This is a genomic window from Leptothoe sp. PORK10 BA2 (assembly GCF_034932105.1).
Lineage (GTDB): Bacteria > Cyanobacteriota > Cyanobacteriia > Phormidesmidales > Phormidesmidaceae > Leptothoe.
Map to the genome: position 1 here is coordinate 1 of NZ_JAYGIG010000010.1, position 84509 is coordinate 84509.

The window sequence follows — 84509 nt, forward strand, 5'->3', positions numbered from 1 at the left end:
GTGATCTCTGGATGAAAGTCCAGGGTTACGACAAGCAAGTCGTCAAATCGTCTAGCAGTTAGGTTGGGAACCGCCCATTGCGGAGCCGCACGATGGGTGGTGTGGGAGGGGGGATTCGTGAGGATTCTCCCTATCCCGATTATGCTGTATTTTTTACAAAAACCTTACAGAAAATAATCTTGTTATCTCCTGTTTTAATAGAATTCTCAAATCCGAGCTTTTTCATCGTAAATTCTCTTTCGGTAGAACGAATGAACATATTTAAATATAGCGATATAACAAGTTTAGAGGCAAATCATTAGATATTTTCTGGCTTGTCTGGATAAGAAGTTAATTCTGGGAACGTGCATTTACAGTTTAAGTAGTTTCTTAGTTTCTCGAAATCGATTTCATGTTTTCTGTAGTCTTGTGGTGAAATAACGATTATTAGTTTTTCGCATAATTTTTTGTCTAGACAAGCCACAGAATATGAATTAATGATTTCTTTCACAAAATCATTGCGTGATTGCTTTAGTCTACATCTTAGAGATCCTAGTAGAGGAATAACAAGAGGATCTATATTTCCAGTGGACTCCACCTTTTTCCAAAGCTCTGAAAGACTATGTTGGATGTTATCAAAACTAGAATTCTCTATTGAACCATGAGGATTCAGATTCGCGATCGCAACCATATAAAATATTTTGTTGGACTTTTTCAGTTGAGCCACCGCACCAAGCGGATACCTTTTCTTTTTTCCTGCTCGACCATCATCTAATTCATCAAATTCAAATCCATTAAGAGCGCGTTCTAAATCTGCATCTAACTCAAGAAATTTATTTTTGTAAAACCTTGAGGCGAATTGCCCTTGGAGACTTTCTGGTGAAATTACTCCCGTACTAGTGTCAACCTCGAATGTACTATTTGTTCCAATCACATAAGCCCCCCGAAAATCAAAAAGATTTCCAACTTTAATCTCAATTTGCATATCACAGTTCTTGACATTACTTAGAACTGACAAACGAGGACGGCTTACCCAAAAAGTCATTGCGACGATCCCCCCCATCAACAGATAAGAATTGTCGCTCAAATATGGCTTGGTCGCTGGCAAGAAGAACGAGGTCACATTAATCAGCAGCCAAATTTTACCAAAGGCGGAAAAAGTATCATCAAACGTCTTTCGCGTTAGGACAATATTTAACCAGTGGCTTCTTGTAAAAAAATCAGAAAAAAATAATGATAATCTGCTTATCATCCCGTTTACAGACCCAACTCCTTGTAAACACTTGTTTTGTAATGATAGGCTTGACTGTCATTCTCTCTCCGCTTCTTGTAATGAGAATCCTCCCAATCGTCTAGAGCATATTTTACAATGGCAGCATTAAAACTAACGTGCATTGCTAAACCATTTCTAATAATCGGTGGGCACAAGTTCTCATCAGGTTCTCTTTTCATGTTTAAGTTAACAACGATGATTGGAAGATCTCTTTCTATAGCTTGATCAATTTCCCAACGAACATATTTATAAAGATTTTTCGTCTTCTCTCCCACTAAGAGTACAAAGTTTTTTGTATTTTCAAACCGCTCTCTTAGTTGTCTTTTGATGGTGCTCTCAGAAGTTAAGTTAGGGTTGGAGTTAATGTCATGGACATTGTAAAAATTAAAATCAATATGCTTATTCGCCTTCCACGCTTGCATTAAGCGGTAGCAGCGCATATCAGTATCTGCATCGAAACCAACATATGTCTTATTGCGGTATCCCATGATAGAAGTCTCACTGAGAATTAGTATGTACTAAATCTTATAGTACCGCAAAAAAATGAGAGCATCCACTTTATGTGGATATTCTCCCCAAAAAACTACTGTATATAGTCTCTTTAGGGCAATTCAATATCCGAAGTGTCAGCATTGAGCATTATGCCGTCGCTAACTCTTTTCCAACTTATACAAAATCTTATCAGAAGCCACTGCTTCCACAGTACCTAATCCTTTGTCAAGAACACTAAGATTCACTTCAACCTGAAAAGGTATATTGTTCAAATCTGCTAGTTTTGGCGCTTGCAACTTGCCAGCCATTTGAATACGATGACTTCCTACTTCCGCTGGCAAACTCTGTATAACTTTCGAGTTAAGTAATGGATAATCATTAGGCCGTTGTTGTGTTGAGTTCAAATATTGGAAGCTAAGTTGTGGAGAAGTTGAATTCGCTGGCAAGTAATATTGAACTACTGCGACAGCCAATTGCTCTTCATTTTCTTTGAAAATCTTTTCATCTGGAGATGGATTTATCTCTAATATCCGAAGACTTACACCAGAAACCCTTAGCTCATCAGCAGACATTGTTTTTAAGCGTGATTCAGATTCTCCTTGAGTTGATGTTGTTTGTAAGAAAGCTATTAAGACGATTAATGGAAAAAAAGCAGCTACCGTGATTACGAGTTTTTTCGTATTTGGTTTGTCTGGAAAAATTCCCTTGTGTTTAAGCAAATCATAAAACCAATTTGAAAGGGTTCCAAGTAAAAGCCCTATCACTACACTAAGCAGAACTAATACAAACTGCCCCACTTAAAAACTCTCTTCCTAGAAGTATCTTGACTATTTTATACTCTACAGAGTAATAGATCGATCTTCAATTTCCATCAACACCAAAGCATCGTCCTACCAGTAACCTCACACCACCTTAATCCTGAGTAATGACAAGTAACCTTTTGGCTACGCCCCCACCGAAAACTTGAGGCATAACGACCCCGTTCACCCGCCGCTAGTAACTTTTCGGACTCCACAAAGAGAATCTGTACGGTCGGTGTGCAACGGGATTGTTAGCTGGCGGTTGTAGCAATGGCACGATTCTACTAACTTAGCTTAGATCTAAGCTGACAAATTACCCAATAAGAAAGATCATAGCAGGTGACAAATTTAGAAAACTCTTATCTACTAAATGCTATAACCCACAGATCTTAGCGCGCGAGAAGAGACACGAGATAGTAGCAGCACCGAATTTGAAGCTACCTCCGCGCATTAATCCATAAAACCCAAAATCATCTGACAAAATTTTTGCTGCACCAGTGCTGCACCATACGGCAGCCGGGAAATGACCGGGAAGTGCTGCATAAGGTTTCTCATCAAAGTTTAGATTATCGTATATATACCATGCATTTAAACCAACCAAACCTCTAGTATCTTTCCAACCTACAGCTTCTCCAAACTTTTCCCAATCTGTATTGTACTTAGTTGGACTACCGCACTTCTCCCAAATTTTTTGCTGAACGCTAAAGCCAAATCGACCTTCACTATACTTTAACCATAGGTTGTTAATATTACGAAGGTCTAAACAGGGAAATTCCTCGATTTTTTCACGTGTTGGAATTGCTCGTCCCATAAAACCTCCTTGACGCAGATCTATTAACTCATTCATCCGATTTGCTGTTTCCTGATCAGCAGCTTTCCAATCTTTAATGGCTAGAAGACCTCTTAGCTTAAAGTAGTAACCATCTCCAAAATTTTCAGATCTAAGATCATCATCGCCTAATTGTTTATTTATACTCTCTCTTCCTTGGTGTTGACGTTCTTCCTGCATTTTCTGTTGATTTTTTATTTCTCCTAGTTGCTGTTGCCGCTCAACTTCTATATACTCTGCTAAGCTATAACCATCTAGTGCTTTTCGTTCAACAGAAACTACATCCTCTGAGTTTAGGCTCAGATGTTTCCAAAAATCCATCAGATCTTGAACGTTTCTTGAATTCAGTTCCTCTGCCTCTAAACATTCACGAAGGACAGAATCATATTCTTGTAATTTCCTTTGATAGTTTTGATAAGGTTTTAGAACTTCCACCTCAATCACATCGGCATCGGCATCTGAAATTTCTAACTCTTGGCGTAAAGAATTCAGTAGCTTTCTAGCGGGAATAGAAAACCTTCCTTCTTTTGCTCTTTTTTCCGCCTCTTTACGATATTTTAGTTTCGGATCATGTTGCGGGGAACAAGCTAGTTGAATACGATAGCCTTCGTCCTTTAGAGTAATAATTTTGGGACTCATGGCAGGAGAGATTGCTTTCACCTTTCGCTCTGCGTAACGATGAAGTTCCTCAACAGTTATTACTCCATCACTATCTTCGTCAGCGATACCACTGGTAATACCTTCCACTAAATAGCGAGTATATATAGAAAGTTCAGCCCCCTTTTCCTCATAAGAGTAATCAACTTCACTAGTGGAGGTCAGTACAACTCTCCCTTCTGCCCCAAGTTGATCTTGCAGGTTAACCTCTCCATCATCTCTTGCCACTGCATTACCAAAAGCACCACTAAAACAGCAATCCAGAATAACAACTTGGTACTTTGCCTTACAACTACGGATGCAGTCATTAACGAAATGGGCAGATATTGCAGTGGAGCGTACTAATAAATCACGTTGTTTCTCCGTATTGTGTGTAGCGAAATACAATTCACGTCGCTCATCCTTAATACCATGCCCAGAAAAGAACAACAAAACTAAATCTTCTGGTCCACGACCTTGGAACCACAGTTCAATTTCCCTAGCCATTTCCGCTTGTCTTGGATTGACGATTGGCTTAACCTCATCAAACCCACCCATTTGAGGATCTCGCAACACTTCCGCAAAAGCAGCTACATCTCTAGGGGCAGCAGGCAATGTTGTTAATCCCTTACCATATTCTCCGACACCGATTAAGAGAGCATACTTTCCCATAAAGATCGCCAATGAATTAATTCTTTATTGTTCAGGCAATTATGTGTGTTTCGAGATTTTAATCCGCAAGTTTGCTAAACGTTCAATAGTGTCTGCTGCCTGATCCAGTTCCTGCTTGTTACGATACTCAATACTGTAGGTCATCCCATCGATTTCCCCAGAAAGGGTCAGAGTTTTGCCATAACGCAAATTCCCCAGGTAATCCATTACCTTACCCAGGTTTTGGCGGTTAATCTCGGCTGTAAGGATACCGACTAAAAAAGCTGTCAATCCAGGCTTGGCTGCCTCTGGGATATCCGTTTCTCTCGCCAACCGAGCCTCTTCCACCAATTCCCCTGACTGCATTTCATCGGCAATATTCAGTAAAAAGTCCTCTAAGTCGGCGCGATCAAGATCTAAACACGCCTCGCTAAAGTCAATGAGAACAGTGGATGATGTGGGCATAGTAGCTCGTTGCAAGAATAATGACTCTTAGTTAATCATATTATTTGAACACCAGGAAATATACGTTGGACACCAATGTCTCCACCAATTATCCCAGCCAGCTAACTTCTTTTTAGACGGATTTTTTCCGCATATCTACCTGTATCTGGATGGATATGCGGAAAGTTTCCTGAGATCTTCCCAAATCAGGTGGATCTGAGGAAACTTTCTGCATAGTAAGCTGCTCAAGGGGGATCTGAAGAAACTTTCCGCATATCTTCAGATATGTACGGATGTCGTTATGAGTATCATCAGGCACATGTCTTGTGCTTGGATGGTGATGGAACCACGCCCCAAAAAGCTTTTAGACCATCTGCGAGCGGTCATTCGGCTCAAGCATTATGCTTACCGAACGGAAGAAACCTACGTGCAGTGGGTGAGGCGCTACATCCTGTTTCATGAAAAGCGCCACCTGCATGAGATGGGGCGCTTAGAGGGGTAGTGCAAGCATAGCTGCTATCAAGTGCCATAAGCTCAAAAGCACTACTACATAACGGTTTTAGGTTAGTTATTTTGAACTACTTTTCTGAAAGGAATTCAGAATTTTCCTGTACGCTTAACGAGTTTACGTTGTTTCAGGCTTCGCCTTTACCCTTATGGCACTTTGTTGCAGCTACGCTCGTAGCACCCCTACACAGGGTTGCGATCGCAACCCAACTGTCACACCACAAACCACCCTCAAACACTCATTCCACGGTTCCAATCGCCGCCACCGGCCGCTGCGCACTGTCACACTCCCAACCACCCCTGTGACCCCCATCACTACCATTCCTCAGCCAAACTCAGAAACCCCTTAAGCAACCCTCAGGTATTCGTCAGATGACGTTCAGGTAGAGGCAGCATTCTAGTAATCAATGAAGCCAGTAAACACACTTCACCGATTCACCCAGGAGCTTTAACCATGAAACGCACTATCCTTTCCGCCTTAACCGTCCTCGTTGCCTCCGCCGCTCTGGCACCCATCGCCTCTGCCGTTGAGCCCGCTAGCTTCAATATTCAGTCCACTCGCCTAGAAGTCCTCGACGCCCGCACCAAGAACGACGTCCACAAACTACGCATCGAGCACCTAAACACCCAGACCAAAGCCATCGAAGATATCCAAGCTACTCGGCTAGAGGCTCTAGATGCTCGTACTAAGGCTGTCGAAAATATCCAAGCTGAGCGCCTAAACGCCCTGGATGCTCGCACCAAAGCCGTTGAGAACATCCAAGCTGAGCGTCTAAACGCCTTGGACGCTCGGACTAAGAACGACGTTCACAAGCTACGGATTGAGCACCTGAACAACCAGACCAAAGCCGTTGAGAATATTCAGGCTGAGCGGTTGAATGCGCTGGATGCTCGTACCAAGACTGTAGACAACATCCAGGAAGCCCGCCTTGATGCGCTGGATGCTCGTACTAAGTCCGTTGTTCGCTGATAAAGCGGAGCACCGCTTAGGCTAGCCAAGTTTGGGTGCCTAGCGCGTCTCCGTGCGTCAGTGAAGCTACATTCCTTTCATGGGGAAACCTTTCCTCTTCTAACTTTCCTACAACCTACATCCATAGCCTCTGCCCATAGGGTGGAGGTTTTTTTGTGGCGTTAGGAGAACGTACTGACAAGCACGGATGAATGACTGAAGCCTAAACCGATGCAGGTACAGCGCATTGCGTGGTCAATCACTACGTAGAATAAACCTACCGCGCTGACCTACGACAATAACCAACAACATTGCCATTGGTGCCATAGAAGAGACACTTATCTATTCTATGAGTCTGATCTGTACATGGGCTGAAAAGCTTATGGCCAGAATAAAAGAGGTGAACGATAGATATCTCCATTCCATCGTTTTCCAATTTAAATACGGCATCCAAACAGGGTACTGATACTTATTCTTGCTTGCCCTAGAGAGTTTTGTCTCTAGCGAACTATTGCTGCGTGAAAGGGTTTGTAAAGTAGTTTGTGTCAGGCGTGAAACAACTCTAGAGAGTCTTGTCTAATGTAGAGAAATTCCTCAGTTAAATCGTTCTGGGTGCTGTTGTGTTTGAAGTTTCCCTAACCTAGTCGCCTAACGCCACAATCCCTTGGGACACAGCACCCAGTATATCTAGAATCCTTCAGCTAATACCCAAGCAACTCATTACGCTGTGATCGAACACACAAACTAGGAAAACTTGATGGTTGTGTAAGTAGACCGTAGGCTTATCCCACAAAGGGGGAGACCTGCTCCATCTCGGCCTACAGTGGATTTACAGGCAAAGCACTGTATTGCATAACTTCCTTAGCTTGAACCCTATATCTAAGTAGACAGACTACTGTATTGCTTAACCCTTTATATCTAAACCGAAGCCCCCATGAACCTTAGCGTCCATGGGGGCTTCTTATGCTCCAGAGGGGCTGCTGTCAGAGGGACTGCTGCCAGGGCGAGGGGCTATGAACTATCGCTGACGACTTTCCTGGCAGGGTGTGTGCAGAAAGGGGTTTAGCTGTGGTGCTTGCTTAGAAATCGATCCAGCTGGTTGGCAAAGGCTTCGCGATCGCGACTACCGATCGCTGGTGGTCCACCCGTTTCAACGCCGCTGCTGCGCAGGGATTCCATAAAGTTACGCATCGACAGCCGCTCTCGAATATTCCGTGCATCGTAAAATTCTCCCCGAGGGTTGAGGGCATAGCCATCCTTTTCAATCACATTGGCTGCTAAGGGAATATCCGCCGTAATCACCAGGTCCCCCTGGGCCATGTGCTGCACGATGTAGTTATCTGCCACATCTAACCCCGAACGTACTTGCACCGAGTCAATATAGTCAGACGCAGGGATTTGGAGCGGAGCATTTGCCACCAACGTTAGGGGCATCTGTAACCGCCTAGCCGCTCGATACAAAATCTCTTTGATCACATTGGGGCAGGCGTCCCCATCAACCCAGATTTTCATAGAACGGTGTTTGATTACTCACGAAACAACAGGCTTAGAAATAATCCTGACATAATCCAGCGAATAAGGCGTTTTCTTGGACGTTAGTGCTTTTGTTCTCACTTAGCCAATTCTGTACTGCTGCTACCCGCACCGTCGCTTGCTGCCTACTCTACATTCTCATACAGTTCAGCTATATCAAAACTAAGACTCATGCTTTTGAGGCTGCCCCTATCGCCTGCTTTATAGGTTGCTTTATGGGTACTCAAAACCCACTGCCCAGATCATGGCGTCGAAAAACCTCGACAGAAACCTGTTTCTGACTTACCAATACCTATTTTTCTAAACTCTTGCATGCCCGATAGTCACTAAATTTGTCACCACGATCAAACGTTTCGGTTGTATCTGACAACACTTCCACCATCAAACATGGAGATGCCAGAGAATCTTGCAACCTACTTTCCTATTGATCACAGCTCACAACAACATCCGGATAATAGTCAGTATTCTTCGCCTCAAGATGAACCTTAGTATCGGCAATATAGGATTGCACCCTTCACCCGACCTGTCCCCAACCACTTAGCCAATGCTTGTCCAGCTGACTTCTGCCCAAGGTATCTGTATTTTAGGCGATTCTAATCCGGTGGCCGGAACCGGTTTAGCCTAAGACTTAATCTAATGGAGCCCTACCGTAACTAACTGATTTACCATCACTCGCTCCACCAGCTGTCGCAGCACCATCGCCGCCCAGTCCACATCAGCCTCAGTTGTCTGATGCCCCAGGGTCAGCCGAATGCCCGTTTTGGCTGCCGCGTCGCTAAACCCCATGGCTTTTAGAATCGGGCTAGGGGTCAGGGTGCCACTATGGCAAGCTGACCCCGCACTGATCCCGATCCCTGCCATATTCAGTTGACGGACTAGGGCTTTTCCCGTCACCCGCTCTCCATCCGCATTGGGTAGATAAAAACTCACATGGTGGGGCAATCGCTCCTGGGGATGCCCCGTTAGCACCAGTTCAGGATGGCTTTGCACTTGTTCAATTAAGCGATTCCGGAGCTTTAGTAAGCGCTGATTTTCTTGCAGGAGTTCTTGGCTAGCCAGCTGCGCTGCTAGGCCAAAGCCAGCAATTGTAGGTACCGCCTGGGTGCCTGAGCGTAAATTATTCTCCTGACCACCGCCGCGAATTAAGGGCACTAGGTCAGTGCCCGGTTTCACATACAGTGCTCCCGCTCCCTGTGGGCCATATAGCTTGTGGCTAGAGATGGAGAGTAAATCTACCCCCAATTGCTCCACATCTATGGGCAACCGCCCAGCGACCTGCACCGCATCAGAATGGAAGATGGGGACGGACAGGCCTTGGTGGCGTCTGGCTTGGATCACCGCTGCTAGTTCGGCAATGGGCTGCAACGTACCTACTTCACTTTGGCCATAAATCACCGATACCAGCACTGTGTCCTCGCATAGGGCTGCGGCTAAATCCGTTGGGTTGACCTGGCCATGGTGATCCACGGGTAACTGGGTAATGTGCCAGCCCTGTTGCTCTAGCCTCTTTGCTGGCTGAGTAATGGCGGAATGCTCCACCGCCGAAATAATGATGTGGCGAGGTTTACGGTACTGCTGTGCCACCCCCATGATGGCTAGGTTATTGGCTTCGGTACCGCTGGCGGTAAATGCGATCGCATCCCCCGGCGCGCCCACCAGCTCTGCCACCTGCATCCGTGCCGTTTCCATCACCGTAGCGGCCTGACTACCCCAGCTATGAAGACTAGAGGGATTCCCCCAGCCATGGGTCATGGCTGACCCCATCACCGCGATCACCTCGGGGCGGGGCGGTGTAGTCGCGCTGTAGTCTAAATAGATCTGCATAATATATGCCCTATGTCGTCCGCCTATGATGTTCCCTTAGATGTCCTCCGGTTCTTTCCCCGACACCACCGGTGCCGTCTTACTCAGCTTCAGCTTAGGATGCTCCCCTGCCACCTGCTGACAGTTCCACTCATTACGGAACAGCAACACCGGCCGACCATAGCTATCCTTGACCGTGACCGTATTAAATAACCGTCCCGCATCCTGCAATGCTTCCCAACCACCCGTCACCCAGCGGGCCACACTGTAGGGCAACATATCCAGGTTCGTATCGACGTTGTACTCATTTTTCAGCCGGAACTGGACCACCTCAAATTGCAGCTGGCCCACCGCCGCCAAAATGGGGTCCCGTCTCGAATCATCCGCCGAGTACATGATCTGCACAGCCCCTTCTTCCCTCAGCTCTGTGACCCCTTTGCGAAACTGCTTAAACTTAGACGGGTTCGGGTTCTTCAAATAGGCAAACAACTCAGGGGAGAAAAAAGGAATACCTTCGTACTCCAGCTTCTGGCCTTGGTAAATGGTGTCCCCAATGGCAAAGACCCCCGGATTATTCAGACCAATCACATCCCCAGGATAGGCGGCTTCCAGGGACTCTCTTCCCTGGCCAAACAACTTTTGTGGGTGGGATAGGCGCACGTTTTTACCAGACCGGGCATGGTTAACCACCATGTCTTTTTCAAACTTGCCCGAACACACCCGTACAAAGGCCACCCGATCCCGGTGTCGGGGATCCATATTGGCCTGCAGCTTAAACACAAATCCAGAAAACTCTTCCCGTGAGGGGAGCACCATCCCTGCGGTACTTTCCCGAGGCCCCGGTTGGAGGGCAAAGTCCAAGAATGACTCTAAGAACAACTCCACACCAAAGTTGGTCATGGCACTACCAAAGAAGACCGGGGTCATCTCACCGCTGTGTACCAGTTCCAAATCCAGCTCAGGCCCCAGCTCATCCAAGACTTCCAGTTCTTCTAAAAACCGATGGTATACGTCATCATCTCCAATCAGCTCCTCAATGCGGGGATCACCCCAATCGAGCACGGTGTCGAAGGCAGCCTTGGTGCCGTGGGCCTGACGCTCAAATAGATGAAACTGTCGTTTACGGCGGTCAAATACCCCTTTGAACCGATCCCCCATGCCCACGGGCCAGTTGACGGCATAGGTAAACAGCTCTAGCTCTTTTTCGATTTCATCCAACAGGGCCAGAGGTTCTTGGCCAGGGCGGTCTAACTTATTGAAGAAGGTGAAAATTGGCAGTCCCCGCATTTTGCACACTTCAAACAGTTTGCGCGTTTGGGGTTCCAGACCCTTCGCCGCATCTTCCAACATGACGGCGTTATCCGCCGCCGCCAGAGTGCGATAGGTGTCTTCACTAAAGTCTTGGTGACCCGGGGTATCGAGCAGATTGATCCGATAGCCGCTGTAGTTAAATTGCAGCACCGTCGAGGTAATTGAGATCCCCCGCTGTTGCTCTAGCTCCATCCAGTCAGAAACCGCATGTCGTTGCGATCTCCGGGCTTTGACTGATCCTGCCTCATGGATCGCTCCTCCATACAGTAAGAGTTTTTCCGTCAGGGTCGTTTTACCGGCGTCAGGGTGGGAAATGATCGCAAAATTACGACGCTGCTCAACGGCCTCATCGATGGTTTCTGTGGACGGTAGGGTGGTGGTCATGGAGGTGTTTCAGCTCATGGAGCATAGCCCGATCCCCAGCCTGATCACTGGATTGATCCCTGGGGTGAATCCCATTGTACTGTCCGGTGCCGATGCTCTGATGTCTTTAATTCGGTCTTTCTGCCCCGGCGGTGCCAATGCTCTGATGTCTTTAATTCGGTCTTTCTGCCCCGGCGGTGCCGATGCTCTGATGTCTTTAATCCGGTCTTTCTGCCCCGGCGGTGCCGATGGTCTGGTGTCTATGACCTGGGGCGGTCTGGGGAACTCCGATCCGAGGATCTACCAATCAGCATCGTAGTATTCCACGGCAGTTCCCTGGGATGTAACCACTGTTAGGGGTAACTCTGCCTCCGCTTCACGGCGGGTGAACTGCACCACCTGCATGCCTGAATTGTTAGGTTCCACCACCATCACATAGTGGTCGTCTTGCCACTGTACATCCACTACGCGATGGTGCATGAGCCATGCTTCCGCCAGATTTCCTTCATTGATCGCGCTGCCTTCATCATGGCTGTAACAGCTGGCCCATATATCATCGGCCACAGACCACAGGCCGGACAGATTGATCGGCTCCATGCGAGCGCTCAGGCCATAGGTGGTAAAGCTAAGAACATTGTGCTGCCAAAACTGGTTAGCCACTTGTTGAAAATCTTTATCCTGTAGCAGCGTGCTGTAGCGTTCATCTGCGGCTAACTGTTTTTGCTGCTGGTCTAGGTTGGGACGCTGCCAGTCTGTCGCTTCACTACAGACGGAAAACGCTGTAGTTTCTTCAGCCTCAGGGGTGGACGTTGTTTGAAGCTGCGGGGCGACGGCCTCAGCCGTGTTGACAAGATGACTGCTGGATTGAATTCCACCCACAGTTACCCCAATGGCCAGGGCCAATAATCCCTGCTGACCCAGTTGCTTTAGCTTAGATGCGACCATAGCTGCTTTCCGATGCGCCCTTTTCACAATATTTCTCTGAACTGTTCTAAAAACTAACTTTGATGATCCCAAGGAGGATCACTAGGCCATGATGATCCCAGGATCATCACCACCCCATAGGCTGACCTGAGTTGGCTCGATCGATTCAGGGGATCAACTACTGGGGAGACCCATTGATGCGATAACAGAGTTCTCAGCCTTGGCAACACCGAAAAAAAGGTTGCAACTGATGTGCTCCATATGTCTCGGCTCAGCCTCGGTGACGGATCAATCCTGAATGGGATCAGCTTCAGCGATGACTCTGTGGCTGGGTTGCTGTTGTAAGTACCTAAATTTAGGTACCTTGTGAATCCACTACAGCAGCATTTACAACTACAGGAACTCAGACGTAAACCAGGCAAAAACTTACTAACAGATACTTACGTTGACACGCACGATAATCAGGTTCTGAAGCTTTTGAGGTCGGCTCAACCTGATCAACATTTAATCAATGAAAAAACATTGTTACGTCAGCCCTGTATCTTTACGTATGTCTCTTCCAAACTTATGTTCCCATTATGGTCTAGGAATTCCTTTCCATGAAGTGCTTGGGGACAGTTTTTAGAAAATGTAATGACTGGCCTATAAGCAATCTACTCATGGCTGGTTTTTGGTTCAGATATCTAGTCTATTGGGATTTTTGTGATTGCCCTGAGGAAATACTGTCACCATTGCTCCTCCGTCAGGAACGTTTAAGGTTGATTCGATTGATCCTGTTCTCGTGTGGCTTGCTGTTGGGAGCTTAGACTATTTCTCTCCCAGAAATATCCGCCTGCATATCCCTGAATGGCAGGTTGCGTGGTAGCCAAGTCCAGACGCTTTTCGGCGATGCAGGCATACTCTTCATCCATTTCAATTCCGACATAGCGGCGGTTAAGTTTTTTGGCGACTACTGATGTGGTGCCTGATCCTAAAAAGGGGTCAAATACGATGTCGCCCGGCTGGCTGCTGGCCAAAATAATTTTTGCGATGAGCTTTTCTGGTTTTTGGGTGGGGTGGTCCGTATTCTCTGGCATGGACCAAAACGGGATCGATATATCTGTCCATAGATTAGAAGGATGGGTGATGCGGAATTTTCCTTGATTGGTCGTTTGCCAGTCCTTGGGCTCGCCGTTGCGATCGCGATACGGAGCCAGCACACGGCGCTTCAATTTCACCGCATCCACATCAAACCAATAATCCTCAGATCGAGTGCCAAACCAAATATCTTCCGATGAGTTTTTCCAATTTTGTTTGGCTCCCCGGCCCTTTTCCCGCTCCCATGTAATCCGATTACGCACCGTAAAGTATTTAGTAAAGACGCTGTACACCGGCGGAGAGGATTGCCAGTCACAGCAGATATAGGCTGACGCATTGGGCTTTAGCAACCTGACCACCTGAGACATCCAACTGTCCAGCCAGGTTTCATAATCCTTGGGGGAACGATGATTAAATATTGCTTGGTTAAAAACCTTAGAGCGGTTGTAGGGGGGATCAACAATTAATAGATCGACAAAACTGTCTGGCAGATAGGGCAACGCGGCCATCACATCTTGGCAAATGGTGATGTTTTCCAGAGCTTGGCAAGAGACATCTTGCGTAAATTTAAGCAGCTTTTGGCGATATATATGGCGTTCAGCGGCACTCAAAACTAAGGTGCGATTATTCGGTGCTCGTTGTTTATCCCCGTTCATCCGTCTGCAATTTACGTTTACAGCAGCATAGCAAGTGGTTGTGGGGCCCAGACCCAATTTTTGGCAGCCACCTCAATACTTATTTTCCTGACGGATCAAAGCGATTAGTATGGATCCATACTCCGGTTATTGATTTTTCCTCCTTCCCATGTTTGAAGCCCTCTCAGAACGATTTGAGTCCGCCTGGAAAACCCTACGCGGCCAAGATAAAATCTCTGAAGCCAATATTAAAGAGGCGCTGCGGGAAGTTAGACGCGCATTATTAGAGGCCGATGTCAGCCTCAATGTCGTCAAAGACTTTGTGGCTGACGTCCAAGAAAAGGCCCAAGGGGCTGAGGTGGTTAGGGGCGTCGCCCCGGATCAACAATTTATCAAGATTGTCTACGATGAATTAGTGGCCCTGATGGGGGAGGCCAATGAGCCCTTGGCCGATGCCAATCGCCCACCCACCGTGGTGCTCATGGCCGGTTTGCAGGGTACGGGTAAGACCACTGCCTCAGCTAAATTAGCCCTACATCTGCGTAAACAAGAACGCTCGGCCATGCTAGTGGCGACCGATGTCTATCGTCCGGCAGCGGTCGATCAGCTCATTACCCTCGGCAAACAAATTAATGTGCCGGTGTTTGAGATGGGCACCGATGCTAACCCGGTTGATATCGCCAAAGCGGGTATTGCCAAAGCGAAAGCAGATGGCGTGGATACGGTGATCGTGGATACCGCTGGTCGACTGCAAATTGACCAGGACATGATGGCGGAGTTGGAGCAGATCAAAACAGCCATTAGTCCTGACGAAGTCCTCTTGGTGGTGGATGCCATGACGGGCCAAGAGGCTGCCACCCTCACCCAGACATTTCATGAGCAAATTGGGATCACCGGGGCGATCCTGACCAAAATGGATGGTGACTCCCGCGGTGGCGCGGCGCTATCGATTCGTCAAATTTCAGGCAAACCGATTAAGTTCATCGGTATTGGTGAGAAAGTCGAAGCGCTGCAACCCTTCTATCCGGATCGGATGGCCTCTCGCATCTTGGGCATGGGGGATGTCCTCACCCTGGTGGAGAAAGCTCAAGAGTCCGTGGACATCGCCGATGCAGAGCAGCTGCAGGCCAAGATTTTAGAAGCTCGGTTTGATTTCAACGACTTTCTCAAGCAAACCCGCTTGATGAAAAATATGGGTTCCCTGTCCGGCATCATGAAATTGATCCCCGGCATGTCCAACAAATTGTCAGCAGACCAGCTCCAGCAGGGAGAAACTCAGTTACGTCGCTGCGAGGCCATGATCAACTCCATGACCAAGCAGGAGCGAGAAGATCCCGATCTGCTGGCTAATTCCCCCAATCGCCGTCGCCGCATTGCCAAGGGTGCAGGGTACGCCGAACGAGATGTGAGTAAGTTGGTCAGCGATTTTCAAAAAATGCGCTCCATGATGCAGCAAATGGGTCAAGGGGGTGGCTTTCCTGGCATGGGCGGTGGTATGCCCGGTATGGGCGGCTTCCCTGGCATGGGCGGCTTTCCCGGTATGGGGGGCGGTATGCCCAATATGGGTGGGGGCATGCCAGCCCCTGGCTTTCGGGGTTATAGCGCAGGGGCAAAAAAGAACAAAAAAAAGAAGAAGAAAAAGGGCTTTGGTGCTCTTTAGGCCGATTATCTAACCCTTGCCCGCGTCAAGAATGGTGTTTTTTGGGGACAGAAAGCTAGAGATAGAAAGCTACAGGGGCGTGGTTTAGTTTGGTAACTGAGGTTTGCTCCCTGAGGTTTTTACTTTAGGTGGGTGATCGTTAGATAAAGAGTTTGGATTCCGCGCTTGTACATCCGCTGCAGATGGGAATGCTAATCAACATAAATTGAAATCATAGGTCTATGAAAAAGCATCTTGGACTGGGTTTACTCGCCTTAGGTGTGGGTTTGCCCTACTGGCTATCGGCGCATCCCAGCTATGGGTTACCAGGACATTCCGTGAATGAGGTGAAAACTTGGATGCAGGGGCATCCCACGTTGCGGGCCGATAGTCGGGAAGGACTACGGGTACACCGGGCCGATATTCCCTCCCGCCGGTTTACATTCCATGCCAGTGTTTTTCCCGTGGGTGGATTTCAAACTGCCCAAGCGGATGACGATATCTGGGCATCCCAAGGCCAGCGAGATTTTTCCACCGTGCGTCGTGAAGAATTTACGCTGGTTAATTACGATCAGCCCGTCACCTTGGCTGGCTTAGAGGAATCCCTGCGCACCCTCTATGGTCCCGATACCTATGCCGATTATCGTCGGGCTCAGCCGATCTACGGCTATGGGGCTGATGCCAGCACAGCGATTCAAGGAGAGGTCCGCCTAGGGGGACTCTATGCCTACTGGTTAGAGCTCACCCCTGATGCTAACGGTGTGGTCACTATCGGTAAACTTAATGTTCTATTACCTGAGGATGTGGATCGTCTACAGAGCTATCTTCAGCAGCAGGAAGCTTTTAGGTAGCCGATCGTTCAGCCTAATAATTATGACGCGTGCATCTACCGAGCGGACGCGCCGTTACGGGACTTCTACTGGGCGGTCGTCAGCGCCGCTCAACTTGTACTTTATCGGCAGTGATTGACCCATTTCGGTCCATCATTGGCTAGATTTTTGCAGCCGCTGTTGGATACTGCGCTGTGCCATGAAAAAAGGGCTGATCAGACTGGCCGTGTAAAGCGTGAGTTCGCAGGCCGCTACGTCGTCATAAATCACATCTTGGCGATGGCGGAGACAATGGACCAGTATTTTGCGGATGTCGTTAGCCATATATAAGAGCAACATCGGTGGTCGTCGCCATGACGCAACGCTCAACATGCGGGTACGATAGCGACTCAGCCCAATGCCCCGGCACAGGTTTTGTAGGGATTGCGGAGTTAAGCGAGTACTGGGAATTTGATGTTGTAGCCGCATGTGGGGGTTGTACCAGATCTGCCAACCTGCCCGCTGAATATGCAAAATCGATTCCGTATCTTCTCCGGTGAGCATACTTGTGCTAGTACGCCCCGTCAGGACCAGCTCAGGGGGGACGCTATCTAGCCACGCTTGCCTTTGGACCACCATCCCGGCCGATGGTGGAATGACCTTTTGACTGGGGATATACATGAGGGGCTCAGACCCCCGCTCGGTCAGGGCAAGTAAGGCGGCAATCCGTTCAAAATTTTTCGGGGGATCGGTTTCAAAGCTGCCTCGAATGCGGCTGGCAATCACACCAGCCTGGGGGTGCTTTTGGGCAAATTGATAGGCTGATGCCAGCCAGGTCATGCCAGGGAGCGTATCGTCATCTAGAAATCCAACCAGTGGACTGGCTGCCATCTGAATTGCTTTTTGCCGAGCATAGCCAGCCCCCTGTTTAGCTTCAAAGCCATATCTGAGTGGGGCTTGCAGGCTCCAGGTCCGTTGGTACTGTTGGATAACATCTGCCGTATCATCGGTGCTGTTATTGTCGACAACGATGACTTCCCATCCGAGGTCGGTGGCATTGAGCTGCCATTGTAGACAGTCTAAAACAGTCCCTAGACGCTGACCCCCGTTATAGGTGGGAATGGCAATGGAAAAATCTAAACTAATCTTGGCGGGAAATAGTCGGCTAAAAAGGTACCTTAATCCGACTAGGCGCTCGACATGTTCTAATGCGCTAACCATTGAGACAAAAAATCCTGGAGAAATGGCTCCCTGGCGGTGGTGGCTTTTTAGTCCATCCCACGCAGTTGGGGCTGTTGTCAGCATTCCCTTGGATAGATTTAGATCTGCAAATTGACCCCATACCCCCAGATTGATCCCGCAGATGGGTCCCAGGCATAAGGGCTATATTCCTTGCTATACAGCGATCCCCGTTGACAGTCTAAGGTTGGTTGGCTATATTGTTTGGCCAACACTATAGGTTGACTTGATCATGAAAGCATCTGATTGGCTAGAAAGCCTACCTGATCGATTGATTGCCGCTAGAAAACTCGTCTTTCCTAAGATGACCGATGCGGCGAATGCTTTGGGTGTCAGTAAACAAGCGCTTGAGCAACGGGAGCGTAAACGCTATAAGGGTGCCAAAATAGAAACCCTTATCACGATGCTAAAACTGCTAGAGGAACAGGCTATCGTTAATCCTCCATCCAAAGGTGGTCAGCTCTTAGGTTGATTGATGACTTTGGAAAATCAACGGACCCTACTGGATTCGAGCCAGTGGCCGACCGCTTAGAATGCGGTCAGTCTGCTTGAGAATAAGCCTTATATTTCAATGCTTTTTTAGGTCTGGATTTTTGTGTTCCCCATATGTTCCCCGATTTTGAGAGATAGAAACTATGGGATGAAAAGTTTAGGTGTCAGCTTCTTTTTTGCTTATTTAGATAGGACAGGTAGGGTAATAAACCACAGAGTGAGCGCACGACTGAGGCCCAGGCTGAGATTAAAGAAGTAAATGCGATCGCACAGCAAGCACTAGCTTTGCTCAAAAAGATTGAAGCGCTGCAGTAATTCCGGAATCAATATTAGGAGGCACTGCACAGGCTCAAGTTAATGAATCCACTGGGGGATTGGCCGATGGAAATCCAGCCCTCCATGGGCTGTTCAATGGCTAACCAATCTCGCTCTTCCTGGTTATGCACAATGGCGGGATAGGAATTTGGTGTGACGGTGCCCCCATTGGCAACTACCCCCAGCCGTTGGCTTGTTATCGTCGAGTCTTTTCGGATGATCAAGCCATTGCCCACCTCGCTATTTACCCGCAAACAATCCACCCCGCTGATGTCGCTACGGGTGGCTGTGGACCGGAAGGTATGTAGGAACCGGCCATTGTGCCAACAGCCATATTCCACCTCTCCCGTGCCAATCAAGGCGACTAGACGGCTGGGTCTAAACCAGTAATCAACAGCATTATTGTCTAAGCCTGTCGATTGCTGGCAGGCAAATTCCATCTCCATGAAGCCCCCTAGCTCTTGATTGCTGAAGCCTGCGTCAATATTGGCGGTGGCCTGTTCGGATTGGGGTCGCCATGAGCCCCACCCCGGTGTGGTCAGGTCGGCAGGGGTAGGGGATTGGGCCAACGTTGGGGGACAGCCCAGGCATCCGAGCCCCAGGGCTATCAATAGAACTATGGGAAAATTGTTGGACATGGTTGAATTTTAGCTGCTTATTACCCAACGTTTTACTTCAAAGCTCGGGATTGAGGCAACCTCATATACGCCTCGATCTCCAGCTAGGCCCTGATGGCTAGTCCATCTCGGCTAGTTGGCAATTGTGTAGGCAATTCATAACGATGTGGACGAACGTGCCCACTACCAGGTTTAGGCGGAAGGGTAGCCCTCAGATACAATGCATCGCGTTACGACGGATGGTTACTCGCGTTTTAGCAGTTTTCAGGCGTTTCTGGGCAGCTTTTAATAGGTCGTCCAAGCCATCTATGTTCCCCATATGTTCCCCAAAAAGCGGATAAAAATGGATATTCATAGACAGTATACTTCTGTCCAGTTATGGCTATAAGCCTTGGAAAATCAACGGACCCTACTGGATTCGAACCAGTGGCCGACCGCTTAGAAGGCGGTTGCTCTATCCACTGAGCTAAGGGTCCCCATATACCTAACCAATTGGCACTAAATAGGTGCTTAATAGACTGGATTTAGCCTAATTCTGATTGATCACTATTGTGATTAAGGCCTATAGTCAGATCAATTAAGTCTAGGTGATTTTAGCCGTAATTTGCGATGGCTGCCAACGGTTCGTGGCTTGAACTGTGTCACTGAAGTGCAGCTAACTGGGTACGCTGGGTGCACCAAATGGTTTTTATCAACGGTTTTCTACTATCGTATTCCTACTAATGCAATCATTTAGGTTGAGCTTACTAATAGAGGTTGGTAGTAGAGGTTGGGAAACAGATTGATAGACTAAGGGTTTACTTGCTCAGGCTAATAGCATAGGCCATGTCCTTGGTTAGCATTTATCAGCGGCACCATGTTCATCTTAAAGCGCCAGGATGTAGAAATCGGTAATTTCAAACATCCATCTAAAGAGCAAAAGATTCCAATTTTGTCTTATCAAGGGCAGACCTTTCGCCTGCTGAGTGTTTTTAATGCTGCTCAAGAAGATGATGCTCGTAGCCTTTGGCGAGATCTGACGGACAATCAAGGCAAAGCCTGTGTGCTCCTTGAGGAGCCGGAACGGTTTAGTGTCTGGGGCAAGATCCATTTAGAAAAAGCTTCAGCGGAGACGGTGGCTGTCCCGGGTGTGAGTAATGTTTTTGTGAAAGCCGCCGTGATCATCATTCAGGCGATGTATGAGGACATTGCCGATCTGATGGGTGATAAGCAAGCTAAGCGCTTTGAGGGTGATTTGGTCGCGATTGGGACTCAAATTCGATTGCCCGATATGACCTCTGGAGCTTTAGTGACTCATTTGTTAGAGGCAGATCCATTTTCGGCACCCTTGCCAGCATGGCAGACCAATCATCTCAACACCCTCTTTAAAGAACTCCACCGGATTGGTAAAAGTTATTTTGGTCATTCTAATTTTACAGAACGGGCTCTAGAAGCATTGGATGAGCTTTCCTCCACTGAGCGGGATGCTTTTTTGACCTGGCTGAAACAGTTGTCTAGTGGTCAGCTTTGGCAGTAGAAAAAAGCACTGATACCTGTATTCTGCGGCATTGCTTTTTTTTGCAAACCGTGGCCTTTTGTCTGAATTATGGGTATGCTGCGTGTGCGTAAGGCCTATGCCTATTAAAGTCTGGGGTTGCCTCAGCTAGGGGGAGTCTTGGATTCTATGGTGTGGTGGTCTACACTGAGCCCATCGTTATGGATCTATGATTCCTGACTTTTGTGGGTTACGGCTAGGCTACTGTTATGTTCTAGGTAATCCATGGGTAATGATGATTGCCCATGGATGTTGTCTTTGGTGTTATCTGATTAGGGAGTAGGGCATTGACTCAATCCTCCAAGGCCGCTAAATCCAGCCCAGGCCAGTCTACGTTGATGCTTTGCCTGGGTTGGGGCATAGGTTCTATCATTTTCTTTTTACTGTTTGGAGCGCTCGCACCCGGAGAAGATTCGCGAGCGGACTGGTTTTTAATATCGATTAATTTTTTAGAGATTTTTGCTTTTCTTTTGGCGGCCTTACTTTGTTTTCGGAATTCTGGTAGCTCGCAGATTATCAGTGGGCGCACTGTTTGGTTTGCTTTGGGCATTGGTATGGCGGCCTATGCTGCGGGCACGGTCTTCTTTTTTCTATGGGGGACGGTTTGGGGCTTAGATCCAGCCGTGTCCATGGGGGATGGATTTTATTTTATTAGTTACATTGCCATGGTGGTTGGTATGCTGCTGGCGGCTTTGCCCCGGCGGATCGATTTGAGCTTGTCCCAGTGGGGCACGATTTTGGCCATTGGTGCGGCGGGTATTATTTTGGCCTGTGGTCTGAATTTTGGTTGGCCGTCGGTGTCAGCCCAGATATGGATTCAATCCGCCATGGCTGCTGAAATCCGACTAGCGCAAGCTCCACCCGACGCGGCAGTGGTAGAAGAGGCTGCGGCACCTGTCGTAGAAGAGGCTGTGGACGCGGCCGTTGAACCTGAAGTAAGTGGAGGATTATTGCCTACTCCGGGTTGGGCCCAGGCTCTAGATGATGCCCTAGAGCAGTTTGCGGAACCGGTGGCGTTGATTTATGTGATGCTTGACTGCTTTTTGGTGGTGATTGCAGCGGCTCTGCTGGTGGCTTTCTGGGAGGGGCGTTTTTCTCAATCTTGGAAGCTGATTGCGATCGCAACCTTCTGCCTATACATTGCCGATATGGTGTTTGCCGCTGTAGGTGATAGCTACGTCGAGGGAGAGCTGTGGGAAGTCTTCTGGATATTATCAGCCCTCTTTTTTGCCGCAGGTGCTGCAATTGAATATAACGTTTCTAGACGGTCACGCCGGGGATCACGTCGTCGGGCATGACAGTATGGCCAAACCTAGGCATACTAGAGAGACATTTTTGCCCGTTTCTTTGGGGTTGTTGGTAGCATGGCACCGCGAAAACTGTCTGACGCTGATAAACGCGATGTAATTGAAATATATCGGCAACCGGGAGAAACCACCTCCACCATTGCTAATCGTTACGGCGTTAGCACCAGCACCATTAGTCGGATTCTGAAAACGCAGCTGCCCGAAGAGGAATATCGGGAGCTGATTACTCAAAAGCGTTCTGCTCCGGTGGAAAAGGAAAAGTTAGTCATCCCATCTCCGAAATCGTTGGGTGAGAAGCCTAAGCCAGGAAAACCCGTACCCCGGCCTCGCAAGCCTGCATCTCTAAATGATGATGCAGACGAAGGCATTGGTGGGCCTATCCTGACCCAGGCTGAGGATGACGGCCAGTTGACCCTATTGTCCGCAGACAATAGGGAGTCTGGCCAGAAACCAGTTATCAACCCAGCGAAGCTCCCACCGCGTCGCCGTGATGATGTGTCGGCTGTGGCGACTGAGCTTTTAACCGATCCCAAGGTTCGTCGTCAGGATGACATTGAAGATGACGACTTAGATGCTCTAGATGATGACGAGGATTTAGACGATCTCGATGATGATCTCGATAGCGATCTAGACGACGAGTTTGACGATGATGAGGATGATGACGAGTTTGATGGCGAGGCCAGACTGTTAGGGTCAGCGGTTGAAATTATGCCGATTGCGGATGCCGTTTTTCCTCGCACCTGCTATCTCGTGGTTGATCGTTTGTCAGAGTTAATTACCCATCCGCTCACGGAATTTGCTCAGTTAGGGGATATTCCAGCTGAGGAATTGTCCGCCCGCACCCTACCGATTTTTGATAATCATCGTGTAGCCCGTCGTTTTTCACGTCGTAATCAACGGGTGATCAAAGTACCCGATGGTCAGTTGATTACTAAGGCCACTGCCTATCTCCAGGCTAAGGGGATTACCCATTTGTTGATGGATGGTAATATCTATGCGCTTTTGGGCTAGGGCATGGGCTGATATCCCCTACCCCGATCTCCCCCACCCTACAGGTCAAAATTGAAGCCCGTTTTCTGGCGCTCTATATATTTGGTGTGATCAAAACGGTAGAGCTGGGCGGCCCGGTGGGGGACATTGGTTTCTTTTTCCTCTAGGGCGATCAGAATATCTTGTTTCAGCAGCTTTTTGCGAAAGTTACGTTTGTCAAATGGCCGAGCTAAAACGATTTCGTAGAGTCGTTGCAGCTGGGTGAGGGTGAACTTGGTTGGCAGTAGCTCAAACCCAATGGGTTTGTGGCGGATAGTGGTGCGGAGTTTTGCGATCGCATCCTGCACAATTGTGCCATGGTCAAAGGCCAGGGCCGGCAGCCTGTCCCAGGGCCACCACCGAGCCGCTTTCGCATCCGTAGCCGCTTTGATCTGATAATCCCAAAGATTGCCTAGGGCATAGAACGCCACCGTCACCGTGTGACCACGAGGATCTCGACCCGGCTGACCATAGGTTTGCAGCTGTTCCAAACAGAGGCCGGTGACGTCGGTTTCTTCCTGCAGCTCGCGGCGAGCGGCCTCCTCTAACCCTTCATGGGGACGGACAAATCCTCCCGGTAAGGCCCATTGCCGCACAAAAGGAGGCAGTCTCCGCTGAATTAACAACACCTGTAAACAATCGGTTTGGTCGAGGCCAAACACCACGCAGTCCACGGTGACCGCAGGCCGAGGATAGTCATAGGCATGAACCATGGCATGGCAGTTAGTTGACGTTTTAGGAGGTATTAGCTATAACCAAAATAACCTTAGTGTAAAAAATACACAATACAGATTTTCCTTTTCCCCTATCTTTCTTTCCTATGCTCGGCGCAATTGCAGGCGACATTATCGGTTCTGTCTATGAGTTTGCAAACCATAAGACCAAGGACTTTCCCTTGTTTACAGACCACAGTATTTTTACCGACGATACTATCTTGACGGTGGCTGTGGCGGATGTGCTGCTCCATGGGGGGAGCTATGGGGATGCGTTTAAGCGTTACTATCGCCGCTATCCCAATCCTTGTGGGGGATATGGGGCCAGATTTCAGGCTTGGGCGGCTGCCGCCGAAAGTCAGCCCTATAACAGCTGGGGCAATGGCGCTGCCATGCGGGTCAGCCCGGTGGCCTATGTCCATCAGGACCTGGAGGCAGTGTTACGGGCCGCAGAGCAAACGGCTGTGGTGACCCACAATCACCCAGAAGGGATTAAGGGGGCCCAGGCTACCGCTGCTGCTATTTTTTTGGCTCGTCAGGGACAGCCCAAGGACGTCATTAAGCAGTACGTGGAAACTACGTTTGGCTATAACCTTAGCCGCAGTCTGGATCAGATTCGACCGGACTATCGGTTTAATGAGTCCTGCCAAGCCACGGTGCCTGAAGCGATGATTTCTTTTCTGGAGTCCACCAGCTTTACCGATGCCATTCGGAATGCGGTTTCCCTTGGCGGAGATGCGGATACCCTGACCTGTATCACGGGCAGCATGGCGGAGGCATTCTATGGCGATATCCCTGAAGCCATTGCCGATCGGGTGTGGGGTTTACTGCCTGAGCATCTCAAAACGATTATTGTGCAGTTCAAAGCCGCCTACATGCCTTTGCTTCAAGCCCCAGTTAATTAGCAGGGGCATGGCCTCAAAGTCCTTTTCCCCCTATCAGACCTTCTCATATCCCTGGAGATACTAGTGATGTCCCATTCCCTACCGATACCTGACTTCTTTGCTTCCGATCGCGTGGGCGAAGTGTGGCGTGTGCCCTATGAGGAGCGCGCAACCCAGGCTAAAAATTGGGCTCAAATCCATGGCATTAAACCGGCGGATAGGGACAGTCCAAGGCTGTGTTTGTTGGCCATTGATGTGCAAAACACCTTTTGTATTCCTGGGTTTGAGTTGTTCGTCGGCGGGACTTCTGGCCAGGGGGCGGTGGATGATACCCGCCGTCTCTGTGAGTTTGTCTATGGCAACCTGGGCCAGATTACGGAAATTGTCCCTACGATGGATACCCATCGGGCCATGCAAATTTTTCACGCAGTGTTTTGGATCGATGGCGATGGTCAAATGCCAGCACCCATGACCATGGTGGAACTGGAGGATGTGCGCAGCGGCCGCTGGCGGGTGAATCCGGCTATAGTTCCTAGTTTAGGGGTGCCGTTAGGGCAGCTAGAAGACTTTGCCCTGCACTACGTGAAACGTCTGAGTGACGATGGTAAATATCCCCTGACGATATGGCCTTACCATTCCATGCTGGGGGGCATTGGCCACAGTTTGGTCTCAGCCTTTGAGGAGGCTTGCTTTTTCCATAATGTGGCCCGTCAGTCCCAGACCCGCTTTGAACTGAAGGGCAGTAACCCTCTGACCGAGAACTACTCGGTGCTACGGCCAGAGGTGTTAGATGATGCGGCCGGACAGCCCGTGGCGAAGAAAAATCAGGCGTTGATCCAGCATTTGATGACCTTTGATGCGGTTGCGATCGCAGGCCAAGCCAAAAGTCACTGCGTCGCTTGGACCATTGACGATCTCCTCAGCGAAATTCAACAGGTGGAGGACGCTACGCTGGCCAGCAAAATTTACTTAATCGACGATTGCAGTTCGCCGGTGGTGGTGCCAGGGGTGGTGGATTTTTCCGCCAATGCCGATGCTGCTTACCAACGATTCGCTGAGGCTGGCATGAATATCATTCAGTCCACCAGCCCGATGACAGATTGGTTGCCCGATTAGGGGCTCAGATCAGCCTGTTATTCCTAACTTTCAGCGATACCTATGGTGTGGGTTATGGGGGCACAGGTATATTTAAATGTCTGGACTTAAAAATACTTAAGTCCAGACGTTTATCATTCCTTCATAACTATTATGTCGGGCTCTTAATCAGGATGCTTGATGTTTATAGCCTCAAGAAAGTGGGTTAAAAACTATTAACTTGACGATGGTGCACCCCAACAGATCTAGAGCTATGTCGAACGTGTTTTGAACGGCTAATCTTTGTCTGCCGCAGTTGAAAATTTGCTAAAAGACCTATGTATAAAAGGATTTTTGTATATTTTTGCAAAATATACTGATAGTATGTCACTGCGATTATGGGAGGGGTTAGCCTTTTTGACCCAGGCTAATCCCTCGCTACAAAACTTAGCTATATCTCAAAATGTGGCGATTCTTTTGTTGTTTTACTTCCTTTGGAATAATTTCAATTAAACTGACGTTAGTGTGATGCCCTATATGGGTACTTTATAATCTTTGCTTGTTTGTTTTGGGTCCGTCTGTTCGCATTAGTAAAGCGTTGTTCTACTACTGTTAAAAACGTTTATCAGGTCCTGTTATGCATTGCCCCTGTTGTCAGACATCTACCTTAAAGCGTGCTCGCTTAGATGAGCATTTAGCCGTTCACGCCTGCCAAACCTGTGAGGGGCACTGGGTTTCTTCCTATGATTACTGGCATTGGCTAGAGTGGCAGCCCGACAGTGGCAAAATTAAGCCTTGTAACTCCAATGATTTAAGTGACCCGCTCAGCGTTTCTGACAATCGTCATGCATCCTTCTGTCCTGAGTGCAATCACTTGATGCGGCGAGCTAAAGTTGGCCACGGCATCAAGTTTTATCTGGATCGCTGCTCCCACTGCGGTGGCAGCTGGTTTGACAAGGGAGAATGGCAACAACTTCAGGCCCACAATATTCACGATAAGGTTCACCTTGTTTTTTCCGAGTCTTGGCAGTCTCAGATTCGTCAAGCAGAATTTCATCGGGTTTTAGAAGCAACCTATCGTAGTGCCCTAGGGGATGAAGACTATGCCCAGGCGCTCACTGTCAGAGCCTGGCTTGAACAGCATCCCCACCGGGACTATATTCTGTCCGTCCTCAATCAGGTGCCACCCTCCGAGGATGAGTCTCGCTATGTCCCTGTGCGTAAGTTTCAGTCGCGACCGGTGCAAAAGTCGCAGCCGCAAAACGATCGCCCCAAGCAAGATGTGAATCATGCTCCCGTTGCCATCGGCCACGGCGTGCACCCAAAACCCTACGACTATCCTCAACCCGCTAAGTAATCTCGCGTCAGTTTGGTCAGTGTCTAGAACTCTGACGTTCTGCCCAGCCCTGTTCAGCCCATTGAGGAGTGTCTCAAAGGTCTTTGCAGAGTGTGGCAGAATGCGGCTCTGAGGTTTTGTGCTGATAGAAGAACCTCCGGGAGCATTAGTCCTGGGTTGTCAGGGTAAGCACTTGGGGGGGAGTGGCGTCTGGAGGGTATAGAAACTGGACTTCCACTGAACGTTCTTCGTTCGGTTCGAGGGTTAAGGTGACTAACGGGGGGCCACTTTGACCCCGTCTCTGTACGAGGTGAATATAGTCGGCTCGACGTTCACCCCGATCGTTGCGGTACAAAAACAGCACCGTGCCCCGAAAGAAAATCCTAGAGTCGTGGGGATTTAAAAAGGTCAGGGCGTTTCTGATGTTTTCGTTCTGGAGTGGTGTTTGCACTGACAGGGCAACGGTTTGGGGCCGATCTGTTGGGTTATGCAAGGGCAGTGTGAGAGCATATTCGGTGCCATAGTTGCCATGGGCCCGATAGGCTGTGTCGTTATAGCGTCTCAGCATAGGAGCACTTTGAACTTGCCCCGTACCAAAGGTATTGCGATCAACCGTGCTAATGACATAGGAAATCTGTTGCCCTGGGGCAGGGATGGCCAGCTTAGAGGAACGTCGATCGGTGAGATTGGTTTGCCAGCGTGAACCACGACTGACCCCCGCCACCCGTCCATAGATGAAGGGATTTGCCGTTTGCCCCGGTCGACTGGGAGCCCGGTCTCGGGGGGTAGCGAGACGGCCGTTGGCTAAAACCTGAAGCCATTCCTCCAGGCTGGGTACCCGTTCTCCGTCGTTGGCCCGGGGGGCGAACATCGCCAAACTAGCGACATATAACGGTCCATCGCTGGATAGACGCATTAATGTGGATCTGGCGTTGCTGCGATTGCCGCCTAGGCTGCTGGGTAAAGGGGGTAATAGGCTACTGCCAGCGGGGAGGGTGCCGTCTGTTGCTACGGAAAGTCGGCGCACCGGCAGGGGGGCATTCATGAGCAGGTAGCTTTCCTGGGGGGGAATGGTAATTTCATTGGGCCAAAAAGACTGGCGGCGGTCCCTCAGGATTTCATTCATGAGACGGCTGCCTGGCCCGGAGAACTGGTTGCTGGCCAGATTAAATTCCACATCGTTGCGCCCGTGCCAAGGAGCTTCTTGGCTGAGGTAGCTGGCGGCTTCGCGAAAACTGAGTTTAACGGCCCGGCGGCTAGGGTTATGGAGCACAATGCCTAGGTAGCGGGTGCGGGTGTCATTGTCGCTTTGGGCCTGCACGACATGGTGGGCAAAGATGTCAAACCGGCCCTCAAATGCATAGTCTAGATGGGCGGACGGGTCGGCTTTGTCCCCCGATGGAAAGGTGGATAGCAAAATGCCTTCCGTGGCAATGATTTCAGGACTATTGCTATTGAAGACGGGCACATCATCCAGCTCCCCTGGCAGGGGACGTACTTCCTGAATTTGCGGAATGACTTGGCCTGGGTTTTGGGCAACGGTTCTGGTGCTGGACTCTGCAGGTGCCGTTAGCTCGATGGGGGGTAATGCTTGCTCGGGGGGCTGGTTGGTGGGGATCAGCGGGGGGAAGGTAGCAAGGGAATACAGCGCGAGGAAAAACGGCAATGGGCTCATGGGGGTAACAGATACTGAGGTCGTGCTGGGGACAACCGATGAATGACTGTGGCCTAACCTACCATTCAATTGGTAGCTAATGTTACTAGCTGTGCCTTTCAAGGGACTGGTTCCCAGGATTGCTACTGGTTATAGTCCTAGGGGGTGGAATCCTAGGGTGCGGAAATATTGAGTAGTGCTTGAATCTTTTCGGCAGTCAATTGTTCCACATGGGGGATTACTAGGGCTGCTCCAGCCTCTTTCAGGGTTTTGCTATAACGAGTTTTGTAGGCCGCATCTGTTTGGACATGGGGGGGTAAAACACCGACACCCAGCCATAGACGGTCAGGAAATTGGGCTTGAGCAGCTTTGATGGTGGCCATATCAGCCACCGTGTCTCCGGCATATAAAACGGGTAGCCCCTTGGGAACCGTCGCTTCGAGCTGGTCAATGGTCATGTAAAGCCCGGTGGGGTCGGGTTTACTGGGAGCATCGGCCATGGCAATCAAGATTGGGGCCGTTAGACCCATGCGCTGTTGCAAAATATAGTTGGCTGAGCCTCGGGTTGCTCCGCTAAAAAATGCGGATGGTACGCCACCCTGGGCGAGGTCGGCTAGATATTGAGCTCTCATGAGGACGGGTTCTTGGGTGATATACCCGGTCCACTGACTGGGGTCGTCGCCGGAGCCCCGATAGCGTTCTTGAAAATAGAGCACGATGGCATCGTAGTCACTGTTATGGGATTGTCCAGATGCCTGACTATGGCGATGGATCAGCTCTTGAGAGGCTTGCCAATCGTTGTTCCAGATGCCTTCGCTTTTGAGCTGGTCAATATCCTGGGGGGTGGGCCGATAATGCCCTTGGGTAAAATGTTCCACCGTGTCCGCAATGGCCCGACGATAGGAGCCGCTGACGTCGCGGACAACGCCATCGATGTCAAATATAGCTAGGGCAATAGGGTTAGACATTGTTTAAGTTGGAGGCTAGGGGGGAGAGACTAATTTTTGATGTGCTAAGGGGAGTCAATGCGCTAGAATTGTAGACCGTATAGTTTTGAAGCCAAGAGGCGTAGAGCGGAGGTTTGCATTGTCTCGATTTATCTTAAAGGTTCTCTGGCTCGACAAGGATGTGGCGATTGCCGTAGATCAAGTAGTGGGCAAGGGATCGAGTCCGCTGACCTCTTACTTTTTCTGGCCCCGTCATGATGCGTGGGAGCAGATGAAGGTGGAGCTTGAGTCCAAAACTTGGATTGTTGAAGAAGAGCGTATTAATCTCTTGAACCAGGCGACTGAGATTATCAACTATTGGCAGGAAGGGGGCAAGACGCTGCCTATGCAAAAGGCAGCTGAAAAATTCCCCCATGTATCGTTCACGGGTAGTTCGTGATTTGGGCTGTTTAGGATAGGCCTGTAAATGAGTTCGTTTCTGTTCTGTCGGAAGAAGCGGACTCTTTTGTTTTTTGGGTATCTTTGGCGAAATTCTGGCTCATCGCTCCCCATATTCCAGGACTCATCCATAGTAGAGCTCCCATGGTTACCTGGATTTGCATCGGGTGGACCCATGGGATTTTTTCTGGAATTTATGACAAAAGGCCGCAGGTGATTTGAACCTGCGGCCTTTTGCTATGAACTCTAAAGATTTTGAACTCCAAAGATGGTCCGGAAACTAGCCGACTAGACAGTTCCACCTGCGGCTTGTACTCGTGCCCGCGCTCTTTTGAGGGACTTCTTAGCCTGGATAGCGGCCTGTTTATCGTCGGCAGAAACGCTATCTGCTGCTGATTGGGCTGAGGTGTATTCTTTCTCGGCCTCAGATAAATCAATGCTATCGCCGCGCTCAGCACCGTTTACCAAAATGGTAACTTCGTTGTTTTCGATTTCGGCAAAACCGCCCATGAGTGCGATCGCAACCCAATCCTTATCAGCCCGTACTCGCAAAACGCCAATATCAACTGCTGTTAGTAACGGAGCGTGACCACTCAAAATACCTAATTGACCGGTAGTACTGGGTAGCACTACCTCTTCCGCTTCAGCATCCCAAACTGTTTTATCAGGAGCCAATACGCGCACTGCTAATGCCATAAGACTTTAAGAATTAAAGAGGAACAGTGAATGGTGAATAGTGAGTAGTGGTGGAGAATAAATCATGACCACCCACCACTCACCATTCATGAAGCCGTAATCTTTGAACGATGAGATCAGCTATCGCTTACGCCTTAGCCTTTCATTTTCGCTGCAGTTTCTATCACCTCGTCAATGCCGCCCTTGAGGTAGAAAGCCTGCTCAGGAACATCATCGAGTTCACCAGCGAGAATCATGTTGAAGCCCTTGATGGTGTCCGCCAGAGAAACATACTTACCAGGAGAACCGGTGAAGATCTCTGCTACAAAGAAAGGCTGAGAGAGGAACTTCTCAATCTTACGAGCGCGAGCAACTGCGAGGCGGTCATCTTCAGACAATTCATCTAGACCCAGAATGGCGATGATGTCCTGAAGCTCTTTATAGCGCTGCAGAATCGACTGCACAGCTCGGGCCGTAGCATAGTGCTCAGCCCCAACGATATCAGGCTGAAGCATGGTGGAGGTGGAATCCAGGGGATCCACGGCGGGGTAGATACCCTTAGAAGCCAGACCACGGGACAGTACAGTGGTGGCATCCAAGTGGGCAAACGTAGTTGCAGGAGCAGGGTCAGTCAGGTCGTCCGCAGGAACGTATACCGCCTGAATCGACGTAATGGAACCCTCATGAGTCGATGCAATTCGCTCCTGCAGGTCACCCATGTCAGTACCCAGGGTGGGCTGATAACCTACCGCAGAAGGCATACGTCCCAACAGGGCAGACACCTCAGAACCCGCCTGTACAAAGCGGAAGATGTTGTCAATAAACAACAGTACGTCCTGCTTGTTGATATCACGGAAATACTCCGCCATGGTCAAGGCAGACAGAGCCACCCGCATGCGAGCACCGGGGGGCTCATTCATCTGGCCATATACCAGAGCTACTTTAGACTTGCTCAGGTCGGCGGCGTTAATTACGCCAGACTCAATAAATTCGTTGTAGAGGTCGTTTCCTTCACGGGTACGCTCGCCAACACCACCAAATACGGATACACCGCCGTGCTCCTTAGCAATGTTGTTGATTAGCTCTTGAATCAAAACGGTTTTGCCTACGCCAGCACCACCAAAGAGGCCAATCTTTCCGCCCTTACGGTAGGGACCCAGAAGATCGATAACTTTAATCCCAGTTTCAAATACAGAGGGCTTTGTCTCTAATTCTGTAAGTTTGGGTGCATCACGGTGGATAGGCAATGTATTGGACATATCCACATCACCCTTTTCATCCACGGGCTCACCCAGAACGTTAAAAATACGTCCTAAAGTGGCGTTGCCAACGGGTACGGTGATCGGGGAGCCCAGGTCAGTAACCTGCATCCCTCGAACCAATCCATCGGTGGAACTCATCGATACAGCCCTGACTTGGCTATCACCTAGTAGTTGCTGTACTTCGCAAGTAACAGAAACGGTTTGCCCTGCCGGATTTGTACCTTCAACTTTGATAGCGTTATAAATGTTTGGTAGTTGGCCGGGGGAGAACTTAACGTCTAGAACAGGGCCAATAATCTGAGTGATTACGCCAATATTTGTTTTCTCTGCAGTGGTGACCATGCTTGCGCCTTATCCTAAGGGTGTTAGCTACTGCGGCGACTTTTAATTTTATTTTTACTTTCAAAGTGCCATGTAACAGATTATCACTAGATGCATCATCCATGGCGCTGGCATTTGCTATAGTTGGTGCGCTTTTGGGTCGCCATGGAGTTCTAGCGGTTGTCTAGCTCTGATTTGGGCGGGTGTGCTGCCCATGATGTTTTTTTGACCTATTCAGGAGAATTGCGATCGCTCCCATGATCGACATTCTCGGTTCAGGGATGGACTGAGGTGGGGTAGGCGCAATCACTGCGGGTGGCATCACACTAATGGGCGGCGTCACCGTTGCCCCAGGGATATTGACTACAGGGTTTGCCACAGGCCCATTTGTGACGGGTGCCTGAATAACCGGCGGCACTGTTGGCGTAGCAGGTGTGACTGGGATTGGCCGCTGGACGATCCGTGGGGCTGTGCTGACTGGTTGGGGTGCCGTGGCTGTTGGCGTGGCACTGGTTCGAAAATCAGGTCGTTGCCGGATGAAAAAGCGATCATTGGGAATGGTATCGGTGATGAAGTAGTTAAACCAAACATTTTCACCGGGGTTTACCCCAGCCCCTTCATAGAAGTTGATGAAATCCCGTACGTCGGTTACCTCATCTGCCCTAGTGTAGCGGTCCGATCTATAGGGGCGCACAGGGCTGATGCCTTGGGCAAAGGATAGTCCGTCATTTTCACCGCTGGCGTATCCTGGGGTTTCCTGTAGCTCATGGTCATAGAACCGCCAGAATGCCCCCGTGAGGTTGCGCGACACTATATTAATAGCAAAGCCTGGACGATTAAAGATGGAGTGGTGTTTGGCTGTGGTTAAACCGCTAATTGCCAGCGAAATATCTAAACCCCACACATCTTGATAGACCACAAAGGGGTCCTGAGAGGTGCCTGAACCCTTGACATCGGTGATCTTGAAGTTGCTGGATGCTTCGCTAAACAATAAACCGTTCTGACTACATCCGCTTGCTAAGCACGCAGCCTGCGCTGTGGGGCTGACAAGTGCCAGTAAGATGCCACTGACGATGGTTGCTGCACCAATTTGATGAGCAGCGTTCGTAACTATTCCCATGGATAAAGCCTCGGAGCTGAAAAAAAGCAATCTAAGACATGTATCAAAAAATACTGATGATTTAAGATGCAGCTGATGTCTTTATGAAGGTGAAAGTAGCCATAAGCCTTTTGATATAGGCTTATGGCTACTTTGTTTAGAATGACATTTTTACTTTGCTATGCCCATGAAAATACGTAGACTTTATCAAAAGTAGACATCAATATCTATTGAAATGTGGTGATAATACTTAGATTTGCTATGCCTGGATGCTTTGCTTCTGTGGCTTCTGCTCTCCATCGTTTGCAGTGATCACCCTAGGTTGTGGATTATGGGCACAAAGCCATAGTCATGGGGCCATGACTATGGGAAAGCGGGGTGTTATTACAACACCCCGCTTTCCTTTGGCTCAATGACTTAAGGCTCTGCTTGTTGAGTCCCTTTGATTGAGCTTTGATTGAGCTTTTATCGAGCTGCCGGCGGTCGAATATCGAGTACTTTGCCAGCTTCAATGGTTACAGTGCCGTCAAGTTGAGGTCTAGCACCCGTGGCTGTGGCTGTTCCATAAAACCGCACGGTGTGATTGGCCCAAATATCAATACTGCCACCCTGACTGGTTTCCGAGTTTGCTTGCAGCGTAGAGTTACGATCCACTAAGACATAGGCGGCACTAAATCCGTCTTCAACGGGCATGCCACCGATGGATAGGGTGCCAGCTTGGCTCACTCCATTGGCGAAAATGTCGCCCCCGACGAGGTTGATTTGATTCCCCAACATAGTGACTTGGCCTGGGGAGCTATTCGGGGCGGCAAGATGGTCATCGGAAACATCCACCACACCTCGGACCAAGACTGTGCCTGGGGTAGGGGCTAGGGATGGAGGACTGTTCGTGAGGGTTTGGGACCCATCCGAGTTGACTACGATTTCGGTGGCGCTCTGTTCGTTGCCACCGGTCAGTAGCTGGGCTAGCTCAGTGGTGGCTAAGGTGTCAGGCACAGCCGTCGTAGCAATTGCCGCCAGAGTATCAGCTGGAACCACATCAAAACTGAGTAGGCTACCGGGTTGGTTCAGTCGCAGTAGGGTGTCTCCTGCCGTGGCCACTAGGTTGATCGTGCCACCAGGGGCCACGAGTTTGCCGTCGTTCTGGATATAGTGACCAATGAAGGTGATGGTGGCCTGGGGGGTGACCTCAAGACTACCTTGGTTTTCAATGCTGCCAGTGGGTAGCTCTGGAGAGAGCGGGTCTAATGCCACTGAGCTAGCCGGAGCTGAAAGCATTAGATACCCGATGGGGTTACCCGTCAGGTTGTTGATTGTGGGCGTAGATAGGGTTGGAGCTATGGCATTGATTGAAATCACGGACCCGCCAGCGGATGAATCGAGGTCACTGACTGAGCCATCGATCGATAAAAGATAGGTCTCATCAAACAGTAGACCTGACGCTGTGGTGGCGGTTAGGTTGGCCGGCAAGCTCAGGCTCACATTTTCACCAAAAACAATGCCAGCAGGATTGACTAGAAAAAGATTAGCGCTGGTCGCCTGACTGAGGTCATTGCTGGTGACTTTAAGTAAGCCATCGATGGAGGAAGGCTGTAAAGCATTAATCAGGCTAATGACATTGGCAACATTAGGATCCACCACAAAGTTGGCAGCATCGGCGGAGCCTAGGTCAAACTGTTGGAACTGATGAATCAGGTTAGGGGCAGTGCCACCTGATGACTGCCCGCCTAGGATATTAAACTGATTGGATTCCCGCACAACGCTTGTATCTGACGTTGCAGGCTGAATAATTGTGGGTGTTGCAGCTGCCGGTGTGATTGCAGGGGCCACCTCAATGGTTAACTGAGCTGAGGCTGTGGTGTGAAAGTTCAGCAACCACAATGGCATGGCCGCGAAGAGGAGGTATGAAAATTTGCAGTTCATGGAGTTAGCAATTGCCCGACAGCGTGTCAGCATATGCACCAGGTAAAGTTGTATCAAGAATTACAGATGACACCCGATATATAAATAATACGAGGAATTTTTCATAGAACCTGAAGCAGCTATAAAGATCCGTGTATTGAAACCATGAAGTTTTCACTTGGGTTCGCTTAGCCCCTAAGTTCGGGAACCCGTACCATTAGACCTGTTGCTATGTCAGCTCATTAAGCGATAATTTAGCACTCGGCAATAGAGAGTGCTAAACCCCGTTTGGGTTGCAGCTTCTTCCCCTGTCAAACTCCTTTTGTGGGTAAGCCACTCCACGTTTAACCCTGCTGTTTTCATTGCAGAACAACGAGGTTTGTAGACCTGGACGAGGTTTAAGGGGTACTGCCCTGGTGGACTGAATACCGCCTTGGTGCAATTGCCGAATGATTGATCTATCAAAGTTCGGAGAAAACTATGGCAGCCATTTCTTTGAGTGTTTCAAGCGTCACTCCCCTAGGCGATCGCGTTTTGATCAAAGTCAGCGCATCTGAAGAAAAAACCGCTGGTGGCATTTTGCTGCCCGATACCGCTAAAGAAAAGCCCCAGGTGGGAGAGATTACCGCCGTTGGCCCTGGGAAGCGTGGCGATGACGGTACTCGTCAGGCTCCCGATGTAGAAGTTGGCAATAACGTCCTCTACTCCAAGTATGCAGGTACTGACATCAAGCTAGGTGGCGATGATTACGTCCTGCTATCCGAGAAGGACATCCTGGCCGTTGTTGGCTAAATGTCAAGTTTCATCAATTTTCAATTGTTGGCCCATGGTCAATTTTCAATTGTTGGCCCATGGCCAATCTTGTTACCCACTCCAGACCCATCTGAAACGTTCTGAAATATAGGTTAATTCATGGCTAAGCGCATTATATATAACGAGAACGCTCGTCGTGCCCTGGAAAGAGGCATGGATATTCTGACCGAGGCCGTTGCCGTTACCCTTGGGCCCAAGGGACGTAACGTTGTTCTCGAAAAGAAATTTGGCTCTCCCCAAATCGTCAATGACGGTATCACCATTGCTAAGGAAATCGAGCTAGAGGACAACGTCGAAAATACTGGAGTGGCTCTGATTCGTCAGGCTGCTTCCAAAACAAACGATGCTGCTGGTGACGGTACTACCACCGCCACCGTATTGGCCCACGCCATTGTGAAGGAAGGCCTACGCAACGTGGCTGCTGGTTCTAATGCGATCTCCCTCAAGCGTGGGATTGAAAAAGCCACTGCTTATCTGGTAGAGCGCATTGCTGAGCATGCTCAGCCCGTTGGCGACTCCACTGCTATTGCCCAGGTGGGTACTATTTCCGCTGGTAATGATGAAGAAGTCGGCAAAATGATTGCCGAAGCCATGGAGAAAGTGGGCCGTGAAGGCGTGATTTCCTTGGAAGAAGGCAAGTCCATGACGACTGAGCTGGAAATTACTGAAGGGATGCGCTTTGATAAGGGCTATATCTCTCCTTACTTTGCGACGGATACTGAGCGCATGGAAGCTGTGCTCGATGATCCCTACATCCTACTGACTGACAAAAAGATTGCTCTGGTCCAGGACCTAGTGCCTGTGCTTGAGCAGGTTGCCCGTTCCGGCAAGCCATTGTTGATTATTGCTGAAGACATCGAGAAGGAAGCCCTAGCTACCCTAGTGGTCAACCGTCTGCGCGGTGTGCTGAATGTGGCTGCTGTCAAGGCTCCTGGCTTTGGCGATCGTCGTAAAGCCATGCTGGAGGACATTGCTGTTCTATCCGGTGGTCAGGTGATTACTGAAGACGCTGGTCTGAAGCTGGACAGTGTCACCGTTGACATGCTGGGTACTGCCCGTCGCATTACTCTGACTAAGGACACCACCACCCTGGTGGCCGAAGGTAACGAAGCTGAGGTGAAAGCCCGTTGTGAGCAGATTCGTCGTCAAATCGAAGAATCTGATTCTAGCTACGACAAGGAGAAGCTGCAGGAGCGTTTGGCTAAGCTTTCTGGTGGTGTTGCTGTGATCAAGGTTGGTGCAGCTACTGAGACCGAAATGAAGGATCGTAAGCTGCGCCTAGAAGATGCCATCAATGCCACTAAGGCGGCGGTTGAAGAAGGCATCGTTCCCGGTGGTGGGACCACATTGGCTCACCTGGCTCCTGGTCTTGAAGCGTGGTCCAACGCTAACCTGACTGACGAAGAGCTGACCGGTGCGCTGATTGTGACCCGTGCCCTGACTGCACCCCTGAAGCGGATTGCTGAGAATGCTGGTCAAAATGGTGCTGTGGTTGCTGAGCATGTGAAGGCCATGGACTTTAACATTGGCTTCAACGCCTCTACCAACGAGTATGTGGATATGCTCGCTGCCGGTATCGTTGACCCTGCGAAGGTGACCCGCTGTGCGACTCAGAATGCTGCTTCTATTGCGGCTATGGTGCTTACCACTGAGTGCATTGTGGTAGACAAGCCTGAGCCTAAGGAAGCGGCTGGCGCTGGCGCTGGCGGCGGTATGGGTGACTTCGACTATTAAGCAGTTTCGACTACTGAGTTGGCGAATGCGTTGGCTAATTGAGTAGTTGCGATCGCTAAAAATTCGCTAATGCCAAAGGCAACGGCGATTAATGGCTAAATCGGCAGACGTATTCAGCGTCTGCCGATTTTTTAATTGAAGCTAGCTACGGCACGCTGAGTCTGCTGCTGCGGCGGGACTTACAATCAACCCGCATGGAATCGTGACCCCATTGCCTAGGCCAATTTTCCGATTGCGGTGGGCCATATCTGCCGACTTCTCCACCCATCCTGGATCCGAGCTAATCCGTTGAATATTCTTTTTAGCAAAGGTTTTTATCGAAAACCATTGTAATGCTGCTAATTGCCACTACAATGGCAGCAAAATTTTTGGTTTAACTTCTAAGGATATTCCCCAACCGAGTCGACCCCTTGTTGGCGCAACGGTCAGACAAAACATGGGATTTATCTGGGATTGATCATCGTGATTCCCCTGGCTTCCTGAGGGAGCAGCTTTAGCGATTTAAGCCAAATAGGGCATTTACTAGCCTGATGACATGCGTTAAAACAAGTCGGGTGTGAGTTGTACTAACTCCACCCTGGGGATTGCTCAGGGTAATCCTGGGCTTATTATTTTGGGATACTGCCGCTAATGACAGCTACGCCTACCGATCCACAGCAATTGAGTTCATCAGCCTTGGCCGAGGCTAAGCAGCCTGCTCAGCGTGGTCCCAAAATGACTAAGCCCAAAGGCAAAGGTCGAGCCTGGTTTTGGGCCACTATCTGGCTAATGCTGTTGGCCGCATCCAGTGGCCTGGGCATCTGGGCCATTGCCTTGATTACGCGGCTTCCTCCCTTGCCCAAGTGTGATGATATATCGGTGTTTAGTGCCGATAGTGAGCGGCTGTACTGCGCCAGACAATCGGCCGTATCGGGCTCTGAACGGGATTTGGTAGCCGGGCTACAGCTAACGGGGGCTTGGGATGACAAGCATCCTCTGTATCAGGACTCCGAGGAGGTGACCAATCGCTGGGCTAAGGGCTTGTTTAAGCTGGCGCAACAGCGGATGCAAGCGGGCAACTTGGAGCGAGCGGCTCAGCTGGTGGGGTATATTCCTGCCCGCGCCGAGATCCATGCCGATGCTAAAACTGCCCTAGAACGCTGGGAGGCGGAGTGGACAGAGGGGACAGAAATTTCGACAGCGGTGACGGCAGCGGTGGTTAACCAAAACTGGAGTGGTGCCCGTAAACAGCTGCGGGACATGAAGCTCTTAAGCAGTGACTATTGGCTGAAGGAGCGTCACCCTGACCTGGGACAGTACATTCAGCGGGAAGAAGACGATCGGCGTAACTTGATCAAAGCCAAGACGCTGGCGAGTAGTGGCAATATGGATCGCCTGCTGGAGGCGCTGACCCTGGTGCGGCAGGTGAATGTGCAAAGTCAGGCTTGGCCTGAGGCTAAACCCCTATTGGCAGACTGGACGAAGACCCTGTTGAACTATGGGTTTCAAAAGTGGGAGCAGGAGGATTTAGAGGGCGCGATCGCAATTATCCAACAGCTACCTGTAAACCTGGCGACGGAGCCAGAAGCCAAGGACCTGGTGTTGTTTGCCCATGCCCAGCGACTGGCCACCTTTCAGCAGGATTGGGCCCCCACCTATGGCGAAGTTCTGAATTTGATGGATGCCATTCAGGCGTTGGAGCGCATTGGTAGCGAGAGCCTATTTTATGGCGATGCCCAGACCAAATTGGCCCTGTGGTCTAAACAGCTGGAGGACCTGCAGCAGCTTTACGGAGCCACCTTAGCGGCTAACTTCAACCAAAAGGGTTCGTTGCAGCTGGCTGTTGAGCAAGCCCAGGAAATTGGCCCTGAGCGCCCCCAGCGGCAGCAGGCTCAAACCTTGGTGGCCCACTGGTCTAAGGAAATCCAACGAATTGAGGATCGACCCTTGCTGGCTCGGGCGGCACAGCTAGCGGACAAGGGTGATAAGGCGAGCCTAGAGGCGGCTATTGCTGAAGCGCGGAAGATTGAGCAGGGGCGTGCTCTGCGTGTAGATGCTCAGACCAAAGTAGACCAGTGGACCAAGCAAATCCAGGTATTGGAGGATCAGCCCCTCTATAGCCAGGCGTTGGATTTGGCCAGTAAAGGTAAGCTACGGGATGCCATTAAGGAAGCTGGTAAGATTCAGCCGGGACGGGCCCTGTATAGTCAGGCCCAGGTGTCGATTAAAGAATGGACCACCAGTATTCAGGTGGCCGAAGATCGGCCAATTTTGAATGAGGCTGAGGCGTTGGCCTACCAGGGCAGATTGTCGGATGCGATCGCAGTGGCTGCTCGCATTTCATCGGGCCGGGCCCTATATGCTGAAGCTCGTAGTTCCATTGCCATTTGGGATGCTGAACGGGCCTATAGTCAATCACTACAGGAGGAGCCCGCTGCATCTGACTATGACGAGGAGGATAGCTCCAACGAGGATGACGGTTACGCCGAAGAGGATGACTATGAGTAAAGGTTCCGGCTCATATGCTGGATAAATGTGGCCTTGCTACCGCAAACTGAGGCTAGTAGTGGATACTAGAACAATCAGACTAAGAGATTCAGAGACTAAGAGATTGAGAGACTAAAACAGTGCGACATCAGGCAGCATGAGTGAACGTCCCTTGCAATTGATGCTGGTGGATGAAGACCCCACCTTTAGACTGGGGTTGCGGGTCTGGCTGGAACAGTTACCTGGCTTTCAAATTGCGGCGGAGGCGTCCAGTGCGGCGGAGGCTATGGCCATTTTGCGGAAATGCGATCGCACCCAAGCAGAGGCCTTTACCGATCCCACCCTGCGCACCCAGCGCTCGATCAATTTAGTCATTGTCGACTTAGGTTTGGGAGCGAGTGATACGGGCAAAGACCCCGTCAGCAGTTCCGGCCTACAGCTTTGCAAATCCATCAAGACTGAGTTTCCTAAGTTACCGGTGTTAGTCCTCAGTGCTCGGGATGAGCCTGTGCTAGAGGCGGCGGCCCGTCAGGTGGGGGCCAATGGCTATGGCACTCGAGGCATGCCCGTCCGGGAACTGGCGCAACTGATTCGCACGGTGGCCCGAGGGTCCAGCGGTCCGGGAGCCAACGATGCCATAGAGCAGCAGCGGACCCAACAGTCCTCCCAGATCCCTGGTCCGTTGACCGCCATGCGACTGAGTATGCGCCTGTCGGGGGTGGAGCAAATTGAGCAGCAGCTGGCCAAAACAGCGGCAGAGCTACGCCGTTCTCGCCTGACTTGGCTGGAGCGCCAAATTTTAGCCGGTCAACTCCGGGAGCTAAAGGCCGCCCGCTGGTGTATGCAGCGGCTATGGGCCACCCGTAACTATGCCGATACTGGTTGGATCAAAAAGCAGGTCAACTCCCGCAGTCGTTCCATGCCTGCCACGTCTGCCACAGGGGGCGCGTTGTCAGCGCGTCCCAGTTCCGTGGGGGCACCCCCCGCCGGAACCTTGAGCCGAGATGCCCCGGCCATGGCCGTATCCCAGGCCAACCCCTTGAGCCTCCGCAGCGGCGATGTGCAAAACATGGTGTTTGAGGCTGTCTTTGCCAAGCTCCAAACCGATTTGGAAAACACCACATCGGAACCGGTGGAAATTGATATTCTGCGCCTCGACAAAAAGCGAGAGCTGCTATTTATTATTCTGCGCCGCTTTGAAGACTTGTTAGACGATCTGCGGCAGTCATCTTTTCCACCGGGGCAGCTGCGGGACAAATCCCCCCAGGTGCTGCGAGATCTATGGGTGGCCACCATCGAAGAGTTCTTTGGTCGCTATTACACGGTGCCCCTCAATGGCGTAGAGCAAGAACTCGTCGCGGTACTTTATCAAGAGAAAGAAACGGTGGAGCGGGATATTCTCCAGCACATTCCCCTCGTGCCCGACCTTTTGGCCCATTGGTTGTATCAAGATGCCATGGTGGTTGATGGTAATGCCTATGTCGCCACGACCCCTGAGGCCTTAGCCCATAGTGAAAAGCTATTGGAGAACCTAATCATTCAACTGGGGAATGCGGTGATGCAGCCCCTGCTCAACCGATTAGCCGATGTGGAAGTGATCAAAAAGGGCCTGTACAGCCGTCGGATGATCTCTACCCGTGACATTGAGCGGTTTCGCAATGATCTGTCCTGGCGCTACCGTTGGGATCGCTTGGTCAACGAACCTACGGCCATTTTTGAGAGCCAGTATCGGCTCTATACCCTAGGACCGCGCGGCATTATGCTGACGCCGATCTATGCCCCCCGTCGCAGTGAGTTAGATCGACTTTCGGGATTACCCTGGGCCGTCACCCTACTGCTCGAAACCCGTGATGCCATTAGCCCCCGTTTGCGAGCCGTGATTTCCATGGTGGGTAGTACGGTGGTGTATGTGCTGACCGAGGTGGTGGGTCGGGGCATTGGTCTGGTGGGTCGGGGTGTGTTGCAAGGCATTGGCAACGCTTGGCAAGATACTCGCCGGTCTAGACAGCGGCAAGCTCCGCCTACGTTTAACGAGTGGGAATAATTGATCGCGATCCACCCCAATAAAACGCTGCCTGCCTTGGGAGTTCCACCCAAGGCAGGCAGCGTTTTATTTTGCACTTTTTAGTGGCGGGTCTTTAAATCTTGAGCCAGCCAAACCAAGATAGGATAACCGCCACAACGCCACTGGTGAGGACGACAGCACCGGCCACTGTAACCACAGCACCAATTTTGCGGATCCCTTCTGAAGGTAGACCATCGCCGAAGAGACCATCGCCAGTGGCGGAGAAGTCGTTGCCGAGGGCGGTCAATTTGGCTAGATGATCGCTACCGTAACGAGGCATGCGCTCAAAGGGCAGCTCTCCCATGGACTGCTGGGGTAGAACCCGTCGCCGTTGGTAGGGCACGGTGTCTTCACCAAAGTTGTCCAGATACTCATCACTGTTGAGCAGAGCATTCACAAATCCGGTAATGCCTTCCGTGGCCAGCACGATTGACCAAGCCAAGGTTTCGCGCTGATCATAGGCTTGACGACCGAGGACTCGCTGAAGGCACATGTCAACGAAGCGGTAGTTGTTGCTGCATTCATAGTTGAGCCGTCTGAAGGAGTCAGACATCAGCAGCCCACGAATGAAGTCCCGGACGGATAGCTGAGAGTTGCGTAGCTGGGATTCTAAATAGCGATCGCGATGGCAGGCGAGGAGTTGCTGCTCATTAAAGATGCGACGATAGGCAGCTAGAATCAGGGTTTCAATTTCCTGGGAATCTAGCAACAGCGCTGTGGAGAAAATTCGTGGCTGTTCGTCACCAAACACTTCAAAGCCATTGACACGTTGGTTTTGGCAACTGGTTGGATAGCTTAACAATGGCAGAGTCATAGGGGTGAAATCCTTTTTTTAAAACGGTGCCAGGGGGAAAAAAACTGCAGGGTAATCATCATGACTTTAGTTGGTCATGACGACTAAACCATAGCCATGACGACGACCCAAAGTGCAGTTATATGGGGAGTTCTCGTCCTCCGTTAGTTACTAATCCTAGAGATATGTGGGGATCGGCCTCGAAAATCTGTACGGAAACTCAATTAAACACAACAAAAGTAAATAGTCTTCTAATTAATCTCTGGAGGCCCCTCTATATATGAGTGCATCCTTGCTGTTTCAGGACTGGGTTGAAGTCTAATGAAATGAGTAAAAATACTCAGTTAATTCGTGGACAAAAAATATTTCTAGAATACCTAGAGTTAAGATGGTGAATCTGAGAATGCGTAATTTTCTGTTACCTTTAGCGACGACGGAGCTTGCTCATCATTTTGCGAGACCATCGTAGCTGTAGGTCTTCGCTATGGGCCCAGTCTTGGAGAATGCGAAAGAAGATTTGGCGGTCGTTGGTTTGTAACACAGCGGTTTGGTCAGCGGTTTCGATGGCGTAGGGGTAGCCGCCGCCGACGATGGTTTCGGCCCTGACCCAGTGCAGTACTTGATGGGTGATGCCAGCTTCGTGCATCCAGCGGGGCATTTCGATGCGGGCTGGGTAGCCCTGGTTGGTTTTTAGGTAGGTGAAGGTGATGCGGTCTGCTTGTTCTTTGTAGTCAGCCAGGATGCCGGTGCGATCGCACTGAAAGATCGGCGTACAATCTCCCCATGCCATAAATCGACTGAGCATCTGGGCGTCGTGTACCGCAGGCATGCCCTCTATACCCACGTAGAGTTCCAACAGCGTGGTCAAATCATGGGCATAGCTGGTGTCCACATAGCCCACTAGGGGGACTCGGTGGTGTTCGCTGGCCCTGACTAATTTCAATAGGGCTTTGACATAGGCTTTACGGGCCTCCTCTTCATAGGCATCGGCAAAGGTGGCCACTAAGGATCCGTCGAAAAATACGAGGCAATGGTCGGGATCCCTCACCTGCTCGATATAGCTCACCAGCCGTTCAGTTTCCATTTGAAAGCGGCGCAAGTTGACGATGCGCTCCGCTGGCGTGGCTGGGTCGTAGGCTTTTAAGTCGTGGGGGGTGAGGATATCTAATTCAATGTCTTTGGTGTAGTCGGCCTCTGAGGTGTGGGGATTTTCAAACCAGCCCACCTGGACTAGGGCAATGGGCAATGACAGGTCTTTACTGGAGAAAATCTGGGAACCGTCCACCGCAAATGTGGTAACGCCCTCCAGCTGTTCCTTCACCCACTGCAGGCTCTGTTCGCGGCTGCCCCACTGCAGGTTGCTGTGGTGAATGCCTGGTTGGTCCTGGGCATTGGCTGCCAAGGGGGTGGCCAAGGGACGGGCTCCCACATTTCCTGGGTGGGCGGTCAGCCAGTCCTGCAGTTCGTTGGCTGAGGCTTGGCACAGGGTTTTCCAGGCGGCTTGATAGGTATCTAACGCCGATAGGTTATTACTCTCAAACGTGCGAAAGTACTTGCGTTTGTTTTGTAAAATCGCCTGGATTTGAGAGGGTTTGATGGCCATGGGCAAAGTAGGGCATTTGTACTGCTATTGTGCCATGGGTTTGGGGTTCCGGTGGGGCATTGCAGACAATGCCTCTATCGGGATTGTCTACGGGGATTTAACGCCGTGATTGCAGTTTCCGATACACATCCTTGATGTCCACATTGTGATGGGCCAAGGCCACTAGGGTGTGATACAGCAGGTCCGCCACTTCCCCAGCAATTTCGTCCGGGTTGTCGTCCTTGCAGGCCATCACCACCTCGGCGGATTCTTCGCCGATTTTTTTGAGGATTTTATTGTCGCCCCCTGCGAACAGGCTGTTGGTGTAGGAGCCGGGTTGGGGATTGGCTTTGCGATCGCAAATCACCCCATACACCTGGGATAACGTATCGGCTCTGGGCGGGGTAATTCCCCCCTCCACCTGGTGGAAGCAGCTGCGTTCCCCCGTATGGCAAGCGATTTCCCCCACCTGCTCAATGGTGAGCAGCAGGGCATCGCTGTCGCAGTCGTAGCGAATGGCCTTCAGCTTTTGCAAGTGGCCCGATGTGGCCCCCTTGTGCCAAAGCTCCTGGCGGGAGCGGCTCCAGTACCACACATCGCCAGTGGTCAAGGTTTTTTGCAGGGCTTCCTGGTTCATCCAGGCCATCATCAGCACGGTGCCGTCTAGATAATCTTGTGCGATCGCAGGTACCAGACCCTGATCGTTGTAGCGAATTTTTTCAGTCGGAATAGCGCCGACAAAAGAAAGAGGGGTACTCATGGTCCGGGTCAGTTCAGCTCAGTGCAGCTCTATTGTCCCAGTTTGCGGGCTTTTGCTGCTTTGCTACATTCCGTAACATATCTCAAGATCTTTCAATCGATGTAAGCACAAACGCTAGGATTAAGAATACTGCAATCTTCGCTATCGCTCGTTTAATGCCATTCTGAGAGGTAAAGTGGCCTCCTGACAGAAATAATTCCATAGAATTCCATCGGATGCATGGAGCAGGCATTCAACGAGCATCCCTGTCTAAAAGCAGGCTTTGCCCAAAGGCAGCCCTTTGGCGCAGTCATTTGATCCCATAGAATAAACGACTTTGACTTATAAGGAGAGCCCGTTGGTTACCACCACATCATCTTTAGAGACCACAAAATCAGAAGAGATTTTTGCGGCTGCCCAACACTTAATGCCCGGAGGTGTTAACTCTCCCGTGCGGGCGTTTAAGTCCGTTGGTGGCCAACCCATAGTCTTTGACCACGTCAAGGGCTCCCACATTTGGGACGTTGACGGCAATGAGTACATTGACTACGTCGGCACTTGGGGACCCGCGATCTGCGGTCATGCCAATGACGAGGTCAATGCCGCCCTCACGGCAGCCCTGCAAAAGGGAACGAGCTTTGGTGCCCCCTGTTATTTAGAAAATGTCTTGGCTGAAATGGTCATCGCGGCTGTCCCCAGCATCGAGATGGTTCGCTTTGTGAATTCTGGTACCGAAGCTTGTATGGCAGTGCTCCGCCTCATGCGAGCCTTTACCGGCCGTGACAAAGTGATCAAGTTTGAGGGCTGCTACCACGGCCACGCCGATATGTTCCTGGTCAAGGCCGGGTCTGGGGTGGCCACCCTGGGTTTGCCCGACTCTCCGGGTGTTCCCAAGAGCACCACGGCCTCTACCCTAACCGCTCCCTATAACGATCTCGAAGCGGTCAAAGCCCTGTTTGCCGAGTACCCTGGCGAAATCTGTGGCGTCATTCTAGAACCCATTGTGGGTAACTCTGGGTTTATTACGCCCGATGCCGGTTTCCTTGAGGGGCTACGGGAAATTACCCAAGATAACGACGCCCTACTTGTATTTGACGAAGTTATGACCGGTTTCCGCATTGCCTATGGCGGTGTGCAGGAAAAACTAGGCGTCACCCCGGACCTCACCACCCTTGGCAAAATTATTGGTGGCGGTTTGCCCGTGGGTGCCTATGGCGGTCGCCGCGAAATTATGGAAATGGTTGCGCCCGCCGGTCCCGTATACCAGGCCGGTACCCTGTCCGGAAATCCCCTAGCCATGACCGCAGGCATCAAGACCCTGGAAATTTTGGGTCGCCCCGGTACCTATGAACAGCTAGCGGAAAAAACCAACAAGTTAATCACCGGCCTGCTGGACATTGCTCGGGAGCATGGTCATGAGGTCTGTGGCGGCAACGTCAGCGCCATGTTTGGCCTGTTCTTCACCTCAGGTCCGGTGCATAATTATGACGATGCCAAGAAGTCTGACCTGCAGAAGTTCAGCCGCTTCCATCGGGGCATGTTAGAGCAAGGCGTATACCTGGCACCATCTCAGTTCGAGGCTGGATTTACCTCCCTAGCCCACACCGATGATGACATTGCCAATACCCTAGCAGCGGCCCGTACTGTACTGGCCACCATTTAGCCCTTAGGACCTGCCTGCCGTTGGTCCAGACTATTATTTTTATCAACGCAACCTAGGGTAATGGTTCATTTGGGCCATTACCCATGTTTCATCGTCAGGTGAAATCCGTAGTTCCTCCTACGGCAAAATGACCATTCTGGACATGGACAAGGCTTAATTACCCTATTTCTCGCCATGGACGATATTGATGCCCTGAAGGTTTTAGACACCGAAATAGGTTTAGACGCCCCCCTTGATCCCTTAGATGACATTTCATTGGAGGACGATACACCCAAGTACAACTCGGATCAGATGTTGCCGCTGCTGCAATCGGACAATCTGCAGCAGCGGATGTTTGCAGCCCGTGCATTTTACAAAATTCAAGAGCCCCGAGCGATTCCTCAATTGATTCAGCTGCTGGCGGACGAAAGCCCATTGGTGCGGGTCAATGCAGCCTATGCCCTAGGGCGAAATCCGAGCGAAACAGCGGTGGATGCTTTAATTGCTCAGCTGGCGAATGATTCCCATGGCTATGTGCGTAAAGCGGTGGTGTGGGCCTTGGGCAACTGCCAGAATGAGAAAGCCGTGGCTCCGTTGGTCAACGCCATCGAAAACGATATGTCCGTGGTGCGACTGTGGGCCGCCAGTGCCCTGGGCCAAATGGGCAAAATTAGTTTCGAGGCGATTCTCCAAGCGATTCCGGCATTGGTCAAAACCATGCGCAATGACCTCATTGCCATTGTGCGTAGCAACTGTGCCTGGTCCATTGGTGAGCTGTGCAAAGATTTACCCTACAACGTGGTATACGCCACCGCCATTGACGCGTTGATTGAAACCTTTGCTGACGATGAGGATTTGGGAGTGCGGGATGATGCCCGGGCGGCCATTCTTAACCTGGGTGATCCTCGGGGCTTACAGGTGATTGAAGAAATCGAGCAAGAAGATTTTTACTAGCAGGAAAACTACGGGTTTTAACTGGGGCGTGGTGTGAAGGCTGGGATCTCCGGTTTCATACAACTTTGCGACAATTGATCACCGTGTGAGATGATTTGGGCTGTCGCTGCAGATTTACCTAAGTTTTACGCCCATGCTGCTCATTGATTGGCTGATTGTGTTGGCCTACCTCATCGTGACGATGGTGATCGGTGTGTACCTATCGAACAAGGCCTCAGGAAGTATAGAGGACTTCTTCGTATCAGGGCGCTCATTGCCCTGGTGGCTAGCTGGCACCAGCATGGCGGCCACCACCTTTTCCATTGATACACCTCTGTATGTGGCTGGCTTGGTAGGTTCCCGTGGCATTGCCGGCAATTGGGAATGGTGGAGCTTTGGCATTGCCCATGTGGTAATGATCTATATCTTTGCGAGGTTGTGGCGACGGTCCGAAGTGGTCACCGACGCCGAACTCACCGAAATTCGCTACGGCGGTAAAACGGCTGCCGTGCTGCGCGGGGTAAAAGCATTTCTCTTTGCCGTACCGATTAACTGCATCGGCATTGGCTATGCCATGCTGGCCATGGTCAAAGTAGTCGATGCCCTAGAACTTTGGCAGAGTGTGGGGGTGGAACCCAATGACAGCCTCAAGCTATGGAGCGTGATCGTCGTCAGTATTTTGGTGCTTCTCTATGCGGGGTTTTCAGGTCTTTGGGGGGTGGTGACCACGGACTTTTTCCAGTTTTTCCTAGCCCTGTTTGGAGCCATTGTGGTGGCGGTGGCCGCCGTGACCTCCATGGGGGGTATGCAAAACTTGATTGATCAGGCCCAGGCCAACAGCGAGTTCGACATTATGTCGGTGTTGCCCCTCACCTTTGATGGCGGTATTGGTTGGAGTGCGGTGGCGGGGATTCCCGCCAGTACCTTTATGGCCTATGTTTTCTTGCAGTGGTGGTCCTTTCGCCGCAGTGACGGCGGTGGCGAGTTTATCCAACGGTTGGTGGCGTCTAAAAACGAAAGCGAAGCTGAGAAAGCCGCCTGGTTTTTCAACATTTTGAACTATGTGATTCGGACCTGGCCTTGGATCATTGTGGCCCTGGCTGCGGTGGCGATTTATCCCGATTTGGCCGATCGCGAGCTGGGTTACCCCAAGCTGATGCTGGACTTTTTACCCCCTGTTTTGCTGGGGCTAGTGGTGGCGTCGCTGATTGCTGCTTTTATGAGTACGGTGTCCACCCTGATCAACTGGGGGGCTTCGTACCTGACCAATGATCTCTATGGCCGGTTTATTCGCCCAGGGGCTACCCAGGCTGAATTAGTTAGCGTTGGTCGCCTTACATCGGTGATTGTGACGTTCTTCGGTGCCGCGGCGGCCTTTGTGGCTTCTGATGTGGCCACGGTTTTCCGCTTGGTGATTGCCATTGGCACCGGGCCTGGACTCGTGCTCATATTGCGCTGGTTCTGGTGGCGGATTAATGCGGCTGCCGAGCTGAGTGCCATGGTGACAGGCTTTGTGATTGGTCTGCTCACCAGTGTCCTAGAGGTGGTGCAGATTGCTGATTTTGGGCTGCGGCTTTTGGTCACAGCGGGCATTACCACCGTAGTTTGGGTGACGGTCATGCTCTTGACGCCAGCGGAATCTGACGAAACCCTGGATAACTTTTACCGGCGTGTGCGGCCCGGTGGTCCAGGCTGGAAACACCAGCGCCAGCGCACCGGGATGAGACCATTACAAAATTTGGGTCTGGAGCTGCAACGGGTGATGGCGGCGCTGCTGCTACTGTTCGGTGCCATGTTTGCCGTGGGTGGCTTTTTGCTACTGCAATCCCTGCTGGGCTGGTGCTCGTTGATTGTTGCTGTCGGTGGTTGGTGGTGGTTACGCCAACTCAATCACCAGCCCATATCTCCCGTGCCGCGTCCTGGCCTCGATGACGATGATCTGGGGATGTAACCTAGGGACTGTTGGTTTAGCCCGCAGTCCTAAGAAAGACAGAAGAGGCGTTACGATACCTAATGGGAGTGGTCAACCCTAGGGTGCAACTCCCATCCATTCTTAATTTCAGACTTTCACCATGTCCATTATTCGCTCCTATGTAATTCCGTTTTTGATTTTGTTGACGTTTCTAGTGGCGATGCTAGCGGTGAGTGCCCGGATCTGGTTGCCCAGTGACATGCTGGCCCCAGCCCCCATTGCTGGTGATGAGCTGGCTTTGCTTTCTAAGGCATTGGTATTCCATGGATTTGGTGGCGGCTAGTTGGCCACCGGGCTATCGATTGGTGGAGGGCTCTACTGCCGATCGCTCGCGGTTAGTCACCACGATGGAACGGGCCTATGAAGAGTTAGGCGCTGCCCAGTTTAGTCATATAGCCCCAACGGTGGATCAGTATTTTGCGGGTCTATCTTTTCTGTGGTGGCTTGACAAAGATAGGGCAATAACGGGACCCCGTGTAGGTTTCACGGCTGAGCCAGCGGCTTCCCTGGGTTGCCTGTGGTTGGGTCAGTCTGTGAACCAGCTCACGGGGGTGCTGCAGGCCTATGTTTATTTGGTGTATGTCGCTCCAGAGCATCGTGGTCAAGGGTTGGGACGTGCCCTCATGACCCACGCCAGGAAATTTGCCCATGACCAGGGCTATGGCCAAATTTCCTTGCAGGTATTTACTCACAACGAGATCGCATTGAATCTGTATGCCAGCTTGGGGTATGAACCTAAGGCCACTTGGATGACGTTGGATCTATGAGTCTGGGGATCTCTGGCTCTGTCAGTGCCTGGGGCTAGAGCTAACGATAGTTTTCAAATTGCAAGGCAACTGGCCAATCTTCTTCTTTGAGCAGCTGAATGGCGCTTTGCAGATCATCTTTGGACTTAGCCGAAATGCGGACGGCATCCCCTTGAATGGAGGCCTGAACTTTTTTGAGGTTGTCGCGGATCAGCTTGGAGATTTTTTTGGCGGTCTCTGAGTCGAGGCCTTTTTTTAAGGCAATCTCTTGACGGATGCGGTTGCCGCTGGCTGCGTCAATGGCTCCATAGTCAAAGATTTTCAGGGACAAGTTACGCTTGGCCGCTTTGGTTTGGATCAGGACATGGATCGCTTCCAAGGTCATCTCGCTAGCGGTTTCAATGGAAATGCTGTCTTCACCCAGATCTAGGATGGTTTTGGTGTCTTTGAGGTCATAGCGGCTTTTGAGCTCGCGGCGGACCTGGTCAAGGGCGTTAACTAGCTCTTGACGGTCAAATTCACTGACTACATCAAAGGAATAGGAAGATGCCATGGTGGATATGGGGGTTGGGTGGTGATGAGCAGGGTCGGGCAATCGAGGGGAAGTCATCACTCCATCAAAAATGCCTGGGTTGTAATGCCTTGGTATCCCCCTAGGGGCATCAACCGTGAGCCCCTATTTAGCTGGGCTATTGTACCCAGCTACTGTAGCCAAAGGGTTTTGCAGCTCATGAAATATAGGCTGAAAATGCTGAGGCTGCCGATGCCAAACATGAGCGATCGCAACGGGGCCACATTGACAATATAAAACACCGAAAACAGCAGGCGGGCAACCAGATAAGCCAACACCGCTAGCACCATGTTAGTCCCGTCTTGCCCAGTTATATAAGCCATTACTGCCGCTGGAGCGTACAGTATGAACGACTCAAATGCGTTTTGGTGGGCCCAGTTAGCCCGCTTTGCATAGTCGGGTAGCTGATCGGCATAAAACCGAGGTCGAGAAAACACCTCCAGGGGATTGTCCATGGTCTGGGCTAGCTTAACCCGTTCTGCCGCTACCACCAAGTAGGGGACGTAAATCAGAAATGCCGCTACTGGCAAGCTATACAAAAGGCAGCTGGGAAAGGATAAAACGCTCACAAAATAAATCGTACTAAAACAACTTAATCAACGGGACAGCCCCATCAATCAATCAAAATAAAACAATGTCACTACCTTGCGCTGTTCCTCTGCATCTTTGCAGGTCTTGAGCAGCGTATGGCTGTCATGGAAGGCAAAACATATCAGCTGCTGACAGCGAGAAATAATTTCCTGGTTACAGAGGGCACTGGCCTCGGCCAGCTCCAGCCGATCATGGGCGGCATTTTCCACCAGATGCATGACTAAATCTAGCTGCTCACGGGATTCACGGGGCTGCCGAGCCAAGCTTTGGGGCAAAATGACCGTTAGTAAGTTCGGGTCTGCTTTCATCGCTCCGCGAATGGCAGCGGAGTTGGTTCCTGTGGCCCCCGATGTCAGCAAGCGATTGCCCCCCAGTACCAGTGCATAGCTCATCAGCTCAATTAGCCGCAGGTGAGTAATGGGCACATGGCGGGACCCCAAGATAGCAATTCGCTTAGAGCCTGACTGCTGAATAGTCGCCAGCTCTTGCAAAAAATCATCTACCTTAAGTGATTCGGTGGGAGTATTAAGGGACTGACTCAAGGGTTTATAGAGTTTTAGTGAAGGGACTGGCCAATTCTACCAAACCCTTGGCCCTAAGCTTGTTATCCTTGCTGCAGCTAATGTCTTTCTAGGCTGTGACCACTGCCGTTCTAAGCTTATACCTGCCTTACTAGGCTGATACTTTCTAGGCCGTGACCACTGCCGTTCTAAGCTTATACCTGCCTTACTAAACTGATACTTTTAGGCTGTGACCACTGCCGTTCTAAGCTTATACCTGCCTTACTAGGCTGATACTTTCTAGGCCGTGACCACTGCCGTTCTAAGCTTATACCCGCTTTAGTAGGCTGATTTTTTAGGCCGTGACCACGGGCGATGACAGATCTAATTCAGCCATCAGCCGTTCCACGTCAAAGTACTTTTCCATCAGCAGTTGAATGCACTGAACCTTAATCGGTTCCTGCAAACGCACCTGCTGGAAAGACTTTTCAATGATTTCAACGGTGGTGAGGGTATCTAAATCCACCGATAAAATGGGGACCTCTAAATCTTGGGCTCGGCTAATGATGTCAGGGCGCGGTGCCAGATGACCCGTCAAAATTAGGCACTGGGTAGACGTTTCTAAGGCCGCCAGCTGAATGTCAGCCCGGTCACCACCGGTAATCACCGCCATATTGTCGGCCCGTCGAAAATACTTTAGAGCTGAGTTCACATTCATCGCCCCAATGCTCAGACTTTCCACCATCAGGTCCATGCGTTCTTGGCAGCAGAGCACCTCAGCCTTCAGTTGGTGAACTAATTCACCGACACTGACGCTCCGCATCAGGGGGGTACTGGGTAAAATCCCCAAAACGGGGATATCATGGCGTTCTAAACAGGCTTTGACGTTGGTTTGGACATTCTGGAGCTGTTCCGGTGGGACATCATTAATCAAAACGCCCATGAGCCGATCGCCAAGCTTTTGTTTGGCCGCCAACAAACCATCGACAATCAGTACCGAATGAAATCTGGCCACTAACATGACTCGAGCTTCGGTAATTTTGGCCAGCTGGGGTAGGGATAGGCCAAATAATGTGCCCTCTTCAAGATTGCCCGTGCCCTCAATCAGCAATAGGTCTTCTCCCTGACTATCGAGGTAAGTGGCCATTTGCTGGAGGTCAACGGCCGAATTTTCGTCCGTTAATTGCTGCGCAATGGTTGCGGCATCTAGGGATAGCAGGGTTGGTCGTAACCGAGATTGGGGTAGCTTTAATATTTCAGCAATGAAGCTGACATCTTCATCAATATCCGATTCGTCGCTGGGACAGGTGCCGACGGGTTTGGCATAGGCTATGTCAATCCCGCGATCCCGAAGCTGTAAGGCCAGACCGGTTATGGTGGCCGATTTACCGCTGTATGGCTCTGTTGAGCCAATCAGCAGATGCTTTGATGGATTGGGCACACTATCACTCCTAACTACCAAGGGGGCTAACGCTTATTGTGCCATGGAGCGATGTGCGCCATGGGTTAAAACGTTAACTTTTGACGAAGTGTTTGATGGCTGTCTGAGGCGATGGGATGGATTGGGGATGCGCTGCTGGTGATCAGGCCGACATTGGCGCTGAATGCAGAGCTAATCATCCATTCTCAGCAGTTTACGGTAGAACGATTTGGAGAAGTCGGGGGAGCGTTTGAGACGGATGGCGGTCACCACGTCGATCAGGAAATCGACAAACTCGAAGGTAGCCATGGTGATTTCGTAGGTGAGGTCGGCATCCCCAGCAAACTGCATGCGGCATTGGGTGAGGTCGGCCGGCAGCATGGAAACATTCCATGTGGCCAAAAAGATAATGCTCTCGCCTCCTTCGATCCGGCGCTCACCTTCCAGGTTGCCGCATTTGTAAAGGCCAATGGCATAGGGTAAGGCTTTACGTTTATTGCCTTGGTAATAGGGCAGATAAACGCCGACATCTTGTTTGGGAGCTGGCTGAATGTCTATAAGCATGGCGTTAAGCAGTGGGTCTCTTCAAACAGAGTGAACTTAAATTAACAGATGCGTCAAGGTCTGACCTTCAATCACTGACTTTCAATCACTTGAGATGCTGTCAACTGTCAATGGGTTCTACCGAGCTAGTGTACCCACAGAATCTTGCGCTCTGTGCAAGATTCTGTGGCGGATGGCAGGGGACAAGGTTTATGTCTAGGGGCGATGGAATGTAACAGATTTTAATAAGATATTAATAACCTGTTACTTGATGCCCTAATTACACCGAACCTATGGCGATTGAAATGGTACCTAATGCTTCTCCAGATGATCTTTCTGAGGGACGTCGCCTAAAAGCGTTAGCGGCTTTGGTGTTGTTGTGGGGCATAACGGGGGGGCTGCACATGTCTCCTTGGGGGGCTTTAGTGGTTTGGGTGGTGACGGGGCTGGTGGCGCTTTATATGGTGCGAATTGCGATCGCAAACCCCATCTATGCCATTAGCCCCAATCAATCAAGTCTTCCCAACGCTTTGGGGATGGCTGCTTTAGACCCAACGGCCTTAAGCCCAGAGGATTGCCCCCAGGTATCCGTCCTGGTAGCTGCCAAAAATGAAGCGGCGGTGATTGCTAACCTGGTGGACTCCCTGTGCAGTTTGAATTACCCCGAAGACCGCTATGAACTTTGGGTGATCGATGACAACAGTAACGATGGCACCGGCAGCATCTTAGATCGATTGGCCCATGAGTATCCAAAGCTGAAGGTACTGCACCGAGGCCCCGAGGCAACTGGAGGTAAGTCCGGTGCCCTCAATCTGGCCTGGCCCAGGGCTACGGGGGAGCTGCTGGCGGTGTTTGATGCCGATGCCCGGGTGCCGGCGAACTTACTGCAGCATGTGGTGCCGCTGTTTGCCAATGAGCGCACCGGGGCGATTCAAGTCCGCAAGTCCATTGTGAATAGTGAGACGAATTTCTGGACCCAGGGGCAAGCGGCGGAAATGGCCTTAGATCGCTACTACCAAGAGCAGCGAGCCGCCCGCTGTGGCATCGGAGAACTGCGGGGCAATGGCCAGTTTGTGCGCCGCACCGCCATTATCCAATGTGGGGGTTGGAATGAAATGACCATTACCGATGATTTAGATCTGACGGTGCAGCTCCATCTAAATCAATGGAATATTGGCTTTTTGACCACCCCCCCTGTCGGTGAAGAAGGGGTAACCAGTGGCATCGCCCTTTGGCACCAGCGCAACCGTTGGGCTGAGGGGGGCTACCAGCGCTATTTAGACTATTGGCGGCTATTGCTGCGCAACCGGCTGGGGTGGAATAAATCCATTGATATGTTTATGTACTGGATGTTGCAATATATGTTGCCGATTGTTGCGCTGCCGGACTTAATATTTGCGATCGCCCTCCGCCAGTCTCCAGTGTTTGCCCCCTTAACCACATTTGCTGTGGGGGTGTCCTATTGGGGCATGGCCATGGGGATTCGTCGGACCCAGAACATATCCTTGCCGCTGGCCATGGTGCTGGCCGTGAAAGGCACCCTCTACATGACCCACTGGATTGTGGTGATGGCCTTTGCTACCACCCGGATGGCAGTGCGGCCCAAGCGGTTGAAATGGGTGAAAACCATCCACGATGGAGAAGCCGCTAGCGCCTAAAGACGGCGAGTTGGACACACCAAACTTAAAGCGGGACGTTTTTCCAAGGATAGAAGTCAGGAGTCAGGAGCCAGAAGCTAGGCCCCTACGGAATTCTGACTCCTGGATTCTAGATTCCTACCCAACCAGAATTTTCCGGCTTAAATGGATACCTGGCGAGTTTTAACAATTTATATCTCAATACTGGTGTTACGAGTCTATAGAAAACGTTGCAATGCAGGCATCGCAACGTTTTTTCACGTTTGTTGCCAGTTAGATCGGTTAGCGTATGAAACATATCCATCCATACCTGGTCTGATTTTATGACAAATTTCACCTTGCCGTATCCCAAGCTGTCGCCGCGCCAGTTCGCTTGGGATACCGCCGTTCTCTTTGTGGCTGTCTTTTGGCTCGGGGGCAGCTTAATTCTCGACTTAGTGGTCATGCCCATGCTTTACATGAGTGGCATGATGACAGCTCCTGGGTTTGCCAGCGCTGGTTATGGCTTATTTGAGCTATTCAACCATTTGGAAATGCTGCTGTCCGGGCTGATTTTGACCGGCGTGTTATCCATGCGCCATGCCCATGGGGAAAGAGCGGTGGAAATTAGCGGTAGTCGCAGTCGCTGGGCCTTATTTTTATCCGGTGGCCTGATTGCGATCGCGTTGACCTATACCTACGTGCTGACTCCCTACATGGGCGCTATCGGCATTGCCCTCGACATGCCTGGCATCATTCATATCGTCCCTAACGCCATGAATTGGATGCACGGGGCCTACTGGTTCCTGGAGTCCATCAAAGTGCTGGCGCTCGGGTTTTTATTAACCCTTTGCTACAGCGACATTGCCGCCCAGTTTACTGAGCACAATTAGTTTCCCTCGTCAGGCCACATTCTCGTCAGGCCACATCCCTGTCAGGCCACAATAGACGGATTGCTAACAGCGCAAATCCTATGGCAGCAATACCTTTAACCAGCTGTTCCGGTAAGATTTGCGCTGTTCCTTCCCCCAGCAGAACGCCGAGGAAGCTCGCTAGAACAAGGGCGCTGGCCGTCCCGAAAAAAACCGCTTTGGGGGATGACGAGCTGCCCCCTAATGCGATGGCAGCTAGCTGACTTTTATCCCCCAATTCCGATAGGAAGACGGTGATAAAGCTAACGCTAACGAGATTCCAATCAAATGACATAGTTCAAGCAGGTGTCGTGGTTGGGCCTACGAGCCCATGGGGCTTTAAATCAAAACATAACCAGAGGGTTGCCTAAAGTCCCACCACTTCGGCGGCTAGGCAGACGGAAATAATTAGCAGTAAGATCCCGGCTAAGGTGTCTAGGGTTTCTGGCGAGACCCGTTGCGCCAGCCATTGTCCCACCAGCACTCCGATTAGGCTAGTGGAAATTAAGGCTAGGGCCGCGCCGACAAATACCGTCAACGGTTTATGGGACTGGGCGCTGATCAACAGGGTGGCCACTTGGGTTTTATCCCCCAGTTCAGCCAGAAAAATAGTGACAAATGTTGAGAGAAAAACACCCCAGAAGGCTGCTTTGGCTTCCGTTGTCTGGGGTGTTTTTCTCTGGGATGGCTCGGTGCGCGTGGGCTGGATTGAAGATGGGGAGGGCAAGGGGGGATCTTTCATATTCCTTTCATAATTCCTTTGATTATCTGTCAGAAAGATTGTGAGGGCAAGGCTTGAGGGAGTTTTGACTGCAAACTCAGCTCTGATCCTCATGGTCTAATTCCTCTTCTAACCCCACTGCCACCATAAATCGGACCAGTTCATCACTGTTAGGGCCATAGACCCCACTAATTTGTTCTTCACAACAGTCGATGGCAAAGTCATTGAGTTCCCCTGGCTCGATGCCAAACATCTGGGCAAAGGTATCGGGTTGGACGCGGCAAAAACTGGGGCGCTGGTCGTAAATTTTGCAGAGGCGCTGTTCGGCGTCGTAGTTGATGCACCAACCGTTTGGACCGACCATGCCCAGGTAGATGTCCAGCTGCTCTGGGGTGAGATAGTTGGCTAAATCCGGGCGATCTGTCGGGGTGAGGTTACAGCAGGCACCACAGGTGTTTACACATTGCCACGTGGCCATGGTCTCGGTCCTTATGGGAGTAGGGTTTGCTCCATCAGCATAAGGGTCTGGGGTAGGGCAATGGGGCGAGTCGTCTCCATAAAAGTTTTTGGAATTTTGTAAACATTCTTAAAAGTGGTGGGATCGAACCAGGTAAAATAGCGATGCGCTTGAGTGCGCAAAGGTCACGGTTATTTGGTTAGCGGAGGTTCAATGGCTCTTCTGGGTTTCCTAGATTTTCTCAGCAATATTAATTTTCTGGTAATAGCTCAGCTCACTGTCCTAGCAATGGTGGTTATTTCCGGTCCAGTAATCGTGTTTTTGCTAGTGGCACGGGGCGGCGATCTTTAAAACCGGATGAACCCTGGTATCTGCCAGCTTCCAAGGCGTTTAGTCTTTGAGAGCTGGCAGATGCCGGGGTTTTAAGGTTAAAGCCGCTGACTGAGAATAAATTCTGCGATCGCAAGATCCACCGGAGTTGTCACCTTCAAATTGGTGTCTTCTCCTTCCACAATGTGAACAGTCAGACCACATTTTTCAAATAGAGCCGCATCGTCAGTCACCGACCAGCCTTGGGACTGACCTTTAGCGTGGGCTTCCATAAGCAAGGCCACATCAAAGCCCTGGGGCGTTTGGGCTGCCCATAGCTGGGAGCGAGCGAGGGTAGCGGTAATCATGCCAGATCCATTGACCTGTTTGATCGTGTCTTTGACCGGCACCGCCGCGATAAATCCTTGGCAATGGTCAAATGCTGCCGTACAGCGGTCAAATAGGGCGGGGGTGGCGAGGCAACGGGCTCCATCGTGGATCAGCACCTGTTGGGCATGGGCGGGTAGCGCCTGCAGGCCGTTGTAGACCGATGCCTGCCGCGTATCACCTCCCGGAATAAAGACTAATGGTTTGTCCATGCCCAGTTGGGCCACAATTTCTGTAAACGCAGGCTGATCCATGGCTTGGCAAATAATGCCGATCCATTCCACCGTGCTAGCGGCGGCCGCGGCCTTGAGGGTCCAGCCCAGGATGGACTGATGGAGTAGGGGTAAAAGTAGCTTGTTGCCATCAGCCCCCATGCGTTTGCCAACGCCCGCCGCCGGTATGAGTAGGTGCATACTGTCTCCCAAAGCTTGTCAGATGATTGATCGATCTAAATAATCCAGGCATCCAGAAAGTGTTTTCACGCTGGTTGATCCCCATCTATCCTCTCAAAAACCCTACCTAATCCCAGGATGTTTTTTGGGGTCTGAAAAGGGGGATCAACTTAAGCCGGAAAATCCTGGCTAGGTGGGGAATCAGGGGCCAGAAGCCAGTGAGGCCCTGATGCCTGACTTCTGAATACTATCCTTGGGAAAACGTCCCGCTTTGAGTTGGGACCCCTGAAAAGCTTTGGAACTCTAAAATGGTATCGTTCCTTACATTGGCAGCGGAAAATTTATCAATTTTGCCGTTTAGTCACCTTTCTACAGCGTTAGGGCTGCCAGCTTCCTCTAGAATGAGTAGCGAAGTATAATCCGAAGTCCATGCGCGTCCTGGCTTTAGTCCCTGGTGGAATCAGCGATCAGCTTCAGTTTTTTCCAACCTTAACGACCATCCAAAAAGCCTACCCCAACGCTGATATTGCGATGGTGGTAGAGCCTTCATCCAAGTCGGCTTATCGGGTATCCAAGGCTGTCAGTGAGATAATTCCCTTTGATTATCGGGGGCAAAATAGCCCGTCGGATTGGGCGAACTTGTTAGGCATTATTCGCGATCGCGAATTTGAGCTAGCCCTATGTGCCAGTGACCGTTGGGAGGAGGGCGTATTGCTCTGGCTCAGCGGTATTCCCACCCGGATTGGCTATAGCACTGCCAAAACACCGTGGCTCTACACCAATACGGTGACCGTTGATCGGCAGCAGTACCCCGCTAACCAATATCAGGCGCTACTGGAGGGATTGGCCCTCCCCTCCCCCTCTGCACCTATCGAATTAAATGTACCCGAGGGGGATATTACCTGGGCGGATGCCCAGCGCCAGTCCCTAGGGGTGGCCGACAGCGGCTATGTTCTTCTGTATCCTGGCCTGAATGGTCAAGCGGAAGGATATCCGGAGGCTGGTTGGCTCACCATTATGGATGACTTTCAGGATAAGCAGCCCCAGCTCCCCATCGTCATCCTAGAAACTGTGGATAGCGAGGATATGGTGGCCGCCCTCCGGCGTCAACGGAACTTCAAGACGTTGAGGGCGGCTAATCTGGGGCAGGTGGCGGCGATGTTGGCGGGAGCTAATTTGGCCATTAGCCCCGACAGCTATGTCAGTCAAGTGGCCATGGCCCTCCAGGTGTTTATCGTCGTGCTCCAGACTACCCTGAGTCCGGCTTTGCCCCCAGCTGATGGCGAACTGCGAGCCTTAGCGGTACGGTCTGGTACAAATAGGTTGGCCGATCTGAATCCAGGGGATGTGTTAAAGCAGGTTTGGGCTGGCTAAGTACCTTGGCCACAATCTGCTCGTTTTGGCCTAATTTTCGCCCAGAAATTAGGTCGCCTCAGCAAAAGCTTAAGACTATATACGATGTCTTGAGGCAGGCAATCTATCTTCCGGTAGGATAGCCCTGGAATAAGATATTCATTTCAATAAAATCATCATAAATCTCTAGGCGAGGTAAAACCATGGATCGCGTTAAATCTCAAGCTGCTGTGGTATCTCAGCTACTTTTTGATCCTAAAACAGCAGGTGCTTATAAAGATGTTTTGACCCTGACTGGCACAATAGTGAAAGAAGTAGCGTTGCTAGCGTGGTTGCTGATTTGTTCCATATTTGTATTTGGCGCTTGGTTTAGCGATACGGCCATTAGTTCTGGACAGAATGCTCGCAAATGGTGGCAATCCCAGCAACTGGAAGCCGCAGACGGAAATCAGGCAGCGGCCGCGACTGGCCAGGCTTTACTGGATGTGAGCAAAAATGGCGCTTATTTTTTGTTAAATAAAGCTCGTGAGCAACTGGGTTTGGATCAGCTAGAACCTCCTGCCACCCCCGATGCGACTAAAGCGGTGAAGTCCACGGCAACAAAAGTGGCCGAGGCCGCTAAAACCGCTACGACAGCTGCTGTTGATAAAGTGACGGCGGTCGCTCAAGAAGCTAAGGCTGCGATGGATAAAGCCTCTGATGCTGACGAATAAAACCGCCCTTCAAACCAATTGAGCGCTGATCAGAATTGACGGCTATGGCAATCCATAAAAAAGGCGCACTCCCAAGGAGTGCGCCTTTTTTATGGATTGCCCCTAATAGAATGGCTCTTTTTCAATTGGGGTTAAGGATTGCGGATTGGGTATTACTCTACTCCGTCTGTTTTCGGGGGGATTAACTCTAGGGTTCTGATGTCCGTTGGCAGATAGCTTAAGGATTCAGTAATTGAGATCGCTTCTTTGACCGAAATGTTGCTACAGTCTCCCTGTCCATAGTCCTGACTATTAATTAAGCCGGCCCCCACCAATCGATAAAACCCATCTTCCCCAGCTAACCAATCGGTAAAGAAATCGCTCTCCGGCAGTTCTCCTGCACCACCGTTGGGAAATTTGCCATGGTATAGGCTGTAGCCTGCCCCAAAGAGCACCGTGTCCACGGGGACTTGATTTTCTAGGGAAATATCGTCAGTGCCATTGGCGGTGTATTCAATGGCAAAACAACGATTTTTCTCGTCCCGATAGACCAGCCAATAATAGGCCCCTCCGCCGGTTTCCTCGGCAGCGGTTCCGACCCCATAGTTAGCCAGGGTCATGGTGGGGGGCAAATAGGTGGGAATGGCAATGTCAATGTTTAGGGAGACCAGCTGGTTTGTGGCTTCCGGGGGGAGTTGGGCGAGGTAGGAATTGGGTGGTGGCGGTGGCGGGGCACTGCCTAGCGGACTGCTGGGGGCACTGCTGCCCTCAGCAGGGGCGGGTATGGTTGGCTCAGCGGGTATGTCTGGGGAGGGGGCTCGGCAGCTGATCAGGGTGGTGAGCAGCAGACTACTGACTACCCAGCTTTGACGACTAATTTTGGGGCTTTGACGGTGGCTTTTGCGGTGACTGTCCCATGTGACGGGGGGGAGTCCCTGGGGGAGTGGCATGGTGGTTGAGCTTGTCTGGTGGGGGTTTGCCTGGGCCTGTGGGGGGTAAGTTTTCAATAGGGCTGACCACTACGATGGGTAAACTGATGCCCTCCTTCTGGTTTGGGCATGGCCAGCAGGTCATGATCAGGGTATTCAGCCCGGTCGCCTCGGGTGCGATCGCCAATTTCTAAGTAGGTTGAGATCGCACCCGACCGATTGATCAAATGATGACCATCGGCCACTCCAGCGGGGAATCCTGCCATCATTCCAGGTGTAAGTAAGGTTTCTCCCTCATTGGTGACCAAGACCAGTTGCCCCGAGACCACATAGATAAACTCATCCTGGTGGCTATGCCAGTGGCGCAGAGCCGATTGGGCTCCGGGAGCTAACCTGGTCAAATTGACCCCAAAGTTAGTCAGTCCGGCCACATTGCCTACCCGCTGACGCGATCGTCCAGCCACTGCCGCTCTAAAGAGCTCGGGATACCCAGTACCCTGGGTAACGGGCACCGTAGAAAGATCGATCACCATGGGGATCACACCTAAACCAAATTAAAACTAAGTTAAATATGCTACTGGCTAGTCACCCACCTCAGCCATCTCAATTACTTCGCCGTCATAGTTCTTGACTAAAAAGTTTAATGGCCGTTCGCGACGAATTTTATGGCGTACTCCGTTGGCTTGCACCTGCAGTAAGAGCAGCTCCAGGCAGTCTCGATCAAAGCAAACATGGCGTTGCCGATCCTGATGCCCCCGGCTAGCTCCGGCAATCACATGGAGCTGGGTATTTTTCTTGAGCTGATACCAGAGGCCATCCGGGCTGCCAGCGCTGGGAGTGGCCGGGCGTGACAAGGTGCCCATGCCCATCATCGGCTCCATACCCATGCCTGCCCCCATGGTTTGCTCATAGTTGTAATAGTAGTGGAGAGGAACATCGGCCGCTGATAGATCCAGCATCCCCTCATAAAACTGGCGGGCCAGCTCTAAATCTGAGACCATCACCGTGTGCACCTTGGGGGCGCTGGTCAAAAACACCCACATGGCACCCGCATAGGCCACCAGTAACATCACCATGATGCCTTGGGTGGAAACCAGGCTATCGAGGGGGAGTCCCTGCCAGATGGAAGCCAGGTGGGGTGAAGAAACGGTGGGGTAAAAAATCATGGGTGTCTTGGGGAAAACGATGCCCTTGGCCGCAGACCAGGGAGAACAGACCAGTCAGGTGGATCAGTTTGTGGGTTTACAATTTGTGGGTTTATCTGATGGACCCATTAGTTTGGCTTGACCCATCAGATAGGTCCAGTCATAAATCCACTCAGATAGACCCATCAGATTATATTTGGAACCAGGGTGGAGGCCCAGGGAGTCCCAGGGGGCTAGTTACAACTGGTTACATAAAAACAGGGTGGCTAGCAGTCTGGCTGCCCCTAGTGTATCAAGGGGAAAACCACCTGGCAGGTAGGGCCTTGCCGGGTTAACCGATCCATTCCCGTGGGGTTGCCATGGCTATTTCACCCTCCCGGGTAGCCGTAATGGACCAATTCCCAGCTTGAATTTCCCCCTAATCTTTAAGATTCGATGGATCCTGGGTATAGTAGTGGCTATTTATACGGTAGTCTCAATCTGGTGCATACCGGTCTGTCCAGACTGCCGGTCATTAGCGAAGTTCCGTTCGCAGTATTGTGGATATTCCTAACTTTCCTGAATGTGATCATGCCATTGTAAAGTCGCTCTTTGAATACAGCGACTACGAGCTTGTGCAGCTGTTAAAGCAGCATCCCGATGAAGGCAAGTATTTTACGGCGATGTTTTGCCGTTATAGCCCGGTGGTCTATACGCTGATTCGTCATTCGGCTCGGTCTACGGTGCAGTCCGAGTACCTGTTTGCCCTGACCTGGCGACACATCTTATATGAGCTTAGTGGTCTGGACCTGCCAATTGATCCCCCGGCCAACTTTTCGTTGCAGGCTTGGTTGGTGAATTTGACCGCCGCCTGTATTAACCAGGCGTCCCTGCCAGATGTGGAAGAGATTCACTACAACCTCCAGGAGGCCTCACCCCCCCTGTGGTGCTATGTCACCCGATCCCTCGAACGGCTTCAACCCCTCCATCGTCTAGTCATTGTGATGGCTCAAACGTTTCGGTGGAGTAACACCCGGATTGCGGCCTATTTGCAGGCGGAGGGGCAGCGCATTTCGCCTAAGTCGGTAGCGGTGTTACTGACCGATGCCCAGAATTCTTTGAATGCTGCTTTACCCAGTGATATTCAAGCAATTTACTTTGGGGATACTGATGCTACTGCTGAGGACGATTTAGGCGGGGAGCTGACCGATCTATTGGATTTGTCTGATTTGAATTTGTCTGATCTTGAGCTGGACCAGCCCAATCTAGCTTCAGAAGCTTAATAGTTTCCAGCGGCTTAAGGGTCCCAGGGTATGTTTGAGTTTTTGTCTGAGTTTTTGCAATAGGGAGAGACCTGGTTGTGCACCGCACAGTTCGCTTTGGTTACGGGTTAATAGTGCTGATGGCGTTGGTGGGCATGCCCCCAGCCTATGGTCAGGATAGTCTGGATGACCAGCTGCGGCAGCCGGTCAATCGTGAGGCTGTGAACCAAAAGCGCGATGTGGCTGACCAGCTGTTGCGGTTGGGGGAGCGTCAGGCTGACCAGGGAGACTATCAGTCCGCGTTGCAGGCTTGGGGGCAAGCGGTGGAGCTCTATTATGACATTGGGGACACGGCCGCCATGGAGCGGGGCTATGGCAACATTGGCAGCGCCTATGCCCAGCTGGGGGACTATGGCCAAGCGGAAACAGCGGTGCGGCGTCAACTTGCGATCGCTCGGGACAACCAAAGCTTCAGCACCCAAATATTTGCCTGGAACACCCTGGGCACCCTCAGGCTGCAGCGCGGGGCCATAGAGTCAGCTGCTACCGCCTATGAAGAAGCCCTGAACATTGCCTATAGTGTTTCAAATTTTGATGGCATTGGCCTCTCCCTCAGCAATCTGGGTCTTTTGGCGGCGGGCCAAGGGGATTATGCTACCGCCATTGACTATTACGAAGTGGCAGGGAGCTATCGTGTCCGAGCCGGTAATATTGTGGGTCGGGCCAACACCAGCAATAACCTGGGGGATGCCTATTTCGCCCAGGGCGAACAGGTAAAAGCAATTGGCGCCTATCGCCTAGGCTTGGCCTATGGCCGAGATAGCAACGATGTGGCGTCCCAGCTCCAGGCCATTGATGGTTTGATCGATGTCTATAGCGAGGATGGTGACTGGACCCAGGTCCGTTCCTATCTCGATGAACGCATTGCCCTCACCCTCAACAGTGGCAACGACTGGGACCGTTTGATTACCTTGAAGCGTTTGGGCGAGTTTTATGAAGCGACGGGGGACTTGGACTCAGCCTACCAGCAGTATCAGCAGGCCTATGCCCTAGCGCGTGCCCTGGAACAAACCAGCCTGGAAGTGGAACTGTTTAATCGGTTGTTGAGTTTTCAGGACCGCCAAGGCAGTAGCAATTAATGCGGTTTGACCTGATCAGTTTATTTCCTGACTTTTTTATATCGCCGCTCCAGTCGGGGCTAATTGGTAAAGCCCTGGAGCGAGATATTGCCCAGGTGCACATCACTAACCCTCGGGATTTCACCACCGATAAACACCATAAGGTTGACGATGAACCCTATGGGGGGGGCGTCGGCATGGTGATGAAAATCGACCCGATTATAGCGGCCCTGGAAAGCCTGCCCCAGCAACCTCGCCGGGAAGTGGTCTTAATGACCCCCCAGGGGGAGCCCATGGCCCAATCCATGTTTTGGCAATGGGCCACCAACCTCGATCAGCTGATCGTCATTTGTGGCCATTACGAAGGCATTGATGAACGTATTCTCAATGTGGTGACGCGGGAAGTCTCCCTGGGTGATTTTGTCCTCACCTGTGGTGAGATCCCAGCCCTGGCGTTACTCAATGGTGTGATGCGTCTGCTACCAGGCACTGTGGCAAAGCGAGATTCGTTGCACTACGACAGTTTCGAGGCCGGGCTATTGGACTATCCCCACTACACCCGCCCAGCTGAATTTCGCGGCTGGGCCGTGCCAGACGTGCTGCGTTCAGGCAACCATGCCGCCATTGACCAATGGCGACGGCAGCAGCAGATTGAGCGTACCCGCGAGCGTCGCCCGGATCTTTATGAGCGCTGGCAGCAGCAGGAATGGGAAAATAAGCCTGAGTAAGCACAAAAGACTCTTTGTTTAAGCTTTTTACCCCCCTGAGGATTACCCCATGAGTATTCGCATTGGTAATGGCTACGATATTCATCGTCTGGGGCCTGGGCGGCCTTTGATTTTAGGCGGAGTTACCATTCCCCATACCCTGGGTCTGGTGGGCCATAGCGATGCCGATGTGCTCACCCATGCCATTATGGATGCCCTATTGGGGGCCTTGAGCCTAGGGGATATTGGGCTTTACTTTCCCCCCACCGATGACCAGTGGAAGGGGGCCGATAGCCTGGAACTGTTAGACCAAGTGCATCAAATGGTGCAGGCAAAGGGCTGGTCCATTGGCAATTTGGATACGGTGGTGGTGGCCGAACAACCCAAGCTCAAACCCCACATTGCCAAGATGCAGACCCGGCTGGCGGAGCGACTCGCCATCGCCCCTGATCAAGTGGGTATCAAAGCGACCACCAATGAAAAATTAGGGCCAACCGGTCGTGAGGAAGGTATTGCAGCCTATGCTGTTGTGCTGCTTATGCAACTGAAAAATTAGGGCCAACTGCTTGTGGGGGGAGGATTATAGCCTACACCGTTGGGCTGCCCATGCAAGCATACGCATTTAATGACTATTAATTGTGTTAAAAAGTTTTTAAGAGCACATAAATGTTATTTCGTTTTTCTTAAAATCTGTGAATGTTTTAAGATGGCTTGTGCAGATATTGCCAACGTATGAGGTATTGGCGCACTTTCCTATTTTCTGAAGCAACGCTGTGTTGGTTTGGATGGTATGGGAAGAGTTCTAAGCAATATCCGATCGTACAGACATAGGGTGTCGAGGTGTTTTATGGATGGTTCAACTACTGCAACTGCTTTGAAGAGGGCCTATGCGCCCTGTCAGTTGGATGGTAATCAACTCTTTCGGAGTCAGTTATTTGCCACGATTCCTCCAGAGCGGATTGGACTGAAGGGGGAATTCGACTACTACGGGTTGTCTAAGCGGGTGTCCCATTACCTGAGGGCTAATGTGGACGATGCTAGGTATTTGAAAGTGCGACAGCGTGGACGGGTTGTGGTGTTGAGTGGTCACCTGGGGTCCCCCTACCAACTACGTCAGATCATTGATCTGGCTCGATCAGTCCATGGGGTGGATGAGGTAGAAACCTCAGGCATTGCCGTGGCTGAGGCTTGTTAAGCAGCATTCAAGCTTGTTCCGCCGAGTTTCTCCCAGCAGGCTTTGCAATCACCTATGGCCTTGGCTGGTTTTTTAGATTTAGTCTTTAGGAAATTGTGTCGGTGACCTGGTCAGGGGCGATGCTCAGCCTAACCAGGGATAGGGCTAAGATGATGATGAATAGCACCAGTCCTATGGTGCAGGCGTAGCTCATTTCTAGATCCACAAAGGCCTGTTCGTAAACGTAGTAGACCACGGTTTTGGAGCTACTGCGGGGGCCCCCTTGGGTCATGATGTAGATTTCTTCAAAAACTTTGGTGGCCGATATGGCAGAAATGACGGCCACAAGAAATATGTAAGGACGCATCAGCGGCAGGGTAATGTCCCAATGTTTGCGCCACTGGTCGGAACCATCGATGGCGGCAGCCTCGTACAGGTCTGCGGGGATGCCCTGCAATCCGGCTAAGTAGATCACCATGTAGTATCCCAGCCCCTTCCAGATGGTGACGGCCATTACACTAAACAGGGCCAGGTTTGGACTGGTGAGCCAGGGGATCCGAATGGTCTGGCCCGTGATGCTGCTGAAGAGCTGATTCAGCAGGCCGGTTTCGGCATATAGCCACCGCCAGGCAATGCCAGCTACCACCATGGAGATGACGACGGGGGTGTAGTAGGCGACGCGAAACCAGGAGATGCCCTTGAGTTTTTGGTTGACTAGGATGGCCAGGAGGAGGGGTGCGATCGCAAGTATCGGCACCACCCCCATGAGATACACCAACGTGTTACCCAAGGTTTGCCAAAATGTCTTGTCCCGCCATAGGCGCACAAAGTTGTCCCCCCCTACCCATAGGGGCGGCTGGGTAATGTCATAGCCATATTCAGTAAAGCTCAAGTAAAAGGCCTGCAGCGCTGGCCAAAATACTGTGAAACTCAGCACCAGCAACGCTGGGGCCAAAAACGCATAGGGAATTCCCCAGCGGGGAAACGGCGGCAGTGACTGCGGCAATAGCCAAGGGATAAACGAACGCTTCATCTAAATAGGGAGGACCTAAGAATAGGGAAGGCCTAAGATTAACTCCTCCCAGCATAAGGGATGAAATACCTGTAATTGTGTTCGTTTATGGGCCGGATGGTGGGCTGTGCCCACCCTACATATTGTCCGAATGGTCGGCCGCCTACCCTACAGAAATTGTCGATAATCCTGACCCAAAAATAAGGCCCTCTCAGCATTGCGCCGTCGAGTCAGACCCGCCAATACCCGTCCGCCCGCTCGGTTCCAGCGGGGAAATTCGTCAGCTGCCCCGGTGATATCGCGGTTATTGAGCTTCCTGAGTAAGGTGGAGCTACGCATCGCTCCGGAGCCCACGTTATAGGTAAATGACACCAGGGCTGCAAACTGATTGTCATTAATCGGCACCCGCACCGCTTGATTAACATCCTGTTCAAATCGAGCCAGATCGTTTTTTATCAGCGCTTCCGCCTGGGCTTCAGTAATTTCCTGGCCCGGTTTTACCCCTCGGGTTGTGCCATAGCCAATCGTCCACACCCCCACCGCATCCTGATAAGCCTTTAACCGCAGCCCTTCAAATGACTTAATCAAACCGATGCCGCTGGCATTCGTCTGTCTTGATGAACTACTGGGGGGACTCTGGATTGGGCTAGGGGGGCTGGCGGGTTCTTGAGGGAGCGGTTTGGGCTCAGGGCCGGTTTGGGAAACGGTCATGCCACGGGGAGAGTCGCCCCGACTAAACCACAATTTCATGCCACTGACATTAAGTACTCTCTCATTGGGGTTCGATTTAGAGGGATACTTAGAAATTTTGGAGATATAGTGTCCTCCCTGCATCAGATAGATCGCCGTATCCGTTTCTTTGATCCAAGTGCCCATAAATAACTCTCTTCTGCTCTATTGGTTGTTTTTACCCAAACTTTACTGTATCTAGATGGCTAGAATAAGAAGGAGAATGATCACGAAATTTTAGTTTGCCCATGGTTGTGACATCAGTACCCCCCGAAATCACTAACCAACCCGTTGTAAAACGGCTGGCTAATGGTCTAACGATCATCGCTGAACAAATGCCGACAGCCGCTGTTAATCTCAACATCTGGCTCCGGGTAGGCTCTCGGGTAGAGTCCGACGCCATTAACGGCATGGCCCATTTTCTCGAGCACATGATCTTTAAGGGCACGCCCCAACTCCAATGTGGTGAGTTTGAGCGCCTCATCGAAGAACGGGGTGCAATCACTAACGCCGCCACTAGCCAAGACTATACCCACTACTACATCACCACTGCTCCCCAAGATTTTGCCAAGTTAGCTCCGCTACAAGTGGAGCTTTTGCTTAATGCCAATTTACATGATGGTGACTTTGAACGAGAACGGCCAGTTATTTTAGAAGAAATCCGTCGCTCAGAAGACAATCCACGGCGGCGGGTATTTCAGCATTCGATGACTTTAAACTTTGATCAGCTGCCCTATCGACGCACAGTGCTAGGCCCCACATCGGTGATTGAACAGCTGTCCGCCAAGCAAATGCGCGATTTTCATCGGCGCTGGTATCAACCCCAAAATATGACCGCTGTGGTGGTGGGTGATTTACCCGTTGATCAGTTGATTGCCACCGTCGAACAAAGTTTTGAACAGGCCCTTGCCCATCGCCATCAGGAAAGTATTACGGAGCCTTTAGAAGGGATGCCGGTGAGCACCCCCGAAGAACCGTTTGAGTCTATTTCCCGAGTTGACTACACCGATGCTACATTGCAGCAGGCGCGGCTGGTGATCAGCTGGCGCGTGCCGGGCCTGAGGCAGCTATCGGAAACCTATGCCTTGGACGTGGTGGCCTCGATCTTAGGCCAGGGACGCACAGCTCGCCTGGTGCAGGATCTACGGGAAACCCGTGCCCTCGTGAACAGTATTTCCGCCAGTAACATCACCTACGGGGAGCAGGGGGTATTTTATCTCTCTGCGAATCTGGCTACGGAACAGCTAGAAGCGGTTGAACTGTTGGTTTTAGAGCATATCCAGCGCCTTCACGATGAGCCCGTCAGTGAGGCTGAACTCAAGCGGGTGCGCACCCAGGTCGCCAATCGCTATGTCTTCGGGAATGAAACTTCCAGTGACCGTGCCAGTATGTATGGCTACTACCATGCGCTGACCGGCGATATTGAGAACGCCCTCAATTATCCAGCGGAGATTAAATCGGTTGATGCGGAGATGATTCAGGCCGCAGTGCGGCAGTACTTGCCGGTGACGGCCTACGGAGCGCTCAGACTGCAGCCTGAAGCTAACTAAGATACGGTCTCCATAACTATGTCTCGATCTGGAAAATTCGACTGGGCTGATATTTCTGCCCACATCAGTCGAGTGACTGGGCAACCCTTTCACGGCCAATCGTCGCGCTCCGTAGGCGGTGGCTGTATCAACCAAGCCTATGGCCTGGGCGATGGTCAGATGACATTCTTTATTAAGCTCAATCAGGCTAGCAAGCTGGCGATGTTTGAGGCTGAGCTGGCGGGTCTCAAAGAAATGCATCAGAGTCAAACCATTCGGGTGCCACAGCCACTGTGCTGTGGTTTATCGGGGGGGAGCGCCTACATTGTGATGGAGTGGTTGGACCTGGGAGGTGGTGAGGGTGCCTGGGCTACCATGGGACGCAATTTGGCAGCCATGCATCGGATCTCCAGTGATCTGGGCTTTGGTTGGCAGCGGTCTAACACCATTGGCGAGACTCACCAGCCCAATGACTGGCAGGAGAGTTGGTTGACCTTCTGGCGGGATCAGCGCTTAGGATATCAGTTTAGTTTGGCCAAACGACGGGGTGGTTCGTTTCCTCAGCAGCAGGCACTGTTAGAGGCGTTGCCTGAGCTGTTGGCTGGCCATGATCCTGTGCCGTCTTTAGTACATGGCGATCTGTGGTCTGGGAATGCGGCCGTTACTACGGCAGGGGAGCCTGTGATTTTTGATCCAGCTACCTACTATGGCGATCGCGAAGTGGATATTGCTATGACAGAGCTGTTTGGCCGGTTTCCCACGGCCTTTTATAACGGCTATGATGCGGTTTATCCGTTGTCAGAGGGCTATGGCACCCGTAAGGTGCTTTACAACCTCTATCACATCCTCAATCACTTCAATTTATTTGGCGGTGGTTATGCAGCTCAAGCCAATCGGATGATTCAGCAGCTATTGGCCAACGTGAATTAATTCTTGCTTAGGTCGCTCCATTTTGCGATTTTTCTACCCCAAACAGGAAAATGGTCATAACTCAGGAATCTGAGTTGGAACACGCCGAGAATTTGATATATTGAAACTCTGCAATTCGGCGGCATGGCCAAGTGGTAAGGCAGAGGATTGCAAATCCTTTACCCCCAGTTCGAATCTGGGTGCCGCCTTTTGTGAGCGGGCACGACCTCCATCGGGTTGTGCTCTGCTCACTGGCGAATTTATGGGGCGATCAAGCATTCTTTTTGATCAATGCTTTGATCGTATTGGGTGCTGGATCCGTAGACCGTACTTGAATCTTAATGAGCATCTTTGTGCGACCCACAATGGGACGCTACCCGGTGACCTAGGCCCAGTTACGAGCGGTGGCAGCCATGCCCCAGTTAGAGCGGGAGCTAATGCTGTGGCGACCTACTAGTCCACGTCGTAATAGGCCACATTTGCCCGCTTCTGCCGCACCGGGGGCGGTGGCAAAAACTCCTGTTCGTAATATCTATAGCTACTGGGGGGAACGGGCATCTGGAAGGGATAGACCACCGGTACGGAGCGCTCCTCTCGTCGCCGACCCGACGACATCAAAACGACGCAGAGGATCAACACACCGCCGCCAAAGATCATTACCACCAATAGGCCACCCCCAATCCACAGCAGGGTGGTTTGCATAGAAGAAGTGTCCTGCTCAGACTGGGCCGCCGCCAGCTGTCCATTTTGCATGGAAAGGGTATCTACCGAATGCTGATATTCCCTTAGCTGGGAGAGGACGGCCCTGGTTTCTTCCTGCTGCTGCTTGAGCTGATTTTCTAAATTACGGGCGAGCATTTCCTGCTGAACCAGCTGATTCTCAAGCTTTGTCGTTAGCTCACGCTGTTTATCCAGGTCCTGCTTAATGTCATTGCTGATGTCGTTGTCAATGGTTTGTACCGGGGATTGGGGTACAGGGACGACAGCTTCTAGGGCGGCGGCACTCGACTCAGTATCGGGGGATGAAGTGTTGTGAAACCCAACTCGCGCTAATAGCAATACCAAAACGGCTACACCAGTCGTGGCACATCCAGCCACGAAAGCAGTCGTATCGGTCATTGACGATTTGGGTGACATTAATTAATTAACTGCCCCTAACAGTTCACTACTGGACTACGGCCAAGTTGAAGCCCATCGCTTGCTTTAGGTCTAAACGACCGTTCTGGAAGTGAACAAGATTTGATATGGATGTCTGTCACAACCGGTGGCATTTGCTCAAGATGATTAACGTGGGCTGACTGCTTCCTGACCTAATTGCTGATTCCACTGTTCCCAGGGATGACCTTATCTCGATAAGAGTATGGCGGCTCTGGTGTCAAGGCTTATTTATATTACCGTAGGTAATGAGAGAAACCTTGGATTAGAAATAGATTTCTCAGATTTTTCAGATCTGGTTGGCTATTGTTTGTTTAGGCATTTGCAGGCTCCCTGAAAATATATCCTGAAAACGTACGTTTTAGTGTACACGATGGCATTGCATATTATACCTTGAGTTCCAGGATAGTAACGTTGCTAGACAATGTTATGGATGCTTGATCATCCTGGTCTAAACATGGCGCTGACACGAACCTAGGGTGTGAAAGCCTGAAAATTTGTAAACAATAGACCGGGATATGGCTATTGCCGCTACAGTATGCCACGATTTTACAAAAATCCTCGGTTTTTTGTCTGTATAGCCTGACATTGAGGGGTTGCTGTCAAGCTAATAGATTTCAATCTACTTTATTTATAGTATTTCTTTATGATTTCAATCTTGACAATAAAAGGTTAAATCAATAAGTAATAAGACCTCTACCTTGGTTGGACCTTCTTAGGATGTAGAGGTTATTTAAGGATATGCTAGCCCATGGATATTGCTCCAGAAAAGGTAGCGCACTTGTCAACTCGGGTAGATACCCTGCATCAGCTCCTAGAGCAAATTGATGGCAAGGTGTCTGATCTATTAGTGCGTCAAGATATGAATAGTGATGGTGGTCGGCCTAAGTTTGGGGTCAGTCCTCCTGAAAGGATGGTGGCTAATGGCTTGAAAGAGGCTTTTGACCATAAGGATATATTGAATGATGAGCCTCATTTTGGTTTGGATCTGCTGACGGGTAATCAGGTGCTGTCCCCTGAGATTCAGGTCCAACGGTTGACGGCTCAGTTGACGGCTGCCTACAACCGGATCGCCGCATTGGAGGAGCAGCTGCTAGCTTATCGCCACTAGGGAGTGGCAATGCTGTGGGGGCTTGACTATTGCTAGATGAAACGCGCAGTGCGCCATCATGATTTTTCAGATGGTTCTGGTGAATTTGGGCAACTTTCTAGTATCGCTTCCATGGCTTGTAGGGTTTTTTCTTGTTGCCAATTTTGGTAGAGGTGCCCTGCTATTAAACAGCCGCCTGCCCCAACGCCTTCTTTGACATATCCTTGTTCAAAAATAGTGAACTGTGGATAATGGGACGCTTTGAATGAAAAACGGCTGCTCATGATGGGAGGTGTGGGGATGGTGTGGGCTAGTTTTAGAAATTGACTGGTTTCATCCTGCACAATCCATTGAGTTGTGCCGATGACAACATTGTTTGAGTGCCATGGGTATTGGGTACCCAGTTGCTGAAGCATTGTGTAGATGGCAAGCATTTGACTGCCGCCAGCGAGAAGAACGCCACTGTGGTGGCTGGCGGCTAGGGTCATACCGATGACAAAGGGTTGCATGGGGTCGCCGACGGCTGCGATCGCAGCCCACACATCCATCCCATGCCTAACTTCTGACCCAGACATCAACCCGGTTTTAATCAGGGCTGCTTTTTGCTTGTGGTTGCAGGTCGGATGGCTGCTTCCCATGAGTCCGGCCACATCAAACCCTAACGCCGTGAGTACAGCCTGGGCGGTTGTAGTTCCGGCAACGACACATTCACCCACGATCAAATAGCTGCCAGCAAACCGCCGGCCTAAGGTTTCTCCCCATTGCAGCCCTGCTTTGAAGAGCTGCTCAACGGTTTTAGGGTCAAGGGCTTGGCCAGAACTGACACAGCGGGCCATCGCCCCATGGAGATCTACGTGGGGAACGCTGGGGGGGAGGGGGAGGCCCGCATTAAATAAATAAATTGGTAGGTTGAGGCCGGTAACCATGGCCCGGGTAAGCAGGGCCGGTGATACCCCCGCCCGTAGGGGCGGTAAAGGATATTGGGGTGCTGCGGTCGGCCCGTCATAGATGAATTCAGCATCGGCGACCGCTGTTTTCAGGCGCGCTTCGGGGGTATTCCCCGCCGCCGAAATGCCTGGAATGAGAGCTGTTTCGGTAAACCCTAGGACACATACATAGCAAGGGCGCTGACCCTGATACTGGTGCTGCCATTTTTGGCTAATGGCCCGGTTAGTGTGGTGGGCAATCAACCCATGGGGGCGGGGAGATTCAGGCGACATGGTGGGGTCGCCTACTCATCGAGAATTTGCTGTACCCACCGGGGCGGCGGTGGCATGGCGATGCCCATGCGCTCCAGCAGGATCCAAGCCGTCAAATGTACGGTGAAGAGATAGACAATGCTGCTAAAAAATACCATGGAGACAGCTGCGATTTGGATAATGCTAGGGCTGACTTGGCCGATGACCCCGAATCCTAACAGGCCAAAATCCAAGAGTCGATTGGTGATCCAGTCGATCAGCTGTACGACCTGGGCAACGAGGTAACCCCATAGGTCTTCCCCGGCCATCCATGACAATAGCCAGATGCGAAAAAAGATGCCAAAGGTAACAATCAGGGCTCCGATGGGCAACGAAATCAGCCAAGAGGTCTGACGTCGCCAGTGGTAGCCCAGTTGAACCCCCAATAAGCCATAGGGAATGACATAGAGCAGGCTGCGGGGTGGTCCAATTAAAATCGCCAACAGCAAGCCAGACACCAGGGTGGTCATCCAGGCAGAGCGATGATTCCAGCGCAGATATACCAGGGCAATGGGGACCGGAAACAAAATTCGCAATAAAGGTCCGGGGGGAAAGTAGAGATTAATCAGCCACATGAGGCTAGCGGCGCTGGCCAGAAATGCCGTTTCCACCATGGCGACTGGACCCTTGTCACTAGGAGCGGTGACGTTACCGCTAGCAGGTGATGATGCAGAGGTGCTAGACACCTCTGCATCGTCATCTATCCAAGGGCGGTCTAAATCTAGGTCGTCATTTCGGTTGCTATCTAGGTTTTCACTATGGGTGGAGTCGTTGCGGTCCGTCGAACCTGACGATAGTGTGTCTGCCTGATAATCGTCTGGCTGCCCCATGGTGCTAAAAAGTACTCCTAACCAAATTTTTAAGTTTGACCCGACCGTCAAGACTGACCGTCAAGGCCGATAGCAGACTGCCAGCAGGCTGCCAAAAAACAACAGTAGAAGCTAGACCAATAACTTATCCAGGGCATCTATGGATGGAATCCGGATGATATCGCGTTCCCGACTGATCAGCCCTTTCTTCTCCAGTTTACTTAAAACACGGGTAACGGTTTCCCGGGCGAGCCCACTTAAACTGCTGAGTTCGCGGTGAGGCAGGTTCGGAATTTCCACCCCTTGGGCTGCCAGGGTGCCTTGGCCGTCGGCCAGAAAGAGTAAAACATCGGCCACCCGAGACTGACTGTCCGACTCCCGCAGGCGCAGCCGTCGGTTTACCTGACGCAGTCGTCGGGCCATAAGTTTGGCCAGTCTAATGCCAGCTTGAGGCTCACTGTTCAGTAAGCTCACAAAATCCTTGGCTGGCATACTGCCAATCATGGTGGTGGCCAGGGTAATCACATCCGTAGACCGAGGGACCGCTTCCAGAGGAGCCATTTCGCCAAACAGTTCGCCTTTGCCCAGGATATTTAAAGTGACTTCTTTGCCATCCAGGTTGTAGGTGCGAATTTTTACCCACCCTTCCAAGATGAAATAGACCGAGTTGCCCCAGTCATTTTCCAGTAGCAGAACCTGACCAGCCGGGTGGCGGCGCGTAACAATCTGAGCGGTTGCTTGTTGCACCGTAGCTTCAGGTAATTCCTGAAAAAAGGGAGCTGCTGCAATCAGCGCTTCACCAGCTGAATTATCTCGGGCACCGTATTTGCTATCCATAGGTCAGGGAAGCCACGGTTGGGTGGACTCATTTAAACAATACGCTTGAAAATAGGCTTTAAAACAAGTAGAGGCCCGTTTGCTAACTAGAAAATAATTTAGTGCAGGCATGAATCGTTCGATGGGTGTAGGAACGAAGCCAAGGCTTCATGATAGCTAAGACTAGCCCGTAACTGAGAGAGAGCATGGTAGAACCCAGGCGTTTGAGACTAGCTGATGACTGGCTAATAATACTGAGAGCCATGGTAGCCCTAAGCGCTAAAGCTTAACCCATAGCTTAATCGTTAGGATAGTCGCTCCCTGAAACCTGCAGGAATAGTTTGTCTTTAGTTCGCGTCTGGTTTGCCTAAAATAGGTTACAGCACGATTGGTTCATCCCCCTAGTTCCCCAGGTCCGTTAACGTAACTTCACATCTGTGGCGTGAGGCCTAGGCGCATCGATTAGGATGACACCCATTGATAAGCGATCCAGCTGTTTGCCTGGTCATGGAACTCCCTGGCTCCATCAGGATTGTTCTATGGGTGTTTGTAGATAGGAGGAAATTGTGATTTTTTAGCCAGCCTGCTTTACACTTTGGGCATTCCGTCGGTAGGCGCTGGCATGTCCGTCATTGGGCTAGGTGTCCTCCGCCTTACAGAGTTCGTTGTTGAAAGGCCGCACTGTGACTTCTCAAAAGGATCAAATCCAACGTCTTATTGCTGAAATTGACGCCACCTTGGCTAAACCAGCGTCCCGCTTACCGTTGGGTTTGTCGGGGGAAGCCGAGCGTCAGCGTCAGCTTTTAGGTAAGTTATTTAGCTATTTACAGGCCCTAGAGCAGACGTTTGATTCTCCGGGGGGATGGGGACCCATTGACCCGGGGACGGGAGATTTTGTGGGTTCTGCTCAAGCAGTATCCCCTAACCTAAGGGGCCCTAATTCAGGGGCTTCTAGCCTAGAGGAGTCGGCATCCCAAGTATTGCAGGGCTTGCTCCAGGAGATGAGCTATCTGCGGGAAAATTCCCTCAAGCCCATGCGTCAGGAGCTGGAGATGCTGCAGCAGCGGCGGGATAGCTTGCAGGCAGAGGTGAGTGTTTTAGAGTCCCAGCGGAGTCCGGACCCATTTCAATCTGAGCAGCAGATAAATGCCTTTTTGGAGACATTGATGCAGCGGCTGCAGGAGCAGCTGTCGGCTCAGATGATGCAAAATTTTGCGGCTATGGAGTCGGCCACCCTGGATCGACTATCTGCTGCCGATAATCCGGTGCCTTTAATGACGGGGCAGCGATTGGAGCAAGTGCGGTTGCTTCAGGCTGAGTCAGACCAGCTGCTATTGAAGTTGGATAGCACCCTGACCGCTGTCTTTAATTCATTGCAAAAAAGCGTTGATAGCTACCGTGAATCCCTGGAAGAGGGACTGGACCAAATGCACGGATTGGGGCGTCAAGGTGAAGTGATTTTCCATGCGTTTGTGAATCATCTGGCTCAACAGCTGGGGCAGGATGCGTCGTCCTACTTGGCTGGAGGCGCGGGGGAGGTGGCTCAGAGGGCGGCATTACAGGATCCACAGGTGACGACAGAGGTGGATTTGGGGACTGTCCAGCTGGATGAGTTGGATCAGGCGCTAGATGATTTGGTATTGGATGGGGATGTTGGTGCGGAGGACGGCCTAGGGAGCGACTTGGCGTTTGATCTGTCGCCTGACTTGGCTTTGTTGGGGGATGCTCTTCCCTCGGGCGGGTTTGATCTGGATGAGGATGAGGATATTACCGTCATCCAAGCTGTTGGTATGCCTGATGTGGAGGCTGAGTTGGCCCAGCTGGAGGCTGCGATCGCATCAGACGTAGATAGTAATGACGAAGAGATTACGATCATTCAGACTGGCAGCGGATTCAATCAGGTGGTTGACTTGGAGGAAGAGATTACCACCATCCAAACCGATGACATGCCCGATGTGGAGGCTGAACTGGCCCAGCTGGAGGCTGCGATCGCGGACTCAACGAGTACCCTGGATGAACCCATTGACCTGGATGAGTTATCCGCTGGTCTTGAGGAGGATGACACCACCCTAGACGACTTGGGCCTAACCGAGGCCGCTGATGTGGCATCGGAGGATGGGGAACCATCCTCCGATGGGGGACCGTTTTTAACCTTAGATGCACCCCTGGGGGATTTGGATGAAAGTCTGGGGCTACTGGCTATTGGTGCCGATAGCGGCGATCTGCTGAGTTTGACGGCGGGCCAAGGAGCCTTAGGGCAGGACGCGTTGCCCCAGATCGAGTCTGAGGACGAGTTATTTAGCTTTGATGCGAATTTTGATCGGGCTCTAGATGTATCCCCATCCGCCGAAGAGTCCATGGCTCAATTCGAGGCGGCTTTGTTTTCAGGGGATTCATCAGACCCCATCGATTTAGACGCTGACGACCTAGGCGCGATTGAGACAACATTTTCTCCCCCCGCGGCTGACGATGAACCTCCCACTGAAGCTGATTTGTTGGCTGCTGCTGCTGTAGCCGATAGCTGGTTATTTGATTTGGGATCGGTTGAGGCCTCAGGTGAGACGGCATCTGAGGGGGGCGATACCCCACTGGATGTCCTAATGACGCCATCCCCGTCAGCCGTGCCCGAGGATACAGCTGATGACGTGCTGGATGATGTGACGGTAGACACCCTATTTGGAGACGACAGTGCTGCTGACGCAGCGGCACCCATTGTAGGGGCGACTGACGATCAGGATACCGTCGTGACTTCCCTGTCAGATCTGCTACCCGATGAGCAAATCCCAGAAGTTGGCGCAGACTTTTCCGATCATGTGCCGGAGGATGTCTACATTGCGGCCGCCGCCGATGAGGATTTGATCAACTTAGTGGAACCCAGGGCAGAGCAGCGACTGTTAATTGATTTTGATGATGGGCTGCTGGTGGAGCAGCTGGATGAGGATCTGCAGCGGCTGGCCGGCGATACGTTCTCGGCCGACTATGGTCTAGAGGAAGACGATGCCCTGGAACCCTTAGATCAAGACACCTTAGAAAACATTGTTAGTGATCTAAATTTAGAGGATTTGAACCTGGATGATGAGCCAGCATTGGATCTGGTAGATGCTGAAGCGGCGGCTACTGATTACGCTGTCGGGGATTTGGTTGGAAATCCTGTGGAAGAGCTGGTCGAAGCGCCTGTCGATCAACCAGAGGCTGTGACAGCATTGCCAACTAGCGCAGATGAAGATGTCTTTGATTTGTTTGAGGACTATGCCGCTGATTCAGTGGACGTGGATGATCCATCCGGGAATGACCTAGACTTAGCCGCCATCGCATCACTGCCCCTCACCGATGCCAACACCGACGCCGACACTGAGGAACTCGATCTTTTAGGACTGATCACGGAGCCCTTGGCGGATGATTTTGAGGATGGGTTGCCGGATTCCCTGGCCGATGAGCTGAGTGAGCTCAGTGCGGAATCTAATGCTCTATCCCAGGAGGCTGGAGAAGCGGTCATTGATCAATTTGTGTCTGATTTAGAAGCACCTGTAATTGTTGAAGATGAGACGTTTTCGGTGCCTGCCATAGACGCGGCAGAACCTGACTTGGACTCAGCCTCCACACCAGATTTGCCTACGGATTTGCTGAATGATGGGCTAGAAACAGACTCAGCATTGCCCGATGATTTTTTACAGGCTGAGCAGGCTGCTTTTTGGCAGACCATGGCGGAAGACGATGCGGTTCCGGCTTTAGAAGACTCGCCGCTCTCTGAAATGTCTGACCCTGAAACGTCTAACTCTGGAACTCCTATCCCAGATGTGTTTGGCCTTGAGGCTTTTGATTCTGGAACTCCCTCCCCGGATGCGTTTGTGCCTGAGGCATTTGATGCTGGGACTTCTGACTTTGAGACTCCTGGCTTGGAAGACGATGTGGTTCCGTCTTTAGAAGACTGGCCGCTCTCTGAAATGTCTGACCCTGAAACGTCTGACTCTGGAACTCCTATCCCAGATGTGTTCGGCCTTGAGACTTTTGATTCTGGAACTCCTTCCCCGGATGCGTTTGTTCCTGAGGCATTTGATGATGGGACTTCTGGCTTTGAGAGTTCTGACTTTGAGAGTTCTGGCTTTGAGGCATTGGTTCCTGAGAATTCTGACTTTGAGAGTTCTGACTTTGAGGCATTGGTTCCTGAGAATTCTGACTTTGAGAGTTCTGACTTTGAGGCATTGGTTCCTGAGAATTCTGACTTTGAGAGTTCTGGCTTGGAGGCGTTAGATCCTGAGTCTCCTGGCTTTGAGTTTGCTGACCCTGAAGTGTTTGATGGAGAGGATGAATTAGACGACGGTTCTGATGACTTGTCCTACGAAATGTCCCTAGAGGCTGTTTCGGAAGATTTGGCTGAGGATATTGATGACTTATTGATGCCTGCAGATGATTTACCTGTTGCCAGCCCCGAAGTGGCAGAAGCGGCCCTTGATTTGGGTGATCTCGAGGATCTGTTTGGCCAGTCGTCCCCAGCTGATTTAGCAGCGCTGGAACTGGATGAATTCAGACAGCCTGATAGGGATCCGTCCCTGGATGACTTAGAAGAACTGGGCTTGGGCAATATTACATCCCCTGGCACATCCCCTGAGGCATTGGTGCCCCTAATGCCTGATGTGCCTCTGTCTGGGGATGGTGTGGTGCTGCCTACTATTGACCCTTTGGTCGGTCCCCCAGGAGGCGCTGATGGGGTGGCCGTGCCGGTTGCTGTACCCCCTGCCATAGCTCCCCCTGTGGCCGTGCCAGAACCCCCTGCCGTGAATCTTGATGGGGACTGGTTCCTAGGGCTAGATGTGGGGGGCACGGGGCTGTCTGCCGTGCTGATGAATCGTCGCACTGGTCAGGTGTATCCCCTCTATTGGCAAACTGCGCCGGATGATGATACCAAGCATTTTCGGTTGCCTGCTATGGCTGTTATGACTTCAGCCCAGGACACCGTAGCGGTGGGCTATGACGCCCTGGGGGCCTTAGGGAATGTACTAGATGCCTCTGGCTCGGCAGAGCTGGTGGGGGTGAATCGTCTGAAGCCGTTGTTGAAGGTTGCGGTGGGCCATGGTCAAACCCTGGCTACGTCTGACCCTTGGGTCCGCTGGTCAGATACGGTGGAGTTACCCATGCTGCAGATGTTGCAGGCCATGGTGGCGCTGATCAAGCAGGGGGTGCATGGGGGCCAGGCGGTGGGCTTGGAGGGGGATAGCTTGACCCAGGTATTGGCTAAGTTGCAGGGGGTGATTGTGGGCTATCCCACCAATTGGCCCGACACCTATAGCTTTAACCTACGTGAAGCTGTGCTGGCGGCTGGTTTAATTGACCAGCCAGGGCAAATTGTGTTTGTGGAAGATGCGATCGCATCCGTGCTATCCGGTCTCCCCGATCCTCGCGATAGGACCTTAGCTGAAACCGTATCCCTATCACGCCAGCCCAGTTTATATAATTGCCAGTGGCAAGATGGCATGGTGGTTATTAGTGGCGGGGCCATCATGACTGAGTTGGGGTTAATCAACCTACCCCAGGATTTGACCAAGCTCAGCTATGGTGACTTTGCCCTGCGTGGCTTTGCCTATGCCGGAGATGCCCTGGACCAAGATATTGTCTGCCAGTTGCTGTTACCTGAGGAACGGCGTCAGCCTCTGTCCCCTAACGAAGCCATCACCACGCGCTGGGATTGGCAGGGACATCTGACAGCTGAGGATGCCGATTGGACTCAGTTGAACCTGGCGGGTCTCACATTGCCCAATGTGGGCCATGTTGATTGGGTTCAGCGCTATAGTCTACAGCATCGATTGCTGGGGTCTAATTTGGGTCAAAGCTTATTGGCGGCAGCCCGCCATCTAAAGCTCGCTCTGCAGCAGCAAAATCAAGTTCAGATCACCCTGGCGGGACAACGCTGGTTGATTAAGCGACGCCACCTGGAAAATCTGATCTTTTTGCCCTATATTCAGCGGATTAATCGCTATCTGAATGTGTTGCTGAGCCAGCATACGGCGGATGCTCAATCGATTAAGCAAGTGCTCTGTACCGGTGGATCAGCCTCCTTGCCTGCCATTGCTCGCTGGCTGCGGCAAAAATTTCCCAATGCCACCATTATTCAAGATACCTATGCCAGTGAGCTGCCCCAAAGCTGCAGCCGGGTGGCCTATGGCCTCGTGAATTTGGCCCGCTATCCCCAGGTGCTCAATTTCACTCGGCAGCAATACAGTGACTACTTTTTACTCATGGAGCTGTTACGGGTCTTTCCCCAACAGCCATTGCCGGTAGGGGCGATCTTGCATCTGTTGGAGCAGCGGGGGATTAATACCCAGGCCTGTCATCTGCATATTTTGGCCCTTTTGGAAGGGCATTTGCCCCCTGGCCTGGTGCCGACGGCGGCGGATCGAGGGCTGATTTGCGATCGCACCACCGACCTCCCCACCTATCGAGCATTGTTACAAACCCCGCTGTTCACCAAAACAATTACCGAATCAGGGAGCCACATGTATATTCCCAACGAAGGTCAAGCCGTACAGCTGCGGGCCTATCTCAGCCGCTTACTGCTGGATAAGGTGCAGACCTTAGAAGAACCCTTGATTGCCCAGCTAGAGACACTGGCTTAGGTAACGGGCGTACTGTGGGCGCAAGGCCGAGGCATCGTTATCGGGCACCATGCCATCAAAAAAGGACTGGACTGAAAAAATCAGTCCAGTCCTTTTTTGATGGCATTTATTAGAGGGTGTATAGTGTCTCGATTAAAGCTATGGATATGGGGCCTTAATCCTCCTCTTCTTCTTCTTCTTCTTCCTTATTCTCACCTAATTGAATTAAATGAATATGCTTATAGCCGAGCTTAATTTCAAACTCATCGCCCGGCTTTAACCCCATTTCTTGGGTGTAGGTAGAGCCAATAACAATTTGCCCATTTTTGTGAACGCTAACGCGATAAGTTGGTTCCCGTCCGCGTCCATCCTTTGTGCTTTCTGGCCCCAGGGGAATACCTCTGGCAGCCAATAGGGCATCATAAAAATCCGTCAGATTAACCCTAACCTGTTTGTCTTTAGTAATGCTGAAATATCCACATTCCTTAGCTTTTTCCCGCTTCGGTAGATGGGTGATTTCCTTCATTTTCTGAAGTAGTGCTTTTCCTGTAAGTGGCGTAGATTTAGTATCAGCCATCGGATTTGAAGAATTAATGATTAGGTCTAGAAAGAGGTGAATTAAGTAAACTGACGAAATTAAAGCTGGGTTGCTCTCGATTGCTGATTTGTGTAGAACACATTTGGAATGAGAGATCCGATTATAACAGACGAAAAACCTGTTTATCTAGGAGTATTGCAACCCTAAAATCTAGTAAGCGTCACAGGGGATGCCCAGGCATAAGCGAGAGTGGGGACTGAGCAGATCTAGTGTTAGCCTCGACCAAAGGTAATAGGGACGGCGCAGGTAAGCCTGCCCGCGCAGCCCGAACCGCTTCGGT

At 51.1% G+C, this 84509-nt stretch carries 79 protein-coding genes, 2 tRNA genes and 1 pseudogene; 38 read left to right on the forward strand and 44 right to left on the reverse strand.

What is annotated here, in order from left to right:
- Nucleotides 1-92: 92 nt before the first annotated feature.
- Entirely contained in the window at nucleotides 93-302 is a 210-nt protein-coding gene (locus VB741_RS04495) for a hypothetical protein (protein WP_323363947.1), read from the forward strand.
- On the opposite strand, the gene VB741_RS04500 is transcribed toward VB741_RS04495, so the two are convergent.
- From VB741_RS04500 to VB741_RS04520, 5 genes are all read right to left on the reverse strand, one after another.
- The gene (locus tag VB741_RS04500) at nucleotides 299-1231 is read right to left on the reverse strand and encodes a macro domain-containing protein (RefSeq protein ID WP_323363948.1); all 933 of its coding nucleotides are present in this window, start codon (nucleotides 1229-1231) and stop codon (nucleotides 299-301) included. The two genes, VB741_RS04495 and VB741_RS04500, sit on opposite strands and share 4 nt — an antisense overlap.
- Nucleotides 1232-1236: 5 nt before the next feature.
- Nucleotides 1237-1740, reverse strand: a complete 504-nt coding sequence (locus tag VB741_RS04505; protein WP_323363949.1) for a TIR domain-containing protein — start codon at nucleotides 1738-1740, stop codon at nucleotides 1237-1239.
- Nucleotides 1741-1902: 162 nt separating this feature from the next.
- On the reverse strand, nucleotides 1903-2541 hold the full coding sequence (locus tag VB741_RS04510; RefSeq protein WP_323363950.1) for a hypothetical protein: 639 nt from the start codon (nucleotides 2539-2541) through the stop codon (nucleotides 1903-1905).
- Nucleotides 2542-2917: 376 nt separating this feature from the next.
- Nucleotides 2918-4681 carry a caspase, EACC1-associated type gene (locus VB741_RS04515; protein WP_323363951.1) on the reverse strand — a complete coding sequence of 588 codons (1764 nt, stop codon included), beginning with the start codon at nucleotides 4679-4681 and terminating at the stop codon, nucleotides 2918-2920.
- A 39-nt stretch (nucleotides 4682-4720) separates the two neighbouring features.
- Nucleotides 4721-5140: a hypothetical protein gene (locus tag VB741_RS04520; RefSeq protein WP_323363952.1), complete on the reverse strand. Its 420-nt coding sequence runs from the start codon at nucleotides 5138-5140 to the stop codon at nucleotides 4721-4723.
- Nucleotides 5141-5444: 304 nt separating this feature from the next.
- On the opposite strand from VB741_RS04520, the gene VB741_RS04525 reads away from it, so the two are divergent.
- Entirely contained in the window at nucleotides 5445-5606 is a 162-nt protein-coding gene (locus VB741_RS04525; RefSeq protein ID WP_323363953.1) for a phage integrase N-terminal SAM-like domain-containing protein, read from the forward strand.
- 459 nt (nucleotides 5607-6065) lie between these two features.
- Nucleotides 6066-6581 carry a hypothetical protein gene (locus VB741_RS04530; protein ID WP_323363954.1) on the forward strand — a complete coding sequence of 172 codons (516 nt, stop codon included), beginning with the start codon at nucleotides 6066-6068 and terminating at the stop codon, nucleotides 6579-6581.
- A gap of 1041 nt (nucleotides 6582-7622) precedes the next feature.
- Here VB741_RS04530 and VB741_RS04535 read toward each other — a convergent pair.
- The 4 genes from VB741_RS04535 to VB741_RS04545 all read right to left on the reverse strand — a co-directional run bounded on the left by VB741_RS04535 (nucleotide 7623) and on the right by VB741_RS04545 (nucleotide 11591).
- A complete protein-coding gene (locus VB741_RS04535; RefSeq protein WP_323363955.1) occupies nucleotides 7623-8072 on the reverse strand; it encodes a YaiI/YqxD family protein in 450 nt (149 codons plus the stop codon).
- A 313-nt stretch (nucleotides 8073-8385) separates the two neighbouring features.
- Nucleotides 8386-8505 (reverse strand): Uma2 family endonuclease, encoded by a 120-nt coding sequence (locus VB741_RS26245; protein ID WP_442786290.1) that lies wholly within the window; start codon nucleotides 8503-8505, stop codon nucleotides 8386-8388.
- Nucleotides 8506-8726: 221 nt separating this feature from the next.
- Entirely contained in the window at nucleotides 8727-9917 is a 1191-nt protein-coding gene (locus VB741_RS04540) for a cysteine desulfurase family protein (protein WP_323363956.1), read from the reverse strand.
- A gap of 36 nt (nucleotides 9918-9953) precedes the next feature.
- Nucleotides 9954-11591, reverse strand: coding sequence for a peptide chain release factor 3 (locus VB741_RS04545; protein WP_323363957.1), 1638 nt, complete (start codon nucleotides 11589-11591; stop codon nucleotides 9954-9956).
- Nucleotides 11592-11607: 16 nt separating this feature from the next.
- Between VB741_RS04545 and VB741_RS04550 the strand changes: the two genes are divergently transcribed.
- Nucleotides 11608-11889 carry a hypothetical protein gene (locus tag VB741_RS04550; RefSeq protein WP_323363958.1) on the forward strand — a complete coding sequence of 94 codons (282 nt, stop codon included), beginning with the start codon at nucleotides 11608-11610 and terminating at the stop codon, nucleotides 11887-11889.
- Here the strand turns inward: VB741_RS04550 and VB741_RS04555 are convergent.
- Both VB741_RS04555 and VB741_RS04560 read right to left on the reverse strand, forming a co-directional pair.
- Entirely contained in the window at nucleotides 11871-12515 is a 645-nt protein-coding gene (locus tag VB741_RS04555; protein ID WP_323363959.1) for a hypothetical protein, read from the reverse strand. The genes VB741_RS04550 and VB741_RS04555 overlap by 19 nt on opposite strands.
- Nucleotides 12516-13246: 731 nt before the next feature.
- Complete coding sequence (locus tag VB741_RS04560) at nucleotides 13247-14227, reverse strand: DNA-methyltransferase (protein WP_323363960.1); 981 nt, start codon at nucleotides 14225-14227, stop codon at nucleotides 13247-13249.
- 148 nt (nucleotides 14228-14375) lie between these two features.
- Between VB741_RS04560 and ffh the strand changes: the two genes are divergently transcribed.
- The gene (gene ffh / locus VB741_RS04565) at nucleotides 14376-15866 is read left to right on the forward strand and encodes a signal recognition particle protein (RefSeq protein WP_323363961.1); all 1491 of its coding nucleotides are present in this window, start codon (nucleotides 14376-14378) and stop codon (nucleotides 15864-15866) included.
- Between the two features lie 221 nt (nucleotides 15867-16087).
- Entirely contained in the window at nucleotides 16088-16696 is a 609-nt protein-coding gene (locus VB741_RS04570) for a hypothetical protein (protein WP_323363962.1), read from the forward strand.
- Nucleotides 16697-16828: 132 nt separating this feature from the next.
- On the opposite strand, the gene hpsE is transcribed toward VB741_RS04570, so the two are convergent.
- On the reverse strand, nucleotides 16829-17875 hold the full coding sequence (gene hpsE, locus VB741_RS04575) for a hormogonium polysaccharide biosynthesis glycosyltransferase HpsE (protein ID WP_323363963.1): 1047 nt from the start codon (nucleotides 17873-17875) through the stop codon (nucleotides 16829-16831).
- 250 nt (nucleotides 17876-18125) lie between these two features.
- On the opposite strand from hpsE, the gene VB741_RS04580 reads away from it, so the two are divergent.
- Nucleotides 18126-18365 (forward strand): hypothetical protein, encoded by a 240-nt coding sequence (locus tag VB741_RS04580; protein ID WP_323363964.1) that lies wholly within the window; start codon nucleotides 18126-18128, stop codon nucleotides 18363-18365.
- Between the two features lie 349 nt (nucleotides 18366-18714).
- Here the strand turns inward: VB741_RS04580 and VB741_RS04585 are convergent, their stop codons facing one another.
- Together VB741_RS04585 and VB741_RS04590 are read right to left on the reverse strand one after the other, a co-directional pair.
- Nucleotides 18715-19338 (reverse strand): hypothetical protein, encoded by a 624-nt coding sequence (locus VB741_RS04585; protein WP_323363965.1) that lies wholly within the window; start codon nucleotides 19336-19338, stop codon nucleotides 18715-18717.
- Between the two features lie 382 nt (nucleotides 19339-19720).
- Nucleotides 19721-19793, reverse strand: a tRNA-Arg gene (locus VB741_RS04590).
- A gap of 380 nt (nucleotides 19794-20173) precedes the next feature.
- Between VB741_RS04590 and VB741_RS04595 the strand changes: the two genes are divergently transcribed.
- From VB741_RS04595 to VB741_RS04605, 3 genes are all read left to right on the forward strand, one after another.
- Nucleotides 20174-20833, forward strand: coding sequence for an Npun_F0813 family protein (locus VB741_RS04595; protein WP_323363966.1), 660 nt, complete (start codon nucleotides 20174-20176; stop codon nucleotides 20831-20833).
- Nucleotides 20834-21138: 305 nt separating this feature from the next.
- On the forward strand, nucleotides 21139-22149 hold the full coding sequence (locus tag VB741_RS04600; protein ID WP_323363967.1) for a hypothetical protein: 1011 nt from the start codon (nucleotides 21139-21141) through the stop codon (nucleotides 22147-22149).
- Nucleotides 22150-22215: 66 nt separating this feature from the next.
- Nucleotides 22216-23169 carry a hypothetical protein gene (locus VB741_RS04605; RefSeq protein WP_323363968.1) on the forward strand — a complete coding sequence of 318 codons (954 nt, stop codon included), beginning with the start codon at nucleotides 22216-22218 and terminating at the stop codon, nucleotides 23167-23169.
- A 38-nt stretch (nucleotides 23170-23207) separates the two neighbouring features.
- On the opposite strand, the gene VB741_RS04610 is transcribed toward VB741_RS04605, so the two are convergent.
- Nucleotides 23208-23900 (reverse strand): NUDIX hydrolase, encoded by a 693-nt coding sequence (locus VB741_RS04610; protein ID WP_323363969.1) that lies wholly within the window; start codon nucleotides 23898-23900, stop codon nucleotides 23208-23210.
- Between the two features lie 107 nt (nucleotides 23901-24007).
- Here VB741_RS04610 and VB741_RS04615 point away from each other — a divergent pair, with 107 nt between their 5' ends.
- The 3 genes from VB741_RS04615 to VB741_RS04625 all read left to right on the forward strand — a co-directional run bounded on the left by VB741_RS04615 (nucleotide 24008) and on the right by VB741_RS04625 (nucleotide 27215).
- Entirely contained in the window at nucleotides 24008-24805 is a 798-nt protein-coding gene (locus VB741_RS04615) for an ADP-ribosylglycohydrolase family protein (RefSeq protein WP_323363970.1), read from the forward strand.
- 66 nt (nucleotides 24806-24871) lie between these two features.
- On the forward strand, nucleotides 24872-25900 hold the full coding sequence (locus VB741_RS04620) for an isochorismatase (RefSeq protein WP_323363971.1): 1029 nt from the start codon (nucleotides 24872-24874) through the stop codon (nucleotides 25898-25900).
- A 595-nt stretch (nucleotides 25901-26495) separates the two neighbouring features.
- Nucleotides 26496-27215 carry a zf-TFIIB domain-containing protein gene (locus VB741_RS04625; RefSeq protein WP_323363972.1) on the forward strand — a complete coding sequence of 240 codons (720 nt, stop codon included), beginning with the start codon at nucleotides 26496-26498 and terminating at the stop codon, nucleotides 27213-27215.
- Nucleotides 27216-27360: 145 nt separating this feature from the next.
- On the opposite strand, the gene VB741_RS04630 is transcribed toward VB741_RS04625, so the two are convergent.
- Entirely contained in the window at nucleotides 27361-28869 is a 1509-nt protein-coding gene (locus tag VB741_RS04630; protein ID WP_323363973.1) for a DUF3370 domain-containing protein, read from the reverse strand.
- Nucleotides 28870-29021: 152 nt separating this feature from the next.
- Nucleotides 29022-29816 (reverse strand): TIGR01548 family HAD-type hydrolase, encoded by a 795-nt coding sequence (locus VB741_RS04635; protein WP_323363974.1) that lies wholly within the window; start codon nucleotides 29814-29816, stop codon nucleotides 29022-29024.
- Nucleotides 29817-29901: 85 nt separating this feature from the next.
- Here VB741_RS04635 and VB741_RS04640 point away from each other — a divergent pair, with 85 nt between their 5' ends.
- Nucleotides 29902-30234 (forward strand): 30S ribosomal protein PSRP-3, encoded by a 333-nt coding sequence (locus VB741_RS04640; RefSeq protein WP_323363975.1) that lies wholly within the window; start codon nucleotides 29902-29904, stop codon nucleotides 30232-30234.
- Nucleotides 30235-30521: 287 nt separating this feature from the next.
- Here the strand turns inward: VB741_RS04640 and atpC are convergent, their stop codons facing one another.
- From atpC to VB741_RS04660, 4 genes are all read right to left on the reverse strand, one after another.
- A complete protein-coding gene (atpC, locus tag VB741_RS04645) occupies nucleotides 30522-30929 on the reverse strand; it encodes an ATP synthase F1 subunit epsilon (RefSeq protein ID WP_323363976.1) in 408 nt (135 codons plus the stop codon).
- Nucleotides 30930-31063: 134 nt separating this feature from the next.
- Complete coding sequence (atpD, locus tag VB741_RS04650) at nucleotides 31064-32512, reverse strand: F0F1 ATP synthase subunit beta (protein ID WP_323363977.1); 1449 nt, start codon at nucleotides 32510-32512, stop codon at nucleotides 31064-31066.
- Nucleotides 32513-32675: 163 nt separating this feature from the next.
- Nucleotides 32676-33611, reverse strand: a complete 936-nt coding sequence (locus VB741_RS04655; RefSeq protein WP_323363978.1) for a hypothetical protein — start codon at nucleotides 33609-33611, stop codon at nucleotides 32676-32678.
- A gap of 444 nt (nucleotides 33612-34055) precedes the next feature.
- Complete coding sequence (locus VB741_RS04660; protein WP_323363979.1) at nucleotides 34056-35477, reverse strand: two-partner secretion domain-containing protein; 1422 nt, start codon at nucleotides 35475-35477, stop codon at nucleotides 34056-34058.
- 495 nt (nucleotides 35478-35972) lie between these two features.
- On the opposite strand from VB741_RS04660, the gene groES reads away from it, so the two are divergent.
- The 4 genes from groES to VB741_RS04680 all read left to right on the forward strand — a co-directional run bounded on the left by groES (nucleotide 35973) and on the right by VB741_RS04680 (nucleotide 42549).
- Nucleotides 35973-36284 (forward strand): co-chaperone GroES, encoded by a 312-nt coding sequence (gene groES / locus VB741_RS04665; RefSeq protein ID WP_323363980.1) that lies wholly within the window; start codon nucleotides 35973-35975, stop codon nucleotides 36282-36284.
- Between the two features lie 120 nt (nucleotides 36285-36404).
- Nucleotides 36405-38039 carry a chaperonin GroEL gene (groL, locus tag VB741_RS04670; RefSeq protein WP_323363981.1) on the forward strand — a complete coding sequence of 545 codons (1635 nt, stop codon included), beginning with the start codon at nucleotides 36405-36407 and terminating at the stop codon, nucleotides 38037-38039.
- A 630-nt stretch (nucleotides 38040-38669) separates the two neighbouring features.
- Complete coding sequence (locus VB741_RS04675) at nucleotides 38670-40526, forward strand: hypothetical protein (RefSeq protein ID WP_323363982.1); 1857 nt, start codon at nucleotides 38670-38672, stop codon at nucleotides 40524-40526.
- Nucleotides 40527-40662: 136 nt separating this feature from the next.
- Nucleotides 40663-42549: a DUF3685 domain-containing protein gene (locus VB741_RS04680; protein ID WP_323363983.1), complete on the forward strand. Its 1887-nt coding sequence runs from the start codon at nucleotides 40663-40665 to the stop codon at nucleotides 42547-42549.
- A 94-nt stretch (nucleotides 42550-42643) separates the two neighbouring features.
- Here the strand turns inward: VB741_RS04680 and VB741_RS04685 are convergent, their stop codons facing one another.
- The 3 genes from VB741_RS04685 to hisIE form a co-directional block, all read right to left on the reverse strand.
- On the reverse strand, nucleotides 42644-43384 hold the full coding sequence (locus VB741_RS04685) for a phycobilisome rod-core linker polypeptide (protein WP_323363984.1): 741 nt from the start codon (nucleotides 43382-43384) through the stop codon (nucleotides 42644-42646).
- A 403-nt stretch (nucleotides 43385-43787) separates the two neighbouring features.
- Complete coding sequence (locus VB741_RS04690) at nucleotides 43788-44966, reverse strand: DNA double-strand break repair nuclease NurA (RefSeq protein ID WP_323363985.1); 1179 nt, start codon at nucleotides 44964-44966, stop codon at nucleotides 43788-43790.
- A gap of 97 nt (nucleotides 44967-45063) precedes the next feature.
- Nucleotides 45064-45705 (reverse strand): bifunctional phosphoribosyl-AMP cyclohydrolase/phosphoribosyl-ATP diphosphatase HisIE, encoded by a 642-nt coding sequence (gene hisIE, locus VB741_RS04695; protein WP_323363986.1) that lies wholly within the window; start codon nucleotides 45703-45705, stop codon nucleotides 45064-45066.
- A gap of 337 nt (nucleotides 45706-46042) precedes the next feature.
- On the opposite strand from hisIE, the gene hemL reads away from it, so the two are divergent.
- The 5 genes from hemL to VB741_RS04720 all read left to right on the forward strand — a co-directional run bounded on the left by hemL (nucleotide 46043) and on the right by VB741_RS04720 (nucleotide 50998).
- On the forward strand, nucleotides 46043-47347 hold the full coding sequence (hemL, locus tag VB741_RS04700) for a glutamate-1-semialdehyde 2,1-aminomutase (protein ID WP_323363987.1): 1305 nt from the start codon (nucleotides 46043-46045) through the stop codon (nucleotides 47345-47347).
- Between the two features lie 174 nt (nucleotides 47348-47521).
- Nucleotides 47522-48280, forward strand: coding sequence for a HEAT repeat domain-containing protein (locus tag VB741_RS04705; RefSeq protein WP_323363988.1), 759 nt, complete (start codon nucleotides 47522-47524; stop codon nucleotides 48278-48280).
- A 133-nt stretch (nucleotides 48281-48413) separates the two neighbouring features.
- Entirely contained in the window at nucleotides 48414-50210 is a 1797-nt protein-coding gene (locus VB741_RS04710; protein WP_323363989.1) for a sodium:solute symporter family protein, read from the forward strand.
- Nucleotides 50211-50331: 121 nt separating this feature from the next.
- Nucleotides 50332-50514 carry a hypothetical protein gene (locus VB741_RS04715; RefSeq protein WP_323363990.1) on the forward strand — a complete coding sequence of 61 codons (183 nt, stop codon included), beginning with the start codon at nucleotides 50332-50334 and terminating at the stop codon, nucleotides 50512-50514.
- The gene (locus VB741_RS04720; RefSeq protein ID WP_323363991.1) at nucleotides 50495-50998 is read left to right on the forward strand and encodes a GNAT family N-acetyltransferase; all 504 of its coding nucleotides are present in this window, start codon (nucleotides 50495-50497) and stop codon (nucleotides 50996-50998) included. Before VB741_RS04715 ends, VB741_RS04720 begins: the two co-directional genes overlap by 20 nt.
- 40 nt (nucleotides 50999-51038) lie before the next feature.
- Here the strand turns inward: VB741_RS04720 and VB741_RS04725 are convergent, their stop codons facing one another.
- The 5 genes from VB741_RS04725 to ebsA all read right to left on the reverse strand — a co-directional run bounded on the left by VB741_RS04725 (nucleotide 51039) and on the right by ebsA (nucleotide 54623).
- The gene (locus tag VB741_RS04725; RefSeq protein WP_323363992.1) at nucleotides 51039-51530 is read right to left on the reverse strand and encodes a YajQ family cyclic di-GMP-binding protein; all 492 of its coding nucleotides are present in this window, start codon (nucleotides 51528-51530) and stop codon (nucleotides 51039-51041) included.
- Nucleotides 51531-51679: 149 nt separating this feature from the next.
- Nucleotides 51680-52117, reverse strand: coding sequence for an MAPEG family protein (locus tag VB741_RS04730; RefSeq protein WP_323363993.1), 438 nt, complete (start codon nucleotides 52115-52117; stop codon nucleotides 51680-51682).
- Between the two features lie 48 nt (nucleotides 52118-52165).
- A complete protein-coding gene (locus tag VB741_RS04735) occupies nucleotides 52166-52681 on the reverse strand; it encodes a DNA recombination-mediator protein A (RefSeq protein ID WP_323363994.1) in 516 nt (171 codons plus the stop codon).
- A 313-nt stretch (nucleotides 52682-52994) separates the two neighbouring features.
- Nucleotides 52995-54080, reverse strand: coding sequence for a phosphotransacetylase family protein (locus VB741_RS04740; protein ID WP_323363995.1), 1086 nt, complete (start codon nucleotides 54078-54080; stop codon nucleotides 52995-52997).
- Between the two features lie 171 nt (nucleotides 54081-54251).
- Nucleotides 54252-54623, reverse strand: a complete 372-nt coding sequence (gene ebsA / locus VB741_RS04745; protein WP_323363996.1) for a type IV pilus biogenesis protein EbsA — start codon at nucleotides 54621-54623, stop codon at nucleotides 54252-54254.
- A 272-nt stretch (nucleotides 54624-54895) separates the two neighbouring features.
- On the opposite strand from ebsA, the gene VB741_RS04750 reads away from it, so the two are divergent.
- A complete protein-coding gene (locus VB741_RS04750; protein WP_323363997.1) occupies nucleotides 54896-56260 on the forward strand; it encodes a glycosyltransferase in 1365 nt (454 codons plus the stop codon).
- 302 nt (nucleotides 56261-56562) lie between these two features.
- The gene (locus VB741_RS04755; protein WP_323363998.1) at nucleotides 56563-57111 is read left to right on the forward strand and encodes a hypothetical protein; all 549 of its coding nucleotides are present in this window, start codon (nucleotides 56563-56565) and stop codon (nucleotides 57109-57111) included.
- Between the two features lie 25 nt (nucleotides 57112-57136).
- Here VB741_RS04755 and VB741_RS04760 read toward each other — a convergent pair whose 3' ends face one another.
- From VB741_RS04760 to VB741_RS04770, 3 genes are all read right to left on the reverse strand, one after another.
- Entirely contained in the window at nucleotides 57137-57424 is a 288-nt protein-coding gene (locus tag VB741_RS04760) for a TMEM165/GDT1 family protein (protein ID WP_323363999.1), read from the reverse strand.
- A gap of 72 nt (nucleotides 57425-57496) precedes the next feature.
- Nucleotides 57497-57871, reverse strand: coding sequence for a TMEM165/GDT1 family protein (locus VB741_RS04765; protein WP_323364000.1), 375 nt, complete (start codon nucleotides 57869-57871; stop codon nucleotides 57497-57499).
- A gap of 76 nt (nucleotides 57872-57947) precedes the next feature.
- On the reverse strand, nucleotides 57948-58328 hold the full coding sequence (locus VB741_RS04770; protein ID WP_323364001.1) for a YkgJ family cysteine cluster protein: 381 nt from the start codon (nucleotides 58326-58328) through the stop codon (nucleotides 57948-57950).
- Nucleotides 58329-58520: 192 nt separating this feature from the next.
- Here VB741_RS04770 and psb30 point away from each other — a divergent pair, with 192 nt between their 5' ends.
- Complete coding sequence (gene psb30, locus VB741_RS04775) at nucleotides 58521-58658, forward strand: photosystem II reaction center protein Ycf12/Psb30 (RefSeq protein ID WP_442786291.1); 138 nt, start codon at nucleotides 58521-58523, stop codon at nucleotides 58656-58658.
- Nucleotides 58659-58735: 77 nt separating this feature from the next.
- Here the strand turns inward: psb30 and ispD are convergent, their stop codons facing one another.
- Nucleotides 58736-59416: a 2-C-methyl-D-erythritol 4-phosphate cytidylyltransferase gene (gene ispD, locus VB741_RS04780; protein ID WP_323364002.1), complete on the reverse strand. Its 681-nt coding sequence runs from the start codon at nucleotides 59414-59416 to the stop codon at nucleotides 58736-58738.
- Nucleotides 59417-59824: 408 nt separating this feature from the next.
- On the opposite strand from ispD, the gene VB741_RS04785 reads away from it, so the two are divergent.
- Both VB741_RS04785 and VB741_RS04790 read left to right on the forward strand, forming a co-directional pair.
- Complete coding sequence (locus tag VB741_RS04785) at nucleotides 59825-60769, forward strand: glycosyltransferase family 9 protein (protein ID WP_323364003.1); 945 nt, start codon at nucleotides 59825-59827, stop codon at nucleotides 60767-60769.
- A gap of 182 nt (nucleotides 60770-60951) precedes the next feature.
- Entirely contained in the window at nucleotides 60952-61461 is a 510-nt protein-coding gene (locus VB741_RS04790) for a hypothetical protein (RefSeq protein WP_323364004.1), read from the forward strand.
- A 152-nt stretch (nucleotides 61462-61613) separates the two neighbouring features.
- Here the strand turns inward: VB741_RS04790 and VB741_RS04795 are convergent, their stop codons facing one another.
- The 3 genes from VB741_RS04795 to VB741_RS04805 are packed head-to-tail and all read right to left on the reverse strand — an operon-like array spanning nucleotide 61614 to nucleotide 63535.
- A complete protein-coding gene (locus VB741_RS04795; protein ID WP_323364005.1) occupies nucleotides 61614-62390 on the reverse strand; it encodes a hypothetical protein in 777 nt (258 codons plus the stop codon).
- 53 nt (nucleotides 62391-62443) lie between these two features.
- Nucleotides 62444-62902 carry a cupin domain-containing protein gene (locus VB741_RS04800; RefSeq protein WP_323364006.1) on the reverse strand — a complete coding sequence of 153 codons (459 nt, stop codon included), beginning with the start codon at nucleotides 62900-62902 and terminating at the stop codon, nucleotides 62444-62446.
- Nucleotides 62903-62950: 48 nt separating this feature from the next.
- Nucleotides 62951-63535 carry a glyoxalase-like domain protein gene (locus VB741_RS04805; RefSeq protein WP_323364007.1) on the reverse strand — a complete coding sequence of 195 codons (585 nt, stop codon included), beginning with the start codon at nucleotides 63533-63535 and terminating at the stop codon, nucleotides 62951-62953.
- On the opposite strand from VB741_RS04805, the gene VB741_RS04810 reads away from it, so the two are divergent.
- The 6 genes from VB741_RS04810 to VB741_RS04835 all read left to right on the forward strand — a co-directional run bounded on the left by VB741_RS04810 (nucleotide 63534) and on the right by VB741_RS04835 (nucleotide 67775).
- Nucleotides 63534-63656, forward strand: coding sequence for a hypothetical protein (locus VB741_RS04810; RefSeq protein ID WP_323364008.1), 123 nt, complete (start codon nucleotides 63534-63536; stop codon nucleotides 63654-63656). The genes VB741_RS04805 and VB741_RS04810 overlap by 2 nt on opposite strands.
- Nucleotides 63657-64053: 397 nt before the next feature.
- Nucleotides 64054-64776 (forward strand): sigma-70 family RNA polymerase sigma factor, encoded by a 723-nt coding sequence (locus tag VB741_RS04815; protein WP_323364009.1) that lies wholly within the window; start codon nucleotides 64054-64056, stop codon nucleotides 64774-64776.
- Nucleotides 64777-64853: 77 nt separating this feature from the next.
- Nucleotides 64854-65894 carry a tetratricopeptide repeat protein gene (locus VB741_RS04820; protein WP_323364010.1) on the forward strand — a complete coding sequence of 347 codons (1041 nt, stop codon included), beginning with the start codon at nucleotides 64854-64856 and terminating at the stop codon, nucleotides 65892-65894.
- Complete coding sequence (trmD, locus tag VB741_RS04825; RefSeq protein ID WP_323364011.1) at nucleotides 65894-66601, forward strand: tRNA (guanosine(37)-N1)-methyltransferase TrmD; 708 nt, start codon at nucleotides 65894-65896, stop codon at nucleotides 66599-66601. Before VB741_RS04820 ends, trmD begins: the two co-directional genes overlap by 1 nt.
- Before the next feature lie 49 nt (nucleotides 66602-66650).
- Nucleotides 66651-67136 (forward strand): 2-C-methyl-D-erythritol 2,4-cyclodiphosphate synthase, encoded by a 486-nt coding sequence (ispF, locus tag VB741_RS04830; RefSeq protein WP_323364012.1) that lies wholly within the window; start codon nucleotides 66651-66653, stop codon nucleotides 67134-67136.
- A 291-nt stretch (nucleotides 67137-67427) separates the two neighbouring features.
- Nucleotides 67428-67775: a BON domain-containing protein gene (locus VB741_RS04835; protein WP_323364013.1), complete on the forward strand. Its 348-nt coding sequence runs from the start codon at nucleotides 67428-67430 to the stop codon at nucleotides 67773-67775.
- Nucleotides 67776-67860: 85 nt separating this feature from the next.
- Here VB741_RS04835 and VB741_RS04840 read toward each other — a convergent pair whose 3' ends face one another.
- Both VB741_RS04840 and VB741_RS04845 read right to left on the reverse strand, forming a co-directional pair.
- Entirely contained in the window at nucleotides 67861-68787 is a 927-nt protein-coding gene (locus VB741_RS04840) for a carbohydrate ABC transporter permease (RefSeq protein ID WP_323364014.1), read from the reverse strand.
- Between the two features lie 147 nt (nucleotides 68788-68934).
- Complete coding sequence (locus VB741_RS04845; RefSeq protein WP_442786292.1) at nucleotides 68935-69477, reverse strand: lysozyme; 543 nt, start codon at nucleotides 69475-69477, stop codon at nucleotides 68935-68937.
- A gap of 266 nt (nucleotides 69478-69743) precedes the next feature.
- On the opposite strand from VB741_RS04845, the gene VB741_RS04850 reads away from it, so the two are divergent.
- From VB741_RS04850 to VB741_RS04860, 3 genes are all read left to right on the forward strand, one after another.
- Nucleotides 69744-71045, forward strand: a complete 1302-nt coding sequence (locus VB741_RS04850; RefSeq protein WP_323364016.1) for a M16 family metallopeptidase — start codon at nucleotides 69744-69746, stop codon at nucleotides 71043-71045.
- A gap of 18 nt (nucleotides 71046-71063) precedes the next feature.
- Nucleotides 71064-71954: a fructosamine kinase family protein gene (locus VB741_RS04855; protein ID WP_323364017.1), complete on the forward strand. Its 891-nt coding sequence runs from the start codon at nucleotides 71064-71066 to the stop codon at nucleotides 71952-71954.
- Nucleotides 71955-72071: 117 nt separating this feature from the next.
- A tRNA-Cys gene (locus VB741_RS04860) sits at nucleotides 72072-72142 on the forward strand.
- 244 nt (nucleotides 72143-72386) lie between these two features.
- Here VB741_RS04860 and VB741_RS04865 read toward each other — a convergent pair.
- Nucleotides 72387-73052, reverse strand: a complete 666-nt coding sequence (locus tag VB741_RS04865) for a hypothetical protein (protein WP_323364018.1) — start codon at nucleotides 73050-73052, stop codon at nucleotides 72387-72389.
- 787 nt (nucleotides 73053-73839) lie between these two features.
- On the opposite strand from VB741_RS04865, the gene VB741_RS04870 reads away from it, so the two are divergent.
- Nucleotides 73840-74199, forward strand: coding sequence for a hypothetical protein (locus VB741_RS04870; protein WP_323364019.1), 360 nt, complete (start codon nucleotides 73840-73842; stop codon nucleotides 74197-74199).
- A gap of 56 nt (nucleotides 74200-74255) precedes the next feature.
- On the opposite strand, the gene cobT is transcribed toward VB741_RS04870, so the two are convergent.
- The 5 genes and pseudogenes from cobT to VB741_RS04895 all read right to left on the reverse strand — a co-directional run bounded on the left by cobT (nucleotide 74256) and on the right by VB741_RS04895 (nucleotide 84208).
- Nucleotides 74256-75398 carry a nicotinate mononucleotide-dependent phosphoribosyltransferase CobT gene (cobT, locus tag VB741_RS04875; protein ID WP_323364020.1) on the reverse strand — a complete coding sequence of 381 codons (1143 nt, stop codon included), beginning with the start codon at nucleotides 75396-75398 and terminating at the stop codon, nucleotides 74256-74258.
- 11 nt (nucleotides 75399-75409) lie between these two features.
- Nucleotides 75410-76246, reverse strand: a complete 837-nt coding sequence (locus tag VB741_RS04880; protein ID WP_323364021.1) for a DUF2232 domain-containing protein — start codon at nucleotides 76244-76246, stop codon at nucleotides 75410-75412.
- 111 nt (nucleotides 76247-76357) lie between these two features.
- Complete coding sequence (locus VB741_RS04885) at nucleotides 76358-77062, reverse strand: Crp/Fnr family transcriptional regulator (protein WP_323364022.1); 705 nt, start codon at nucleotides 77060-77062, stop codon at nucleotides 76358-76360.
- 3478 nt (nucleotides 77063-80540) lie between these two features.
- Nucleotides 80541-81212: pseudogene (locus tag VB741_RS26250) on the reverse strand (hypothetical protein); the annotation flags it as partial.
- A 2594-nt stretch (nucleotides 81213-83806) separates the two neighbouring features.
- A complete protein-coding gene (locus tag VB741_RS04895) occupies nucleotides 83807-84208 on the reverse strand; it encodes an AbrB family transcriptional regulator (RefSeq protein ID WP_323364024.1) in 402 nt (133 codons plus the stop codon).
- Nucleotides 84209-84509: the final 301 nt, after the last annotated feature.

Bases quoted from the DNA above. Each gene is read 5' to 3' on its own strand.
- VB741_RS04800 (WP_323364006.1), bottom strand. From the start codon at position 62,902: ATGGTGATCGATCTTTCTACGGTGCCCGTTACCCAGGGTACTGGGTAT.
- VB741_RS04555 (WP_323363959.1), bottom strand. From the start codon at position 12,515: ATGGTCGCATCTAAGCTAAAGCAACTGGGTCAGCAGGGATTATTGGCC.
- hisIE (WP_323363986.1), bottom strand. From the start codon at position 45,705: ATGAGTACCCCTCTTTCTTTTGTCGGCGCTATTCCGACTGAAAAAATT.
- VB741_RS04635 (WP_323363974.1), bottom strand. From the start codon at position 29,816: ATGTCTAACCCTATTGCCCTAGCTATATTTGACATCGATGGCGTTGTC.
- groES (WP_323363980.1), top strand. From the start codon at position 35,973: ATGGCAGCCATTTCTTTGAGTGTTTCAAGCGTCACTCCCCTAGGCGAT.
- VB741_RS04850 (WP_323364016.1), top strand. From the start codon at position 69,744: ATGGTTGTGACATCAGTACCCCCCGAAATCACTAACCAACCCGTTGTA.
- VB741_RS04595 (WP_323363966.1), top strand. From the start codon at position 20,174: ATGTTCATCTTAAAGCGCCAGGATGTAGAAATCGGTAATTTCAAACAT.
- ffh (WP_323363961.1), top strand. From the start codon at position 14,376: ATGTTTGAAGCCCTCTCAGAACGATTTGAGTCCGCCTGGAAAACCCTA.
- VB741_RS04810 (WP_323364008.1), top strand. From the start codon at position 63,534: ATGGGTGTCTTGGGGAAAACGATGCCCTTGGCCGCAGACCAGGGAGAA.
- VB741_RS04545 (WP_323363957.1), bottom strand. From the start codon at position 11,591: ATGACCACCACCCTACCGTCCACAGAAACCATCGATGAGGCCGTTGAG.
- VB741_RS04705 (WP_323363988.1), top strand. From the start codon at position 47,522: ATGGACGATATTGATGCCCTGAAGGTTTTAGACACCGAAATAGGTTTA.
- VB741_RS04840 (WP_323364014.1), bottom strand. From the start codon at position 68,787: ATGAAGCGTTCGTTTATCCCTTGGCTATTGCCGCAGTCACTGCCGCCG.
- VB741_RS04765 (WP_323364000.1), bottom strand. From the start codon at position 57,871: ATGAAAGATCCCCCCTTGCCCTCCCCATCTTCAATCCAGCCCACGCGC.
- VB741_RS04770 (WP_323364001.1), bottom strand. From the start codon at position 58,328: ATGGCCACGTGGCAATGTGTAAACACCTGTGGTGCCTGCTGTAACCTC.
- VB741_RS04680 (WP_323363983.1), top strand. From the start codon at position 40,663: ATGAGTGAACGTCCCTTGCAATTGATGCTGGTGGATGAAGACCCCACC.
- VB741_RS04795 (WP_323364005.1), bottom strand. From the start codon at position 62,390: ATGCCACTCCCCCAGGGACTCCCCCCCGTCACATGGGACAGTCACCGC.
- VB741_RS04720 (WP_323363991.1), top strand. From the start codon at position 50,495: ATGGATTTGGTGGCGGCTAGTTGGCCACCGGGCTATCGATTGGTGGAG.
- VB741_RS04790 (WP_323364004.1), top strand. From the start codon at position 60,952: ATGGATCGCGTTAAATCTCAAGCTGCTGTGGTATCTCAGCTACTTTTT.
- VB741_RS04570 (WP_323363962.1), top strand. From the start codon at position 16,088: ATGAAAAAGCATCTTGGACTGGGTTTACTCGCCTTAGGTGTGGGTTTG.
- VB741_RS04615 (WP_323363970.1), top strand. From the start codon at position 24,008: ATGCTCGGCGCAATTGCAGGCGACATTATCGGTTCTGTCTATGAGTTT.
- ebsA (WP_323363996.1), bottom strand. From the start codon at position 54,623: ATGCTTATAGACATTCAGCCAGCTCCCAAACAAGATGTCGGCGTTTAT.
- atpD (WP_323363977.1), bottom strand. From the start codon at position 32,512: ATGGTCACCACTGCAGAGAAAACAAATATTGGCGTAATCACTCAGATT.
- VB741_RS04660 (WP_323363979.1), bottom strand. From the start codon at position 35,477: ATGCCATTGTGGTTGCTGAACTTTCACACCACAGCCTCAGCTCAGTTA.
- hpsE (WP_323363963.1), bottom strand. From the start codon at position 17,875: ATGGTTAGCGCATTAGAACATGTCGAGCGCCTAGTCGGATTAAGGTAC.
- psb30 (WP_442786291.1), top strand. From the start codon at position 58,521: ATGGCTCTTCTGGGTTTCCTAGATTTTCTCAGCAATATTAATTTTCTG.
- VB741_RS04685 (WP_323363984.1), bottom strand. From the start codon at position 43,384: ATGACTCTGCCATTGTTAAGCTATCCAACCAGTTGCCAAAACCAACGT.
- VB741_RS04540 (WP_323363956.1), bottom strand. From the start codon at position 9,917: ATGCAGATCTATTTAGACTACAGCGCGACTACACCGCCCCGCCCCGAG.
- VB741_RS04865 (WP_323364018.1), bottom strand. From the start codon at position 73,052: ATGACCGATACGACTGCTTTCGTGGCTGGATGTGCCACGACTGGTGTA.
- VB741_RS04625 (WP_323363972.1), top strand. From the start codon at position 26,496: ATGCATTGCCCCTGTTGTCAGACATCTACCTTAAAGCGTGCTCGCTTA.
- VB741_RS04620 (WP_323363971.1), top strand. From the start codon at position 24,872: ATGTCCCATTCCCTACCGATACCTGACTTCTTTGCTTCCGATCGCGTG.
- VB741_RS04580 (WP_323363964.1), top strand. From the start codon at position 18,126: ATGAAAGCATCTGATTGGCTAGAAAGCCTACCTGATCGATTGATTGCC.
- VB741_RS04845 (WP_442786292.1), bottom strand. From the start codon at position 69,477: ATGACCGTTTCCCAAACCGGCCCTGAGCCCAAACCGCTCCCTCAAGAA.
- ispD (WP_323364002.1), bottom strand. From the start codon at position 59,416: ATGCACCTACTCATACCGGCGGCGGGCGTTGGCAAACGCATGGGGGCT.
- VB741_RS04495 (WP_323363947.1), top strand. From the start codon at position 93: ATGGGTGGTGTGGGAGGGGGGATTCGTGAGGATTCTCCCTATCCCGAT.
- groL (WP_323363981.1), top strand. From the start codon at position 36,405: ATGGCTAAGCGCATTATATATAACGAGAACGCTCGTCGTGCCCTGGAA.
- VB741_RS04750 (WP_323363997.1), top strand. From the start codon at position 54,896: ATGGCGATTGAAATGGTACCTAATGCTTCTCCAGATGATCTTTCTGAG.
- VB741_RS04785 (WP_323364003.1), top strand. From the start codon at position 59,825: ATGCGCGTCCTGGCTTTAGTCCCTGGTGGAATCAGCGATCAGCTTCAG.
- atpC (WP_323363976.1), bottom strand. From the start codon at position 30,929: ATGGCATTAGCAGTGCGCGTATTGGCTCCTGATAAAACAGTTTGGGAT.
- VB741_RS04550 (WP_323363958.1), top strand. From the start codon at position 11,608: ATGGAGCATAGCCCGATCCCCAGCCTGATCACTGGATTGATCCCTGGG.
- VB741_RS04715 (WP_323363990.1), top strand. From the start codon at position 50,332: ATGTCCATTATTCGCTCCTATGTAATTCCGTTTTTGATTTTGTTGACG.
- VB741_RS04505 (WP_323363949.1), bottom strand. From the start codon at position 1,740: ATGGGATACCGCAATAAGACATATGTTGGTTTCGATGCAGATACTGAT.
- VB741_RS04525 (WP_323363953.1), top strand. From the start codon at position 5,445: ATGGAACCACGCCCCAAAAAGCTTTTAGACCATCTGCGAGCGGTCATT.
- VB741_RS04885 (WP_323364022.1), bottom strand. From the start codon at position 77,062: ATGGATAGCAAATACGGTGCCCGAGATAATTCAGCTGGTGAAGCGCTG.
- VB741_RS04805 (WP_323364007.1), bottom strand. From the start codon at position 63,535: ATGATTTTTTACCCCACCGTTTCTTCACCCCACCTGGCTTCCATCTGG.
- VB741_RS04835 (WP_323364013.1), top strand. From the start codon at position 67,428: ATGGATGGTTCAACTACTGCAACTGCTTTGAAGAGGGCCTATGCGCCC.
- VB741_RS04760 (WP_323363999.1), bottom strand. From the start codon at position 57,424: ATGTCATTTGATTGGAATCTCGTTAGCGTTAGCTTTATCACCGTCTTC.
- VB741_RS04500 (WP_323363948.1), bottom strand. From the start codon at position 1,231: ATGATAAGCAGATTATCATTATTTTTTTCTGATTTTTTTACAAGAAGC.
- VB741_RS04630 (WP_323363973.1), bottom strand. From the start codon at position 28,869: ATGAGCCCATTGCCGTTTTTCCTCGCGCTGTATTCCCTTGCTACCTTC.
- VB741_RS04880 (WP_323364021.1), bottom strand. From the start codon at position 76,246: ATGGGGCAGCCAGACGATTATCAGGCAGACACACTATCGTCAGGTTCG.
- VB741_RS04755 (WP_323363998.1), top strand. From the start codon at position 56,563: ATGACAAATTTCACCTTGCCGTATCCCAAGCTGTCGCCGCGCCAGTTC.
- VB741_RS04655 (WP_323363978.1), bottom strand. From the start codon at position 33,611: ATGGGAATAGTTACGAACGCTGCTCATCAAATTGGTGCAGCAACCATC.
- VB741_RS04725 (WP_323363992.1), bottom strand. From the start codon at position 51,530: ATGGCATCTTCCTATTCCTTTGATGTAGTCAGTGAATTTGACCGTCAA.
- VB741_RS04515 (WP_323363951.1), bottom strand. From the start codon at position 4,681: ATGGGAAAGTATGCTCTCTTAATCGGTGTCGGAGAATATGGTAAGGGA.
- VB741_RS04605 (WP_323363968.1), top strand. From the start codon at position 22,216: ATGGCACCGCGAAAACTGTCTGACGCTGATAAACGCGATGTAATTGAA.
- VB741_RS04690 (WP_323363985.1), bottom strand. From the start codon at position 44,966: ATGGCCATCAAACCCTCTCAAATCCAGGCGATTTTACAAAACAAACGC.
- VB741_RS04870 (WP_323364019.1), top strand. From the start codon at position 73,840: ATGGATATTGCTCCAGAAAAGGTAGCGCACTTGTCAACTCGGGTAGAT.
- VB741_RS04535 (WP_323363955.1), bottom strand. From the start codon at position 8,072: ATGAAAATCTGGGTTGATGGGGACGCCTGCCCCAATGTGATCAAAGAG.
- VB741_RS04585 (WP_323363965.1), bottom strand. From the start codon at position 19,338: ATGTCCAACAATTTTCCCATAGTTCTATTGATAGCCCTGGGGCTCGGA.
- VB741_RS04895 (WP_323364024.1), bottom strand. From the start codon at position 84,208: ATGGCTGATACTAAATCTACGCCACTTACAGGAAAAGCACTACTTCAG.
- VB741_RS04855 (WP_323364017.1), top strand. From the start codon at position 71,064: ATGTCTCGATCTGGAAAATTCGACTGGGCTGATATTTCTGCCCACATC.
- VB741_RS04560 (WP_323363960.1), bottom strand. From the start codon at position 14,227: ATGAACGGGGATAAACAACGAGCACCGAATAATCGCACCTTAGTTTTG.
- VB741_RS04710 (WP_323363989.1), top strand. From the start codon at position 48,414: ATGCTGCTCATTGATTGGCTGATTGTGTTGGCCTACCTCATCGTGACG.
- VB741_RS04530 (WP_323363954.1), top strand. From the start codon at position 6,066: ATGAAACGCACTATCCTTTCCGCCTTAACCGTCCTCGTTGCCTCCGCC.
- VB741_RS04610 (WP_323363969.1), bottom strand. From the start codon at position 23,900: ATGGTTCATGCCTATGACTATCCTCGGCCTGCGGTCACCGTGGACTGC.
- cobT (WP_323364020.1), bottom strand. From the start codon at position 75,398: ATGTCGCCTGAATCTCCCCGCCCCCATGGGTTGATTGCCCACCACACT.
- VB741_RS04675 (WP_323363982.1), top strand. From the start codon at position 38,670: ATGACAGCTACGCCTACCGATCCACAGCAATTGAGTTCATCAGCCTTG.
- trmD (WP_323364011.1), top strand. From the start codon at position 65,894: ATGCGGTTTGACCTGATCAGTTTATTTCCTGACTTTTTTATATCGCCG.
- ispF (WP_323364012.1), top strand. From the start codon at position 66,651: ATGAGTATTCGCATTGGTAATGGCTACGATATTCATCGTCTGGGGCCT.